Source organism: Kangiella sp., assembly GCF_048265365.1.
Classification (GTDB): domain Bacteria; phylum Pseudomonadota; class Gammaproteobacteria; order Enterobacterales; family Kangiellaceae; genus Kangiella.
Genome location: NZ_JBLXBT010000002.1, coordinates 461,372 through 576,714, shown reverse-complemented (window position 1 = coordinate 576,714; position 115,343 = coordinate 461,372). Strand labels below are relative to the sequence as shown.

The 115,343-nt window shown below is 44.5% G+C and carries 102 protein-coding genes and 1 other RNA gene (1 of these 103 cut by a window edge); 73 read left to right on the top strand and 30 right to left on the bottom strand.

Annotation, left to right across the window (positions count from 1 at the left end):
* The first annotated feature begins 87 nt into the window (after nucleotides 1-87).
* The 11 genes from hemA to tldD all read left to right on the top strand — a co-directional run bounded on the left by hemA (nucleotide 88) and on the right by tldD (nucleotide 14,546).
* Nucleotides 88-1,350, top strand: a complete 1,263-nt coding sequence (gene hemA, locus ACN0VI_RS11795) for a glutamyl-tRNA reductase (RefSeq protein ID WP_417446933.1) — start codon at nucleotides 88-90, stop codon at nucleotides 1,348-1,350.
* 53 nt (nucleotides 1,351-1,403) lie between these two features.
* Entirely contained in the window at nucleotides 1,404-2,498 is a 1,095-nt protein-coding gene (gene prfA, locus ACN0VI_RS11790; RefSeq protein WP_417446932.1) for a peptide chain release factor 1, read from the top strand.
* A 5-nt stretch (nucleotides 2,499-2,503) separates the two neighbouring features.
* Nucleotides 2,504-3,346, top strand: a complete 843-nt coding sequence (gene prmC / locus ACN0VI_RS11785) for a peptide chain release factor N(5)-glutamine methyltransferase (protein WP_417446931.1) — start codon at nucleotides 2,504-2,506, stop codon at nucleotides 3,344-3,346.
* A 341-nt stretch (nucleotides 3,347-3,687) separates the two neighbouring features.
* Complete coding sequence (locus ACN0VI_RS11780; protein ID WP_018625301.1) at nucleotides 3,688-4,731, top strand: rod shape-determining protein; 1,044 nt, start codon at nucleotides 3,688-3,690, stop codon at nucleotides 4,729-4,731.
* A gap of 51 nt (nucleotides 4,732-4,782) precedes the next feature.
* Nucleotides 4,783-5,667, top strand: a complete 885-nt coding sequence (gene mreC / locus ACN0VI_RS11775; RefSeq protein ID WP_417447052.1) for a rod shape-determining protein MreC — start codon at nucleotides 4,783-4,785, stop codon at nucleotides 5,665-5,667.
* Nucleotides 5,668-5,671: 4 nt separating this feature from the next.
* A complete protein-coding gene (gene mreD, locus ACN0VI_RS11770) occupies nucleotides 5,672-6,169 on the top strand; it encodes a rod shape-determining protein MreD (protein ID WP_417446930.1) in 498 nt (165 codons plus the stop codon).
* Between the two features lie 22 nt (nucleotides 6,170-6,191).
* Entirely contained in the window at nucleotides 6,192-6,821 is a 630-nt protein-coding gene (locus tag ACN0VI_RS11765) for a Maf family protein (RefSeq protein ID WP_417446929.1), read from the top strand.
* A gap of 4 nt (nucleotides 6,822-6,825) precedes the next feature.
* Nucleotides 6,826-8,322 (top strand): ribonuclease G, encoded by a 1,497-nt coding sequence (gene rng, locus ACN0VI_RS11760; protein WP_417446928.1) that lies wholly within the window; start codon nucleotides 6,826-6,828, stop codon nucleotides 8,320-8,322.
* Between the two features lie 12 nt (nucleotides 8,323-8,334).
* A complete protein-coding gene (locus ACN0VI_RS11755; protein ID WP_417446927.1) occupies nucleotides 8,335-12,294 on the top strand; it encodes a YhdP family protein in 3,960 nt (1,319 codons plus the stop codon).
* Nucleotides 12,284-13,105 (top strand): carbon-nitrogen hydrolase family protein, encoded by an 822-nt coding sequence (locus ACN0VI_RS11750; RefSeq protein ID WP_417446926.1) that lies wholly within the window; start codon nucleotides 12,284-12,286, stop codon nucleotides 13,103-13,105. Before ACN0VI_RS11755 ends, ACN0VI_RS11750 begins: the two co-directional genes overlap by 11 nt.
* Nucleotides 13,106-13,109: 4 nt before the next feature.
* Complete coding sequence (gene tldD, locus ACN0VI_RS11745) at nucleotides 13,110-14,546, top strand: metalloprotease TldD (RefSeq protein WP_417446925.1); 1,437 nt, start codon at nucleotides 13,110-13,112, stop codon at nucleotides 14,544-14,546.
* Between the two features lie 3 nt (nucleotides 14,547-14,549).
* Here tldD and yjgA read toward each other — a convergent pair whose 3' ends face one another.
* Nucleotides 14,550-15,065 carry a ribosome biogenesis factor YjgA gene (yjgA, locus tag ACN0VI_RS11740; protein ID WP_331891497.1) on the bottom strand — a complete coding sequence of 172 codons (516 nt, stop codon included), beginning with the start codon at nucleotides 15,063-15,065 and terminating at the stop codon, nucleotides 14,550-14,552.
* Between the two features lie 51 nt (nucleotides 15,066-15,116).
* Complete coding sequence (locus ACN0VI_RS11735; protein WP_417446924.1) at nucleotides 15,117-17,225, bottom strand: TonB-dependent receptor plug domain-containing protein; 2,109 nt, start codon at nucleotides 17,223-17,225, stop codon at nucleotides 15,117-15,119.
* Nucleotides 17,226-17,346: 121 nt separating this feature from the next.
* Here ACN0VI_RS11735 and pmbA point away from each other — a divergent pair, with 121 nt between their 5' ends.
* Nucleotides 17,347-18,711: a metalloprotease PmbA gene (gene pmbA, locus ACN0VI_RS11730; RefSeq protein ID WP_331891495.1), complete on the top strand. Its 1,365-nt coding sequence runs from the start codon at nucleotides 17,347-17,349 to the stop codon at nucleotides 18,709-18,711.
* Between the two features lie 29 nt (nucleotides 18,712-18,740).
* Here pmbA and mgtE read toward each other — a convergent pair whose 3' ends face one another.
* From mgtE to ACN0VI_RS11675, 11 genes are all read right to left on the bottom strand, one after another.
* A complete protein-coding gene (gene mgtE / locus ACN0VI_RS11725) occupies nucleotides 18,741-20,120 on the bottom strand; it encodes a magnesium transporter (RefSeq protein WP_331891494.1) in 1,380 nt (459 codons plus the stop codon).
* A 76-nt stretch (nucleotides 20,121-20,196) separates the two neighbouring features.
* Nucleotides 20,197-21,048 carry an RNase adapter RapZ gene (rapZ, locus tag ACN0VI_RS11720; RefSeq protein ID WP_417446923.1) on the bottom strand — a complete coding sequence of 284 codons (852 nt, stop codon included), beginning with the start codon at nucleotides 21,046-21,048 and terminating at the stop codon, nucleotides 20,197-20,199.
* The gene (locus ACN0VI_RS11715; protein ID WP_331891492.1) at nucleotides 21,045-21,548 is read right to left on the bottom strand and encodes a PTS sugar transporter subunit IIA; all 504 of its coding nucleotides are present in this window, start codon (nucleotides 21,546-21,548) and stop codon (nucleotides 21,045-21,047) included. The genes rapZ and ACN0VI_RS11715 overlap by 4 nt, the downstream gene beginning before the upstream one ends.
* A gap of 4 nt (nucleotides 21,549-21,552) precedes the next feature.
* Entirely contained in the window at nucleotides 21,553-21,840 is a 288-nt protein-coding gene (gene hpf, locus ACN0VI_RS11710; RefSeq protein WP_331891491.1) for a ribosome hibernation promoting factor, read from the bottom strand.
* Nucleotides 21,841-21,866: 26 nt separating this feature from the next.
* On the bottom strand, nucleotides 21,867-23,342 hold the full coding sequence (locus tag ACN0VI_RS11705) for an RNA polymerase factor sigma-54 (protein WP_417446922.1): 1,476 nt from the start codon (nucleotides 23,340-23,342) through the stop codon (nucleotides 21,867-21,869).
* A gap of 144 nt (nucleotides 23,343-23,486) precedes the next feature.
* Nucleotides 23,487-24,212, bottom strand: a complete 726-nt coding sequence (lptB, locus tag ACN0VI_RS11700; protein ID WP_331891488.1) for an LPS export ABC transporter ATP-binding protein — start codon at nucleotides 24,210-24,212, stop codon at nucleotides 23,487-23,489.
* The gene (locus tag ACN0VI_RS11695) at nucleotides 24,209-24,985 is read right to left on the bottom strand and encodes an LptA/OstA family protein (protein ID WP_417446921.1); all 777 of its coding nucleotides are present in this window, start codon (nucleotides 24,983-24,985) and stop codon (nucleotides 24,209-24,211) included. Before ACN0VI_RS11695 ends, lptB begins: the two co-directional genes overlap by 4 nt.
* On the bottom strand, nucleotides 24,982-25,539 hold the full coding sequence (gene lptC / locus ACN0VI_RS11690; protein WP_331891486.1) for an LPS export ABC transporter periplasmic protein LptC: 558 nt from the start codon (nucleotides 25,537-25,539) through the stop codon (nucleotides 24,982-24,984). Before lptC ends, ACN0VI_RS11695 begins: the two co-directional genes overlap by 4 nt.
* Nucleotides 25,536-26,117, bottom strand: a complete 582-nt coding sequence (gene kdsC / locus ACN0VI_RS11685; protein WP_417446920.1) for a 3-deoxy-manno-octulosonate-8-phosphatase KdsC — start codon at nucleotides 26,115-26,117, stop codon at nucleotides 25,536-25,538. Before kdsC ends, lptC begins: the two co-directional genes overlap by 4 nt.
* Nucleotides 26,117-27,097 carry a KpsF/GutQ family sugar-phosphate isomerase gene (locus tag ACN0VI_RS11680; RefSeq protein ID WP_417446919.1) on the bottom strand — a complete coding sequence of 327 codons (981 nt, stop codon included), beginning with the start codon at nucleotides 27,095-27,097 and terminating at the stop codon, nucleotides 26,117-26,119. Before ACN0VI_RS11680 ends, kdsC begins: the two co-directional genes overlap by 1 nt.
* Before the next feature lie 37 nt (nucleotides 27,098-27,134).
* On the bottom strand, nucleotides 27,135-28,118 hold the full coding sequence (locus tag ACN0VI_RS11675; protein ID WP_417446918.1) for a calcium/sodium antiporter: 984 nt from the start codon (nucleotides 28,116-28,118) through the stop codon (nucleotides 27,135-27,137).
* Nucleotides 28,119-28,447: 329 nt separating this feature from the next.
* Here ACN0VI_RS11675 and ACN0VI_RS11670 point away from each other — a divergent pair, with 329 nt between their 5' ends.
* Nucleotides 28,448-28,693, top strand: a complete 246-nt coding sequence (locus ACN0VI_RS11670) for a BolA family protein (RefSeq protein WP_331891482.1) — start codon at nucleotides 28,448-28,450, stop codon at nucleotides 28,691-28,693.
* Nucleotides 28,694-28,710: 17 nt separating this feature from the next.
* On the top strand, nucleotides 28,711-29,970 hold the full coding sequence (gene murA, locus ACN0VI_RS11665) for a UDP-N-acetylglucosamine 1-carboxyvinyltransferase (protein ID WP_331891481.1): 1,260 nt from the start codon (nucleotides 28,711-28,713) through the stop codon (nucleotides 29,968-29,970).
* 84 nt (nucleotides 29,971-30,054) lie between these two features.
* On the opposite strand, the gene ACN0VI_RS11660 is transcribed toward murA, so the two are convergent.
* Nucleotides 30,055-31,224 carry a S1C family serine protease gene (locus ACN0VI_RS11660; protein ID WP_417446917.1) on the bottom strand — a complete coding sequence of 390 codons (1,170 nt, stop codon included), beginning with the start codon at nucleotides 31,222-31,224 and terminating at the stop codon, nucleotides 30,055-30,057.
* Nucleotides 31,225-31,264: 40 nt separating this feature from the next.
* Nucleotides 31,265-31,843 carry a ZapG family protein gene (locus ACN0VI_RS11655; RefSeq protein ID WP_417446916.1) on the bottom strand — a complete coding sequence of 193 codons (579 nt, stop codon included), beginning with the start codon at nucleotides 31,841-31,843 and terminating at the stop codon, nucleotides 31,265-31,267.
* A 106-nt stretch (nucleotides 31,844-31,949) separates the two neighbouring features.
* Here ACN0VI_RS11655 and ACN0VI_RS11650 point away from each other — a divergent pair, with 106 nt between their 5' ends.
* The 4 genes from ACN0VI_RS11650 to zapE all read left to right on the top strand — a co-directional run bounded on the left by ACN0VI_RS11650 (nucleotide 31,950) and on the right by zapE (nucleotide 34,992).
* Complete coding sequence (locus ACN0VI_RS11650) at nucleotides 31,950-32,636, top strand: DUF2238 domain-containing protein (RefSeq protein ID WP_331891478.1); 687 nt, start codon at nucleotides 31,950-31,952, stop codon at nucleotides 32,634-32,636.
* A gap of 111 nt (nucleotides 32,637-32,747) precedes the next feature.
* Nucleotides 32,748-33,068: a hypothetical protein gene (locus tag ACN0VI_RS11645; RefSeq protein WP_417446915.1), complete on the top strand. Its 321-nt coding sequence runs from the start codon at nucleotides 32,748-32,750 to the stop codon at nucleotides 33,066-33,068.
* A 170-nt stretch (nucleotides 33,069-33,238) separates the two neighbouring features.
* Nucleotides 33,239-33,877, top strand: a complete 639-nt coding sequence (locus ACN0VI_RS11640; RefSeq protein WP_417446914.1) for an alpha/beta hydrolase — start codon at nucleotides 33,239-33,241, stop codon at nucleotides 33,875-33,877.
* 11 nt (nucleotides 33,878-33,888) lie between these two features.
* On the top strand, nucleotides 33,889-34,992 hold the full coding sequence (gene zapE, locus ACN0VI_RS11635) for a cell division protein ZapE (RefSeq protein WP_331890911.1): 1,104 nt from the start codon (nucleotides 33,889-33,891) through the stop codon (nucleotides 34,990-34,992).
* Between the two features lie 83 nt (nucleotides 34,993-35,075).
* On the opposite strand, the gene ACN0VI_RS11630 is transcribed toward zapE, so the two are convergent.
* Nucleotides 35,076-35,417: an HU family DNA-binding protein gene (locus tag ACN0VI_RS11630; RefSeq protein WP_012800598.1), complete on the bottom strand. Its 342-nt coding sequence runs from the start codon at nucleotides 35,415-35,417 to the stop codon at nucleotides 35,076-35,078.
* A gap of 296 nt (nucleotides 35,418-35,713) precedes the next feature.
* Between ACN0VI_RS11630 and rplM the strand changes: the two genes are divergently transcribed.
* The 7 genes from rplM to ACN0VI_RS11595 all read left to right on the top strand — a co-directional run bounded on the left by rplM (nucleotide 35,714) and on the right by ACN0VI_RS11595 (nucleotide 40,659).
* Nucleotides 35,714-36,142 (top strand): 50S ribosomal protein L13, encoded by a 429-nt coding sequence (gene rplM, locus ACN0VI_RS11625; RefSeq protein ID WP_331890912.1) that lies wholly within the window; start codon nucleotides 35,714-35,716, stop codon nucleotides 36,140-36,142.
* Between the two features lie 10 nt (nucleotides 36,143-36,152).
* Nucleotides 36,153-36,542 carry a 30S ribosomal protein S9 gene (gene rpsI, locus ACN0VI_RS11620; RefSeq protein WP_012800600.1) on the top strand — a complete coding sequence of 130 codons (390 nt, stop codon included), beginning with the start codon at nucleotides 36,153-36,155 and terminating at the stop codon, nucleotides 36,540-36,542.
* Nucleotides 36,543-36,854: 312 nt separating this feature from the next.
* The gene (gene petA / locus ACN0VI_RS11615) at nucleotides 36,855-37,442 is read left to right on the top strand and encodes a ubiquinol-cytochrome c reductase iron-sulfur subunit (protein ID WP_331890913.1); all 588 of its coding nucleotides are present in this window, start codon (nucleotides 36,855-36,857) and stop codon (nucleotides 37,440-37,442) included.
* The gene (locus ACN0VI_RS11610; RefSeq protein WP_331890914.1) at nucleotides 37,442-38,653 is read left to right on the top strand and encodes a cytochrome bc complex cytochrome b subunit; all 1,212 of its coding nucleotides are present in this window, start codon (nucleotides 37,442-37,444) and stop codon (nucleotides 38,651-38,653) included. The genes petA and ACN0VI_RS11610 overlap by 1 nt, the downstream gene beginning before the upstream one ends.
* On the top strand, nucleotides 38,650-39,495 hold the full coding sequence (locus ACN0VI_RS11605; protein ID WP_331890915.1) for a cytochrome c1: 846 nt from the start codon (nucleotides 38,650-38,652) through the stop codon (nucleotides 39,493-39,495). Before ACN0VI_RS11610 ends, ACN0VI_RS11605 begins: the two co-directional genes overlap by 4 nt.
* 64 nt (nucleotides 39,496-39,559) lie before the next feature.
* The gene (gene sspA, locus ACN0VI_RS11600) at nucleotides 39,560-40,192 is read left to right on the top strand and encodes a stringent starvation protein SspA (RefSeq protein WP_331890916.1); all 633 of its coding nucleotides are present in this window, start codon (nucleotides 39,560-39,562) and stop codon (nucleotides 40,190-40,192) included.
* Nucleotides 40,192-40,659, top strand: coding sequence for a ClpXP protease specificity-enhancing factor (locus ACN0VI_RS11595; protein ID WP_417446913.1), 468 nt, complete (start codon nucleotides 40,192-40,194; stop codon nucleotides 40,657-40,659). The genes sspA and ACN0VI_RS11595 overlap by 1 nt, the downstream gene beginning before the upstream one ends.
* Before the next feature lie 89 nt (nucleotides 40,660-40,748).
* Here ACN0VI_RS11595 and ACN0VI_RS11590 read toward each other — a convergent pair whose 3' ends face one another.
* From ACN0VI_RS11590 to ACN0VI_RS11575, 4 genes are read right to left on the bottom strand one after another with little or no spacing between them, the layout of a single operon-like run.
* A complete protein-coding gene (locus tag ACN0VI_RS11590; protein WP_417446912.1) occupies nucleotides 40,749-41,276 on the bottom strand; it encodes a BON domain-containing protein in 528 nt (175 codons plus the stop codon).
* A gap of 2 nt (nucleotides 41,277-41,278) precedes the next feature.
* Complete coding sequence (locus tag ACN0VI_RS11585; protein WP_331890919.1) at nucleotides 41,279-41,866, bottom strand: phosphoheptose isomerase; 588 nt, start codon at nucleotides 41,864-41,866, stop codon at nucleotides 41,279-41,281.
* A 31-nt stretch (nucleotides 41,867-41,897) separates the two neighbouring features.
* The gene (locus tag ACN0VI_RS11580; protein ID WP_417446911.1) at nucleotides 41,898-42,266 is read right to left on the bottom strand and encodes a YraN family protein; all 369 of its coding nucleotides are present in this window, start codon (nucleotides 42,264-42,266) and stop codon (nucleotides 41,898-41,900) included.
* 34 nt (nucleotides 42,267-42,300) lie between these two features.
* Nucleotides 42,301-44,139, bottom strand: coding sequence for a penicillin-binding protein activator (locus ACN0VI_RS11575; RefSeq protein ID WP_417446910.1), 1,839 nt, complete (start codon nucleotides 44,137-44,139; stop codon nucleotides 42,301-42,303).
* A gap of 65 nt (nucleotides 44,140-44,204) precedes the next feature.
* On the opposite strand from ACN0VI_RS11575, the gene rsmI reads away from it, so the two are divergent.
* The 4 genes from rsmI (at nucleotide 44,205) to ACN0VI_RS11555 (ending at nucleotide 46,718) form a co-directional block, all read left to right on the top strand.
* Nucleotides 44,205-45,071 (top strand): 16S rRNA (cytidine(1402)-2'-O)-methyltransferase, encoded by an 867-nt coding sequence (gene rsmI / locus ACN0VI_RS11570; RefSeq protein ID WP_331890922.1) that lies wholly within the window; start codon nucleotides 44,205-44,207, stop codon nucleotides 45,069-45,071.
* A gap of 89 nt (nucleotides 45,072-45,160) precedes the next feature.
* Entirely contained in the window at nucleotides 45,161-45,655 is a 495-nt protein-coding gene (locus tag ACN0VI_RS11565; RefSeq protein ID WP_417446909.1) for a DUF3016 domain-containing protein, read from the top strand.
* A gap of 105 nt (nucleotides 45,656-45,760) precedes the next feature.
* Nucleotides 45,761-46,118: RNase P RNA component class A (gene rnpB / locus ACN0VI_RS11560), an RNA gene on the top strand.
* 198 nt (nucleotides 46,119-46,316) lie between these two features.
* Complete coding sequence (locus ACN0VI_RS11555; RefSeq protein ID WP_417446908.1) at nucleotides 46,317-46,718, top strand: DUF2784 domain-containing protein; 402 nt, start codon at nucleotides 46,317-46,319, stop codon at nucleotides 46,716-46,718.
* 21 nt (nucleotides 46,719-46,739) lie between these two features.
* Here ACN0VI_RS11555 and ACN0VI_RS11550 read toward each other — a convergent pair whose 3' ends face one another.
* Nucleotides 46,740-47,690: a glutaminase gene (locus ACN0VI_RS11550; RefSeq protein WP_417446907.1), complete on the bottom strand. Its 951-nt coding sequence runs from the start codon at nucleotides 47,688-47,690 to the stop codon at nucleotides 46,740-46,742.
* Nucleotides 47,691-48,199: 509 nt separating this feature from the next.
* Between ACN0VI_RS11550 and mraZ the strand changes: the two genes are divergently transcribed.
* From mraZ to lpxC, 16 genes are all read left to right on the top strand, one after another.
* A complete protein-coding gene (gene mraZ, locus ACN0VI_RS11545) occupies nucleotides 48,200-48,655 on the top strand; it encodes a division/cell wall cluster transcriptional repressor MraZ (protein WP_331890926.1) in 456 nt (151 codons plus the stop codon).
* A 2-nt stretch (nucleotides 48,656-48,657) separates the two neighbouring features.
* Nucleotides 48,658-49,593 (top strand): 16S rRNA (cytosine(1402)-N(4))-methyltransferase RsmH, encoded by a 936-nt coding sequence (gene rsmH, locus ACN0VI_RS11540; protein WP_331890927.1) that lies wholly within the window; start codon nucleotides 48,658-48,660, stop codon nucleotides 49,591-49,593.
* Nucleotides 49,590-49,949, top strand: a complete 360-nt coding sequence (ftsL, locus tag ACN0VI_RS11535; RefSeq protein WP_331890928.1) for a cell division protein FtsL — start codon at nucleotides 49,590-49,592, stop codon at nucleotides 49,947-49,949. The genes rsmH and ftsL overlap by 4 nt, the downstream gene beginning before the upstream one ends.
* Complete coding sequence (locus tag ACN0VI_RS11530) at nucleotides 49,946-51,706, top strand: peptidoglycan D,D-transpeptidase FtsI family protein (protein ID WP_417446906.1); 1,761 nt, start codon at nucleotides 49,946-49,948, stop codon at nucleotides 51,704-51,706. Before ftsL ends, ACN0VI_RS11530 begins: the two co-directional genes overlap by 4 nt.
* The gene (locus tag ACN0VI_RS11525; protein WP_417446905.1) at nucleotides 51,699-53,300 is read left to right on the top strand and encodes a UDP-N-acetylmuramoyl-L-alanyl-D-glutamate--2,6-diaminopimelate ligase; all 1,602 of its coding nucleotides are present in this window, start codon (nucleotides 51,699-51,701) and stop codon (nucleotides 53,298-53,300) included. Before ACN0VI_RS11530 ends, ACN0VI_RS11525 begins: the two co-directional genes overlap by 8 nt.
* Nucleotides 53,297-54,694 carry a UDP-N-acetylmuramoyl-tripeptide--D-alanyl-D-alanine ligase gene (locus ACN0VI_RS11520; protein ID WP_417446904.1) on the top strand — a complete coding sequence of 466 codons (1,398 nt, stop codon included), beginning with the start codon at nucleotides 53,297-53,299 and terminating at the stop codon, nucleotides 54,692-54,694. Before ACN0VI_RS11525 ends, ACN0VI_RS11520 begins: the two co-directional genes overlap by 4 nt.
* Nucleotides 54,694-55,773: a phospho-N-acetylmuramoyl-pentapeptide-transferase gene (gene mraY, locus ACN0VI_RS11515; RefSeq protein ID WP_331890932.1), complete on the top strand. Its 1,080-nt coding sequence runs from the start codon at nucleotides 54,694-54,696 to the stop codon at nucleotides 55,771-55,773. The genes ACN0VI_RS11520 and mraY overlap by 1 nt, the downstream gene beginning before the upstream one ends.
* Before the next feature lie 24 nt (nucleotides 55,774-55,797).
* Nucleotides 55,798-57,147: a UDP-N-acetylmuramoyl-L-alanine--D-glutamate ligase gene (murD, locus tag ACN0VI_RS11510; RefSeq protein ID WP_417446903.1), complete on the top strand. Its 1,350-nt coding sequence runs from the start codon at nucleotides 55,798-55,800 to the stop codon at nucleotides 57,145-57,147.
* Entirely contained in the window at nucleotides 57,144-58,370 is a 1,227-nt protein-coding gene (gene ftsW, locus ACN0VI_RS11505; RefSeq protein ID WP_331890935.1) for a putative lipid II flippase FtsW, read from the top strand. Before murD ends, ftsW begins: the two co-directional genes overlap by 4 nt.
* On the top strand, nucleotides 58,363-59,481 hold the full coding sequence (gene murG, locus ACN0VI_RS11500; protein ID WP_417446902.1) for an undecaprenyldiphospho-muramoylpentapeptide beta-N-acetylglucosaminyltransferase: 1,119 nt from the start codon (nucleotides 58,363-58,365) through the stop codon (nucleotides 59,479-59,481). Before ftsW ends, murG begins: the two co-directional genes overlap by 8 nt.
* The gene (gene murC / locus ACN0VI_RS11495) at nucleotides 59,478-60,947 is read left to right on the top strand and encodes a UDP-N-acetylmuramate--L-alanine ligase (RefSeq protein WP_417446901.1); all 1,470 of its coding nucleotides are present in this window, start codon (nucleotides 59,478-59,480) and stop codon (nucleotides 60,945-60,947) included. Before murG ends, murC begins: the two co-directional genes overlap by 4 nt.
* The gene (locus tag ACN0VI_RS11490) at nucleotides 60,944-61,882 is read left to right on the top strand and encodes a D-alanine--D-alanine ligase (RefSeq protein ID WP_331890938.1); all 939 of its coding nucleotides are present in this window, start codon (nucleotides 60,944-60,946) and stop codon (nucleotides 61,880-61,882) included. Before murC ends, ACN0VI_RS11490 begins: the two co-directional genes overlap by 4 nt.
* 21 nt (nucleotides 61,883-61,903) lie before the next feature.
* A complete protein-coding gene (locus tag ACN0VI_RS11485; RefSeq protein WP_417446900.1) occupies nucleotides 61,904-62,692 on the top strand; it encodes a cell division protein FtsQ/DivIB in 789 nt (262 codons plus the stop codon).
* A gap of 4 nt (nucleotides 62,693-62,696) precedes the next feature.
* On the top strand, nucleotides 62,697-63,923 hold the full coding sequence (ftsA, locus tag ACN0VI_RS11480) for a cell division protein FtsA (protein WP_331890821.1): 1,227 nt from the start codon (nucleotides 62,697-62,699) through the stop codon (nucleotides 63,921-63,923).
* 84 nt (nucleotides 63,924-64,007) lie between these two features.
* On the top strand, nucleotides 64,008-65,183 hold the full coding sequence (gene ftsZ, locus ACN0VI_RS11475) for a cell division protein FtsZ (protein ID WP_417446899.1): 1,176 nt from the start codon (nucleotides 64,008-64,010) through the stop codon (nucleotides 65,181-65,183).
* Nucleotides 65,184-65,586: 403 nt separating this feature from the next.
* A complete protein-coding gene (gene lpxC, locus ACN0VI_RS11470; RefSeq protein WP_012800629.1) occupies nucleotides 65,587-66,501 on the top strand; it encodes a UDP-3-O-acyl-N-acetylglucosamine deacetylase in 915 nt (304 codons plus the stop codon).
* Between the two features lie 160 nt (nucleotides 66,502-66,661).
* On the opposite strand, the gene ACN0VI_RS11465 is transcribed toward lpxC, so the two are convergent.
* Nucleotides 66,662-66,982 (bottom strand): DUF721 domain-containing protein, encoded by a 321-nt coding sequence (locus ACN0VI_RS11465; RefSeq protein ID WP_331890800.1) that lies wholly within the window; start codon nucleotides 66,980-66,982, stop codon nucleotides 66,662-66,664.
* A 112-nt stretch (nucleotides 66,983-67,094) separates the two neighbouring features.
* On the opposite strand from ACN0VI_RS11465, the gene ACN0VI_RS11460 reads away from it, so the two are divergent.
* From ACN0VI_RS11460 to mutT, 3 genes are all read left to right on the top strand, one after another.
* Nucleotides 67,095-68,015 carry a M23 family metallopeptidase gene (locus tag ACN0VI_RS11460; RefSeq protein WP_331890801.1) on the top strand — a complete coding sequence of 307 codons (921 nt, stop codon included), beginning with the start codon at nucleotides 67,095-67,097 and terminating at the stop codon, nucleotides 68,013-68,015.
* Nucleotides 68,016-68,279: 264 nt separating this feature from the next.
* Nucleotides 68,280-70,988: a preprotein translocase subunit SecA gene (secA, locus tag ACN0VI_RS11455; protein ID WP_417446898.1), complete on the top strand. Its 2,709-nt coding sequence runs from the start codon at nucleotides 68,280-68,282 to the stop codon at nucleotides 70,986-70,988.
* Nucleotides 70,989-71,024: 36 nt separating this feature from the next.
* Complete coding sequence (gene mutT / locus ACN0VI_RS11450) at nucleotides 71,025-71,435, top strand: 8-oxo-dGTP diphosphatase MutT (RefSeq protein ID WP_417446897.1); 411 nt, start codon at nucleotides 71,025-71,027, stop codon at nucleotides 71,433-71,435.
* A 7-nt stretch (nucleotides 71,436-71,442) separates the two neighbouring features.
* Here mutT and yacG read toward each other — a convergent pair whose 3' ends face one another.
* Nucleotides 71,443-71,640 carry a DNA gyrase inhibitor YacG gene (gene yacG / locus ACN0VI_RS11445; protein WP_417446896.1) on the bottom strand — a complete coding sequence of 66 codons (198 nt, stop codon included), beginning with the start codon at nucleotides 71,638-71,640 and terminating at the stop codon, nucleotides 71,443-71,445.
* Between the two features lie 254 nt (nucleotides 71,641-71,894).
* Here yacG and ampD point away from each other — a divergent pair, with 254 nt between their 5' ends.
* The 13 genes from ampD (at nucleotide 71,895) to lpdA (ending at nucleotide 87,532) form a co-directional block, all read left to right on the top strand.
* Entirely contained in the window at nucleotides 71,895-72,461 is a 567-nt protein-coding gene (gene ampD, locus ACN0VI_RS11440; protein ID WP_417446895.1) for a 1,6-anhydro-N-acetylmuramyl-L-alanine amidase AmpD, read from the top strand.
* A gap of 120 nt (nucleotides 72,462-72,581) precedes the next feature.
* Entirely contained in the window at nucleotides 72,582-73,460 is an 879-nt protein-coding gene (gene nadC, locus ACN0VI_RS11435) for a carboxylating nicotinate-nucleotide diphosphorylase (protein WP_417446894.1), read from the top strand.
* Nucleotides 73,461-73,545: 85 nt separating this feature from the next.
* Nucleotides 73,546-73,848 (top strand): GIY-YIG nuclease family protein, encoded by a 303-nt coding sequence (locus ACN0VI_RS11430; RefSeq protein WP_331890807.1) that lies wholly within the window; start codon nucleotides 73,546-73,548, stop codon nucleotides 73,846-73,848.
* A 451-nt stretch (nucleotides 73,849-74,299) separates the two neighbouring features.
* Nucleotides 74,300-74,716: a pilin gene (locus ACN0VI_RS11425; RefSeq protein WP_417446893.1), complete on the top strand. Its 417-nt coding sequence runs from the start codon at nucleotides 74,300-74,302 to the stop codon at nucleotides 74,714-74,716.
* Between the two features lie 145 nt (nucleotides 74,717-74,861).
* Entirely contained in the window at nucleotides 74,862-76,574 is a 1,713-nt protein-coding gene (gene pilB / locus ACN0VI_RS11420; protein ID WP_417446892.1) for a type IV-A pilus assembly ATPase PilB, read from the top strand.
* A gap of 95 nt (nucleotides 76,575-76,669) precedes the next feature.
* Entirely contained in the window at nucleotides 76,670-77,914 is a 1,245-nt protein-coding gene (locus tag ACN0VI_RS11415; RefSeq protein ID WP_417446891.1) for a type II secretion system F family protein, read from the top strand.
* Between the two features lie 32 nt (nucleotides 77,915-77,946).
* On the top strand, nucleotides 77,947-78,855 hold the full coding sequence (locus ACN0VI_RS11410; protein WP_417446890.1) for a prepilin peptidase: 909 nt from the start codon (nucleotides 77,947-77,949) through the stop codon (nucleotides 78,853-78,855).
* A gap of 78 nt (nucleotides 78,856-78,933) precedes the next feature.
* Nucleotides 78,934-79,533: a dephospho-CoA kinase gene (coaE, locus tag ACN0VI_RS11405; RefSeq protein WP_417446889.1), complete on the top strand. Its 600-nt coding sequence runs from the start codon at nucleotides 78,934-78,936 to the stop codon at nucleotides 79,531-79,533.
* 7 nt (nucleotides 79,534-79,540) lie between these two features.
* Nucleotides 79,541-80,308, top strand: a complete 768-nt coding sequence (gene zapD / locus ACN0VI_RS11400) for a cell division protein ZapD (protein ID WP_417447051.1) — start codon at nucleotides 79,541-79,543, stop codon at nucleotides 80,306-80,308.
* A gap of 168 nt (nucleotides 80,309-80,476) precedes the next feature.
* Nucleotides 80,477-81,346 (top strand): regulatory signaling modulator protein AmpE, encoded by an 870-nt coding sequence (gene ampE, locus ACN0VI_RS11395; RefSeq protein WP_417446888.1) that lies wholly within the window; start codon nucleotides 80,477-80,479, stop codon nucleotides 81,344-81,346.
* A gap of 233 nt (nucleotides 81,347-81,579) precedes the next feature.
* Nucleotides 81,580-84,261: a pyruvate dehydrogenase (acetyl-transferring), homodimeric type gene (aceE, locus tag ACN0VI_RS11390; RefSeq protein ID WP_417446887.1), complete on the top strand. Its 2,682-nt coding sequence runs from the start codon at nucleotides 81,580-81,582 to the stop codon at nucleotides 84,259-84,261.
* 15 nt (nucleotides 84,262-84,276) lie between these two features.
* A complete protein-coding gene (gene aceF / locus ACN0VI_RS11385) occupies nucleotides 84,277-85,977 on the top strand; it encodes a dihydrolipoyllysine-residue acetyltransferase (protein ID WP_417446886.1) in 1,701 nt (566 codons plus the stop codon).
* A gap of 136 nt (nucleotides 85,978-86,113) precedes the next feature.
* Complete coding sequence (gene lpdA, locus ACN0VI_RS11380; protein ID WP_417446885.1) at nucleotides 86,114-87,532, top strand: dihydrolipoyl dehydrogenase; 1,419 nt, start codon at nucleotides 86,114-86,116, stop codon at nucleotides 87,530-87,532.
* A 267-nt stretch (nucleotides 87,533-87,799) separates the two neighbouring features.
* Here lpdA and ACN0VI_RS11375 read toward each other — a convergent pair whose 3' ends face one another.
* Nucleotides 87,800-88,741: a DMT family transporter gene (locus ACN0VI_RS11375; RefSeq protein ID WP_417446884.1), complete on the bottom strand. Its 942-nt coding sequence runs from the start codon at nucleotides 88,739-88,741 to the stop codon at nucleotides 87,800-87,802.
* Nucleotides 88,742-88,885: 144 nt separating this feature from the next.
* On the bottom strand, nucleotides 88,886-91,186 hold the full coding sequence (locus ACN0VI_RS11370; protein ID WP_417446883.1) for a tetratricopeptide repeat protein: 2,301 nt from the start codon (nucleotides 91,184-91,186) through the stop codon (nucleotides 88,886-88,888).
* Between the two features lie 72 nt (nucleotides 91,187-91,258).
* Between ACN0VI_RS11370 and ACN0VI_RS11365 the strand changes: the two genes are divergently transcribed.
* Nucleotides 91,259-92,359, top strand: a complete 1,101-nt coding sequence (locus tag ACN0VI_RS11365) for a PQQ-dependent sugar dehydrogenase (protein ID WP_417446882.1) — start codon at nucleotides 91,259-91,261, stop codon at nucleotides 92,357-92,359.
* Nucleotides 92,360-92,486: 127 nt separating this feature from the next.
* The gene (metE, locus tag ACN0VI_RS11360) at nucleotides 92,487-94,781 is read left to right on the top strand and encodes a 5-methyltetrahydropteroyltriglutamate--homocysteine S-methyltransferase (protein ID WP_417446881.1); all 2,295 of its coding nucleotides are present in this window, start codon (nucleotides 92,487-92,489) and stop codon (nucleotides 94,779-94,781) included.
* Nucleotides 94,782-94,857: 76 nt separating this feature from the next.
* On the opposite strand, the gene ACN0VI_RS11355 is transcribed toward metE, so the two are convergent.
* From ACN0VI_RS11355 to ttcA, 3 genes are all read right to left on the bottom strand, one after another.
* Nucleotides 94,858-96,951: a M13 family metallopeptidase gene (locus tag ACN0VI_RS11355; RefSeq protein WP_417446880.1), complete on the bottom strand. Its 2,094-nt coding sequence runs from the start codon at nucleotides 96,949-96,951 to the stop codon at nucleotides 94,858-94,860.
* 246 nt (nucleotides 96,952-97,197) lie between these two features.
* The gene (locus ACN0VI_RS11350) at nucleotides 97,198-97,653 is read right to left on the bottom strand and encodes an acyl-CoA thioesterase (RefSeq protein ID WP_417446879.1); all 456 of its coding nucleotides are present in this window, start codon (nucleotides 97,651-97,653) and stop codon (nucleotides 97,198-97,200) included.
* Entirely contained in the window at nucleotides 97,653-98,576 is a 924-nt protein-coding gene (gene ttcA, locus ACN0VI_RS11345; protein ID WP_417446878.1) for a tRNA 2-thiocytidine(32) synthetase TtcA, read from the bottom strand. Before ttcA ends, ACN0VI_RS11350 begins: the two co-directional genes overlap by 1 nt.
* Nucleotides 98,577-98,755: 179 nt before the next feature.
* Here ttcA and ACN0VI_RS11340 point away from each other — a divergent pair, with 179 nt between their 5' ends.
* Nucleotides 98,756-99,985 carry a nucleoside recognition domain-containing protein gene (locus ACN0VI_RS11340; RefSeq protein ID WP_417446877.1) on the top strand — a complete coding sequence of 410 codons (1,230 nt, stop codon included), beginning with the start codon at nucleotides 98,756-98,758 and terminating at the stop codon, nucleotides 99,983-99,985.
* Nucleotides 99,986-100,442: 457 nt separating this feature from the next.
* On the opposite strand, the gene ACN0VI_RS11335 is transcribed toward ACN0VI_RS11340, so the two are convergent.
* On the bottom strand, nucleotides 100,443-101,039 hold the full coding sequence (locus ACN0VI_RS11335; protein WP_417446876.1) for a class I SAM-dependent methyltransferase: 597 nt from the start codon (nucleotides 101,037-101,039) through the stop codon (nucleotides 100,443-100,445).
* A 235-nt stretch (nucleotides 101,040-101,274) separates the two neighbouring features.
* Here ACN0VI_RS11335 and rlmM point away from each other — a divergent pair, with 235 nt between their 5' ends.
* The 6 genes from rlmM (at nucleotide 101,275) to cysG (ending at nucleotide 109,370) form a co-directional block, all read left to right on the top strand.
* Entirely contained in the window at nucleotides 101,275-102,351 is a 1,077-nt protein-coding gene (rlmM, locus tag ACN0VI_RS11330) for a 23S rRNA (cytidine(2498)-2'-O)-methyltransferase RlmM (RefSeq protein ID WP_417446875.1), read from the top strand.
* Nucleotides 102,352-102,355: 4 nt separating this feature from the next.
* Nucleotides 102,356-103,192 (top strand): NADPH-dependent 7-cyano-7-deazaguanine reductase QueF, encoded by an 837-nt coding sequence (gene queF, locus ACN0VI_RS11325; RefSeq protein ID WP_417446874.1) that lies wholly within the window; start codon nucleotides 102,356-102,358, stop codon nucleotides 103,190-103,192.
* A gap of 159 nt (nucleotides 103,193-103,351) precedes the next feature.
* Nucleotides 103,352-105,232: an assimilatory sulfite reductase (NADPH) flavoprotein subunit gene (locus ACN0VI_RS11320; RefSeq protein WP_417446873.1), complete on the top strand. Its 1,881-nt coding sequence runs from the start codon at nucleotides 103,352-103,354 to the stop codon at nucleotides 105,230-105,232.
* The gene (gene cysI / locus ACN0VI_RS11315; RefSeq protein WP_417446872.1) at nucleotides 105,232-106,974 is read left to right on the top strand and encodes an assimilatory sulfite reductase (NADPH) hemoprotein subunit; all 1,743 of its coding nucleotides are present in this window, start codon (nucleotides 105,232-105,234) and stop codon (nucleotides 106,972-106,974) included. Before ACN0VI_RS11320 ends, cysI begins: the two co-directional genes overlap by 1 nt.
* A gap of 27 nt (nucleotides 106,975-107,001) precedes the next feature.
* Nucleotides 107,002-107,715, top strand: a complete 714-nt coding sequence (locus ACN0VI_RS11310; RefSeq protein WP_417446871.1) for a phosphoadenylyl-sulfate reductase — start codon at nucleotides 107,002-107,004, stop codon at nucleotides 107,713-107,715.
* Between the two features lie 200 nt (nucleotides 107,716-107,915).
* Nucleotides 107,916-109,370 (top strand): siroheme synthase CysG, encoded by a 1,455-nt coding sequence (gene cysG / locus ACN0VI_RS11305; RefSeq protein ID WP_417446870.1) that lies wholly within the window; start codon nucleotides 107,916-107,918, stop codon nucleotides 109,368-109,370.
* Nucleotides 109,371-109,438: 68 nt separating this feature from the next.
* Here the strand turns inward: cysG and ACN0VI_RS11300 are convergent, their stop codons facing one another.
* Complete coding sequence (locus ACN0VI_RS11300) at nucleotides 109,439-111,166, bottom strand: peptide MFS transporter (RefSeq protein ID WP_417446869.1); 1,728 nt, start codon at nucleotides 111,164-111,166, stop codon at nucleotides 109,439-109,441.
* 189 nt (nucleotides 111,167-111,355) lie between these two features.
* Between ACN0VI_RS11300 and ACN0VI_RS11295 the strand changes: the two genes are divergently transcribed.
* The 3 genes in view from ACN0VI_RS11295 to ACN0VI_RS11285 are tightly spaced (at most 23 nt apart) and all read left to right on the top strand, a layout consistent with a single transcriptional unit that may run on beyond the window.
* Nucleotides 111,356-111,982, top strand: a complete 627-nt coding sequence (locus ACN0VI_RS11295) for an alpha-ketoglutarate-dependent dioxygenase AlkB family protein (protein WP_417446868.1) — start codon at nucleotides 111,356-111,358, stop codon at nucleotides 111,980-111,982.
* Nucleotides 111,983-111,991: 9 nt separating this feature from the next.
* On the top strand, nucleotides 111,992-112,987 hold the full coding sequence (locus ACN0VI_RS11290) for a YhdH/YhfP family quinone oxidoreductase (protein WP_417446867.1): 996 nt from the start codon (nucleotides 111,992-111,994) through the stop codon (nucleotides 112,985-112,987).
* 23 nt (nucleotides 112,988-113,010) lie between these two features.
* Nucleotides 113,011-115,343: the 5' portion of a PD-(D/E)XK nuclease family protein gene (locus tag ACN0VI_RS11285; RefSeq protein ID WP_417446866.1), read on the top strand. 406 nt of this gene lie beyond the right edge of the window; 2,333 of the gene's 2,739 nt are visible here — the first part of the coding sequence; its start codon is at nucleotides 113,011-113,013; its stop codon lies off the right edge, out of view.

Sequence of the window (115,343 nt, the reverse complement as noted above, 5' to 3'; positions counted from 1 at the left end):
CTCAGTGTTATAATTCGCGCCAATTATAAGCCTTTGATTTCTCGTTATTTTTAGGCTGGGCTGCAACAAATCAACCGTTTCTTATCTATGTCATTGATTGCATTAGGAATTAACCATAAAACTGCCTCCTTAGCTGTGCGCGAAAAAGTCGCGTTCGCCGATCATGAATTGGGCGAAATCATGGCTGAGTTGGCGGAAGCCCTGCATCAATGCGAAGTAGCGGTGTTATCGACCTGTAATCGAGTCGAATTTTATGTGTCCAGCGATGATCAAACTCCAGAACAGCTAAGAGAACAGTTGCTGCATTGGCTACAGGTCAAAAAACAGTTGAATGAAGATTTGCACTCGGCGATTTATTGTCACGATGAAGATAAGGCAGTGTTGCACCTGATGCGCGTTGCCAGCGGTCTGGATTCGATGGTCCTTGGCGAGCCGCAAATTTTAGGCCAGCTCAAAGCCAGTTATCAAAAAGCGCGTCGTGCCGGTACTATTAATCAGGTCATGGAACGTTTGTTCCAGAAGACTTTTTCGGCGGCTAAGCGTGTTCGTCATGAAACCGATATCGGAACCAATCCAGTGTCGGTTGCCTATGCGGCGGTTAGTTTAGCGAAACACGTTTTCGCAGATTTTTCTAAGCTGACGGTGATGTACGTTGGCGCTGGCGAAACCATTGAGTTGGCCGCACGCCATTTGCAGCAGCAGGGCGTTGGTAAGATGATCATGGCTAACCGCACGCTGGCCAATGCTCAGAAACTGGCAAAAGAATTCGAAGGTAAGGCGATTGGCCTGGAAGCGATTCCACATTATTTATCGCAGGCGGATATCGTGATTTCATCAACTGGCAGTATGTTGCCGATTATTGGTAAAGGCATGGTTGAGCAGGCGGTTAAAGAGCGTCGCCGTCGAAGCATGTTCATGGTCGACTTGGCAGTGCCACGTGATATTGAAAGCTCAGTGGGCAAGCTGGATGATGTTTACCTTTACACGGTTGATGACTTAGAGGGTGTGATTCAGGAAAATATGCAGGCGCGACAACAGGCTGCCGAGCAAGCCGAGCATATTTTGCAAAATTTTAGCGATGAATTTCGTCAGTGGCAACTGGGTCGACAAAAACACGATACGGTTCGTGAGTTGCAGCAAAAATATTCAGACGTTGCACAGAATGAATTGCAGCGTGCTAAAGCGCAACTTGCCAATGATGGCGATCCTGAGCAGGTGATGGAGCAGCTGACGCATCGCTTAACGAAAAAGTTTTTGCACCAGCCATTAGTCTGGTTGCGCAATGAGGACGACGAAGTGGATACCCATGAGGTGATCCGAAAGTTGTTCGATTTGGATGATGATCATTAACTATCGATTGAGCCTGAACATTTCAGGCGACAGCATACAATAACAAGGTTTATATGTTACAAGATTCAATCATTGAAAAATTACAAGGTCTGGTCGATCGCCACGAAGAAATTAGTGCTTTGTTAGGCGATCCGGATGTGATTGGCGATCAAAATAAATTCCGCGATCTGTCAAAAGAATACTCGCAACTGGAAGAAGTGGTGAATACCTTTCAACGCTATGAAGAAGCGGAAGAGAGCCTCAGTGCAGCGGAAGATATGTTGAAGGATGATGATCCTGATATGCGTGAGATGGCGCAGGAAGAGATGAAAGAGGCCAAAGCGCAGATCGAAAAGCTGGAAGTGGAAATGCAAAAACTGTTGCTACCACGCGATCCGAATGACGACAAAAATACCTTCCTTGAAATTCGTGCTGGAACCGGTGGCGATGAAGCGGCAATTTTTGCTGGTGATTTGTTCCGTATGTACAGTAAATATGCCGAGAAAAAGCGCTGGCAGGTTGAGGTGATCAGCCAGAGCGATGGCGAACATGGTGGCTATAAAGAAATCATTGTGCGCATTAGTGGCGATAGCGTTTATTCGCATTTGAAATTTGAATCCGGCGCGCATCGTGTGCAACGGGTTCCGGAAACAGAATCACAAGGTCGTATTCATACTTCAGCCTGTACCGTCGCAGTGATGCCGGAAGCGGATGAATTGGATGCGATTGAAATTAATTCGGCTGATTTGAAAATTGATACCTTCCGCGCCTCCGGTGCGGGTGGTCAGCACGTCAACAAAACTGACTCGGCGATTCGTATTACTCACTTGCCTACCGGAGTTGTGGTCGAGTGTCAGGACGAGCGTTCGCAGCACAAAAACAAAGCCAAAGCGATGTCGGTACTGCAAGCTCGATTGAACGCTGCCGAACAGGCCAAAGCTCAGTCGGAACAGACTGAAATGCGACGTAATCTGGTGGGTACTGGTGATCGTTCGGATCGCATTCGTACTTATAACTTCCCGCAAGGTCGCATGACCGATCATCGTATTAATCTGACCTTGTATAAACTTGACGAAATCATGGAAGGCGATATCGATCAGATCGTTGGCCCGCTTATTCAAGAGCATCAGGCTGATCAGTTGGCGGCGCTGTCAGGGCAAAGTTCATAACTGCAATGAAAGCGCTAAGCGTTGCCCAGGCCCTGCTCTGGGCCAGGCAGCAACTCGAAGCAATGGATGAGGCTGCGCTAGATGCTGAGATTTTATTGGCTCACGCCATCGACAAAAATCGTACCTGGCTGAAAACCTGGCCAGAGTATATCCTTTCCGAAGATCAGGCTTCCCGTTTCGAAGATTTTATCAGTCGCCGCCGCCAAGGTGAGCCGACTGCTTATATCATTGGTGAACAAGAATTCTGGTCACTGACTTTTAAAGTGACTCGCGATACCTTGATTCCGCGCCCTGAAACTGAACTGTTAGTCGAGCTAGCGCTACAAAGAATTCCGTCAGATCAGATGTACACCATTGCAGATTTAGGAACGGGCAGTGGAGCCATCGCTCTGGCGATAGCCAGCGAACGACCACAGGCGACAGTGTGGGCTTTGGATATGAGTGAGCCTGCTTTAAAAGTTGCCCAGGCTAATGCTGAAAGTAACCAGATTGATAATGTTGCCTTTGAGCAGGCTAGTTGGCTCAGCGAGTGGCAACATGGTTTGCTTGATATGATCGTTAGTAATCCTCCCTATGTAGCTCCCAATGACCCACATTTGGCCGATTTGGTCTATGAACCAGTAACTGCCTTAGTTGCCGAAGATAAAGGTCTGTCCGACATTCGAGAAATCACTCAACAGACAACCGGGCATTTAAAGCCAGGCGGGCATTTATTGTTTGAGCATGGTTTTGATCAAGGTGCAGCCGTTCGCGAGATTTTGCAGCAGGCAGGTTATGAACAAATCGAAACCGTCAAAGATTATGCGGGACTGGATCGAGTGACCTTGGGCTTATGTTCAAAGGGCTAAAATTACGACTAATAATGATAAAGAATATGGATGCTGTGCTGTTGAACCAAACCCCTTAGGAAGTGTCTGTTTATATGGGGATTTTATGCGCATTACTATCATTCCAGCTAAAAGCCATTACCGCTTCACAAAAATATGTGAAGCAATAGGTTTTTAGCTTGCTCACACAGGTCAGTATTGTTAGAGTAGCCCGATTGGGTAAAAAAGCATATAAGCCTTGCTATTACTGGCGTTTGAGCCAATTCAAATAGCACAGCTTGGCTCTATCTTGTTGCGGCAATAACCAGAGCCTGAATCCTATAATCATCCTTATATTTGAAATTAACGAGAAATTTCCTTAGATGTTTAATAAATTACGTGGTTTATTTTCAACCGACTTGTCGATTGATTTGGGGACTGCCAACACTTTGATTTACGTCCGTGACCAGGGCATCGTTTTGAACGAGCCTTCTGTGGTTGCGATTCGTCAGGAACGTGCTGGCGGGGCAAAATCAATTGCGGCAGTTGGTGAAGCTGCTAAGCGCATGTTGGGTCGTACACCGGGCAATATCGTTGCCATCCGTCCTTTGAAAGATGGTGTGATTGCGGATTTTGAAGTGACTGAAAAGATGCTTCAGCACTTTATTCGCAAAGTTCATGACAACACCTTCTTCCGTCCAAGCCCTCGAGTTCTTATTTGTGTTCCTTGTGGTTCAACTCAAGTTGAGCGTCGTGCGATTAAAGAATCAGCCTTAGGTGCTGGTGCGCGTGATGTATTCTTGATTGAAGAGCCGGTAGCAGCTGCTGTTGGTGCAGGTTTGCCAGTGGGTGAAGCTCGTGGTTCTATGGTGGTCGATATCGGTGGTGGTACTACTGAGATTGCGATTCTGTCATTGAACGGAGTGGTTTATTCGGATTCAGTACGTATTGGTGGTGACCGCTTTGATGAAGCTATCATCGAATACATTCGCCGTAACTATGGCACTATTATTGGTGAAGCAACGGCTGAGCGCATTAAACATGAAATTGGTACTGCTTATCCGGGTACTGAAGTTCGTGAATTAGACGTTCGCGGTCGTAATCTTGCTGAAGGTATTCCAAGAAGCTTTACCATTAACAGCAACGAAGTATTAGAAGCATTACAAAACCCATTGCACGGCATTGTGCGTGCGGTGAAAACAGTATTGGAGCAATCGCCTCCAGAGCTAGCTGCAGATATTTCTGAGCGTGGTATGGTATTAACGGGCGGTGGTGCCTTGATTCGCGATATTGATCGCTTGTTGATGGAAGAAACCGGTTTGCCGGTGATTGTCGCCGAAGATCCATTGACCTGTGTTGCTCGTGGTGGTGGTAAAGTTCTTGAAACAATCGATGAGCATGGCGGTGATTTGTTCTCATACGATTGATTTTTAAAGAAATATTGACGAAAATCGGGCACTTACAGGCCCGATTTTTGTATCTGCTTCAGGAGTCCAGTTATTAAGAACCTATTTACGCGGGGACCATCGTTAGTCTTGCAGCTGATTATTACGCTGTTGCTTGCGTGCGTCTTGATGGTTTTGGACTATCGCTATGGCTATTTAACCAGCGCGCGTAAAGCGACTGCTACCTTTCTCTCGCCTTTGTATTATCTCGCTAATTTACCCAATGAGATTGCTGCCTGGGCAGATAACAATATTGTCAGTCGTAATGACCTGATTGACCAGAACCGTCAGCTTAAAGATGAGGTTTTGATCTTGAAGGCGCAAAACCAGCGCTTGATTGGCCTTGAGTCTGAAAATGCTCGTTTGCGTTCCTTATTAGGTTCGTCGCGTTCTTTTCGCGGTAAACGCTTAATTGCGGAAGTTTTGAATATTGATAGCCAGCGTTTCTCTAACGAGCTGTTGTTAAACAAGGGGTCTGCAGACGAAGTGTTTGTTGGTCAGCCGGTGGTGGATTCTGAAGGAGTCATGGGGCAGATCGTTGAAGTGTCCTTGACCACCAGTCGAATGATTTTGTTAAACGATCAGAAGCATGCCATACCAATCCGAAATGATCGCAATGGGGTTCGCGCCATCGCACAAGGCGATGGGCAATTACTGTTCCTTCGACATCTGCCGAATACCACTGACATCCGCGAAGGGGATCTGTTATTAAGCTCAGGTTTGGGCGAGAAGTTCCCCGATGGTTATCCCGTTGCCAAAGTAATTTCAGTGACTAAACAATCTGCTCTGCCTTATGCGGAGATTATGGCTGAACCAACCGCTAATATTAATACCGCCAATCATGTTCTGTTGTTATGGCCTTACGAGCCAACCATTGATGCCGTTGACGACAACCCATTAGAGTCATCGGAGAAATAGTGGCATGAAGACGATGAAGAATGAAGTTAAACACGGAACCTGGATCATTATCCTGAGCCTGATCATTGGCATGCTTCTGGATATCTTTCCGTTGCCAGAAACCTGGCAGTCATTTAGACCCAGCTTTACCTTTTTGATATTTAGTTATTGGGTAATTGCGCTGCCGCATCGAATTGGTTTGTTGTGGGCATTTATTACCGGTTTAGCGCTTGATGCCTTGTTGGGTACGACGCTGGGCTTACACAGTTTTGCGCTGGCTTTCCTGACCTTTATTCTGCAACTTAATCATCAGAGACTGCGTTTGTTCCCGCTCTGGAAGCAGGCTCTTACTATGGTTCTTTTGAGCGTTATATATTTTGCTATTGTTTTATGGCTGGCGAGACTGACTGGCAAGCCTGAAAGTGATAGTTGGTACTGGATTGCAACTTTGACTAATGGGTTGCTGTGGCCTTGGCTGTTTGTTCTATTGCGTGATATTCGTCGTTATTTTCGTGTGGTCTAAGCACATTGTTTAAGGGGGCTTGATGTTTGAGCAAATTTACCTGGCTTCTGCTTCGCCGCGCCGTAAAGAATTATTAACTCAGTTGGGTGTGTCATTTATTCAAGTGGCTAACGATTTTGATGAAACGCCACTGGGCGATGAGTCAGCTGAAGATTATGTGACACGACTAGCGATTGGCAAAGCGCGCTCTGCGCAACCTTTTTGTGATCCGAATAAATCCCTACCTGTTCTCGGTGCTGATACGATTGTGGTATTAAACGGTCAGTTTCTCGGCAAGCCTACGGACCTGAATGAAGCAAAATCGATGCTCAAGCAATTATCGGGGCACACCCATCAGGTTTTTAGTGGTGTCAGTCTTTGCTATCAGGATAAAACGATCTGGCAAGTGTCAAAAAGCGATGTGACTTTCAGCCAGTTAACTGAACAAACTATAGATGCCTACTGCGCTACCAAAGAGCCATTAGGCAAAGCTGGTTCATACGCGATTCAGGGCATTGCTGGTAGCTTTGTTAATGGCATCAATGGTAGTTACAGCGGGATTGTTGGGTTACCATTGTATGAAACCAGAATTCTGTTAGATCAGATGCAGATCAGGCATTTGCTCTCACCCCAGCTTTCACCTCAGCTCTTACCTGAAGCAGGAGGTCGTTAAAATCATGCGTGATGAAATTTTAATTAATGTCACCCCCCAGGAAACGCGTGTTGCGTTAGTGGAAAATGGTGTCTTGCAGGAAGTGCATCTTGAACGAACCACCAATCGTGGCATTGTCGGCAATATCTATAAAGGTATTGTACGTCGTGTGATGCCTGGCATGCAGGCTGCCTTTGTTGATATAGGCCATGACCGTGCCGCTTTTTTGCATGTGGCTGATATTATTGCCATTAAGAATGATGAAGAAAAGCAGGCGGTTGAAGGCTCGGAACTTCTCGACAAACAGGACGCAAACGAAGCCGATATTGCAGCCTTGCTGCACGAAGGACAGAAGATCATTGTTCAGGTCATTAAAGATCCCATCGGCAGTAAAGGCGCTCGTTTAACCACGCATATTACTATCCCTTCCCGATTCCTGGTGTTGATGCCAGACAATCCTCATGTAGGCGTTTCACAACGAATCGAAGATTTAGATGAGCGGACACGACTAAAAGATTTATTAGCTGATACGGACTTCGGCGGTGAAACGGGTTATATCATTCGCACGGCGGCTGAGGGTGCAAGTGACATTGAGCTCGATCGTGATGTGAAGTTTTTATCGAAGCTGTGGAGCGGGATCAGTGAGAAGGCAAAGACCACTAAAGCGCCACAACTGATTCACGAAGATTTGGCGTTAGAACTTAGGATCATGCGTGACATTATTGAAGATGATATTGAGCGCGTGCGTGTGGATAACCAACAAAGCTTTAAGCGCATACAAAATTTTGTCATGGAGTTCTTGCCCGAAATTAAAAATCGAATAGAGCATTATGAAGGCGAACGTCCAATTTTTGATCTTTACAATATTGAAGAAGAAATCAAAAAAGCATTGGAGCGAAAAGTACCCTTAAAGTCGGGTGGTTATTTAATTATTGATCAAACAGAAGCCATGACTACAGTTGATGTCAACACCGGTGCTTTTATTGGTCATAAGAATCTGGAAGAAACGATCTTCCGAACCAATCTTGAAGCAGCGACGGCTTTAGCGCGTCAGCTACGCCTGCGTAACCTTGGTGGTATTATTATTGTCGACTTTATTGATATGCAAGATGAAGAGCATAAACGACAAGTGCTAAGAACGCTGGAAAAAGCTGTTGAGCGCGACCATGTCAAAACCTCTATTTCCGAAGTGTCAACTTTGGGTCTGGTTGAAATGACGCGTAAGCGTTCACGCGAAAGCCTTGAACGTTTGATGTGTGAACCCTGCCAGCAATGTAATGGCCGAGGCTTTGTTAAAACACCGGTCACGATTTGTTACGAAATATTCCGAGAAATCAGTCGAGCATCGCGTGCCTATGATGTACAAAAGTTTCTCGTGCTGGCTAATCAAGAAGTGGTGGATTGTTTATTGGATGAGGAAGCCAGTAGCTTGGCCGAGCTAGAAGTGGATATTGATAAACCCATTCGCTTGCAAGTTGAAAGTTTATATTCACCCGATCAATTTGATGTTGTATTGATGTAACCCGGAAATCAGATGGCAAAAGGCTTAATCACATTCGTTCGAAGATGGCTGACCAAATTACTGTGGTTAGTATCGATCATTGTGATCTTGTTTGTGCTATTGGTTTCAGTGGTAAAGCTGATTCTTCCCTATTGGCTCGATGATAAAGATACAGTTATTGAACTGGTTGAAACACAAATTGGTGGTGAGTTCGATTACCAACAATTAGTGGTGGATTGGACCCGCTTTCGACCGACTATCTATTTAGAAGAACTTAGCTGGGAAAATGATGACCATACCTTGCGCGTTGATAGTTCACGTAACACCATTGAGCTTAATCTATGGCAGAGTTTGATTGATGGTTATTTAAAAACTGAAAGTGTTGAGATAAATGGCATTAATGTTATGTACACATTGCCTGATTCAAGCCCAGCATCTTCTACAGATTTTTCTCTCGACTCTCTTCGCCGCACCTTAGAAATGAATCCTGAGATCTTGCAACAACGTAAGATTTCAATTCGAGATCTGGCATTAACCCTTCGTAATCAGGGAAATAGTCGCACTTTAGTTGCGCCCATGGTTCGTTATGAACTAATGGGTCATGAGCGACAGTTGATTATTGATACAAGAGGAGAATTATTTTCCAGCGGACGCTTTGTGATAGAAGCTCAAGGGCAACCCTTTAAGAATACTAACCCTACCGATCTCTATGTATCATTAGAAGATACTGATGTTAAATCTCTAGCTCAGTTCTTAAACCTCAAGCAAGAGTTTCCAGTCGATCTGATTAACCTTGAGTTATGGCTAAGCTATGAAGGTGACAAGCCTGTTTCTGGCTACAGTAGTTTTATCGCATCCGGTGATCAATCGCGAGTTGCGGAGCTGGAAGGTGCGATTAAATTTGATTCTGATAGTGATGGCTTCAAGCTATTTAGTGATCGATTTAAATTAGTACAAAGAGACGAAGATCAAAACTTGCATAGCTTTGACAGTGATTTTTTGCTGCAAAAAAAGAAGCAGTCGCAAAAAGACGAATGGTCAGTTTCGGTTGATAATATTCCTATTAGTTACTTGCTAACGGTGGTAAAACCCTTTTTATTGTCAGAGCACTTGGAGCTAGCCAATGGTCTGGAACCGCAAGGCCATATAAATCATTTCGAATTGTTAGCAACACATAGCGAAGAATCATTTAAAGCAGAACAAGCCGATATTGAGTTAAGCAATCTGGTTGTTAAAGAGTACCTGAATATTCCTTCGCTCGAAATTGATCAATTGCAGATTGCCGATGAAAATAGTCAGTGGCGAATTAAGATTAACAGCCATGATTCACAGTTTGCTAAAAGCGACTGGCTAAAAGCACCGGTGTATCTTGAGCAGTTAGTTTTTAATGGATTAGTGGAACTGGATGAAACGATCAATATTCACGTTGATGAGTTAGTCATTAACAACCAGGACCTCGATATTAAAGCCCAAGGTATGGTTAGCCTGCATCAAGACGATAGCGGTGAGACTGATGCTGAAGTCGCTTTATACGCTGAAGCTAAAGATTTACAAATTGCCGAGCTGTATAAGTATTGGCCGCGAAAGGGCATGAACAAGAAGTCCGTTGACTACTTAGACATGAGCTTGCAGGGAGGCGTGGTTGAACATGCAAAGTTACTGTGGCGGGGAGGAGTTGAAGCCTTTCCGTATCCGGATGCCAGCGGTCAATTTTATGTTGAAGCCAAGGTTCGTGATGCGCTATTTAAGTTTAATCCTGAATGGCCGCAGGCCGAGCAGATTAATGCAGTGGCGATTTTCGATAATGATGAAATGCGCATTGTGGCAGAATCAGGTGAGTTACTAGGTAGTAAGGTTAATAGTGCTTCAGCGACCATAGACTCTTTTAGCAAAGATATTTCAATACTGACCATTAATGTTGATGCGAATGTTAGCAGCCAATCTTATGCGAAACTTCATCAGAACTCACCGATAAAGGATAAACTTGGAGAAGCTGTAACTGACTTTGTTATTGCTGAACCGATTAACCCCAATTTAGAAATAACTATTCCTCTAGGAAATGATGTGCCGGCCAGTATTAAAGGTGCTATTCCACTGAGTGACCACACTATCAGCTATAAAGATTTTCCGGTCAAATTAAGGCAGGTCAATGGACTCATTCATTTCACAGATGATGGTGCTTACTCAGAAGGGCTTCGAGCCACCATTTGGGATAATCTATTTTCGATTAACGTCAAGGTTGATGAGTACACCAATGACTCCGATCTAGTTAAAATTGATGCCAACTCTGACTTTGCTATCAGTAAGATATTTTCCTCTCAAAAAATCGAATCACCATTAACCATCAATGGTTTGAGTAAACTTATCGTTCGCTATCGAATCGACCAGCAAGAAAAACAATCTTTGATTGTGCGAACTGACTTGAAGGGTACAGAAATTATTGGTCCGGATTGGCTAAGTAAAGAAAAAGATGATACTGCAGATGTGTTAGTGACACTGTTTGAATCCGCTGGCAAGGTTAATAGCAGAGCAATTTATCGGAATACCATATCTTCTCAGTTATCGTTTACAACTGACAGTATGAATGATCTTAATGGGGTGATTGCTCTAGGCAATATGGCGACGCAAAACATACCAGCGCCAGAGGAGGGTGTTGCCATTCGCGGTCAGTTCAATGAGATAAAAAGTTATGACTGGATTAATAGTTTACAGTTTAAAGGTGAGCAGTCTTTCAAGTGGCCACGTTGGATTGACCACATTGATGTGAGAACACCCTTGTTTGATATCGCAGGGCAAAAGCTGCATGAAGTGCATTTAACGGATGAGGTGCTGGCTGGCGAATACTTACGATTCAAGGTTACAGCAGAAGAAGGTCAAGGAAGTTTAACGTTGCACGAAGATGGTCGGAAGCGGGTGCAGATTGATGAGTTGGATATTAAGTTAGAGCCTTTTAGTAAATTATCCGAAAGCGGGATTTCTTTAGACAAAGAGGCTTTATATGATTGGCAGCTAGAGTGTGCCTCTTGCCGAATTAATGGAATTGATACGGGCTTTTTGACCTTAGTAACACAAAAAGCAGAAGGCGGGGTGACCATTCAAGGCGATAGTAAAATTGAAGGTTTATTGTCGGCTTATCTTGAAGGCAGCTGGCTGGGTGATGTCAGTACCGTTAAAATTAACTTTTCCTCTCCGAATGCAGGGCGATTACTGCAGCGCTGGGGTTATGGTGACGGTATCCGCGACACCAGTACTAACGGTGATCTTGAATTAAGCTGGTCTGGTGGCTGGCATAAGTTTGAGCTTAATCAAAGCAACGGAACTTTCAATGTTAGTACGGGTGAGGGTGTTGTTCGGGAGTTGAGTGACAGGCAAGCCAGGGTATTCAGTTTGCTATCACTGCAAAGTTTACGCCGCCGCTTGTCGCTGGATTTCAGCGATCTGTTTGAGGATGGTTTTTTCTACGACGCTATCAATGGTCGCTTTACCATTAAAGAAGGCATCGTTCATAGTGACAATGTTTCGATTAATGGCGCTACGGCAGATGTTAGTATTACAGGATATACCGATCTGGTTAACAATAAGGTTGATCAGAATGTTTTAGTTATTCCTAAGTTAGGCTCAAGTTTGCCGGTTTTAGCAGGGTGGGCAATCGAACCAACTACTGGTTTAATTATGTTGCTGATTAATAAAATTTTCGAGCCGGTACTGGATGTTGTTGTGAGTATTGAATACAAAATCAAAGGTGATCTCGATAATCCTGAAGTGATTGAGTTGGATAAGAAATCAAAAGAAATTGTGATTCCGGATGAAGAGCTTTTAGAAGAGGCTGAGGACCAACCGATCCTAGATAGTGAACTGATAAATGAAGAGGAAAGCCTCGAGTCTGATACTCAGAGGAGCCAAACCGAGCAATTAGCTATTGAAAAGGAAGTGCAAGCGCAAGAAGATGGAAGACCAAAACAAATACGCGAGGACGATGGTAATGATAAGTAGCGTAAAGGTTGCTTCAATTCAAATGACCTCATCCAGTGAGGTAGATGACAATCTTGCAAAAGCAGAGAATCTGATAGAGTCTGCTGCAGAGCAGGGTGCTCAATTGGTTGTGTTACCCGAAAGTTTTGCTTTGATGGAAAAGTATCATGGGCAAAAGCTTGAGCACGTTGAACGCGATGGCCATGGAAAAATCCAGGACTGGATGTCTTCGCTGGCCAAGAAGTTAAAGCTGGTGTTGGTCGGTGGTACCATAGCCGTTGAGTCTGAGGTTGAAAACAAACCTTATGCGCGTTGCTATGTTTATCAGGAAGACGGTAGCCTTCTGACTCATTACGACAAAATTCATTTGTTTGATGTGTCGGTGAAAGAAGGTGAGAGCTACTCAGAATCATCCAATACACTGGCTGGCTCAGACCCTGTGGTGTTTAATTGGCAAGGTATTACCTTTGGTTGCTCCGTCTGTTATGACTTACGATTTCCTGAGTTATACCGTTACTATCAGACACACAATGTTGATGTTATTCTGGCGCCTTCAGCATTCACCCTCGCTACCGGCAAGGTTCACTGGAAACTGTTATTACAGGCGCGGGCGGTAGAGAACCTGGCTTTTGTGGTTGCTCCAAACCAAACCGGCACTCATGATAATCAGCGAAAAACTTTCGGTCATAGTATGGTGGTTGATCCTTGGGGTGACGTTATTGATGAGTTGCAAGAAGATGAGGGCATATCGATCGCAACCTTAAACATCAATAAGATTGGCATGATCAAAGAAAAATTCCCTGTGCATCTGCACCGCAAATTAATGAGTTAATTAAATGAATTCCCTAATCAACCAAGTTGAACAGCGTATATTTGAAGAGTCTGATTTAAGCATCGCGGTACTGGAAGATGCTATTCGAAAGTTACAGCGCTTTGATATCAATTACTCAGATATTTTTATTCAAGAAGTACAACATCAATATTGGCAGCTCGAAGATGGGATCGTTAAAGATGCCAGCTTTAATTTAAATAAAGGTCTCGGCGTGCGTGCGATTGAGGGTGAAAAAACCAGCTTTGCCTACGCTAACCAATTACAAACCATGGCACTTGATAATGCGATAAGCGCGGCCACCAGTATGAGCAGAGCTGGCCAGCAGCGCACTATATCATTTAACCGCTTGGATCCTCTTCAGCTCTATACCACTCAGCCTGTTTTATTGGCTGTAGAGCAGCAACAGAAAATTGATTTATTACGTAAGCTTGATGCCAGGGCGCGCCAGCTTGATGAAAAAGTTCAGCAAGTAATTGTAAGCCTTTCAGCGGTTGATGAACAAATGATGGTGCTGGCTAGTGATGGTGTTGTCGCTGCAGATATTCGGCCAATGATCCGGTTGAATGTTTCCGTTATTGTCGAACATCAGGGGCGACGGGAGCGTGGTAGCGCAGGCTTAGGCGGGCGTTACGATTGGCAGACCCTTTTGGATGCTAACCTTGACGAGTTAGCACAAACAGCTGTCACGCAGGCTCTAATAAATCTAGATGCGATTGAGGCGCCAGCAGGCTTAATGCCAGTTGTGTTGGGTAATGGCTGGCCGGGAGTCTTGTTGCACGAAGCGGTGGGGCATGGATTAGAAGGCGACTTTAATCGCAAGGGTTCTTCAGCTTATGCCGGAAAGATTGGGCAAAAAGTTGCCTCTGATTTATGTACTGTGGTTGATGACGGAACATTACCCAACCAGCGAGGCTCTTTAAGCGTTGACGATGAGGGTACGGCAAGTCAGTCAACGGTACTGATTGAAAATGGAGTGCTTAAAGGCTATATGCAAGACAAGCACAATGCACAACTCATGGGACAAAAAGCAACTGGTAACGGACGTCGAGAGTCTTATGCTCACTTGCCGATGCCAAGAATGACCAATACCTACATGATGTCTGGTCAATCTGATCCACAAGAGATTATCAAAAGCGTTAAAAAAGGGATCTATGCGCCAAACTTTGCTGGCGGGCAAGTTGATATTACATCAGGCAACTTTGTGTTCAGCGCCAGCGAAGCATACTTGATTGAAGATGGCAAAATCACCGCACCAATAAAAGGCGCCACCTTAACCGGTAATGGGCCAGAAGTTTTGCAACGGGTCAGCATGGTCGGTAACGACAGCATGCTTGATCCCGGTATTGGCGTCTGTGGCAAAGATGGACAAAGTGTCGCCGTCTGCGTAGGCCAGCCTACATTAAAAGTCGATCAAATGACGGTTGGTGGAACAAAGGCTTAAAGTTTAGCCTTCTTCACTAAACTGCATATTATCGCGTAGGTAGCGAAACAGTTCGCGTTGGAATTTAGGGGCTTTTTCAAGTTCCTTTTCTTTTTGCGCGTTACGAACCATTTGGCGTAGTTGTTGACGGTCGAGGCTGGGTTCTAGTTGCAGTAGTTCGAAGGTGGCGGTGTCGCCTTCTGCCATCAGGCGGTCGCGCCACTGTTCTAGCAGGTGTTGTTTGCGGACTTCCAGCTGATGATACTGATCGGTTATTGCCAGTTCTGCTCTAATACCGTCTAAATCTTCGTCGCGTAATATTTTGCCAATGTATTTTATTTGGCGTTTCTTACCTGTGTGATGATTGATTTTACGCCCTTCTTCAATCGCTTTGAGGCAATTGTCCGACAAGGGTAACTTGTTCAGTAATGTCTGGGGGATTTCCAATAGGCGTTCACCAAGCTCGGTTATTTCAAGCAATTCTTTTTTAACTTGAGTCTTGGATTTCTCAGTGGATTCTTGATCGTCTTGGTGTGTCATAAGTTTCGTTATTGGGTGATTAGTTACTGTAGGAATAATTTAGGGCTGTTATCAAAACTGCAAACTTGCTTTGATGAAGGCTATGGTTTTTGAGTCCCAGGCTGTGCTGCTATCAAAGTAGGAACGCTCATTGATATTGTGCTGCAATACCAGGGATAAAGATAGCTCTTTATCATCTATCGGGATGCTGTGGCTTATGCGGGCGTCCCAGCGCTTGAAGTCTGAGCGGTTTTCCATATCTTGCAAATAGTATGCGGTGCTTACCTGAAGTTGATCGGTAAGGTGATGTTGATACATCAAAGACAAGGTCTGCTTCGGTGCCTGATGGCGTAAGCTTCTGCCGGTATCAACTTCGAGATCCAGGTAACTGTAACTGAACCATAAACGACTATCCCGGCTGAATTGATAATCAAGCTGCAAATCAAGCCCTTTGCTGGTATAGCTATTTGCATTTCTTGGGTCGTAACCCTCTAAACCAAATAACCCGTCAATGGTATGACTTAATGTGTCATAAAAAACTTTTATGTCGAAATTGAGCTCATTGCCAGTTCTGTAGAACCAGCCAATTTCCCTGGACAGGATGGTTTCAGGCTTCAGGTTTCCCATGGCTTGTGGGGTCAGGTAGAAGGTTGCGAAACTATCGCTACCATTAACGGGCATAGACAAGTTGCGTACGATGTATTGGCGATGTCCGCTTTCTTCATAAAAATCAGGGTTGCGAGTACCCTTGGCTAATATAAATCGCCATGAGGAGTGTTGGCTGGCAAGGTAATTGAGTCCAACTCTTGGTGAGAATTCACCTCCAATTATCTTATCATTTTCATACATGCTGCCGAAGTTGAGTAAGGCCTTATCAGTGAAACGCCATTCCAGATTCGCGAATAATCGGTAAATATCATTGTCCAATTTCTGCTCGAAGAATGACTCGCCACGGATAGTGTCACGGCGTGAACTAAAGCCCGATACTAAGCGAACATCTGGGCTGAAAGTGTAAGTATCCTGCAGTTCTATTTCCCACTTATTTTCGTCAAAGTTCTGGTTTGCTGTACCGCAGGAAACGGTATTTCCCAGCTGCATAAATCGGGCAATAACTTGTTGGGTAAGTAAAGCTGCTTCAGGAGTACTTGGACTCGGAGGTGGAGCGCCATTGGATATAGCAGCAATAAGTTGCTCAGTATAAAGCGGATCATAGTTGTACAAATCACCCAGCTCATTGGTCAAGAATAGAGCTGGTGGGCAAGTTTGCCACTCTTCATCGACTGAATCCTGACTGTAATGAGCATTCACTTTAATTTTGTGTTCTTCAGATAACTGGCGATCCCAAATAAGTTGAGCAAATCCATCCTGGGTTTTTTTGGTGTGGTAGGGTTCTGTTTGATAAACATCCAGCAGATCTTGCTGCTCATCAGCCTGACTGTAGCCAAAAATAAAACGCCACTGTTCCTCGTGGGTTGGACTGAATACCATGTCACCACGGAAATAATCGGTTGCGTGGTCGTCATACCGCTCAGTCCCATTGCGCTGTAGGTCGAATCCATCGTCGCTATGGCGACCGGTCGTCATGCGGTAGCTGAAATCTTCGGATTGACTGGCTATTCGAACCGAACCATCGACGATGCCTTTATTGCCTACGGTAGCCGTGGCCTGATTGCTGGAAACATCAGCTGGGTGCCGACTAATGATGTTAATGACACCTAAGAATGAATTGGCACCATAGGCGACAGTATTGGGCCCTCGAACGACTTCTATTCGTTCAACATCGTCAATGGAAAGCGACATGCTGCCCCATAACACGCGCGAAAGGGCCGGTTTAAATACAGAGCGACCATCAACTAACACTTGCAGGCGTCGCGAGAAGTCGGTGTGTAAGCCATGAATACTGACTTCGGGTGTGTTGCCACTCAAGTAACCCACATTCATGCCAGGAACCAGGCGTAACGCTTCGACGATATTGCGTGCCCCAGAAGCTTCAATTAATTCTCGATCTAGGATGGTGACAGATGCAGGGGTCTCAGACTGGGGTTGCTCTAATCGAGTTGCCGAGAGAATTGTCGGTAACTCTTCATCGAATAAATCAGTGTCAGTAGCAGGTTCAACGGCGTAACCATTTGTGGACAAGAATAACGCAGAGATTGTCACTAGCAACTTCGATGGAGTCATGATTTAGCCATAAAAAAACCCAGTTCTCATTCTTTACAATCTAATAAGTTAAGTCAAGTTTTGTCCTTACCCAACAAACACTTATAATAGCCCTCTTTCGACACCAAACTGGGAGTGGCTTGTGGCTGCTGATAATCATTTAACATTGAAACAAATTGCTGAGCAACAGGCCAGCACAGAGCAGCAATTGCGCTTGATGGTGCAGGTTGCCTTGCAGCAGGCTGCAGATGCCGGAGCCGACCAGTCTGAAATTTGGTGCTATAACACCATTGGTAATAGTATTGAGGTACGTCAGGGAGAGCTGGAAACTCTGGAGTTTAACCAGGATAGCCACTTTGGTATCAATGTCTATTTTGGTCAGCGCAAGGGTACTGTGTCGATTAACGATCTGACCGAAACAGCTGTGCATAAGGGCGTGCAAGCGGCATGTGAGATTGCGGCCTTTACCGAGCCGGATCCCTTTGCAGGGTTGGTGGATAAGGCATTAATGGCCGCTGAGTTTAAAGATTTGCAGTTAGACCACCCCAATGATCTGACCATTCCACAAATGGTTGAGTCGGCTAAAGACTGCGAGGCTGTGGCCTTAAAAGACGCAAGAATCAAACAATCAGAGGGTGTCAGTAGCTATAACCATCGCTCGGTATCGCTCTATGCCAATAGTCATGGATTTATCGGAGCCAACCATACGACTCGATTTAGTTTGTCCACTTCTGTGATCGCTGAAACTGACAACGGTATGATTCGCGATGGTTATTACACCATTGGCCGTGATGTGGCTGATTTATTAAGTCCCGATAATGTTGGTGAGTTAGCCGCTGAGAGAGTTATCAATAAACTTAAGCAGGGAAAAATTCCTTCAGGTAATTATCCGGTTATTTTTAACGCGGAGCTGGCGCGCGGGCTTTGGTCGCATATGTTATCGGCGCTAAAAGGAGCGGCCTTATATCAAAGAGCATCCTTTTTGCTGGATAAAAAGGACCAGCTTATTCTGCCTGAATTTGTTCAAATTGAAGAAGACCCATTTTTACTCAAGGGTTTCGGCAGTGGCAATTATGATAGCGATGGCGTGGCAACCAGAAGACGGGATATCGTGGTGGATGGTGTCTTAAAAGACTATTTCCTGAGCGGCTACTCGGCGCGTCGTCTAGGCTTGAAGACCACCGGTAATGCGGGCGGTATCCATAACATTCTAATCAAGCCAATGGACATTTCCTTGCAGGACATGATGAAGCAACTGGGGTCGGGATTATTGCTGACCGAAGTGATGGGACAGGGCGTGAATACAGTGACCGGTAATTATTCTCGAGGAGCCAGCGGTTTCTGGTTTGAGAATGGTGAAATCCAGTTTTTTGCTCAAGAGTTAACCATTGCTGGCAACCTCGAGACAATGCTCAAAAATATTGTGGCGATCAGCAATGATGTGGATGACCGTTCGAGTATCTTGACCGGTTCGGTTGCGATAGAAGGAATGATGGTGGCTAGCTAGTAACACACTATCCACCATGAGCAGAACCGTTAAGCAAAAAACAGGGTGGCTAAGCCGAGCAGGGCGAAGAAGCCGGCAACGTCGGTTACGGTAGTCAGTACTACCCCACCAGCAATGGCTGGGTCTATATTAATTTTCTTTAAAAACAGTGGCAATACAGCGCCACTGACCACACCGGTTACCAGATTGAACAGCATGGCGCCGCCAATGGTAATGGCTAAGTGCAGATGGTTAATGCCTGATTCTTTATAGTAGGAGTAGCCGTAAACTAATGCGGCTATAACCAGCGCCCACAAAACACCGTTAATAACGCTGACCGCCAATTCTTTCCTTAATAGGTAACCTTGGTTGCCTTCACCAATATGACCTAACGACATACCGCGAATAACCAGGGTTAACGTTTGAGTGCCAGCGATACCGCCCATGCTAGGTACAATTGGCAGTAGAACTGCTAATAAAGTCACCTGGGCGATAGTATTCTCGAAGAGACCAATCACCAGCGCTGCCAGAATTACGGTCACTAAATTGATACCTAGCCAGATAGCACGCTTTTTTGCAGTGGCAGTAATTTTACCAAAGGTATCTTCAAGTTCATCCAAGCCCGCCATCGACATCAATGAGTGATCGGCTTCGCCACGAATAACGTCAACCACGTCATCAATGGTGATACGGCCTAATAATCGACCGTTCTCATCGAGCACTGGTGCAGAAACCAAATCGTGACGTTCGAAGATTTGTGCCACTTCGGTTTCGGGCATGTCAGCCGGGATGGTGAAGGTTTCTTTGTCAACGATTTGGGTAATTGGCGTGTCAGGATCGCAGGTTAGAATGGCGCTGATTGGTACCGAGCCAATTAACACATCGCGCGAGTCGACCACATACAAATGGTCAGTATTGGGTGGCATGTTGCCACGAATTCTTAAATATCGAAGAACGACTTCCACCGAAACCCGAGGTCGGATCATGATGGTGTCGATGTTCATCAAACCACCAGCAGAATCCTCCGGGTAGGACAAGGCGTGTTCAATCTGAGCACGGTTTTGCTCATCGAGTAAGCGAAGAACCTGATTACTGATGTTTTGTGAGAGGTCGCCAAGAATATCGACCACATCATCCGTATCCAGATCAGCAAGCGCATTGGCCAATTCTTGTGGCTGCATTTGCTCAATAAAAGATTGACGGATTTCGTCGTTTAGATGTTGTAGAACATCACCTTCGCGTTCTTTATCCAGCAGTTGCCAGATAACATTTCGAACACGAGGTGGTGTCGATTCGAGAAGGTGAGCGATATCTGCTGAGCGTAATTCTTCCAGCAGATTTCTAACCGGAATAAGATGCCCACTGTCCAGCGCATTATTGAGGAGCTGAAGCTGTTCCTGACGTGTTTGTGTTGCTTGTGTCTCCGCCATGAGTGCATCTTAATAGTTGATTTTGCTGACTATTCTAACGCAGATTTGGTGGTTCTGGCTATGACACTTGTAGAATTTACGAATTTTTATCGAGTTGTCGGTGTTCGATTGAAATATTGGGGTAAAGGAGTTTAAGGGCGTTGGCCAGCGTTTCGACCATATAAACCGAACGATGACGACCGCCGGTGCAACCAATCGCGCAGGTAAAGTAACTACGGTCCTGTTTGCTGAATTCGGGAATCCAGGTAGAAAAGAAAACTTTAAGCTGCCAGGTGTATTCCATCACTATGGAGCTTTGCTCAAGAAACTGCTGAATAGGCTGGTCTTTGCCGGTGAAATCTCTCAGTTCCGGATCCCAATAAGGGTTAGGCAGGCATCGCACATCAAATACAAAGTCGGCATCTTTCGGTGCGCCATGCTTAAATCCAAAAGAGACCAGACGGATATCCATCGACTGGCCTTTGTCACCGCTAACCCGATCACGCAAGCGTTCGCGCAGTTCATGAGGGGATAACTCTGAAGTGTTAATAACAAGATCAGCCGAGGCGCGCACCGGTTCAAGCAGCTTTCTTTCTTCCTTAATGGCATCACGAAGAGAAAGGCCACGACTGGTTAGCGGATGGCGGCGACGTGTTTCGCTGAAACGTTTCAATAAAATACTTTCATCGGCGTCAAGGAATAGTGTTTTGGCCTGCGGTGCTTCTTCTTTTATTCGGATTATTTCTTCTGAAAAATGCTCAAGATCATGGCGATTACGGGCATCAACTCCAATCGCAATATCTTCATTACGGAGAATATGATCATTAATGACGTTGAGGGTTAAGCTCAAGGGCAGGTTATCGATACAGTAATAGCCCATATCTTCCAGTGCCTTTAGAGCAACAGACTTCCCCGAACCTGAGCGACCGCTAACTATCAATAATTTCATGTGCTGACTTCTTTGTCTTTCTCTTTGTTTTTTTGTTTGGCGTTTTTGGCTATAGCGGACTCAATAATTTCATATAAAGCCTGGTTATTGTGTGCATGGCGTATTTGAGCGCATACCTTGTTATCTTTTAAAACTTCAATTAACCCATCCAGGCCTTCTAATTCCTGAAAGTTAAAATCTTTCGGAACAATTAAAGCAAAAATGATATCAATGGGCTCCTGATCGGGTGCATCAAACACGGTTGCTTGATCGAGAGTGACAAAGGCTGCTACTGGAACTTCGCATTCTTTAAGTCGACCATGCGGCAGGGCAACACCATTACCAATTGCTGTTGTGCCGAGTTGTTCTCGAGCGAACAATGCTTTTAATAACAGGAATGGTTCGTATTGTGAATTATGTTCGGCGAAAAGGTTAGCGACAAATTGTAACGCTTTTTTTCGACTTGTAGCTTGCGCCCCGAGCACACACAGCTCGGGGGCAATAACATCTTCAATATGCATAAGGTTAATGACGTGTCATCTTTTCCTTATGTTTTATCACTTGTCTATCCAGTTTATCAATCAATAAATCAATCGCGGCATACATATCCTCTGACTCACTGTTGGCAAAAATCTCTCCTCCGTTTACATGCAGGGTCGCTTCAGCAATCTGGCGAACCTTCTCGACACTGAGTGTCACGTAAACATTGTTAATATGATCAAAGTGACGTTCTAATTTTGCGAATTTTTCGTTAACGAAATCTCTTAAGGCATCAGTGATATCAAGATGACGACCAGTTAGATTGATTTGCATAAGAATTATTCCTTCTATTGAATAGTTTAAGAATTTGTGAACAACTTGCGTTGACTTGAGGGCGGAATATTCAAGGCTTCGCGGTATTTTGCAACCGTTCTCCGCGCTATGGTTATTCCTTCTTCTTGTAATCTGTTGGCAAGTTCTATATCACTCAAAGGTTTGCGGGAAGGTTCCGCTGTAATGTATTGCTTGATTATGTTTTTTATTGCTTTTGATGACCATTCACCTCCTTGGGTTGATGGAACTGCATTAGAAAAGAAGTACTTCAACTCGTAGATACCAGTCGGCGACTGCAGAAATTTTTCGCTACAGGCGCGAGAAATGGTTGATTCATGTAACTTGAGATCCTCAGCCAGATCTTTTAATCGCATCGGTCTTAATGCTGACTCGCCGCAATCAAAAAAGTTCTGTTGGTGTTGCACAATCCAGTCAGCCACCCGTTTTAGAGTATCATTGCGTGCTTCGATACTTTGCATAAACCAGCGCGCGCGTTGCAGGTTTTGCTGTAAGTATTGTTTATCATATGTGTTGTTTGATTGGCGAAGAGCCTGTGCATACTGATGATTAATATCCAGTTGTGGCGCATTGTTGCTTGCCAGTTGTGCGTGCCAGCTGCCGTGAAGGTTGTAAACCAGTATGTCAGGACGAATATATTCAGTGACCTCACCAATATACTGATGGTTGGGTTTGTTCCTGAGCTGCTGAATCACTGATAAAGCATTATCCATCTCTTGCCGAGTAAGGGAAAGACGTTTTATCAGATCGGGGTAACGATGTTTACACAAGCAATCAAAATGGTGACGAACCAATTTTTGGGCCAGTTTTAGTGTTGGTTGTTGTGGGCTACTGGCTTCCTCAATGGCTAAGTGAAGCTGTAACAGCAAAAACTGTTGCAGGTTAGAGCTGGCGCAGCCGAACGGTTCGAGTTGTTGAACCTGATGAATGACGGCCTCGACTTCATCTGGGTCAAACCGATGATCAAAATCTTGTTGTATCTGCTCGATAATTTCCTGGCTGGAAACGGTTAAAAATCCAGCGTCATCTATATTCTCAATGACGTAGTAGGCAATCTCCATATCGGCTCGACTTAATGCTGACATCTGTATTTGCCACTCAAGGTGTTCGCGTAATCCAATGCTTTCCTGGAACTGATTCTCGAGACTCATCTCACCATCATTATGGGCTGAATAAGTTGAGTGCTGTTGACCTGAATCAATATGACGGGAATTAGCAGGCGCCTCTACATTGTTTGTGTTTCGGTTATTAGGAAATGCGTTTGCTAGCAGGTTGGCATTAAGTTCTGGATTGGAATCTGAACCGGCGGTTTTTGACTCACTGTAGCTGTCATCGAGCAGGGTCAAAAGTGGGTTGCTATCGAGTTGATACTGGATCTCCTGTTGTAACGCCAACTGCGAGAGTTGTAACAGTTTAATGGACTGTTGTAACTGAGGATTCAGTTTCAGTTGTTGGCTAAGACTTAACTGGAGATTTGGATTCATTGAAATAAGTTTACCAATCTTTGCCTTTTAAAATATCCTTTAACAACAAATTACTCCTAGTGGACTTTTGTTGCAAGGGCTTATTAGTTTTCTGGGGATCGGTAAACGTTATTTCAAGAGGTTATGGCAGCTTAGCCATGAATACTACATTTTAAAGTGCTCGCCTAGATATCGTTTCTTGACCAGTTCATTGGTTAGAACTTCGGTGGGGGTTCCTGAGGCAATAATGTTGCCGCTGTCAACGATGTAGGCCTGCTCACAAACATCCAATGTTTCACGCACGTTATGATCTGTGATTAATACGCCGATGCCGCGTTCTTTAAGCTGGATAATGATGGTTTTAATATCCAGCACTGAAATCGGATCGACACCTGCAAAGGGTTCATCAAGCAAGATAAACTTAGGGTCATTGGCTAGGGCTCTGGCGATTTCAACACGACGTCGCTCACCGCCGGATAAACTCATGCCATGGCTTAAGCGAATATGTTCGATATGGAATTCTGACAGTAACTGATCGAGTTTTTCTTCGCGTTGTTTGCTGTTCAGGTCTTTGCGCAACTGCAGGATGGCCATGATGTTGTCTTCTACTGACAACTTACGGAAGATTGAAGCTTCTTGTGGCAAGTAGCCAAGGCCCTTTTTGGCGCGGGTGTGCATAGGATCAGTCGTGATATTGTCTTCACCAAGAAAAATCTGTCCACCATCAGATGGCACCAGACCAACGATCATGTAGAAGGAGGTGGTTTTACCGGCACCATTTGGGCCAAGCAACCCCACTATCTGCCCTTGATTGACTTCGAGCGATACATTTTCAACGACTTTGCGTTCTTTGTAGCTTTTGGCCAGGCGTCTGGCTTGTAGCGAAATCATTGCTGCTTCTCTTGTTGGATCTGTTCTGGTTCTGTTTTAGTCTCAGGCTCAGAGTCATCAGTGGTTTGTTGGCTACTGTTGTCCTGCGCCCAGAAGAATTCAGTTTCAACTCTCTGTTCCCCGTTATCGCTTTTGCCCGCGGAGATCACTTTGCTGGCACCGTCATAAGTCAAAAAGGCCGCTGTCATGTTGGAGTCGCCTTGCTGCAACTTAACATTGCCAACCAATTCAGTTTGCTTATCCTTACCATTGGAACGAAGCTGTTCGGCGGTAGCGAAGATTGGCGGTTGGCTAGGTTGCTCTAACCTGAACTCGGTTGGGCTGCCACTGAGTACAAAGCCAAAGCCCTCGGTGAGATCTTGATTCGCATTCAGTTGCTGTCCGAGCAAAGTCAGCGCATCAATTCCCGATGACTGCACAATCTTGATATCGCCACTGGCAGATAGCTCGCCACTTTGTTGGCGGTAGATAATTTTAGGTGCGTCAATATCAGTGGTTTCGCCGGCTTCATCCACGTAGTGAATTTTTACAGGGTTACCCAGCGCAGTAATAGTACCTGCATTTTCACCTTGCTTGGTTAATGAATCGGCATGAATTGTCATGTTGCCATGTTCATAAATCACGTTATCATGATACACAATAATATTCTTCTGTACGTCAAGGTTCGATCTATCTGAACGCAAACGTGACTTTTCCAAAGTCGCAGCTTGGACAAATGAAATGGTTAAAAGTGAGCTTAGCGACAAAGCACACATAAGAAGACGGGACTTCATAATTCTTCTGTAAAGACCTCAGATTGGAATTCAATATTATTGGTACGCAAATCAGCCTGCATGCCTACAGCGGTCATTCTAAAATGGCCATCAACTAATTCAATAGGCTGATCAGTAAAAGCAGTTTCCGATGCAAAGTCAATTTTTAGGATCGACATGGTTAACAATACATTAGATTGAGCAGGTTGTCGTTCCAGCTTAACGGTAACATCACCTTCCAGAACGAGTTGCTCGCTGAGCTCATTGCTGACCGCCTTTTCAGAGCTAACCGTCCAGCTTGGATTTTGGTCGTCATTAAAACGCATCACTGGTTTTTCCAGGTGAGTTTGCATGATGTCTTTATAGTGTAGCGTTTTTACGGTGGTGAACGAACGCTCGGGTTGACCATTGCTATCAAACTCTATGGTTTCTGTGTTAGATAGATAGTAGTCAGGATTGGTTGAGACCTCGACAAAGTCAGGTTTGGGTTCCGTTGAGCGATCCCACCAGTAAGCAATAGCAAACGTTGCCGGGACCAGAAGCCACAGCATGGAGCGACCTTTTAAAAAGGTCACTGCTTAACTCCTGATGGTTGAGCTTTGGTGAGATATTCTTGATGAATGGCTTCCAGTTTATTTTGGCTGTGAAGAATTAAATCGCAGACTTCACGAACCGCACCGAAGCCACCATTGTTTTGAGTAACCCAGTCGGCATGTTGTTGCATTAACCAGTGACCATCTGCAACGGTAACGCCTAAACCAACCTGCAATAACAAAGGCAGATCGGGTAAGTCATCGCCAATGTGGCAAACTTGTTCAGGCTTTACCGACAAATTTTGGCATAGACTATCAAATGCTTCCTGTTTATTAGACTGCCCCTGATAGTAATGTTCAATGCCCAGCTCCTGGCAGCGCTTTTCGACAATTTTGGAATTGCGCCCAGTTATAATGGCAACCGCAATACCAGCATTTTGTAAGCACTTCAGGCCGAAGCCATCTTTGATGTTGAAGGTTTTCAATTCTTCACCATCGTTGCCTATAATGACCTGGCCATTGCTGAGGACACCGTCAACATCACAAATCAACAGCTTGATGTTGTTGGCTTTATGTAACACCGGCTGCGGGTAGGTTGGCTTTTGCATTGAATGGTGCATTAAACCACTCCCGCTTTAAGAAGATCGTGCATGTGAATAACGCCCAGCGGCTTTTCATCGCTATCAACAACGATTAAGGAGGTAATACTACTTTCCTCCATTAAGTTCACTGCGTCGACCGCTAAAGTTTGAGTTTTGACCGTTTTGCACCCTTTGGTCATGACGTCCTCAATCGGCGCATCAATATCCACATCGCGTTCAAAAGCGCGACGTAAATCACCATCGGTGAAAATGCCCAATAAGTTGCCCTGCTTATCCGTCACCGTGGTCATACCCATACGCTTGTCGGTCATTTCAAACAATGCGTTGCGAATCGAAATGTCGGGTTTCACGGAGGGGAAAGTGCTTCCACTGTGCATCAAATCATCGACTTGTAAAATGAGGCGTTTACCCAGGCTACCACCAGGATGCGACAAAGCAAAGTCGTCAGGGGTGAAGCCACGGGCTTCCAGCAAGCTCACTGCGATGGCATCACCAAGCGCTAAGACTGCGGTGGTAGAGGCAGTTGGTGCGAGATTGTGCGGGCAGGCTTCCTGTTCTACTTGAACTTTAATATGCAGGTCGCTGGCTTTGGCTAAACTGGAGTTGTCATTACCAGTAATGGATATCAATTCGATGCCACGGCGTTTGATTACCGGAAGCAGGGCGGTCACTTCATGAGTTTCGCCGGAGTTAGATAGCGCGATGACCACATCGAGCTCACCAATCATGCCCAAGTCACCGTGGCTCGCTTCTGCCGGATGAACAAAAAATGCCGGTGTGCCGGTGCTGGCTAAAGTGGCAGCCATTTTGCTACCGATATGACCTGATTTACCCATACCAATAACCACTACTTTGCCTTGGCAATTAAGTAGTTTACGGCAGGCGGCAACAAAGGTTTTGTCCAGTTGTTGTTTTAGATTGGTGACAGCAAGAGTTTCTATATCAATCACGCGCTCGGCGCTTGTTAGAATTTGCTGTTCCAGATTTGAGTCACTCATTGACGACACCCTTGTTGGAACTTATATTTTCAATCAGTTAGAAGACGCGAACTATATAATACCCAATGAAGGCGGCAAGTAAAATAGAGCCTTCTATACGATTAATCTTGCCTGGGCCTCGAATACCGTATGCCATGACAGCTAACGCGATACTTAAAGCTAACATAACAGGGTAATCGATGGTCAGTATTTCTCTTTCGACCACTGGAGCGGCAATAAGTGCAGGAATGCCCAAAACACCCAGTAAGTTGAAGATATTGGAGCCAACCACATTACCAATCGCAATCTCGTGTTCATTTTTCAATACGGCAGAAATAGAGGCGGCCAGTTCAGGCAGGCTGGTGCCCAGCGCAACAATGGTTAAGCCAATCAGGGTTTCTGAAACGCCCATTTGCAAAGCAAAACCGCTGGCGCCTACGATAAGTATCTTGGAGCTGGCGACCAGCAGAACCAGACCCAGCACTAACCAGAAGATGGCTTTTGGGCTCGACATCTTCTCAGGCAGTTCGTCGACAATCTCTTCAAGCATGCGGTCTTTACTTGAACGGGATTTAATGCCCATATGCACCAGCCAGATAAAGTAGCCAACCAGGGTGCTGAGCAGAATAATACCTTCAATATGTGACAGGCGCAGATCCCAGAAAAAGTAGAGTACTGCGAGTGATACCACAAATAGAATAGGGATCTCACGCTTAATCATCCCTGAATTAATCATTAGAGGTCTCACTAAGGCGGTAATCCCCAGCACTAATGCCACATTGGTGATGTTCGAGCCGAGAGCATTACCGATCGCTACTTCAGGGCCACACTCATCAATGCCTGGCGGGCAGGTTTTTATTGAATCAAGAATCGACACAAAAATTTCAGGTGCGGAAGAACCTATTGCTACAATGGTCAGACCCACGATCAATCGTGACACTCCGAAATTCTGCGCAACTGCTGCCGCACCGTCTGTGAAGCGATCCGCGCTCCAAACTAACAGGGTAATACCAACCAGAATATAGGCAATATGTTCTATCATGGAAACCTTAGAGACTGTCTTCTATAAAATAGTGAGTGTTCAGTAAACGGGCTTTGCTTATTATAAAATAAGTATGGCTTTGACTGACAAATGGAAATTGTTTCAAAGCGTTGCCCTTCAGTGAAGTGTATTCGTGACAAATAAGCGCGCCATTGTACAGGCTCGGGCTTTTAATGTCATTCACAGGTGTTTATCAAGGGGAATTCGGGTAAAATCACGCCACTTTAGTGCCAACATTGCTAATAATTCATACTTTTGCGTCTGTATCGGCGCAGTTTTTGGCGTTATCATGCTTGGCCATAACCTCGATAAAAGTAAGCACATAACAGATGATTGAACAGATTAAGTCCCTGATTGAGAAAGAAATTGAGTGCGAAGAGTTGCGTGTCGATGGCGATGGTAGCCATTTTCAGGTGATTATCGTCAGTAAAGCCTTTGAAGGTTTACGTAGCGTAAAGAAGCAACAGATGGTCTATGCCGCTGTGAATGAACATATCGCTAGCGGTGATATCCACGCTTTGACTATTAAGGCCTATACGCCTGAAGAGTGGTCAAAAGCTAAGCACTTTCTATAATTATTGAGTCTTTGATCATGGATAAATTATTAATTAAAGATGCTGGCCCATTAGACGGTGCTATCAAAATTTCAGGCGCTAAAAATGCTGCCTTGCCTATTTTGATGGGTGCTTTGTTAGTGGATGGTGTCACTACGATTGGCAATCTGCCACATTTGAATGATGTCACTACGACCTTAGAGCTGATGGGGCGTTTAGGTGCCAAGCTGACCATTGATGACAAGTTCAATGTTGAAATTGATAGCCGTAATATCCACAGCCATGAAGCGCCTTATGAGTTAGTTAAGACCATGCGTGCTTCTATTTTGGTGTTGGGGCCCTTGCTTGCTCGCTTCGGCGAAGCGGTGGTGTCGCTGCCGGGTGGTTGTGCGATTGGCTCGCGTCCAGTTAATCTGCATATCGAAGGTATGCGTGAAATGGGCGCGGATATCGAAGTTGAAGCAGGTTACGTTAACGCTAAGTCGAATGGTCGCTTGAAAGGCGCTAAAATTGTTATGGAGATGGTCAGTGTTGGCGCAACTGAAAATTTGATCATGGCAGCGGCTCTGGCAGATGGAACTTCGGTGATTGAAAATGCTGCGCGCGAGCCTGAAGTAGTCGATCTGGCTAATTTCTTAAATAGCATGGGCGCGAAAATTAGTGGTGCTGGCACATCGGTTATCACCATTGAAGGTGTTGAGCGTATGCATGGTGGCCATCATGATGTTTTGCCTGACCGCATTGAAACTGGTACTTACTTGGTTGCAGCGGCGATGACACGTGGCCGTATTCGTTGCCGCAATACCGATCCGGATATTCTGGATGCGGTTTTGGTTAAGTTACGAGAGGCGGGTGCTGAAGTCACTACTGGAGATGACTGGATCGAGCTTGACATGAAGGGCAAGCGTCCTACTGCTGTCAACATCAAAACGGCACCCTACCCAGGATTTCCAACTGATATGCAGGCACAGTTTTGTGCTATGAATGCGGTGGCGGACGGAACGGGTACTATTACTGAAACCATTTTTGAGAACCGCTTCATGCACGTGCTTGAAATGCAGCGTATGGGTGCTGACATTGCCATTGAGGGTAATACCGCGATTTGTCGTGGCGTTGAAAAATTATCCGGTGCGCAGGTGATGGCAACTGATTTGCGTGCTTCAGCAAGTTTGGTTTTAGCAGGATTGTGCGCGGATGGTGAAACTTTAGTAGACAGGATTTACCATATTGACCGTGGTTATGAAACCATTGAAGAGAAGCTGCAGAATCTGGGTGCCTACATTAAGCGTATTGCCTAAATATTTGTAGCATTCGATTAATACTCGACCATAAAGAAAAAAGGGCTGCTAGCCCTTTTTTTTGTCTATAAGCTTTGTGATGGTTCAATCTCGATAACCTAGCACCACATCTGTTTCGGCTTTTTCGCCTTCTCGATAATACTCAATGGTGATTTCTTGTTTCGGGGACAGGTTCCAGATCGCTGCCATCATATCGGCTGTGCTGTTAATGGGCTGGCTATTAACTTGAGTAATAATATCCAGCGCTTGCAAACCCGCTTTGTCAGCAGGGCCATTTCCGTTAATGGCTGTGATAACGATACCTTGGCCATAGGGTAATTGCTCGATGTGTTTGGCCAGTGCTTTTTGCTGCTGAGGATCAAGACCCATCTCCTGAACAATTGAGCGGAAATTGATGGTCATATCACCGTTTAAACCAAGCCAGCCTCGTTCGACTTTTCCATGCTCGAGTAGCTCCTGTACCACATGCTGAACATCGGCAGCTACCACCGCGAAATTTTGATAAGTCTTTTCACCTGATTCATCACGCGAACTTAAAGAGGTAATACCGACTAACTTGCCCTCAGAGTTGACCAGGGCGCCACCGGAATTACCTGAACGAAGGGCTGCATCAGTCTGAATATAGTGCGATACGCGCGAGAAAAACTTGGCACTGATAATGCCTTGAGTCACGGTTTGCTCAAAGGCCATATATGGTGTGCCGATGGCAAACACGATATCACCCACTCGACTGCTGTCTTCGGTGCTCAAGGGCAATATATGCTCTGGAGTGTAGTTCACTTTAAGCAGCGCCAGATCGGAATCCTGATCGATGCCAACCAGTTGGGCAGTAAGTTTTTGCCCATCAAGTAATTCAACAATAGCTGATTCTGCTTTAGCCAGAACATGGGCGTTGGTCACCAGGTGACCTTCTTTATCAATAAAAACCCCCGAGCCATTATTGAGAAATGCACAGGCATTGGTGCCAGCTGGAACGCTTCGTAGGTTGTTGCGGCATTCAGGGTCATTTAAGGGGAGAAGCTTGGAGCGTGCGCGAATACTGACGACTGCGGGACGAACCTTATCCAGCATGTCGGCATAGCCACTGAATGGTTTGATGGTTGCCACAACCTGATGCTGCTGTGCCGGTGTTGCTTGTTGGTTAGCGTCCTGGAGCGAGAAGCGACCGGGCATAAATACAATAAAAAGTGCCGCGATCCCGAGTCCAATCAATAGGTATTTTACGATATAGCCAACAAAAGTAATAAATTGCATGGGAGCCTCAAGTTTCAGTCAATCGACTGGATACATAAATTTAGTGTGATGTTTTTTCTTTCTGTGATTTTTTTGCATCATCATTGTTTTTCTCTGACGCAGATTCTTGCTCTGAGTTCCCCGGTTGGGCATCTTTGTCAGTTTCAGGCGAGTCATCTTCGTTAGCTTTTACATCATGACTGGGATGATAATCATCGTCCATATCATCAGCAGCATAGTCTCTGGGTTGTTGGGGGCCGGAGTCATAGTCCGATATTTCTCTGGCTTCGCTATCAATAACACTGTCGTCAAACTCTTTACCGATACTACTGCCAAGACCAGGCAACCCCGAAGTATTGCTGCTGAGTTTTAAATCAAACTTGCGATTACTGAGTTTACTGGAACTGACCGCCAAGTGTTGATAGAGCGCTTTATATTCTTCGGTCACATTACTGAATAAGCGGGCGGTTTCGTCAAAATGGTTATTCACTTCAGCTTTTAAGGTACTAAGCTCATCATCTTTGGCTTTTAACTCATCTGATAAAGCTTTGCTGTGTTGGGACATACCTTGCCAGCGACCCAAAAAGAATGCAGCAGCACCAACAATAAGAAGTAAGAAGATAACTAATGGACTGGACATGAAACTATATTCCTCAATCTGCCAACGTCGTCTAAGCAATAAATTGCCTGAATCCTTGATTTGATCTTATGATACACAATAACAAGACAAAAGTTCGAGTGGATTAATGACCTATAACACAAAATTCTTACTGACTTTGATTGGTATCTTTCTGGTAGTGTTTGCATTATGTGCGATTAATCCAGTTGATCGCTCGGCCTGGCTTCTTGAAAATGTCCTGATGTTTTTATTAATTATCGGCCTCTTCGCCAGTTATAAAAAATTCCGGCTTTCGAAAACCTCATACTTTTGTATTTTTCTGTTCTTATGTTTTCATGAAATAGGTTCACACTACACTTACTCGAAGGTGCCTTATAACGACTGGACCGAGGCGATATTCGGCACGCCATTAAATGATTGGTTTGGCTGGGAACGTAACCACTACGACCGCTTTCTGCATTTATCCTATGGACTACTATTTGCTTACCCAATCCGAGAGGTTTTTCTTCGTATTGTCCGAGTGAAAGGCTTCTGGGGCTATTTCTTGCCTTTGGATTTAACCTTATCGACTTCGGTTATTTATGAGCTGATTGAATGGGGCGCAGCCATGTACTTTGGTGGTGATCTTGGAATGGCTTATCTGGGGACTCAGGGGGATGTGTGGGATGCACACAAGGATATGGCTCTGGCTGGTCTTGGGGCGATGATCACCATGTGTGTGGTGGCTTTCATTAACTGGCGTTGGCAACGAGACTTTGCCAGAGAGTGGAATAACAGCCTGACCCCAAGGTCGGCTAACCCGGAAACCTTTTAATAAAAGCATACCGCTTAACAATTCTACGAGAAACTTGAAGCAATTACTGTTCAAGAGGGTTGAGATGCAAAATAATAGCTTCCACTATTGTGAGGTTGAAAGGTGAGTTTTATGAAATCAAAGCTATTGGTTGCGCTGTTAGCCCTGGCGGGTCTGATGAATCAGGCAGTCGCCTATGATGACGACAAGAAGCGTGAAGAGCTGCTGAAAGAGAGAGCTGAGCTTCTGAAAGAGCGTGATAAACTACAAAAAGAGCGCGAGAAAGATTTACGTGAATTAGAGCGCGAAGACCTAAAAGCCTATGAGGAGTATCAGCGTGAGCAAGATAAAGCTGGTGCAGAATCTGAACGTGAATGGGATAAGCAGAAAAAAGAAACGCTAAAGAAAGAACAGGAAGCTGAGAAAAAGCGCGGTGGTTATAGTAACTACTAAACCACTTAATCGTGTGATTTAAAGAGAAGAAGAGGCTACGGCCTCTTTTTTTATGGGCCATGATAATCGGTATGGAATATTGCTTGGAATGCCCCAGGCTGGCATTGGTTTCCAACCAATCATAAAACGTGCGAAAATAGCGCGCAGTATCAATTAACTTCTGAGATCAAGTGAATAAAAGTCATTTCTTGATAGACGGTGATGCTGGTCCAATCGAGGCAACTCTCGACCAGCCCGACTCACCTGAGCGCAATGCTATTGCCGTGTGTTGCCATCCCCATCCTGTACATGGCGGTGCCATGACCAATAAAGTCATTTATACAGTCTCTCGAACCCTGGCTGGTCTGGGCATCCCTTCTTTGCGTTTTAACTTTCGTGGCGTCGGAGAATCTGCTGGTGATTATGATGAAGGCAAAGGCGAGCAGCAGGATTTAATTAAGGCTGTTGAGTGGATGCGGGAAAAATACCCGGACCGTCCTTTGTGGTTAGCAGGCTTCAGTTTTGGCTCGTGGATCGCTGCACTGCAAGCGAAGAAGTTAGAATCCCAGCAATTGGTTAGTATTGCGCCTCCGGTCAATCGCTTCAGTTTTGATGAGTTTGCAATACCGGATTGTCCTTGGCTGGTGGTGCAGGGTGATGCTGATGAAGTGGTTGACCCTGACGCTGTTTTTAAATGGCTTGAGAATTTATCGGTTAAACCTGATGTGATTCGTATGGAAGGCGCGGGCCATTTTTTTCACAGTCGTCTCGTCGAGTTGCGTGAACTGATAGAAGAAAACCTTAACCAACACTTGCCTGAAAAGCTTTAGAGTCGATGACTATGCGCTCAATTGATTTAACCCCCCAACAGAAGTATGAACAGGATTTAGCCAACGGCTTTTCAAAGGACCCAGCCCAGGCAGAAGCCGTTGCAGCTTTGCAGCGAGTTTATGATGACCTGTTAAATAGCAGACCCAATGGCGGCTTTATGGATTTGGTCAAGCGCTGGTTATCTTCTGATTTGGAACCAGTGCAAGGGCTTTATATGTGGGGCGGTGTCGGGCGCGGTAAGACCTGGCTGATGGATACCTTTTTTAATTGCCTGCCGATTAAAGGCAAAATCCGCCTGCATTTTCACCGATTTATGCACGAGGTTCATCATGAGCTGAAAGCTCTGGCCGGCGAGAAAAACCCGTTGGTTAAAATTGCCGAGCAGCTGTCGCAACGCGCACGAGTGATTTGCTTCGACGAATTTTTTGTCACTGATATTACGGATGCGATGATTCTTGGCGGACTATTTAAAGAACTGTTTGAGCGCAATATCGTGTTGGTGGCCACCTCGAACATTCCTCCCGAGCGCCTGTATTGGAACGGATTACAGCGTGAACGTTTTTTGCCAGCGATAGAGCTAATTCAAAAGCATTGCCAGGTAATGAATGTGGATGGCGGGACTGACTATCGATTGCGAACTCTTGAAAAGGCAGAGATATATCATTACCCGTTGGATGAGTCTGCTGATAAAAACATGAAACAGTATTTTTTCCAGCTATCCGGCGAAGAAGGGCAGGAACACTGCAAGCTGAAAGTCGAAGGACGATTAATCGACGCGGTACGTCTATCTGATAATGTGGTCTGGTTTACTTTTGATGCTATCTGCAAAACCGAACGTTCCGCCAGCGACTATATTGAGCTATCTCGCAACTACCATACGGTATTTGTCGGCAAAATCCCGCAAATGACCGATGCGATAAATGATGCAACGCGTCGCTTTATTGCACTGGTGGATGAGTTTTATGAGCGGCATGTGAAGTTAATTCTATCCGCGGAGGTGGCTTTAGAAGAGCTTTACGTCGGCAAAGCTCTGGCCTTTGAGTTTGAAAGAACGGTCAGCCGCTTGCAGGAAATGCAAAGTAAAGAGTACCTTGCGAAAGAACATTTGGCTTAATCAGTCATACATCGGGTACAAAAAAATGAGTATAAAAAAGCCGACATTGTTGTCGGCTTTTAAGATCAAGAAGAGGTTAGCAATTACTGAACCATATCCTTCAATTTCTTAAGTGGGCGTACTTTGACCGCTATGCTGGCTGGCTTGGCTTTGAACATAGTTTCTTCACCAGTGAAAGGGTTGATGCCTTTACGAGCTTTAACCGCAGGTTTTTTAACTGTGCTGATCTTCAATAAGCCAGGTAGGGTGAATTCGCCAACAGCGCGCTTTTTAACATGGCGCTCAATAACAACACCTAACTCGTCTAATACTGCTGAAACATCTTTCTTGGTTAGGCCGGTTTGTGCTGCGATTTCATTAAGAATTTGGGTTTTAGTGAACTTTTCTTTTACCGCTGTGGTTTTGCGGGCTTTATTATCTGCCATTTTTCCATTGCCTCTTATGTAAGTTGACTGTTAAAATATCGGTCGTCTTGGCGAGTATTGCAAATTGACTCCCCATCAGCGCTTTTTATAGCGCTAAAAGCCCCGTAAATAAAGTCTTTTTCGCAGGATTTTACTTAAAATTCATAAATTTGGCCGAGACGTTTAATAATTTTTGAAAATCCTGGTGTCGCCTCTTGTGTTATAGAGGTGATTTCTGTAGAATTCGCGCTCTCTTTTTTAGGGCCGTGATCGGCTACCTATTGCGGGTGCAAATGGCTTTTTGGAGCTTAAAGAATATGAAAACATACAGTGCAAAGCCTGAAACTGTTAAGCGTGACTGGTTTGTAGTCGACGCTAGCGGCAAAACGTTAGGCCGCCTGGCGACTGAAATTGCTCGCCGCTTGAAAGGCAAACACAAAGCAGAATATACACCTCATGTTGATACGGGTGATTACATCATCGTTATTAACGCTGAGAAAGTAACTGTGACTGGCAACAAGGCGCAGGACAAAATGTATTACCGTCACTCTGGTTATCCAGGTGGCATTAAAGAAACTAACTTCGAGAAATTACAGGCTTCTAAACCTGAAATGATTATCGAGAAAGCGGTAAAAGGTATGCTTCCTAAGAATCCTTTGGGTCGTGCCATGTTCCGCAAGTTGAAAGTTTACGCTGGCACTGAGCACAATCATACTGCTCAGCAACCAATCCCATTAGAAATCTAAGGTGAGAACAATGGCTGAACAATATTACGGAACTGGTCGTCGTAAAAGCTCCACAGCTCGTGTTTTCCTACGTCCTGGGAATGGTGAGATTACCGTGAACCAGCGTAGTCTTGACGAGTATTTTGGTCGTGAAACATCACGCATGGTGGTTCGTCAACCACTAGAGCTGACCGAAACATTAGAAAAGTTTGATGTGTACGTGACTGTTGCTGGCGGCGGCGGTACTGGCCAAGCCGGTGCTATTCGTCACGGTATTACACGTGCATTGATGGAGTACAACGAAGAATTACGTGCTCCATTGCGTAAAGCTGGCTTTGTTACCCGTGACGCTCGTGCAGTTGAGCGTAAGAAAGTGGGTCTACACAAAGCACGTAAGCGCCCTCAATTCTCGAAACGTTAAGTTTCGAACAGTATTGCCGGAGAGGAACTCCGGCATTCTTTACACCCGCACTTTGCGGGTGTTTTTTTATCTGTCATTTCTGATTTTTTCAAACTTTCAATAAGTTACATATCTCGCTCTGGTCTGACCACATTGTTATTGTGGGTATTTTCCTATATGATCCCTGCGCAGTATTCTGCCGTAGAAGCGCTAATAAGTGTTTTATAGCATTCTTCATAAGACTGGCTTCATCGCAGAATCGTTTAAAATCATGATTTTCGAACGCCATCCATTGGTGGGTGGTGCTATTTTCTTCGTGGGGAGACTAACCGAATGAGTAATCAGGGCGTCAACAAAGGACGCAGAAATCTGCTAATCGGTGCTACTTCAGTAGTGGGCGCGGTTGGTGTGATTGGTGCGGCTGTACCTTTTGTTCGTTCCTGGGCACCAAGCGCTAAGGCGCAGTCTGCAGGTGCTCCAGTATCGTATGACTACACCAAACTTGAGGTGGGACAGCAAATTACTGTGGAGTGGCGTGGTAAGCCAGTATGGGTTATGCGTCGTGATGACAATATGTTGCAAAGCATCACTAAAAGTGAAGAGTTTGTAGCCGATCCAGAATCAGACAAACCACAGCAACCAGACAATTGTAAAAACGAATACCGCTCTATTGAGCCAGATATTTTTGTAGCTGTTGGTATTTGTACTCACCTAGGTTGTTCGCCTAAATTATTCGCCGATGCGGGTTCTTTAGAAGGTGGTTGGCTAGGCGGTTATTATTGCCCATGCCATGGTTCTAAGTTTGATTTGGCGGGCCGTGTTTATAGCGGTGTTCCAGCAAATGCTAACTTGGAAGTTCCTCCTTATACTATCGACACAGCAGCAAAAATGATTGTGATTGGTGAAGAGGGAGGTGCCTAATGTTTAAGAACTTCATGACTTGGCTTGATGCCCGTTTCCCAGCAACTAAAGTCTGGAACGAGCATTTAGCAGAATATTACGCGCCAAAGAACTTCAACTTTTGGTATTTCTTTGGCTCTTTGGCCATGTTGGTTTTAGTGAACCAGTTACTGACCGGTATTTGGCTAACCATGTTCTACAGCCCAAGCGAACCATTCGCATCGGTTGAATACATCATGCGTGATGTTGAAATGGGCTGGTTGATTCGTTACCTACACTCAACAGGTGCCTCGGCTTTCTTTGTTGTGGTTTATCTACACATGTTCCGTGGCATTATGTACGGCTCATACAAAAAGCCGCGTGAGTTAATCTGGATCTTCGGTATGATCATTTTTGTTCTATTGATGGCAGAAGCCTTTATGGGCTACTTGCTACCATGGGGGCAGATGTCATTCTGGGGAGCTCAGGTGATTATCAACCTGTTTGGTACAGTCCCAGTTGTGGGGCCAGATTTGGTTGAATGGATTCGTGGTGACTTTACCTTGTCGTTAGCGACACTAAACCGTTTCTTTGCATTGCACGTGGTTGCAGTTCCGTTAGCATTGGTTGCTATGGTCTTCTTGCACATTGTTGCCTTGCACAAAGTGGGTTCTAACAACCCAGATGGTGTTGAAATCAAAGACAAGAAAGATGAGAACGGTATTCCTTTAGACGGTATTCCTTTCCACCCATACTACACAGTGAAAGATATTGTGGGCGTGGTTGTGTTCCTGATGATCTTCCTAGGCGTGGTCTTCTTTGCACCAGACTTTGGCGGTTATTTCTTAGAGCGTCCGAATTTTGAGCCTGCAAACTCCTTGAAGACACCAGATCACATTGCTCCAGTTTGGTATTTCACTCCGTTCTATACCATGTTGCGTGCGGTACCGCATCCATTCATGGGCTTTATGGTAATGGCTTTGGCGATTGTGATTCTGTTCTTATTGCCATGGCTTGATCGTCAAAAAGTGAAATCCATCCGTTACCGTGGTGCTTCTTACAAAATTCTATTGGCGTTGCTTGTTATCTCATTCATCATCCTGGGTGTTTTGGGGGTTGTTCCAGTGACTGACTTCACTAAGTGGTTAGGAAGAATATGTACTGTGTACTACTTCTTCTTCTTTATCGCCTTGTGGTTCTTACCCAAGTTCGAGAAAACTAAACCAGTACCAGAGAGGGTAACAGACAAATGAAAAAGTTAATTACAGCTATTTTATTCCTGCTACCTGTATCTGCATTTGCTGCAGGCGGCGGAACGTTTTATCCAAATGAGCCAGCGAATATTGATTTGAGTGACAAAACATCATTGCAAAATGGTGCCAAATTGTACGTTAACTACTGTTTGGGCTGCCACTCGATGGAATATGTTCGTTACTCACGTATTGCCCAGGATTTGGAGCTTACTGAAGAGCAAACCGTAAACAATCTTATTCTTGGTGATCAGAAGTTTGGTGATACTTTAGATAAGTCCATGAATTCAGAGCAGGCACAAAAGAAATATTTTGGTGTTGATCCACTGGATCTGAGTTTAGTTGCTCGTGTTCGTGGTGAAGACTGGGTTTACAATTATCTACGTTCATTCTATGTAGACTCATCTCGTCCTTTCGGCGTTAATAACACTGTATTTCCTCAAGTAGGTATGCCGCATATTCTGGCTGACTTGCAAGGTCTGCAGGCTAAGAGTGATGCCTTGTTGTCTGTTGAAGAGCAGATAGCAGAAGCGAAAGCTGTGCTAAATGACTCGGAAGCAAGCGATGAAGCGAAAGCAGAAGCTGAAGAAAAGCAGCATAACGCAGAAGCTGAAATGGCTAAGTTGGCTGCTCAAGGTAAAATGTTCGTTCAGATTGAAGAAGGGCAAATGACTCCAGAAGAGTATGACGAAAACATTCGTGATCTAACAGCGTTTATGGCTTACACAGCCAATCCAGTTAAACTGGAAAGTAAGCGTATGGGTGTCTGGGTTTTATTGTTCTTATTAGTGCTATTGATATTTGCGTATTTCTTGAAGAAAGAATTCTGGAAAGACGTACATTAGTTAGCATCCTAAGCCTCAGCGTATCCCCGCTGAGGCTTTCTTGTTGTTCGCAGGAGAAAACAGTATGGCAGTAGTTGCCAAACGTTCAGTTATGACACTTTTTTCTGGCAATGATGTGTATAGCCATCAGGCACGCATTGTTCTAGCAGAGAAAGGGGTTAATTATGAAGTGGTAGAGGTTACCCCTGATAATGTTCCAGAGGATTTGTTAGACTTAAATCCTTACGGCTCTGTACCAACTTTGATCGATCGCGATCTGGTTTTGTATGAGGCTAGTATTGTCATGGAATATTTAGATGAGCGTTTCCCTCATCCGCCTTTGATGCCGGTTTATCCGGTCACTCGTGGCCGTAGCCGCTTGATGATGCACCGCATTCAAAAAGAGTGGTATAGCCAATACGAAATTATCGTCAATGGCACTGAAGCAAAAGCTAAGAAAGCCCGTAAGGAATTACAGGAAAGTATTATGGCCTTAGCTCCAGTATTTGCCAGCAATCCTTACTTTATGAGTGAAGAGTTCTCATTAGTTGATTGTGTTATTGCTCCATTGTTATGGCGTGCTGACCAGTTAGGTATTGAGATTTCAGGCCGTGGAAGTAAAGCTATCCATGACTATATGGATCGTATTTTTGACCGCGAGTCATTCAAGGTCAGCCTGACTGAGGAAGAGCGCGAAATAAAAATGGGTCTTATGTAATGGCGGGTAACTCGCCATTACAACCCTATCTATTAATCGCTTATTATGAGTGGATACTCGATAATGAGTGGACGCCACAAATCCTTGTTGACACTTCTCATCCCGAAGTGGACGTTCCCTTGCAGTTTGCTAACGATGGTAAGATTGTATTAAATATCGCTCCTACTGCAGTGGCTAACTTCGAGCTTAACCACGATTACGTAAGCTTCAATGCTCGATTTTCTGGGCAGTCGCTCAGTCTTTATATTCCAACCCATTCCATAATTGCGATATATGCTAGAGAAAATGATCAAGGCATTATGTTTTCAGCTAACATGTATGGTGATGATACCTATGGTGATGCAGAAAGCGACAGTTCGACTCATTCTATTGTTCCAGCAGAAGCTAAAGATCATAATGATGAAGGTCCCGATGATGAGCCGCCAAAGCCACCCAAAGGAAAACCTAATTTAAAAGTGGTTAAGTAGTAGCTTTATCACTTAGACGATTATTCTGTGAGAAATAAACAAAAGGCGAGTTTTAAACTCGCCTTTTGTTTCCACTATATTTATTCATATTAGTCGATATATTCAAAAATCTTCACGACTCTATCCACGCCGGAAATATTGCGGGCGACTAGAGCCGCTTTATCGCCTTCTTCGCGAGTTACCATACCCATTAAGAAGACTTCTTTATTTTCAGTAATGACTTTAATCCGCTTAGAGTCTAATCCCTTTTCTGCGGCGAGACTGGATTTAACCTTAGTCGTTATCCATACGTCAGAAACGGTACTAACATCTTCAGGGTTGCCAACGCGCAATTCATTAAATGCTTTCTTCATTTCAGGAACACCTTTAATGGTATTTGAAACCTGGGCAATGACATCCTCAGAAGGTACTTGACCATAAATTAGCACATAGAGATTATGACTGACCACGTCGACAGCATGCGGTTGGTTCTTCTCAAGAATCGGATAGAGTCTGTCTTTAACGCGTCCTTCAATACTCGAGTCTTCTGCAACGGTGCCGAAAGTTGTACAAGCGGAAACCCCTAAAGCGAGAGCTGGGGTCAAAATAAGTAAACGGAGTAATTTTGTAGTTAGCATTTCTAAGCCTCTGTTCCGAATAAACTGTTGTCAATGAAGTCACATAGCGCATGAATTATGACTAAGTGTACTTCTTGAATGCGTGCGGTTGAATTCGATGGCACACGAATTTCAATATCGTTAGGGCCAATTAAGCCAGCCATTTCTCCACCGTCTTTGCCGGTTAACGATACGATTAGCATATCCTTGCTGAGTGCAGTTTCCATGGCGTTAATCACATTTCTAGAATTACCGCTGGTGGAAAATGCTAATAAAACATCGCCAGGTTGTCCCAAGGCTCGTAATTGTTTGGCGAAAACGTCATTGTAGCTGTAGTCGTTAGAGATGGACGTTAATGTGCCGGTATCTGTAGTCAATGCTATGGCAGGCAAACTCGGGCGTTCCCGCTCAAAACGATTGAGCATTTCCGAAGAGAAATGTTGCGCATCACCTGCTGAGCCACCATTGCCACAGGTTAAAATTTTATGGCCATTGAGTAGGCTATTGACTATGATTTGACCTGCTTTTTCGATCGACTCTGGAAGCGCATCTGCAGCAGCAATTTTGGTCTGAATACTTTCTGTAAAAATATCACGAATTCGTTCTATCATAATTTACCTAATTGAGTCGGTAATCGAACGCTTACCAGGGCGATGCCTGAAAAGCATTTTGATGCCATTCTATCAATGGCTCCTGTGCAGCCAATGTTACGGAAACCACATCAAAACGACAATCGCGTTGCTGCATTTTTTTATTAGCTTGTAAATACAGCTGTGCCGTTTTGATAATCTTTTGTTGCTTGCGAAAGTTCACAGTTTCAGCGCCGCTACCATAACTGGTATAGGCTCGAAAGCGAACCTCAACAAACACCAGTGTAGAGTTATCCAACATAATTAAATCAATTTCGCCAAAACGCGAATTGAAGTTTTTCTCAACTAGCGTGAGTCCTTGTTTTTTGAGATGATTTTCGGCAAAGAGTTCAACATTATCACCACGCTGTCGCGTACTCATTAATATAACAATCCTTGTTGATGGTAAATAACCGTTATTGTGTTAAGGGTACCCAATGACCATTACGATACTGAGCCCAAGCCAGTTGACGAACAATTCGTCCATAGTAATCAAGGGTCAACTCTCCAGAGAGGCCTTGAACAGAATAATCCGACAAAGCTGATAACTGAGGAATCTCAGGGATTAATAAGAAGGAATCATAGCCTAGGGCAAAGAAGCGCCCCAGTGTGCCATCGGCATTGGGAAACATACGCACAATCTTTTGCTTATTGGATGCTTGTTCTTTTGTCTGTGGAATCATCCAGGGAGCATCAGTGAACTGGATACCATTGAGATCATTTTCACGCGCTTTGCCGCCATCATACAGGCTTGAGGTCGCATAGACAGGCAGATTATAAGCGTAATAGTAGTTCAAGTAAGGCTTAATGATCCGAGCGTCTTTGGCTGATGCAATCATAAAAATAAAGTCTGCAGTTGTCGAAATTTGTGCGGAAGACTCTATTGGTAAGTTAAGTAGATTTTGCAACTCACGCTTTCTTTTTTCTGCTTGATCGGCACCGAGCATTTGCATCACAGCTACTTTAGGATCCGGAGTGCGCGAAAGATCGGCTGTTCTAACAACGTCGCCACCTAAGCGCTGAAAAGTGTCGCTGAACGTCTCAACTGCACGCGGTCCTACGCTTTTGTCGGCGTTAATAATGAAAGCACGAGTCTGTCCTTTATTGATGGCATACTCAGCAATCTGCTCAGCTTCATCCTCAACAGGTAATCCAAATTGAAACATGCCGCTTGGAGTATAAGCTTTGTCCAGGCGATTTAAGACTAAGGTCGGAATCGGTAACTTTTGATATTGCGCAATATCATCAGCCTTGTTTTTCAACAATGGGCCAATAACAAATTCAACACCATCGGCTAGAGCTTGTTGATACAGTAGATCAATCGGTTCGTTGGCAGTGTCATAAACTACAACCTCCGGTTTCTCGCTACCCATCATCTGAGTATCGTAAAACGATGTCATGAAACCATCGAGAATAACATTGCCAACACTCGCTAAGCGGCCACTGGTGGGCAGGAAAAGACCAATCTTGGTCGGTGCGCCAAAATCAACCATCACTGTTTCCCGCTCGACTTGAAGGTTAATGTAGAACAATGCCGGGTGGTTTGGGTAAAGCACGTTCCATTCTTGCATGGCGTTTGATAATGCAACCTGGTCGTTACTAAATCGTTGCTGAATAATCGCCATGTCAAGCCAACCTAAATGATCGTGCTCATTAGCGCGATTACGGGTTATTTCAAGCGCGCCAGTCGGAGAGGTCATGAGTTCAAGCCAGATTTTACGTTCCTGTTCTTCGCGAAGTTCTTCATCCTGGAATAAATGCATGGCTTCAATGCGTGTCATCGCCGCATCTGCGTGGCGTTGGTTAGCCGCTAAACTGTCCGCCAGCAAGCGATAGTATTGGGATTGCCACTCGGTATCGTAGTTTTCCGGATTGCGCACAGATTGGAGCGCGCGTATGGAGTCGAAAGGCTGTTCCTGAGTTAGTGCCACTTCACCGACCAATAAATACCAGTCACCGCGTAAACTGAGCGGTAATTGAGTTGGATAAAAGCCATTCAAGACCTCATAAGCCTCAGCGTATTGCCCGCGTTGCACGTGAGCTTTAGCAGCCTGTAGTAAGAAAGGGGCTTTATCAGCTTCTTCGGTGGCAGCAGCTTGTTGCAAGTAAAACTCAGGCGGCTGCATGTCGTAATCAGCCGTCGTCGCAGATTCTGACTTGCGTGGGCCCGTAGTAGTACAGGCTGAAACCATCAATACGCTGAAAATTGCCGTGAATACCAATATGAGGTTCTTATGCATAAGCTTTTTTGTCATAATTCCATACTCATCAAATAATTACCTGTATTTTAGGCGCTTAGGCGCAGCAAGGCAAAAAAGCTATGGCAAATTTCGCACAAACTGATACCGCATCGGCACAATTGGGCACTTTATTTGTGGTTGCCACGCCGATTGGCAATATCGAAGACATTTCTGCACGGGCCATTCGCACTCTTAAAGATGCCGACTTAATCTGCGCCGAAGATACGCGTCATAGTCAGCGCTTGATGCAGCATTATCAAATCGAAACTCCGATGATGTCTTTGCACGAACACAACGAGGTTGCGCGTATAGAGCAAATCGCTCAGCGATTGCAACAGGGGCAGAGCATTGCTTTGATTTCCGACGCGGGAACCCCTTTAATTAGCGATCCAGGATTTAAGTTAGTCAGAGAGTTGCGCCAACAGGATTGTCGTATAAGTCCGATCCCCGGCCCGAGTGCGATTATCACAGCTTTGAGCGTTGCCGGCCTGGCAACTGATAGCTTTAGTTTCTGGGGCTTTCTGCCGTCAAAATCATCTGGTCGTAAGCAGGTTTTCAACGATTTATCGAAGCATTGCGAAACCTTGGTTTTCTATGAGTCGTCACACAGGATCCTCGATTGCCTCAAAGATTTGTTCGAAGTGCTCGGCGATAGAGAGTTAGTGATTGCTCGCGAACTTACCAAGACCTTTGAAACTATTTTATCGGGTAAAGCCTCCGACTTAGTTTCTAAGGTGGAAACTGATCTGGATCAGCAGAAAGGCGAGTTTGTGTTAATGATGTCTGGTGCTGAAGACAAAGTCATTGAAATGGACTTAGCCACCGAAAAACTCATGACAGCTTTATTAGAAGAACTACCACCTAATAAAGCCGCTAAAATCGCTGCTCAGGTTTCAGGTTTGAAGAAAAAAGTGTTGTACCAATGGGCACTGGATCAAAAAGAGTAAAGATATTTATGTCACGTTTTACTGCTGAATCGAGTCTTAGTAGGTAATAAAACTTATCTTTTTGAGAATTAACCGAATTGGAGTTGGATATGAATTATTTAAAATCAGCATTCGCCGCTCTACTTATATCGCCCTTTATGGCTTTAGCTGGCGAAGTGAAAGTTAGCTGGGCTGAGTTTGATGATTTTATTGACGTTAGACCCGCCAGTGAAACCAAGTCAGCCTTTTATAAGCGCGTCAAAACCAGCCTTGAAAAAACGTTTATCGAGCTTGGTGAAAAGTTACCCGATGGCGCTGTATTTGAGTTTAGGATAACCGATCTCGACCTAGCTGGTGATGTGAGATATGGCGGAGTTCGGGAGTATCGCCTGGTGGAAAGGATCTACTTCCCAAAAATGAAGTTTGACTATCAGTTGATTGACAAAGAAGGCAAGATTCTCAAACAAGGCTCAGAGTCTTTGAAAGATATGAACTTCCTTGATCGGATTCGAACTCCTGCACAGTACCGCAATGATGGTTTTTATTACGAAAAGTACATGTTCGAACACTGGTTTGAAGAAAATATCGAAGCACAATTTAACTAGTTACACTACATAGCTCACTCCTTAGAGCACACTTCAGGCAGACTCATCCAGTCTGCCTTTTTTATTTTTGCTTGCTTTTTCACCGTTGAAGACTAAACTTGCCCACAAGCTGGCCAGACAGTCGCTGCCTGCCTTTTTGGCGGGGAGAGGAAAGTCCGGACTTCACAGAGCAGGGTGCCAGGTAACGCCTGGGCGGCGCAAGCCGACGGCAAGTGCAACAGAAAGTATACCGCCGATGGAATCGCAAGATTCACAGGTAAGGTTGAAATGGTGCGGTAAGAGCGCACCGCACTGCTGGCAACAGTATGTGGCGAGGTAAACCCCACCCGAAGCAAGACCAAATAGGGTTCCGTATGGCGTTGCTCGCGTTGGAACCGGGTAGGTTGCTTGAGCCATGGAGTGATCCATGGCCTAGACGAATGACTGTCCAAGACAGAATCCGGCTTACCGGCCAGCTTATTTTTCTCTGCATTTTTAATCTTTAAAGTAAGTGTATTAGTCATTCGACCAAAATAACTGTCCACGATCGAGGACTCATTATTGGTAGGGACTACTCATGAGCTGTCCCTAAAACCCCTTGGCTTCTTCCCTCAGTAAGAATGTCCCTATCTACTCTTTAACCAAGGTTATAGCATTCAACCAGCTGCGTTATACTGATTCCATGAACTCTTCTGATTTCTACTTATTATTGGCTGACCTGATTCTTATCACTCATGCGTTATTTGTCGTATTTGTGGTGGTTGGGTTGATATTGATACTGATCGGTGGTGCCTGCTCATGGTCATGGGTCCGCAATCCCTTGCTTCGGTTATCGCACCTATTTGCAATTGGTTTTGTCGTTATTCAATCGTGGCTTGGTGCCATCTGTCCTTTGACCATGTGGGAAAATATGCTGCGCAAAAAGGCGGGTGGGGTTGGTTATCAGGATACCTTTATATCCTACTGGTTTGAGAAGCTGCTTTATTACCAGCTTCCACAGTGGATCTTTGTCGTCGCTTATACTCTGTTCGGTGCTTTGGTATTGGTAAGCTGGTTTTGGGTAAGGCCCAGATCATTTAGATAAGAGCTTGTGTATAAGACATTTTTATTCGTACTCCAGCTCGTCAAAAATAGGCGAGGGGCCAAAGACATTCGATTGGGTAATGGTGGTGAAGAGTTCGAGTGCTTTGATTCCTTTGCTTGAATTGCCTTTGCTGTTTAATCCGGGGCTCCATACCGCAATGCTGTATTGGTCTGGGTAGATGGCAACGATACCGCCGCCGACGCCACTTTTTCCGGGTAGCCCAACTCTGAAGGCAAATTCCCCTGCTTCATCATAGAAGCCACAAAGCAACATGATGGAGTTGATACGTTTGGTTTCCTGAGCGGTTAATATTCTCTTATTGTTGAGCGGGTTCTTGCCGCCATTGGCGAGGAACATAAAGGTCTGCGCAAGATCCTTGCATGACATTTCAATCGAACAAAGATGAAAATAAAAATCCAATACCTGTTCCGCGTCGTTTTCGATATTTCCATAGGATTTCATCAGATTGATGTGGGCATGATTTTTAAAGCCACATTCTTTTTCTGATTCAGCAGTGGTTTTGCAGTAATCAATATCGGGGTTGCCTGCCAGCGAGCGCAGAAACTTAATAAAGTCTTGATAAGGGTTTTCTAATTCACTGATCAGAATATCGCAAATGACTATGGCGCCAGCATTGATCAACGGGTTGCGAGGAATGCCTTGTTCGTATTCAAGCTGAACTAAAGAATTGAAAGGGCTGCCTGAAGGTTCTACCCCAACGCGCTTCCATAAATCGGTGCCAACTAGCTTGAAGGCATAAACTAGCGAAAGAACTTTAGATATGCTCTGAATGGAAAATGTCTCGTCGGTATCGCCATGGTAATAGCTGTGCTCATCTCTGGTCACCAGGTACATACCAAATTTATTGGGATTAGCCTTAGCCAGGGCTGGAATATAGGTCGCCACCTGGCCAATTTGGTCATAGTCCTTGAGCTCGGCAGCGATTTTTTCGAATATTTCGTTGTACTTCATACTTGGTTGGGTTGGTGTTTATTCCTCCAGTCTATTGAACACTAGGCTCAATGGCTAGTCTCAATAGCTAATATATCAATAGGTTATATCAATCAAGAGGGCTGCTGTAGTCATAGTAACCAAGCTTTGGCTATTAGATTGGAAGACATCTGATAATTTTAGCCTCAAGATCCTTTCATTAAGCAGAGTATTTCTTCTAACTTAAAGTAAATTCTAACTTCCCTGTCTAATTTTCTGATAAATAAGCAGTTTATCCCCAGCTGTTTGTTAGTGCTGACTAACTTCGCTAAGTGTTTGTCAAATAAGGACATTTTTCACATTTTCCATGCAAATTTGCCTTGCAAAACTCATGCAAAGTTCATATAGTGTAGAGAAGTGGAGAAAAGTGTCGCAAAGTGGATCGTATAGGATCATTGAAGATCAACGACCAATTTGCATAAAGCAGCTGAAAACCGGGTAGCAATTTCGGTTTTGGCATAACGAGTCAAAAGTGGGGTTTACATAGAGCCATGTTCCGTGGAGCAACTGCAATCAATATGGACGCGAAAGGTCGTATCGCCATTCCGGCGAAGTACCGCTCGCGTTTTGAAGATGTTTGCTCCAATCAAATTGTGGTGACTATTGACCTGTTTGACCCGTGTTTATTACTTTTCCCGCTCCCCCACTGGGAACAACTCGAAGCAAAACTCGACACTTTTTCTAACACAGACCCTAACCAACGCCGTATTAAACGTATGTTACTCGGTCATGCATCAGAGCATGAAATCGATAGTAATGGACGTATTCTACTGCCTCCTGTCCTGCGTGAATACGCGCAATTGGAAAAACAATTACTTCTAGCCGGTCAAGGCAAAACTTTCCAGATCTGGAATGAAGAGAATTGGCACAAGAAGATTGAGCAGGATGTTGAAGCGTTGGCTGAGGGGCCACTGGATCCAGAAAGTTTACCTGAACTGGCGTTCTAGTTATGAGCACCGAACAAGAACACGACGCAGTCCTGCTAAATGAGGCAGTGGAGGCTTTAGTGATCGACCCTAACGGCATATATATCGATTGTACATTTGGTCGCGGCGGACACAGCCGGGCGATTTTGTCACGTCTGTCAGAAGAGGGGCGCTTGATTGGATTTGATAAAGATTTACAAGCCATTGCAGTGGGCGAAGAACTGCAACAGGAAGATGACAGGTTTAGTATTGTCCATGAAAGTTTTTCTCTTTTAGAACAAGAGGTTAGTAAACGCAGCTGGGTCGGCGAAGTGACCGGTGTGCTGATGGATTTAGGTGTCTCATCACCGCAGCTGGACCAGGCCGAGCGTGGTTTCAGCTTTATGCAGGATGGGCCATTGGATATGCGTATGGATACCACTCGCGGACAAACCGCTGAGCAGTGGATCGCGACGACTGATGAAGACGATATGGTGTGGGCCTTCAAGGCATTTGGCGAAGAGCGTTATGCAAAACGTATTGCGCGCGCCATCGTTGAGAAAAGAGCTAAAGCACCGATTACGCGAACTAAGCAGTTGGCAGACATAATTTCTGAAGCGCATCCGCGCTGGGAAAAACATAAGCATCCAGCGACTCGATGTTTCCAGGCAATTCGTATTGCGGTCAATCGTGAGCTGGATGACTTGAAGGATACCTTGGAACAGGTGTTGAACGTATTAAAAGTGGGTGGTCGCTTAGTGGCGATCAGCTTCCACTCTCTGGAAGACCGCATCGTGAAGCAGTTTATCCAGAAGCAAGCGCAAGGGCAGGATTTTCCAGCTGGCTTGCCGATTACTGAAGACATGATTAATCGTCGCATGAAGAAAGTCGGCAAGTTTACCAAAGCTGGTGACAGTGAGCTGGAACGTAACATTAGAGCGCGAAGCGCTGTAATGCGGGTGGCGGAGAAGTTGGCGTGAGTCCAGCTAAAATTAAAGAAAAGGTTAGAGAAACCAATAGCTTATGGCCTGTTTACAGCTTGATGGCAACTGTCTTGCGTCGCTTTGGAGTGATTTTATTAGGTGTGCTGGTGGTGATTTCAGGTGTTGTCATTGCTCATCAGACTCACCAGATGCGCCAGACAACCATTGCACTGAAACAACTTGAAGATGAGCAGACAGCATTAGAGCTTCAATGGCAAAAATTGAGTTTAGAGCAAAGCTCGTTAGCGGAACATAGCCGCGTAGAGTCGCTGGCAGAAAAGCGTTTACAGATGAAACAGCTAGACTCGAGAGATGAAGTGTTAATCACCCCCTCAGTTAGAGGTAGAGAATGAAGAAAGTACAAAACCGTAAATTAAAAACAGTACCGCTTTGTACATGGCGTTATTACGTCATGATTGCGGTATTGTTGTGCGGTTTTGGTGCGCTAGTCACTCGTGCAGCTTATTTGCAAGTGGTGAGCTCTGATGAATTGGCGCAAGCAGGTGATTCTCGCTCTGTACGCATAAAAGGTATTTCAAGTCACCGCGGTTTAATTGTCGATCGCAACGGTGTTGAGCTGGCGCGTTCAGTGCCTACCGAATCGGTATGGCTTGATCCTAAAACGCTTCTGGCGAATGAAAACGTTTTGCAAAGTAAGGAGTGGAAAGCTTTTGCAGCCGCATTAAAACGCAATGAAGATGAATTAAATCAGTGGGTTAAGAGTAAGGGCAACAAAAGATTTGTCTGGCTTGAGCGGCATGTGGATCCCAATGTGGGGCTCTATATTAAGCGGCTCGATATTCCGGGAGTTGAATTTAAAACGGAATACCGTCGCTATTATCCAAGCGCTGAAGTTGCTGCCCACCTTGTGGGCTTTACTGGTATTGATGATAAAGGTTTAGAAGGAGTTGAGCGCGCCTTTGATAGTTTCTTAACGGGACAGCCTGGTAGTAAAAAAGTGGTGGTGGATTTATACCGCCGAGTCGTCGAAGAGCGCGGCGTATTGGCTCAGGCCGAACAAGGTAATGATTTACAGCTAAGCATCGACTCGCGCATTCAATCAACTGCCTATAAAGAATTGAAGAAAGCGGTTCTACAGAACGGTGCAAAAGGCGGTTCAGTTGTGGTGGTGGATGTGGAAACAGGTGAAGTTTTAGCCATGGCAAGTCAGCCTTCCTTTAATCCAAACCGTTCTGATAGTCGTTTTCCTGAGTTCACTCGTAACCGTTCGATTACTGACTTGTTTGAACCAGGCTCAACGGTTAAACCTTTTACGGTGGTTAGTGCATTATCAAGTGGCAAGTTTTCAACTAACTCGACTATAGATACCTCTCCAGGTCGTATGAAACTTGGCTATGCCTGGGTTCGTGATCCACGCAATTATGGGGTGTTAGATTTAGATGGCATCATCAAGAAATCCAGTAACATGGGGGTCGCCAAAATTGCACTGGAACTGTCTGACGAAGAGTTTATGAGCACTTACTACAAAGTAGGATTCGGAGTGGAAACGGGCCTCGGTATACAAGGCGAGTCGGATGGTATGTTAGCCCCACGTGCAAATTGGTCTGAGCATGAAAAAGCATCGATGTCATATGGCTATGGCTTTATGGTTAGCCCCATTCAATTAGCGCAAGCCTACGCCATTTTGGGTGCGGATGGTGTGCGCAATCAACTGACTCTAATTAAGCGTGCGGAAGGGGTGGAATACCCTCAAGAGCAAGTAGTCAATGCTGAAGTAGCTCGCTCGGTTGTCCATATGATGGAAGAGGTTGTGGCAGATGGCGGCACCGGTACGCAGGCTAAAGTCGAAGGTTATCGCGTGGCGGGTAAAACCGGCACTTCGCGAAAAGCTATTCGTGGTGGCTATGGTGATGAATACGTTACCGTGTTCGCGGGCTTGGTGCCTGCAAGCAATCCAAAATTTGCCATCGTGGTAATGGTTGATGAGCCAGCGGGCGACAGCTATTACGGCGGTACAGTTTCGGCGCCGGTATTTGCCAAAGTGGCAGACAAAGCGTTGCATCTAATGAACATTGCACCGGATAACAAGGTGCAAAAAACTGCAGTAGCAACCGCAGTCAATGTTGTAGGAGGAGGTCAGCATGACTAATTCTCTACAACTAACGACGGCACTGAAGAAAATTATTAAACCAGTAGTTAATGAGCAATTCTGGAAAGAATATCCGCAGGTTGCAATGACCGAAGTTAGCGGTATTCAGCTCGATAGCCGCCAGGTAAAACCTGGTCAGTTGTTCGTTGCCTATCCTGGTCACACCACAGATGGTCGCCAATACATCAAACAAGCTGTTGATGCTGGCGCAACCGTGGTGCTATTCGAAAAAGATGACAGTGAAACGATTTTAGAAACCTTGCTCAATGACAACCAGCAAGTAGCAGCCTCCGCACAGACTCTCTCCGGGGTGGCTCCTTTGGAGCTTTATAATTATAAGGAGGCTGTTTTAATTCCTGTTAAGAACTTAAGCAGTAAAGTCAGCCACATAGCCGCGCGTTTTTATGGTAATCCTACCAAGAAAATGTCAGTGGTTGGTGTGACCGGTACTAACGGCAAAACCAGTTGTGCCTATTTAATGGCGCAGGCGCTTGAGTTTTTACAATATCCAACTCTGATGTTAAGCACGGTTGGCAATGGTAACCCATCGAAATTACAGGCAACCGAAAACACGACTCCTGACGCAATCGCTACTCAGCGTTTAGCGGCAGAATATTTGGCGAAAAAGAATTATCACATGACCATGGAGGTTTCTTCGCATGGTTTAGTGCAGTCTCGCGTGGCAGCGGTGCAATATAAAATTGCAGTGTTTACCAATCTATCGCAAGACCATCTTGATTATCACAATGATATGGAATCCTATTTCCAGGCTAAAAGACAGCTGTTCGTAAGAGAAGAGTTAGAAGCTGCTGTCATCAATGCTGATGATGAATACGGACGTCGATTGCTAGCTGATGATGCCATTGCGTGCCGTAAAATTGCTTATAGTTGTGAACAGATAAATGAATCGTTGAATATTGAAAGCTGGATTGTTGCGAAAAACCTGACATTTAACATGAGAGGCATTCAGGCAGAGCTGCACACACCGTGGGGTACCAGCAAATTACGGTCAGGTTTATTAGGGCATTTCAACCTTTCAAACTTATTGGCAGTAGCTGCTTCGCTAGGCGAAATGTTTGGTGATATCGACAAATGGATTGTGGCACTAAATGCTGCTAAAGCTGTGCCTGGTCGTATGCAAAACTTTACTGCCAGTAGTAAAGCAACCGTGGTAGTCGATTATGCGCACACACCTGATGCGCTGGATAAAACCTTAACCAGTTTGCGTGAGCATTGTGCTGGTGAATTATGGTGCATCTTCGGTTGTGGTGGTGATCGTGATAACACCAAACGCCCGTTGATGGGTGCGATTGCCGAGCAAAAAGCGAACCAAGTAATCATTACCGATGACAATCCTCGTACCGAAAATTCTGAGGAAATTGTGGCGATGATTCGTGAGGGTATGAAGGACAAATCCACTCAGTATATTCAAAAAAGAAAAGAAGCGATTGAGTTTGCCTTAAAACACAGTACACCAAACGACATTATTCTAGTCGCGGGTAAAGGTCACGAAGATTACCAACAAATTGGTAACAAAAAAATGCACTACTCCGATTTAGAAACGGTAGCCAGCTTAATGGAGGAGAAAGCATGATTCCATTAAGTTTGAAGGCAATTGCTGAAGTGACTCAGGGGCAGTTACAAGGTGCTGATAAAAACATTAGTAAAGTTGTAACAGACAGCCGAGTTGACTGTCGCGAGGCGCTGTTCATTGCGCTGAAAGGCGAAAACTTTGATGGTCATAAATTTGTCGAAAATGCTAAAGCGCAAGGTGCGAAAGCATTACTGGTTGATCACTCAGTAACAACCGATTTGCCACAAGTCATTGTCGCAGATACTGAAAAAGCATTGGGTGCAATTGCCGGCTACGTTCGTGATCAAGTGAATCCATTAGTGATTGGAATCACCGGTAGCGCAGGAAAAACTACCGTTAAGGAAATGGTCGCCAGTATATTGCGCGAGAAAGGCAATGTGTTAGCGACGCAAGGAAACTTTAATAACCATATTGGAGTGCCTTTAACACTCTTGCGTTTAAAAGAAATCGATCAATATGCAGTCATCGAAATGGGCGCTAATCATCGTGGAGAAATTGCCTACTGTGCATCGATTGCTAAGCCGGATATCAGTGTCATCAATAATGTAGAAGCTGCTCATATTGAAGGTTTTGGGTCGGAGGAAGGAGTGGCTAAAGCCAAGTCAGAGATTTATCAAGCTTTGAGTAATGATGGCACAGCGGTGATTAATCTCGATAGTGCCTTTTCTGAGCAATGGTTAGAGACGTTTGCAGCGCTTCAGAAAATAACAGTTTCGCGCCATAAAGATGCCAACTTTGTTGCAGATAATTGTCAGACACAAGACAACGGTAATGTGACTTTTACTATGCAACATACACAAGATGGCAGTAGCCAAAGTATTAGTGTGCAGCTTCCAATTCCCGGAATGCACAATGTTTCCAATGCCCTGGTCGCAGCAGCTCTAGCTTCGGCAGCGGGTGCGGACATGGAAATGATTAAAGTTGGCCTTGAAACCATGGTTTCTGTTAAGGGACGACTTAATCAGTTCAAAGCAGCCAATGGTGCTTTAATTATTGATGACACTTATAACGCCAGCGTCGCTTCAGTTAAAGCTGCCATCGATTATCTGGCCAGTTTATCGGGTACTAAAGTTCTCATACTTGGGGATATGGCGGAGCTTGGTGACGAAAGTGCTCAATATCATCGCGAAGTGGGTGAGTACGCAAAAGAAAAGAATATCAATCAATTATTAGTTAATGGCCAATGGGTAAAGTATAGCGCTGAAGCTTTCGGCGACAACGCACAATGGTTCGAGAACAAGGAGTTTCTTGTTTCTCACTTAATGAGCGTTATTCAGTCAGATTATAAAATATTAGTAAAAGGCTCACGTAGCGCCCAAATGGAACAGGTGGTCGACGCAATGGTTATTGTTGCCGCTGATGAGCACAATTTAAATTTGGGGGGGGACCAATAATGCTGACCTGGTTAGCAGATTATTTATCACAGTACTACTCAGGTTTTAACCTGTTTCAGTATTTAACATTTCGCTCGATTATCAGCGTTATCACTGCATTAGGCATTTCATTGTTAGTAGGTCCAACAATGATTCGTCGCTTGAGTAAATATCAGATTGGGCAAACGATTCGTGACGATGGCCCGCAAACACATTTGGCCAAAGCAGGCACGCCAACGATGGGTGGCGCACTGATTATCTTCGCCATCGTATTTAGCTCATTAATGTGGGGCCAATTAGAGAACCGGTATTTATGGGTGGCACTCATTGCTTTGGTCGGTTTTGGTTTGGTGGGCTTGGCGGATGATTACATCAAGCTAGTGCGGAAAGACCCAAAAGGGTTAGTCGCACGCTGGAAATATTTTTGGCAGTCGTTAATTGGTGCAGGGATTGCACTGTATCTGTTTTATAACGCTTCGCCTGTTGAAACTCAGCTGTTAGTTCCGTTCCTGAAAGATGTGATGCCGCAACTGGGAGTCATGTTCATCTTTATGGCGTATTTCGTAATTGTCGGTACCAGTAATGCTGTCAACTTAACGGATGGCTTAGATGGCTTGGCAATTCTACCGACAGTATTAGTGGCCGGTGGTTTGGGTATTTTTGCCTACGTTACCGGTAACCAGGTGTTCTCAGATTATCTGGGCATTCCGTATATTCAAGGTGTTGGTGAACTGGTGATTTTCTGCGCGGCGATTATTGGCGCAGGTTTAGGTTTCCTTTGGTTCAACACCTATCCAGCACAAGTCTTTATGGGTGATGTGGGTGCGCTTGGGCTGGGCGCAGCACTGGGCGCTGTGGCCGTGATGGTCCGCCAGGAATTAGTGCTCTTTATTATGGGTGGGGTGTTCGTTATCGAAACTTTATCGGTGATATTGCAGGTTGGTTCCTACAAGTTAACAGGAAAACGAATTTTTAGAATGGCACCACTACACCACCATTATGAATTAAAAGGCTGGCCAGAGCCTCGCGTCATCGTACGCTTCTGGATTATCTCATTGATTTTAGTATTAATTGGTTTAGCAACCTTGAAAATACGCTAAACAAGGCTAAGGAAAATGATAGCAATGCAACAAAAAGATATCGCGTACAAAAATCGCTTGATACTCGGTCTGGGACAGACTGGGCTTGCGGTTGCGCGTTATTTATCTGCATTGCACCAACCCTTCAATGTTATGGATACGCGTGATATTGCTCCAGGGCATGAAGAGTTGGAAAAGCTAGCGCCAGGTTCATTGCTGCAATGGAATGGTGACCAGTTTACAGAATACGATGAGTTAGTGGTTAGTCCTGGTATTGCCATTGCTCGTGCTGATATTCAGGCAGCGCAGAAAGCGGGTGTTAGTGTTATTGGTGATATCGAATTATTTGCTCAAGCCAATACATTACCGGTTATTGCTATAACTGGCTCTAACGGAAAAAGCACAGTCACTGACTTGGTTGGCGAGTTAATTAACGCCAGCGGAAAGAAGGCATTGGTGGGCGGTAATATTGGAGTTCCTGCATTAGACCTTCTTGAACAGGAAGGTGACTATGTAGCACTGGAATTATCCAGCTTCCAGTTAGAAAGTACACTCAGTTTAGAACCTGTTGCAGCAACCGTGTTGAATGTCAGCGAAGATCATTTAGACCGCTATAACAATTACCAGGAATATGTGGATGCCAAGCGGAGCATTTATGTCAACGCTACAACTTGTTTAGTCAATGCTGATGATGACAATACCTGGGTTGAGTCTACTCAGAGTATACAGAATATACTGCGCTTTGGTCTGGAGCATGACAATGATCGGATTGACGGGGATCATATTGACTGGGCAGTGGATATCGCAAGCAACGCGATCAAACATAACGGACAAGAAATCCTGAAGTTGAATGAGTTGACATTACAGGGCATCCATAATGCGCTAAATGTTGCTGTTGCTTTAGCCTTGGTGGAGATCGCAGGAATCGAATTGACGCAGCCTGTTTTAGATGCTGCAAAATCCTATCAAGGTTTGCCACATCGCAGTCAATTGGTAGGCATAAAAAATGGTGTCACTTTCATCAATGACTCTAAAGCAACCAATGTGGGTGCAACCGTGGCGGCCATTCAAAGTTTCGAGCCACAGTTTGGTTCAAATATTATTTTGATCGCTGGCGGTGATGCAAAAGGTGCTGATTTATCCACCTTACAAGACATCATTAAAGAAACGGTCAAAGCTGTGGTGTGCTTTGGTAAAGATGCTCCGGCTATTGCAAAGTTAGCACCAGCAAAAACACAGTTAGTCAGTAATTTAGAAGAAGCTGTGCGCACTGCAAATGAACAAGCGCATAGTGGTGACCTGGTGCTGTTGTCGCCAGCTTGTGCCAGTTTGGATATGTTTGCCAACTATATGCAGCGTGGCGAACAGTTTGCTCATTATGTGGAGGCGCTATGACTAGTATCCTCAACACATTAAGAGTGAGCGATTTTATAGAGCAATTAAAACTGTCCGATCGCCGTACGCGCCTGGACCCATGGTTGCTTGGCCCGGTTATGATCTTATTGGCAATTGGTGTGATGATGGTTGCTTCAAGCTCAATGCCATATGCAGAAGATCATATGAATGGCAATGAATTCCACTTTCTGATTCGTCACATTATTTATCTAACCATTGCATTAGTGGCTTCAATGTTAGTGCTGCAGCTTGATACACGTTTCTGGCAGGTCAATGGTATCTACATGCTGTTGTTCGGCATTATATTGTTGATGTTGGTGCTAGTGATTGGTAGAGAAGTGAATGGTAGTAAGCGTTGGATTGGGCTTGGCCCGATGACGGTGCAACCAGCTGAACTGATGAAGTTTTTTATCGTGACCTACCTTGCCGGTTACCTGGTGCGCCGTAGTGACGAATTACAAACACAAATTAAAGGCTTTACAAAACCACTGTTAGTGATTGGTTTAGTGGTCGCTTTCTTACTGCTGCAACCAGACTTTGGGTCATCAGCAGTGATTGTAGCAACAGCACTTGCAATGTTGTTTTTAGCCGGTGCAAAGCTTTGGCAGTTTATTTCGCTAACCGCTTTTGTCGGTGTGGTGATGGCTTTGGTGGCCTGGAAAGAACCTTATCGTATGAAGCGATTAACCAGTTTCCTTGACCCATGGGCAGATCAGTTTGGTAGCGGTTATCAGTTAGTGCAGTCGCTGATTGCTTTCGGCCGGGGCGATTGGTTTGGAGTCGGGCTCGGTAACAGCGTGCAAAAACTATCGTACTTACCTGAAGCACATACCGACTTTGTGTTTGCAGTATTTGCCGAAGAGTTCGGCTTCGTCGGTGTACTACTGGTTATTACCTTATACGCCATCATCTTATTACGTAGCCTGAGTATTGGTCGGCGTGCATTGAAGATGGAACAGTATTTTGCCGCCTACGTGACATACGGCTTCGGCTTCTGGCTAAGTCTACAAGCGTTGATCAACATCGGTGTTTCAAGCGGCAGCTTACCAACCAAAGGGTTAACACTACCGTTTATCAGTTACGGCGGTAACTCGCTGATTGTGACCTGTATGGCCATAGCTATTATTTTGCGAGTAGATTTTGAAGTGCGTCGTCGTGAACATGAGTTCGCCAAAGTAAAGCGTGCGTATCGATCAGCAAAGGGAGGGCAGAGTGATGAATAAAAGAATTCTGCTGATGGCTGGCGGCACAGGCGGTCATATCTTCCCTGCATTGGCAGTTGGGCATGCTTTGGAGCAAGAAGGCTGGAGCTTACATTGGTTAGGTTCAGTGGGGGGCATGGAGCAGGAGCTAGTTCCTCAACACAATATTCCAATGACTTTGCTGCCGGTAAAGGGGATTCGAAATAAAGGTTTGTTGCCATTGATTAAGGCCCCCTTTCAATTGCTTAACAGTATACTTTTGGCGCGTAAGGCCATCAAAAAATTTAAACCGGATGTGGTATTAGGCATGGGTGGATTTGCCAGCGGTCCTGGTGGCATAGCTGCCAAGCTGTGTGGAGTGCCTTTAGTGATTCATGAGCAAAATGCCATCGCTGGTATGACTAATCATCAGCTGAATCGTTTAAGCCGTTGGACATTGCAGGCTTACCCTGGCGCGTTCCCTGAAAGCAAGAAAGTTATGACGGTTGGAAATCCTGTAAGACAGGATATTGGCAGTGATAGCGACCCTGCGCTGCGAATTGAGTCTGACGAGAAAAGCGTTCACATATTAGTGATTGGTGGTAGTCGTGGTGCAGCGGTGTTTAACGAAGAATTGCCGGAAACATTTAGCCGCGTGAATAGTGGTTTAAATGTTCAGGTGCGACACCAGTGTGGTAAAGGAAATTACGATACGGTACTAGCGCGATATCAACAACAGGATAGTAGCAAAGTAACCGTTGAAGTCAGTGAGTTTATAAGTGATATGGCGCGAGCCTATGAATGGGCTGATTTAGTTGTGTGTCGAGCCGGAGCATTGACCGTGGCAGAGATTGCTATGGCAGGTTGCGTTGCGATATTTGTGCCTTATCCCCATGCGGTTGATGATCATCAAACTTATAACGCGCGTTACTTGGCTGACCAAGGTGCTGCATTAATTATTCAGCAGCATGATTTAAGCACAGAAAGGTTGGCGCAAGAAATTACTGCGCTGGCAAATGACAAAGAACATTTAATTGAGATGGCAAGAAAGACAAAAGCATTGGCAAGACCTGAAGCAACGCAAAAAGTTGCTGAATATTGTAAGAAAGCTGCTGAAGAAAAAGCAGGAAACACAGCGAGAGAACAAGTATGAGTAATGGCATCAACCCTAACAGCCCTTTAATGCAGCAAGTGCCAGAGATGCGTCGGATTCGTCGTGTCCACTTTATTGGTATAGGTGGTGCAGGGATGAGTGGAATTGCCGAAGTGTTGCTGAATCTAGGTTATGAAGTGTCAGGCTCGGATATGCGTGACAGCAAAGTCACAGAACGTCTGAAAAGTTTAGGTGCCAAAATTTTCATTGGTCATCGTAGTGAGAATATTAATGACGTCAATGTGGTTGTTGCTTCGACAGCGATTCCAAAGAACAACCCTGAATTAGAAGCTGCGCGCGAGCATCGTGTACCGGTTGTACCACGTGCTGAAATGTTGGCTGAGTTAATGCGCTTCAGGCACGGTGTAGCTGTTGCCGGTACTCATGGTAAAACCACAACCACTAGTTTAATCGCCAGTATTTTTGCAGAAGGCGGATTAGACCCAACCTTTGTTATTGGTGGTTTACTGAATAGTGCAGGTAGTAACGCACGTCTTGGAACTAGCCGGTTCTTTATCGCCGAAGCCGACGAAAGTGATGCCTCATTCCTGCACATTCAACCAATGGTTGCTGTGGTCACCAATATTGAAGCTGATCACATGGACACTTACGGCGGCGACTTTAAAAATTTAGAAAACAATTTTATCGATTTCTTGCACAACCTTCCTTTCTACGGATTGGCGGTGATGTGTATCGATGACAAAACAATACAAGAGATTATGCCGCGGGTGACACGACCAACGGTGACTTATGGCTTTAGTGATGATGCTGATGTGCGTGCGATTGACTTTACTCAGTCAGGCACAAAAAGTCACTTCAAAGTAATTCGTCGTGATCATGAAGGCGAGCTGGAGATTACCTTAAACTTACCAGGTCGCCATAATGTGCAAAATGCTTTGGCCGCAATTGCAGTTGCCACAGAAGATGGTGTATCAGACGAGGCCATTCAAAAAGCATTGGCAGAGTTTGGCGGTATTGGTCGCCGCTTCCAGATGTACGGTGACTTTGAGGTCGACGGTAAAACGATAACCTTAATGGATGATTATGGTCATCACCCCAGTGAAGTGATGGCGACTATCGAAGCGATGCGTCGCAGCTGGCCGGAGCGTCGTTTGGTGATGGTTTACCAGCCGCACCGCTATAGCAGAACACGCGACCTGTATGAAGATTTCAGTAAAGTTTTATCCGAAGTGGATGCTTTATTGTTGCTTGAAGTTTACTCGGCGGGCGAAGAACCGATACCGGGTGCTGATAGTCGCTCATTATGTCGAAGCATTCGCCAGCGCGGAAAAATTGAACCCATTCATGTTGAAAAAATTGCCCAGCTCCCAGAGCTGTTAAGCAACATTTTACAGGATGGTGATGTGGTGGTTACGCAAGGTGCGGGTAATGTAGGTTCTTTGGCTCCAGCGTGGGTTGAAGTCAACATGAACTTGGCACAATTGAAAACGGAGGCCGAATCATGAGTATTGATAAGTTCGGCAAAGTGGCAGTTTTGTTTGGCGGGGATTCAGCGGAAAGAGAAATCTCGCTTCGAAGCGGTAAGGCAGTACACAGTGCTTTACTGAATGTTGGTATTGATGCGGTTCTTATTGACCTAAAAGATGATGGTTTGGCCGCAATTCAAGATAGCAAATGTGATCGCGTCTGGAATGCTTTACATGGCCGTGGTGGCGAAGATGGTGTGATTCAGGCGCATCTACAATTACTGGATCTGCCTTACACCGGAAGTGGTGTGATGGCGTCAGCGATTGCAATGGATAAATTACGTACCAAATTAATCTGGCAAGCGATGAACTATCCAGTGGCCAAGCACCGCATGTTAAACACCGGTGTTTTGACCCTAGAACAGGCTGAAGATGTTCTGGCTGGTATGAAAGGTTGCGTGATGGTTAAGCCGATACGAGAAGGTTCCAGTGTCGGCATGGCAAAGGCGGACACTGCAAAAGCATTAGTCAAGGCTGTAGAGAACGCTAAGCAATATGATCGTGAAGTAATGTTGGAACAATGGATTGATGGTGATGAATATACCGTTAGCATTTTAAATGGTAGAGCATTGCCAAGTATTCGCGTTAAAACACCGAATACGTTTTATGACTTTCAGGCGAAATATCAAAGTCAATCCACTGAATATCAATGCCCCAGTGGTTTGAATGACGAGGATGAAGCTGAACTGGCTGAGTTATCGCAGGCGGCATTTTATGCATTGGGTTGCGAAGGTTGGGGACGCGTGGATCTAATGCGCGAACGTAGCACCGGCAACTGGCTTTTATTGGAAGTGAATACGGTGCCAGGTATGACTGAAACTTCATTAGTACCGAAAGCGGCAAAGCAATCTGGCATGAGTTTTGACGAATTAGTGGTTGCGGTATTAGAAACCAGTTTCGTCGACAGACATTAGTAATCAAAGGAATTGACTGAAATGGTAAAGATGGCAACGCGTGAAGAACGCAATCAAGCGAAAAGCTTTAAAGGCTGGTTTAAGCCTTTGAAGTGGGTGCTTGTGATCGCGTCTGCCAGTGCTGCTGTAGTCGCATTCGTCTTTGCCGGAATCTGGGTGTTCAGTATTAATACTGACAACGTATTTCCGATTAATCGGCTAGAAGTATTTGAACAACAATTTACTTCGGCGGGTGAAGTGACGATTGCCATGAAATCAATTGATGATCGTGGTTTTTTCACCATGGATATGAAGACAGCGGAAGATAAGTTTGAATCATTACCTTGGGTTAAATCGGTTCAATTACGCAAAGTTTGGCCGGATACATTACAAGTGACGGTAGAAGAGTATGAGCCTTTGGCTTACTGGGGAATGAATGGTGTGGTTTCCACTGAAGGAAAGGTTTTTTATCCGGAACAGTTACCTGAAATGAATTGGGTCAAACTGCAAGGGCCAGATGAAATGGCAAAGGATTTAACAGTGTTATTGCAAACCTACCAAGAACAGTTGTTGAGAAAAGCATTGTTTATTGAAGGTATGCAATTAAGTGAACGCGGAGCGATTAGTTTGACGTTAAGTGACGGACTAAAAGTTCAATTAGGAAAGGTCCATGTTGAAGAAAGATTGGAACGCCTTTTGAATCATATCGATGTGTTGAAAACGCATAAGTCGGACGCATTGGCTTATGTTGACTTGAGATATCAAAACGGTTTTGCAGCTAAATGGGTTAGCAATACAACGCCGCTAGAAAACGGTGGGGGCAACAGGTAAAGCTATGTCGAAATCATCAGAGAAGAGATTAATTGTTGGGTTGGATATTGGTACGTCGAAAGTCGTAGCAATTGTTGGCGAAGTGGGTGCTGATAATGTGGTCGATATTATCGGTATAGGTTCGCATCCTTCCCGTGGCATGAAAAAGGGCGTGGTAGTCAATATTGAGTCTACCGTTGCTTCGATTCAACGTGCGATTGAGGAGGCAGAATTAATGGCAGGTTGCCAGATCCATTCTGTCTATACCGGTATCGCTGGTAGCCACATCAAAAGCTTAAATTCGCATGGCATTGTGGCGATTAAAGATCATGAGGTTACACAAAGTGATGTGGATCGCGTGATTGATGCGGCTAAAGCTGTGGCCATTCCTGCTGACCAAAAAATTCTCCATGTGTTGCCGCAGGAGTTTGTGATTGATAACCAGGAAGGTATCCGCGAACCAGTAGGCATGTCAGGAGTTCGCCTCGAAGCGAAAGTACACATGGTGACGGGCGCTGTCAGTGCCGCACAAAATATTACTAAGTGCGTAGCACGTTGTGGACTTGAGCCTGAAGACGTGATCCTAGAGCAATTAGCATCGAGTTATGCGGTGTTGACAGAGGACGAGCGTGAGCTTGGCATTTGCTTGATTGATATCGGTGGTGGAACAACGGATATCGCCATCTTTACAGGCGGCGCAATTCGTCACACCGCGGTTATTCCAATTGCCGGTGATCAGGTGACCAATGATATCGCTGTGGCGTTACGCACACCGACTCAGTTCGCCGAAGAAATCAAAATTAAATATGCCTGCGCTTTACGTCAGTTAACTAACTTGGATGAAACCATTGAGGTGCCAAGTGTTGGTGATAGACAGCCGCGTCGTTTGTCTCGTCAGATATTAGCCGATGTGGTGGAGCCACGTTACAGCGAATTGTTTGAGCTGGTGCAAGCAGAAATTCGTCGCAGCGGTTTTGAGAATTTAATTGCTGCCGGAATAGTGATTACCGGTGGTGGTTCGAAGATGGAAGGTTTGATGGAACTTGCTGAAGAAGTGTTCCACATGCCGGTTCGTCAAGGTATGCCACAACACATCAAAGGCTTAGTGGATGTGGTGAGAAATCCAATTTATGCAACGGGAGTTGGCTTGTTGATCTATGGAAAACAAGACCTGGGTCATCACCGTGAAAGAGATGTAACCGGTTTTTCAGGTCTCTTTGACCGTATGAAAAAGTGGTTTAGTGGTTTTTAGTAAAGCGAGGATCGCTTTATTGAAAAAAGTGGAAGTAACAATTGTTAACGCAATTTTTTAAAGTAAATCGAAGGGGAAATTATCATGGCTAACATGTTTGAATTAGTAGATAGCTGTCAGAACAGCGCGATCATTAAGGTGATCGGTGTAGGTGGTGGCGGTGGCAACGCCGTCGAACATATGGTGAAAGCCAATATTGATGGTGTTGAGTTTATTTGTGCCAATACAGATGCTCAGGCGTTGGAATCTTCAACGGCCAAAACCACTATCCAGATTGGACAAAATATTACACGTGGTCTTGGTGCTGGCGCCGACCCAGAAGTAGGTCGTCAGGCAGCGCTTGAAGATCGTGAGCGCATTATGGAGGTTCTGCAAGGATCTGACATGGTGTTTATCACAGCTGGTATGGGCGGTGGTACAGGTACAGGTGCTGCACCAGTTATTGCTGAGATTGCCAAAGAAATGGGCATCTTGACGGTAGCAGTGGTCACTAAGCCATTTAGATTTGAGCGTAAGAAACGCATGACACTGGCCGAAAATGGAATCAATGAGTTGCGTGCGTCAGTTGATTCATTAATCATCATTCCAAATGATAAGTTAGTGGCCCAATTTGCTGGTTTACGCTTAACAGAAGCCTTTGCCTCAGCGAATTCTGTGTTGCATGGTGCGGTGCAAGGAATTGCTGAGCTGATAACCTGCCCAGGCTTAATCAACGTTGACTTTGCGGATGTTCGCACCGTTATGGCTGAACAGGGCCAGGCGATGATGGGTACCGGTATTGCTGCCGGTGAAGGTCGAGCACAAATTGCAGCTGATATGGCCGTTGCCAGTCCATTGCTTGAAGATGTGGACTTGTCAGGTGCTCGAGGTATCTTGGTCAACATCACGGCGAATGAAGATTTCACCATTGATGAATTCTCAGAAGTGTGTGAAGTGATTGAAGATATTGCTCATGAAGATGCCACTGTGGTTGTTGGTACCGCCATTGATGCATCAATGGGTGATGAGATTCGCGTCACTGTAGTGGCAACCGGTTTAGGCCAGGAAGCCAACATGCGTTTAGTCAGCAATAGCAACGACAAGAAAGAAGTTCGTAAAGCTAACGGTGACCTTGATTATGGGCAGTTAGATTTACCTCCATCAATCCGCAAGCAAGCGGGCGCAAGCTCAGTTCCAGAGCAAAGCTCGAAAATGGCGGTTGGTAGTGATGTTGATAACTTCCTGGATATTCCAGCTTTCCTGAGAAAGCAGGCGGACTAATAAGTCGTCGATTCTGCCACTGGCTTTGTCGTTAAAACGATATCTTCGGTGACAAGGTGAAACTTATTGAAAAAGTTGCTTTCATACTTAAACAGTACGAAGAGGCACTCCCTTCGAGCGTCTTCGTACTGTTTTGTCTTTTAATTGTTCAGCCGCTATTCAACGCTGAGCGATTAGGCTAATAGGGAAACTAGCCTTGGCGGAAAGTGTGAGCTAGTGCATGTTTTGGCAATGTTTGTATCTGTTTGTAGCTAAATAAATCAATGGTTAAACAAATATTTCAAACAACTGTCTAAAAAATGGTCAAATATTGTTCAAATAACTGACATATTGTGATAATATGCGCTAGAATTTGAGTAGATTACACCTAAGACCTTGATTTTCAAGGCGTTGGAGAAACTGAATGATAAGACAACGTACGTTGAAGACAACCATTCGCGCTACTGGCGTGGGGCTACACACAGGAGAGAAAGTGTATTTAACCCTACGACCAGCACCAGTGGATACAGGGATTGTGTTCCGTCGCGTTGATCTGGACCCGATTGTTGAGATTGAAGCAAAGCCAGAAAATGTGGGTGATACTACGCTTTCTACTTGCTTAGTTAAAGATGATGTTCGTATTTCTACGGTTGAGCATTTGCTATCTGCAATGGCTGGCTTGGGCCTTGATAATGCTTACATTGACGTATCGGCACCAGAAGTACCTATTATGGATGGCAGTGCCAGTCCATTCGTATTCCTTTTGCAGTCTGCTGGTATCACTGAGCAGAATGCACCAAAGAAATTCATCAAGATTAAAAAGCGTGTTGAAGTTGAAGATGAAGGTAAAACTGCTGTATTTGAGCCTTTTGATGGTTTCAAAGTGGCTTTTACTATCGATTTCGATCATCCAGTATTCAAGAAAAGTCGTCAGACAGCAGTTATCGACTTCTCTAGCACTTCGTTTGTAAAAGAAGTGAGCCGTGCTCGTACTTTTGGTTTCATGAAAGACATAGAGTACTTACGAGCTCATAACTTAGCACTCGGAGGTAGCCAGGATAACGCTATCGTAATGGATGATTTCCGTGTTCTGAATGAAGACGGACTTCGTTATGACGATGAGTTTGTAAAGCATAAAATATTAGATGCAATTGGTGATTTATTCCTATTGGGCCATAGCCTTATTGGTGCCTTCTCGGGTTATAAATCAGGTCATGCACTCAATAACCAATTGATTCGTACCTTAATGGCGGATGAAACTGCGTGGGAACTAGCAACGTATGAAGATGCTAATGCAGCGCCAATTTCCTACATCATGAATCCAGCGTTATCTTTGTAATTCTGACTTTTCTATGGTTTAGTGAAAATTAAGAATTGAAATAGGAATTATATTTGTAGTATTTTTATCGGGTTTTTAGACAAGAAAGTCACTTAAACGTAAACGCCAGGAATTTATCTGGCGTTTGCTGGTTTTGAAAGACTGATAAAAAGTGGGGTTTTTAAGGCGTCGATTTATTGGGATCAATTTTGATTTGAATGTTGGCAAGGCCCAAAAAACCGGCTTGTCTGAGTTGTGAGAGTAACTCAGAGGATTGATACCGAAGGCGAGTTGCCCATACAGGGCTATCAGCAGTAATAACCAGACTGGTTTTATTGTATTCGGAGACTGTGCAATGTTTTTGCAAGTCTTCCGGTAAATGCTGATGAATACTATCGGTAATGGATTTGAGGGAATTTGCTTTATCGAGCAACCCTTTCAACACACTTTCAGGTGAGTTGAGAACATCAGCCACGGATTTGGCTCGGAAAGGACGCTTCATAAGCTCAATATTTCTGGGCTAGGTTAGGAGTTAGTATCTATTGTATGCTGACCGAGTAGGATTGTCATCTTGCAAGCTAGTTTGCGATTGACATTAACGAATGTGGGTGATTATGCGTATAACCATTATCAAGAGTGATCAAAAAGGGATTAAAGCATTGGAATTTGGACGTTCTAAATTAGTGGTATTTAGCCTGCTAGGCGCTGTTGCGTTAACGGCGGTAGTGGCATTAACGCACCTCGCAACTCGTTGGTCTTTACAGCAAGATCTAGTGAGTGAAGCTGCCATCAAAAAATGGCAACAAGAGCTTATCACTCAGAAAGAGCAGTTAGAAGAAGCGAAACGTATCTCAGAAAGTCAAATTCAAGCTTTATCGACTCGATTAGCAACCATGCAAGCCTATTTGTTGCGTTTGGATGCAGCAGGAGCACGATTAGTCGCTTCCGCTGGTATCGAAGATGAATTTGGTTTTGGCGAAGATCCTGCAATTGGTGGGCCCAATGAAGAAGTTTCAGCAACCACCTCAAGCTACAATGATGTAGTAGTGTTTCTTGATCAGTTAGAAAGTGATATCAATTCAAAGGAGCAAGAGTTATCGGCCCTTGAATCACTTATTCTGGATAAAGAAATTAGCGCCGAGCAACAAATTTCTGGCCGTCCCATCACTTCTGGCTGGTTATCCTCACCCTACGGCTACCGCGCCGATCCTTTCTCAGGAAAGCGCGCTTGGCATTCAGGTATCGACTTTTCTTCATTAGCTGGTTCTGATGTTATCGTTACCGCTGCTGGCGTGGTCACGACGGTAGATCGCAAACCTGGTTATGGTATTTTCGTTGAAGTCAGTCATGGTGGTGGTTATACAACACGCTATGGCCACAACAAAAGTGTCGAGGTTAAAAAGGGTGACATTGTGAAGAAAGGCCAAGTTATTGCCAAGGTCGGTAGTACCGGCCGCTCAACCGGGCCACACGTACACTATGAAATTACCAAGAATGGCAAAAAGCTCAATCCCTATAAATATCTGAAGAATTAAATCAACAAGCCCCAGCGATGGGGCTTTTGTTTAACTGGCCGTTAAAACATATCCTGAACATTGAAAAGCTTCTATTGTGCCCCCATAAGTTGAAAATACTGCTCGAAATGCCCGCTCAGGCGTTTACAGCGACCAGAATATGGGTACAATCGAGTGCTTTAAAGATTAATTATCTGCTATGGCTAGGCGTTAAAAGGGCTACCAACCCTTTAGTTCATACCTGCAATCCATAGTTAATACAACACAGACACAAGAAAGAACAATATGAGTTTCTTAAATAAAATTTTCGGAAGTCGCAACGAGCGGACGCTTAAAAAACTAAGTAAAACAGTCGATTTAATTAACCAGTTAGAGCCAGAAATGGAGGCGCTTTCAGACGAACAGCTGAAAGCGAAAACGACTGAATATAAAGAGCGTGTAGAGAAAGGCGAAACTCTGGATCAAATACTTCCGGAAGCATTTGCAGCAGTGCGTGAAGCCAGTAGGCGAACTTTGGGTTTGCGTCACTTTGATGTGCAGTTAATTGGTGGCATGGTTTTGCATAATGGTCGAGTCGCTGAGATGCGCACCGGTGAAGGTAAAACTTTAGTTGCCACCCTGCCTGTCTATTTGAATGCTTTATCGGGAAAAGGTGTCCACGTTATTACCGTCAATGACTACCTGGCGCAACGTGATGCAGACTGGATGAAACCAGTCTATAACTTCCTGGGTATGGAGGTTGGCGTTATATTGTCCGGTCAGTCTCACGAAGAAAAACAAAAAGCTTATGGGGCAGATATAACTTACGGGACCAATAACGAATACGGTTTCGATTATCTGCGCGATAACATGGCATTCCAAAAAGAACACCGAGTTCAGCGTGAATTAAATTTTGCGGTTATCGATGAGGTTGATTCTATTCTGATCGATGAAGCGCGTACCCCATTGATTATTTCCGGGCCAACTGATGATAGTTCAGAAATGTATCGTGCTATCGATAAGTTGATTCCGAAACTTGTTGCTCAGGAACATGAATCAAAAGAAGACGAAGAAGATACCGGCGATTACACGGTTGATGAAAAGTCGAAACAGGCGCATTTAACTGAAAAAGGTCAGGAGTACATCGAAGAGTTACTTCGCCAAAATGACCTGTTACCTGATGATCAAAGTCTCTACAGTCCATCAAGCATTGGGCTCCTGCACCACGTTAATGCTGCATTGCGTGCTCATAAACTATTTAAGAAAGATGTGGATTATGTGGTTAATGATAATCAGGTGGTCATCGTCGATGAGCATACCGGTCGTACCATGCCGGGCCGTCGCTGGTCAGATGGTTTGCACCAGGCGATAGAAGCAAAAGAGGGCGTTCAAATACAGAACGAGAATCAAACTCTAGCATCCATCACATTCCAGAATTACTTCCGTCTGTATAACAAGTTGTCCGGTATGACCGGTACCGCGGACACCGAAGCAACAGAGCTACACATGATTTACGGCTTGGATGTTGTGGTTATTCCGACCAACAAGCCAATGCTGCGTGATGATAAGGGTGATCTGATATTCCTGACCAAACAGGAGAAGTACGATGCCATTATCAAGCAAATTAAAGAGTTGCAAGCTAAAGGCCAGCCTGTTCTGGTCGGTACCGTATCGATTGAGTCATCTGAACTGATTTCTAAAGAGCTTAAGAATGCCAAAATTAAACACCAGGTTCTTAACGCTAAGTTCCACGCCAAAGAGGCAGACATTATTGCACAAGCCGGTCGTCCGAGCGCAGTCACCATTGCTACCAACATGGCCGGCCGTGGTACTGATATCGTGTTGGGCGGTAACTTGCAGGCTGATATAGATGCATTGGGTGAAAACCCAACGGCTGAACAAATTGCCAAGGCTAAAGAAGAGTGGGATAAACGCCATCAGGCAGTTCTTGGTGCGGGCGGTCTAGCGATTATCGGTACTGAGCGTCACGAATCTCGACGTATTGATAACCAGCTTCGTGGCCGTTCAGGTCGTCAGGGTGACCCAGGTTTGAGCCGTTTCTATTTATCGTTAGAAGATGACCTGATGCGAATCTTTGCCTCAGAACGTTTGGGCATGATGATGCAACGTCTTGGCTGGGATGAAGGCGAAGCACTTGAGCATAAGATGGTCTCACGTGCCATTGAAAATGCTCAACGTAAAGTTGAACAGCGTAACTTTGATACTCGTAAGAACCTGCTTGAATACGATGATGTTGCCAACGATCAGCGTCGAGTCATTTATGAGCAGCGCAATGAGTTGATGGATGTGGATGATATCTCTGAGACAATCGAAGACTTGCGTGAGGATGTGGTTTATAGCATTACCAGCGAATATATTCCGCCGCAATCCATTGAAGAAATGTGGGATGTTAAAGGCCTTGAGCAGCGCTTAGAGCAGGATTTTGCTATTGAGTTGCCGCTCCAGAAGTGGCTGGATGAGGATGATAAGCTTGCCGAAGACGGTTTGCGTCAGCGTATCCTTGATGAGGTTATTAAATCCTATCAAGAGAAAGAGGCTTTATTGCCCGATCCTAAAATGATGCGCCAGCTTGAGAAGCAAGTCATGCTGCAAGAGCTTGATCGTCATTGGAAAGAACATCTGGCCAATATGGACCATTTGCGCCAAGGTATCTGGATGCGTAGCCATGCGCAGAAAAATCCTAAGCAGGAATATAAGCGTGAAGCTTTTGATCTGTTCTCAGGTATGTTGGACAACCTTAAAGAAGACGTGATCACTTTATTGGCTAAAGTTCGTTTCCAAATGCCGGAAGAAGTTGAAGCCATGAAGCGTAAAGAAGTGAATCAAGCCGGTATGACAGCACAACATGATTCGACTTCCGCACTGCCACAAAGTGAGACAGCGCGTCAGGCCGACACCTTTGTTCGTGAGCAGCCAAAAGTTGGGCGTAATGAACCGTGTCCATGTGGCTCAGGTAAGAAGTTTAAGCACTGTCACGGTAAGGTTGAAGCTTAATCTTTCCTTAAACCTGAACACCAGCGCTAGTTTGTTATGAAAAATATGATTCGGGTCGCGGTTGCTGTCATTCAGCGTCGCGACCGAATTCTTATCGCTAAGCGACCACAACATTTGCACAAGGGTGGCTATTGGGAATTTCCCGGTGGTAAGCAAGAAGAGGGCGAGCAAGCAGAACAGGCCCTGATTCGAGAGTGCCTCGAAGAACTGGCAATAATCCCTGCAAAATATTCCCCTCTAATTCAGATCGAACATCATTATCCTGAGAAGTCGGTAGTCTTAGACGTTTGGACCGTTACCGATTATTTAGGGGTACCGAAAGGTGCAGAAGGGCAGCCACTGCTCTGGTGCCCGATTAAGGATTTAGGGGATTATAAATTTCCTGAGGCTAATTTAGCCATTCTTTCTGCAATACAAGCTGAAGCAAAGAAAGCCCAAATGCTATAAGTTAAAACTAATCCTGGTTGCGGCTGAGCTGGTCAACGGTTTCAGGATCTAAAGGTTTGCCAGCAATTCGATGTCCCTCGCTGGCCCATTCACCCAAGTCAATCAACTTGCAGCGCTGACTACAGAAAGGCTTACATTCGTTATCATCTTTCCAGGCCACGGCCTTCTCGCAAGTTGGACACTTAACAATTAATGCTTTACTCATAAAGACTCATACATATTAAATAGCGTAAATTGGGGTTATTATAACTGAAAATTGATCTTGTTGTAGGGTGGATATCCCCGATGGGGGAGGCCCAGTCGCGACGTGAAACCATCCGGCAGAGAATAATCGTGGGCTGGATAAGCCCGAAGAGCGTCATTCAAGAAATACTAGGCCGACTCATGGTAAATTGTATGGGAGAGCTACGCTCGTCCCAAACAAGATAATCAATCAAATTCATAAACAAAGAGAATACTGTGCGACAACCTTTTTACATTAATCTTGCCACAGGCCTGATTCAGCCCGTCCGCTTTGTTCCAACCGAACACTGTGATGAACGCGAGGATTCAGGCGATATTAGCCTGCTGGTTATTCACAATATCAGTCTTCCGCCAAATCAGTTTGGTGGGCCATATATAGATCAACTTTTTACTGGCACATTAAACCCAAGCGATCATCCTTATTTTGAGGGCATTGCTGCTTTACGTGTGTCCAGCCATTTATTAATAAGACGAAATGGCGATGTGGTGCAGTATGTGCCACTTCATAAGCGCGCATGGCATGCCGGACTCTCCAGTTTTGAGGGGCGGGACAAGTGTAATGATTACTCAATTGGTATCGAGTTAGAAGGGGCGGATGATATTCCCTATGAAGAAATCCAGTATCAGACTTTAGTCAAAATCACTCAGGTCATTCTCAAAGCATATCCTCAGATTTCTCCTGAGCGTATTATGGGCCATTCTGATATCGCACCAGGTCGTAAAACCGACCCTGGCCCAGCTTTTGACTGGGATCATTTCAGGATGTTGATTAAGGCCTGGTAAAGATGAAAAAGGCTTTGAGTCAAACTGCTTAATCCGTAAAATACTCCATTGATAAGTCACTACTCGGTGTGTATAGACGTTCTATTTTTGAAATCGATACTAGCCGCACAGGATCCTCACATGATCGAAACCCCATACCAGCAACAGCTCGAAACCGAAATTCCGCATCAGGTTGACCTTGCCCTGCAAGAAGATCTGGGTGGAACTAATGCATCTGAAGGAATGGATGTGACTGCGGAGCTCATCAGTGAGGATAAAATCGCAACTGGTAAGTTACTAACTCGCGAAGATGCAGTGATCTGCGGCATTGACTGGTTTAATGCGGTATTCCATAAGCTAGACCCAAGCATTGAAGTTGAGTGGTTTTGCCAGGATGGTGATAAGGTTAGAGCGCAAGAAAAGTTATGCGAGCTTCGTGGTAATGCACGAAAAATCCTGACCGGTGAGCGTACCGCCATGAATTTCTTGCAAACCTTATCTGGAACGGCCACTACAACTGCACGTTATACTGCTGAACTTAAAGGTACTTCATGTAAGTTACTCGATACCCGAAAAACAATTCCCATGTTGCGCTTAGCGCAAAAATACGCCGTTTATTGTGGCGGTGGGCATAACCATAGAATTGGACTGTTTGATGCCTTTCTGATTAAAGAAAACCACATTATTTCCGCAGGCTCTATTGAGCAAGCTGTCAAAAAAGCTCGCCAACTTGATCGTAACATCATGGTGGAAGTCGAAGTAGAAACTTTCGCTCAATTAGATCAGGCGCTTGATGCAGCTGCCGATGTCATCATGCTCGACAACTTCTCCATTGACGATATGCGCACCGGTGTTGCCATCAATCAGATTCATTCCCACACTGCCAAAATAGAAGCTTCTGGCAATGTCAGCCTCGAAACTTTGCGTGATATCGCCGACACAGGCGTTGACTTCATCTCGGTAGGGGCTCTAACCAAACACATTCAAGCCGTCGATCTATCCCTGCGACTGGAATTATAACTCACAGTTATTACAGAAGAAAAAGCTAGTATGGTAGGCTTACGCTCTCAAATTGAAAAATCAAATAACCATATAGCAACAGTTCATGAAAAAAGGCTACGTTTACATACTGACCAATCCAAGGAAAACGGTCCTCTATACAGGGGTAACCTGCAACTTAGGTAAACAGGTATTCGAGCATAAAAATAAAATTGCTGAAGGTTTTACTCGAACCTACAACTGCAATGACCTTGTCTACTATGAAATCACTGACTCGCTGGAAAAAGCCAAGACAAGACAAAAAGAAATCAAAACAGAATGCCGAATAGGCAAAGAAGCCCTTGTAGAACGCTTCAATCCAGAGTGGAGAGATCTTTCAGATGATTTACTAGCAATTAAAAAACGGTAAAGTCTTTAGGTTGAGTTCTAAGTAGAGTTCGCGAAGCGTAATTAAGTACTAAATCGTTAAAATTGCCCCCCATCAGGAGGCGAGTTGGGCCAAACCTGTCCTGTGACCACCTACGTTGCGCTCTACAAATCGTTACAAAGTTGACAAAAAACGTCACATTTTCCTTTGGTTGGTCAAAAAAACACCGGTTTGTACACCTTTTGAAAAGCAAATTCGCATACAACTGTGACGTAAGTCATTGTTTTTGCTCAGTGTCAGAATATTTGACTATAAGCTGTTGCTATTGCTTACCTGCAAAGTATATATTTGATTACAGATTTGTTCACACAGGGAAGCGCTACTTACATTCCGTAATGGCCCGTGTAGTTTTGATCAGATTATACGGAATTCTCTGTGAACAGATTTGAACTCAAACAATTTGCAAATTCTTTAAAGAATAGGAGAGAGTCTTATGCAAACTAAAAAACAATCGGGTTTCACCCTTATCGAATTAATGATCGTAATCGCGATTATCGGTATCTTGGCTGCAATCGCTATTCCTCAGTATCAAGATTACATTGCCCGTTCACAAGTTAACCGTGCGTATGGAGAAATGTCTTCTTACAAAACCGCAATTGAAGAAAGGTTAATGCGTGGTACTGCTACTACAGCTGCAGATGCAGAAATTGGTTTTGTTGATTCAAACTTAACAACAACTGTATTTGCAATTGCCGCTGATGGCACAGGAACTGTTACAGCAACGTTAGATGGCGATGTCTCTCCATCTGTATTGAATGGCACAATCCAGCTAACAAGAACAGCAGAGGGTCTTTGGACTTGTGCTACTACTGGTTTAGAAGCTAAATATATTCCAGCCGGATGCCCGTAATATTTAGGCATAAACAAAAAAAAGTGGGCCCTTGGCTCACTTTTTTTTTGTTTGGTAGAAATGGGTAGAAATTCATAAAGAATTGACTTTTGAAGCTTTTTATTCAAGGATATAAGTACGTCTTTTAAACTGTTTAGTGAGTATTATGACTTTAGCAGATACGGGTCTTTCTGGCTTGGCTCATTTGCTGGTTGCTGAGGGGCTTTTAACAAAAGAAAAAGTCCAGCAGGCAGTAAAAAACGCCAGAGAGGAAAAGGCAGGGCTGATTGATTGGTTGGTCTCCGCTGGGTGGCTGGAAGGCAAGCAAGCGGCGAAAGCGCAGGCTCTAAATTTTGGATATCCCTACTTTGATTTGTCTAGTATCTCTTTTGAGAATATTCCCAAAGACGTTATTGACCAGAAGCTGATGCAAACTCATAGAGTGGTTCCTCTGTATAAACGAGGGACTCGGCTTTTTGTAGCAGTTTCCGATGCTACTAACCTCAAAAGTTTAGAAGAGATTCGTTTCCAAACCGGCTGCTCGGTGGAAGCTGTGTTAGTTGAGCCTAACAAGCTCGCCAACACAGTGAATAAACTCATTGAAGAAAAAGAAAATGAATCCCTGTCCGATTTTGATGATGCTGATCTGGACAATATTGATTTAGATGCAGTAGATCCCGAAGCTGAACAGGATATGGATGAGGGAGCAAGTGGAGAAGATGCCCCGGTAGTTAAGTTCGTTAAACAAATGCTGGTCTCAGCGATACGTAAAGGCGCTTCCGATTTGCACTTCGAGCCCTACGAAAAGAAATACCGTGTCCGCTTCCGTATTGATGGTATGTTGCATGAAGTCGCTTCACCTCCTATTCAACTTGCCAGTCGTATTTCAGCTCGCTTAAAAGTTTTATCCGGCTTGGATATTTCTGAGCGCAGGGTTCCGCAAGATGGTCGTGTAAAACTCAAAATCTCAAAAACCAAAGCTATTGATTTTCGTGTCAATACATTACCAACCTTGTTTGGTGAAAAAATCGTTATGCGTATTCTCGATCCAGCTCAAGCTATGCTGGGTATTGATGCCTTGGGGTTTGATCCAATTCAAAGAAAGAATTTCATGACGGCCATTGAGAAACCGCAAGGCATGGTGCTGGTAACTGGCCCAACCGGTTCCGGTAAAACAGTAACTCTTTATACAGGGGTGAATATTTTAAATGATGAATATAAGAATATTTCTACCGCTGAAGACCCGGTTGAGATTAACTTACAAGGGATTAATCAGGTAAACGTAAATGTTAAAGCTGGCTTAACTTTTGCTTCGGCACTTAGAGCCTTTTTACGTCAGGATCCAGATATTGTGCTAGTGGGTGAGATTCGAGATCTGGAGACTGCAGAAATTGCAATTAAAGCAGCTCAAACCGGTCACTTAGTATTGTCCACACTGCACACAAACTCTGCTCCTGAAACCTTGACTCGTCTGGTGAACATGGGTGTAGCACCCTTTAATATTGCAACGACGGTCAATCTTGTTGTTGCTCAACGTCTGGCTAGACGTTTGTGTGAACATTGCAAGAAACCTTCTGACTTACCAAAGGAAGCCTTGATTGAGGAGGGTTTTAGAGAAGAAGAGCTGAACGAACTCACAATTTACGAGCCAATAGGTTGCGATAAATGCACAATGGGCTATAAAGGTCGTGTGGGCTTATTTCAGGTTATGCCTGTGTCTGAAGAAAATGGTCGTATTATTATGGAAGGTGGTAATGCGATTGATATTGCTGATCAAGCGAGAAAAGAGGGAATTCCTGATTTGCGTAGAGCTGGCTTGAATAAAGTCAAGCAAGGGCTGACCAGTTTAGCCGAAGTAAATCGTGTCACGCAAAATTAAATTAAAGTGTTGGCGTGAAAAAGATTAAAGGGGGAGTGTTTAAGCAATTAGGTTGGACACTTTAGCCATATGAGAACATTAGTAAGGTAATTAACATGGCAACAGCAGCTAAGCGGAAAGCAACAAGAGCGAAACAGAAAAAGCTGAAGAATTTTCAGTGGACGGGGGTTAACAAGCAAGGAAACAAACTTAAAGGAAAAATATCTGCTGAAAGTCAAGACGTAGTGAAGCAGCAACTCCTTAAGCAAGGTATAACTCCAAAAGCTATTAATGCTGAACTGTTTGCTTTCAGTGGTGCAAAAAAATCAATTAAGCCTGTGGATATTGCGGTATTTTTGCGGCAGTTAGCCATTATGATGAAAGCAGGTGTTCCCTTAGTTCAGTCATTTGACATCATTGGTAAAGGGCATGAGAACCCCAGTGTGCAAGACTTGGTCTTGGATATTAAAGCTGATGTTGAGTCCGGGAACCCATTTGCTGAGTCCTTAAGAAAACGTCCCAAGTATTTTGATAACTTAGTGTGCGACTTAATTCATGCTGGTGAACAGTCTGGTACTTTGGAGCTAATGCTCGATCGTATCGCTACCTATAAAGAAAAGTCAGAGGCTTTAAAGTCAAAAATTAAATCAGCATTGATGTATCCTGCCGCTGTGGTTGTTGTATCTATTGCAGTAACGGCTATTCTACTCGTTTACGTTGTACCGATGTTCGCAAGCTTATTCCAAGGGGCTGGGTCTGATTTGCCTGCTTTTACTCAGGTGGTTGTGGATATGTCAAACAATGTCCAAGCTTACTGGTTTGTATACTTGTTGATAATAATCGGAATAGTGGTCGGGTACTCACAGCTAAATAAAAGATCTAAGGCTTTTAGGGATGGTAAAGATAAGCTGCTTCTAAAGTTTCCTGTATTTGGCCCTCTGATTCAAAAAGCGGCAGTTGCTCGTTATGCAAGAACTTTGGCGACAACATTTGCAGCCGGTGTTCCGCTAGTTGATGCTCTTGACTCTGCTGCTGGTGCCTCAGGTAATGCGGTATATCGTGACGCAATATTGAAAATTAAAGAAGATGTTACCACTGGTCTGCAAATTAATATGGCGATGGCATCAACCCAAGTATTTCCTAATATGGTTACTCAGATGGTGGCTATTGGTGAAGAGTCCGGCGCCGTAGATACCATGCTAGCCAAAGTGGCTGATATTTATGAACAAGAAGTGGATGATGCAGTTGATGGTATTAGTTCTTTGATTGAGCCATTCATTATTGTTTTCCTCGGAACGGTTGTTGGTGGTTTGGTTGTAGCCATGTACTTGCCAATCTTCCAGATGGGTAACGCATTCTAAAAGTCCTAAAAACAACTTAAAAGACAAATAATATGATTGATATTCTTTCAAAAAACCTGCCCATGTTGGCAGGTTTAGTTTTTATACTGGGGTTATTATTCGGCAGTTTCTTGAATGTAGTGATTCATAGGTTGCCATTAATTTTAAATCGAGAGTGGCGTGCTACCGCGACGGAAATTTTAACCGAAGCCAGTTGCTCCGTCTCTTGCCCTAAAGATGGACTTCCTGAAAAGTATAACTTAATTACTCCTCGATCAGCTTGCCCAAAGTGCAAGCATCAAATCACATCTATGGAAAACCTTCCTGTTATTAGCTGGTTGGTTTTGCGAGGCAAATGTTCAAACTGCAAAGCTAAGATTAGCGTACGTTATCCGTTCGTTGAACTACTGACTGCCGTGACCTTTATGGTATGTGCGATTACTTTTGGTTGGTCCTGGTCACTGGTATTTGCCTTGATCTTCACTTGTTTTCTTATTGCCGGTAGCTTCATTGATTACGACCATAAGATCCTGCCGGATCAATTAACCCTTCCATTAGTCTGGATTGGCCTGGTGGCTGCATTGTGGCTCTCGCCGGAGCTCGTTCAACCAAGCTTTGCTAAAGACTTACCATCGGCTGTTATCGGCGCTTTAGCGGGCTATTTGTCTCTGTGGTCGATCTATTGGTTATTTAAGCTGTTGACCGGCAAAGAGGGTATGGGGCACGGTGATTTTAAATTACTTGCGGCCTTAGGAGCTTTCCTCGGTTGGCAAATGTTGCCTCTGGTAATTTTATTATCTACGGTAACAGGCGCCATTCTAGGTATTACGGCGATGGTCATTAGTAAAAAAGGACGTGATTATAAGATCCCGTTCGGACCATTTTTAGCAATTGCTGGCTGGATAGCTCTAATTTGGGGCGAGACCATTACCAATACTTATATTCAAATGTTACAGCCTTAGTGATATACAAAGGTTGGTAGGGGCAAGTCATGACTTGTTCCTACAACAAAGAAGTACAATCCAATTTAGAATATAACCATGACCTATAAAGTTGCTTTAACAGGCGGTATTGCTAGCGGTAAAACCGCTGTCAGTGATATGTTTGCGGAACTTGGTGTTACTGTCATTGATGCGGACATTATTGCGCGTGAAGTTGTTGCCAGGGGGTCCGAGGCATTGCAGGCTATTACCGAACATTTTGGCAAAGAGGTTTTAACTGAAACCGACGAGTTAGACCGCGAAAAGCTTCGTAGCAAGGTCTTTTCCGATGAGCTACAAAGGCAATGGTTGAACGATCTGCTACATCCCTTGATTCGTAGTGAAATGAAACAACGACAAGCGATAGCACAATCAGCTTATTCCATTAGTGTTATCCCACTGCTTTATGAAAGCGGGCAATACCGAGAGTATGATCGAGTGTTAACTGTGGACTGTCCCACCGCAATCCAGCTTGAGCGTTTGATGGAGCGCGATCAATCAACCCTTGAGCAGGCCCAAGCCATTTTGGACAAGCAGGCAACGCGAGAACAACGCTTGTCGATCGCTGATGATGTAATTGTGAATGACTCAGATTTGCATTCCCTTAAGCAAAGCGTTATAACGCTTGATAACCAATACAGGCAATTAGCAAGGAATTAGGCAATTGATGCCCGAAGCTGCCAGTTATATCTTATATGAGCATCCGCTCAATGAGCAGATACGCACTTATCTGCGCTTAGAAAATCTTTTTAATATTCAGCAAGAGCTCCAATCCATAGATTCAGTGGCTTCGCATATCGCTGCGTTGCACAATTTATGGGAAATTTTGGATTGTCTTGATAGGGGAGACCTAAAGGCGGAGTTATTGAAAGAGCTCGAACAGCAGAAGAATCATTTTAAACAGCTGGAAGCCAGCCCCTATATTGATGATCTGAAGCTAAAGCGCTTTCTTGAACAACTGCAACAGCTTTACCTCTGGGTAGCTAATTACCAGGGGAAGTTCGGCGCTACTTTACGGCAAGATCGTTTTATCGATTTGATAAAGCATCGAATTCGTATTCCAGGTGCTTCCTGTAGCTTTGACTTACCTGAATTACACCAGTTTTTGCAACAGCCGGTTAATTATCGGCAGCAGAAGTTTGCCGAGTGGTTTGAACATTTTGACGGGTTGAATAAGTGTCTTAAAGTTTTGTTGAGGCTGTATCGTGAAAACGGTCAGTTTGTTGATGCCGAAACCAATAATGGTGCATATCAACATAATTTTGATAAGAAACAGAATCCTCATCTGATCAGAGTCAAAATGCCCATTGCCACCAGCGTCTATCCCGAAATCAGTGGTTCGAAATACTGCTTTACTATTCGCTTTATTCAGCCAGGAGAGCAGGAGCAGAAGGTATTGTCAGATGATACTAAGTTCCAAGTGGCGATTTGTTGATTATGGTTGGATAGTGCTACGCTGGGCCTCCCTTGGGGGTAATACAGACTACAAGGCGAATCGGGCGACCGCTGCCCCCCTACAATGACGGTCTGTATTTAATTAATAGACGCATTCTGTATTTTCATTTGGTACTATAAATCTGAACGGATTTATTAAGGTTTCAACATGGCTCTTTTAACACTCATCATCGCTTTATTATTTGAACGTTATTTCCATACAGGTAATAGCGAGGAACGCCAGAAGTACAGCAATGCTAACTGGTTTGTTGCTTACCAAAAACGACTGGGCGAGTCGTTTGGCGAACAGTCGTGGTTTAAGGGTTGGCTAGCCGAGGCTGTGTTAATTCTGGCTCCTGTCATTTTGATTTTCTTATTGTTCGAAACCTTTGGTAACGGCTTCCTCTCCTCTTTAATTATGCTTGCCTTAGCGGTAGTCATTCTCGTTCATTGCTTGGGGCCTGAGTCACCACGTAAGTCTCTTCGTGGGTACTTCTCTGATATTGCAAGCGATGATGAACAGGGGGCTTATGAACATGCTGTGACCTTTACTGGCAAAGAGGCTGAAGACTGGCCGCAAACGCAGCGTATGGTCAGTGAGGCTATCTTCACAGAAACTCAGCGCCGCTACGCAGCTGTGGTCATATGGTTTGTATTGCTAGGCCCAGCCGGCGCATTGCTGTACCGTCTTCTGGACTGGTACTTAGCCAATAATCCAGAAGGCAGCTTATCTGCACCACTAAAGACGATTATGGATTGGATTGCAGGTCGTATCTCAGTATTGGCATACTTGCTTGCAGGTGATATGGCTTCTGGCGTCTCTAAGATTAAAAAGAAGTTCTTCGACTTTAATGTTGGTGGTATGGAGCTGATTGAAGAGACGGGCGTCGCAGCGATAGGCCCAGTGCTTGATTGCGAAACTGAGGAAAAACAAAAGGTTGCCGAGAACCTATGTTCTTTAAAACTCACCGAACGCACTGGCGTTATTCTATTTGCTTTCGTTGCCGTTATGTCATTATTGGGTTGGACTTGGGTGTAAGTAATTAACACTTGTTAATTATTAGCTCTGGTTTGACCTAACCCATACATCAGGTAAAAACCACCTCTGAAAGTATCTTTTTTCCTTCATTTTGTCTATGATGGACACTTTACGAATTTTAGTTAAGTTGCTTAACAAGTGTTAATTATTTGTTGGTAGCTCTCTTGTAAAGACCATTGGTGCTGAAATTAGTATTGAATAAGCAGTACCTAGGCCAAATGAAAGGCAAGAATATGACACAAGATCAAAAAAACGATGCGTCAATCGAAGACGTTGATCCGATTGAAACTCAGGAGTGGATCGATGCACTGGATGCAGTAATGGCGGAAGAGGGTGTTGAGCGTGCTCATTACCTGCTCGAAAAATTAGTGGCTAAGGCGCGTCGCGCTGGTGCTAATTTGCCATTCGATTTAACCACTGCGTATCTAAATACCATTCCCCCCTCTCAAGAAGCACATATGCCTGGCGATCAGGAAATGGAGCGTCGTTTACGCGCCATTATCCGCTGGAATGCGATTGCCATTGTTTTACAGGCTTCCAAAAAAGATTTGGAGCTGGGCGGACATTTATCAAGCTTTGCCTCGAGCGCCACTCTTTATGATGTTGGCTTTAACCACTTCTTCCATGCAGCGGATGATGAGCATGGTGGTGATTTAATTTATTATCAAGGTCACTGCTCGCCAGGTATTTATGCACGAGCCTTTCTTGAAGGCCGTTTAGGTGAAGAGCAATTGGCGAACTTCCGTCAGGAAGTTGATGGCAAAGGCCTTTCCTCTTATCCGCACCCTTGGTTAATGCCAGAATTCTGGCAGTTCCCAACCGTTTCTATGGGGTTGGGTCCAATTCAGGCTATCTATCAGGCGCGCTTCTTAAAGTATCTTGAAGATCGTGGCCTGGCTAAAACCAAAGGTCGTAAAGTTTGGGCTTTCTTAGGCGACGGTGAAATGGACGAGCCAGAATCAATGGGCGCGATCAGTCTTGCCGGTCGAGAGAAGCTGGACAACCTGATCTTTGTGGTTAATTGTAATCTGCAACGTCTTGATGGTCCGGTGCGTGGTAATGGCAAAATTATCCAGGAGCTTGAAGGCGAATTCCGTGGTGCAGGTTGGAGCGTATTGAAAGTTATCTGGGGTCGTTATTGGGATCCGCTGATTGCACGTGATACCGAAGGTCGCTTGTTGAAAGTGATGAACGAAACTGTGGATGGTGAATATCAAAACTGCAAAGCCAAAGGTGGCGCCTATACGCGCGAAAAGTTCTTTGGCAAAGATCCTAAATTATTAGAGATGGTTGCCAACATGTCGGATGAGGATATTTGGCGTTTGAACCGCGGTGGCCATGACCCGCACAAAGTGTACGCAGCCTATCATCGTGCAGTTAACACCGAAGGTCAGCCTACCGTGATTCTGGCTAAAACTGTTAAAGGTTATGGCATGGGGTCATCGGGTGAGGGAAAAAATATCTCCCACCAGGTCAAGAAAATGAATCTGGAAGCCTTAAAGCATTTCAGAGATCGCTTTAATGTACCGATTCCTGATGACAAGTTGGAAGAAGTTCCTTTCTATCATCCAGGCGAAGACAGTGACGAAATTAAATACTTGCGTGAGCGCCGTGAAAAGCTTGGTGGTTACCTGCCAGCGCGTCGCCCGCAATCTGATTCTTTGGATATTCCGCCGCTGTCAGATTTTGAACCATTGCTAAAAGCAACCGGTGATCGTGAGATTTCTACTACCATGGCATTTGTGCGTGCCTTGAATATCTTATTGAAAAATAAGTCTTTAAAAGACCGTATTGTGCCGATTATTCCAGATGAAGCCCGTACTTTCGGCATGGAAGGTTTGTTCCGTCAAATCGGCATTTATTCGTCATCAGGTCAGCTTTATGAGCCGGTCGATTCTGATCAAATCATGTATTATCGCGAAGACAAGAAAGGTCAGATTTTGGAAGAAGGCATTAACGAAGCCGGTGCTATGTCATCATGGATGGCGGCTGCGACCAGTTATTCGAGCAATAATTTGCCGATGATTCCTTTCTATGTCTATTACTCAATGTTCGGTTTCCAACGCATTGGAGATTTGGCATGGGCGGCTGGCGATATGCAGGCGAGAGGTTTCCTGATTGGCGCAACCTCGGGCCGCACAACCCTGAATGGTGAAGGCTTGCAGCATCAGGATGGTCATAGTCATATGATTTCAGCGACCATTCCAAACTGCATCAGCTATGATCCGACTTACGCACATGAACTGGCAGTGATTGTTCGCGAGGGTATGCGTCGCATGTATCGTGACCAAGAAAACGTGTTCTACTACATCACGACTCTCAACGAAAACTATCCACACCCAGAGATGCCAGAAGGTTCAGAAGAAGGCATTATCAAAGGGATGTACTTGCTACACGAAAACAAATCTCGCAAGAAAGCCCCGCGCGTTCAGTTGATGGGCTCGGGTTCGATTTTGCGTGAAGTTGAATATGCGGCTGAGTTGCTGGAAGAAGATTTTGGTGTCTTGTCAGATGTATGGTCAGTGACCAGCTTCACCGAGTTGCGTCGTGAAGGCATGGCGGTTGAGCGTGAAAACATGCTGAACCCAACCAAGAAGCCGAAACAGTCCTATGTAGAGCAATGTTTGGCTAAGCAAAAAGGGCCTGTTATTGCGTCAACGGATCACATGAAAGCTTACGCTGATCAGATTCGAAACTTCGTACCACAGAAATTTACCGTGTTAGGCACTGACGGTTTTGGCCGCTCGGATAGCCGTGAGAATTTGCGTCGCTTCTTTGAGGTGGATCGTTATTACATAGTATTAGCAGCGCTTAAAACCTTGGCTGACGAAGGTGAGATTGATGTTAAAGAAGTCACCAAGGCCATCAAGCGTTACAACATTGATACGGATAAAGCCGATCCGGCAACCCTATAAACTGGAGGAAACATCGTGGCAGATATTACACAAGTAAAAGTCCCCGATATTGGTGATGCCAGTGGGGTTGATGTTATTGAAGTATTGGTCAAGGTCGGTGATACCATCGAGCTTGAAGACGGCTTGATTGTTCTTGAAACTGACAAGGCGACTATGGAAGTACCTTCCAGCCATGCTGGAGTGGTTAAATCCATTGATATTAAAGTGGGCGATAAGGTTTCCGAAGGCGATGTCATTTTGTCTATAGAAGCCACTGAAAGCAATTCTGACAGTGAGGACTCGAAAGATAGCCAGTCAGAAGCGAGTGAAGATGATACTGCTGAAGAATCTAAAGACGACTCAAATCAACAAGCTTCTCAGCAAGAAACTTCTCAACAAGAGGCTGAAGAGGATGATTCCTCGGATGATGAAGAGCAGGCAGGCGAGGAAAAAGAAGAGCCCTTAATTGTTCCTGATATTGGCGACGCCAGTGATGTGGATGTGATTGAGGTGAGTGTACAAGCCGGCGATAGCATCGAAAAAGACGATAGTTTGATTGTGCTGGAAACGGAAAAAGCGACCATGGAAGTTCCGTCACCTTCGGCGGGCACCATTGTTTCTATGAGCGTCAAAGCCGGTGATAAGGTGAGTCAGGGCGATAAGATTGGCGTCATCAAGACGGTTTCAAGCAAACCGGCTAAGGCAAAATCTGAGGAATCAAAACCTGAGGAAAAAGCAGAATCTAAGCCAGCTCAAGAGTCTGCTAAAGCTTCTGATAAGCCAAGACCGGCTCCTGTTTCTGACTATCCTGTGCAATCGCCGCAAGAAGGTAAGTTAGTACATGCTAGCCCTGCAGTACGTCGTTTGGCTCGTGAGTTTGGTGTTGATTTGAGCAAGGTAAAAGGCACTGGCCCTAAATCGCGGGTTATGAAAGAAGACGTACAATCCTTTATTAAGTTTGAATTGTCGCGTCCAAAAGCAACCGCCAGTTCGGGGGCTGTGGGCACGCCAGATCTCCCTGAAATCGATTTCTCGAAATTTGGTGAAGTGGAGCAAAAACCTCTCAGCCGTATCCAGAAAATCAGTAGCGTGAATCTGCATCGCAACTGGACCATGATTCCTCATGTGACCCAGCACGAAGATGCCGATATTACTGAACTGGATGCTTTCCGTAAGAGTATGAAAGATGAGGCCGCCAAAGAAGGTGTTCGTCTGACTCCGCTGGCTTTTATCATGAAAGCGTTGGTTGCCAGTCTGAAAGCATTCCCGAGCTTTAATGCATCACTCGCTAATGACGGTGAAAACCTGATATTGAAGAAGTACTACAATATCGGCGTGGCAGTGGATACACCGGATGGCCTGGTGGTGCCGGTGATTCGTGATGTAGACAAAAAATCAGTCTATGAGTTGGCCAATGAACTAGGCGAAATGTCCGAAAAAGCGCGTGATAAGAAACTCGGCGCAGCAGATATGCAAGGCAGTTGCTTCACCATTTCATCGTTGGGCGGAATCGGTGGTACATCCTTTACGCCAATTGTGAATTGGCCTGATGTCGCCATTCTTGGCTTGTCTCGTAATCAAATGAAGCCAGTATGGAATGGTAAAGAGTTTGAGCCACGCATGATGCTGCCAATGTCGCTGTCTTATGACCATCGTGTAATTGATGGTGCAGTGGCAGCACGCTTTATCGTGCATTTAGGCAAAATGCTGGGTGATATTAGACGAGTCATTCTGTAGTAGCCTGAAAACCGCTAATTGATTGATGATTTTTCGGTCAGTTCAGGTAAAATACGCCACTCTTTTGGAGTGGCCATAAATTTTAAGCAATTTTGCGAGCTGTTAGCTCCGAATTCAGATACAAAAAGAGGATCCTATGAGTAATTTACACGCTCAAGTCGTTGTTTTAGGTAGTGGCCCAGGCGGCTACAACGCTGCATTCCGTGCCGCAGATTTAGGCATGGACGTTATTTTGATTGAAAAATACTCTGTGTTGGGTGGTGTTTGCTTAAACGTAGGTTGTATTCCTTCTAAAGCATTACTTCATACCGCTAAAGTAATCGATGAAGCTGAAGAAGTATCAGCTCACGGTGTAAACTTTGGTAAGCCTAAGTTTGATATCGACAAGATTCGCGAATACAAAGATGGCGTAGTGAAGCAATTGACTGGCGGTCTTGCAGGTATGGCCAAAGGCCGTAAAGTTAAAGTCGTAGAAGGTTACGGAAAATTTACGGGTGCTAACGAAATTGAAGTTGAGAACGATGGCAAAAAGCAAAAAGTTACTTTTGACAATGCCATTATTGCAGCGGGTTCGCGCGTTGTTCAATTACCATTCCTACCAGAAGATGACCGGATCGTAGACTCCACTGGTGCATTAGAACTTCGCCAAGTGCCAAAACACATGCTGGTCATCGGTGGCGGTATTATTGGTCTTGAAATGGCGACCGTCTATCGTGCACTGGGTGCGAAAATTACTGTAGTAGAAATGGCTGACCAATTAGTTCCAGCAGCTGATAAAGACGTGGTTAAAGTCTTGGAAAAATACGTTTCTGCTAAATATGAAAATATCATGCTTGAAACAAGTGTGACTAAAGTTGAAGCCAAGAAAGATGGCTTATATGTCACCTTTGAAGGTAAAAACGCTCCAGAAAAACCACAGAAATTCGACATGATTTTATCGGCAGTGGGTCGTCGTCCAAATGGTGACTTAATTGATGCAGATAAAGCCGGTGTTAAAGTTACAGATCGTGGTTTCATCGAAGTCGACAAGCAAATGCGTACTAATGTGCCAAACATCTATGCTATCGGTGATATTGTTGGTCAACCTATGTTGGCTCATAAAGCTTCAGCAGAATCGCACGTTGTGGCTGAAGTGATTGCAGGCAAGAAACATTACTTCGATCCATTAACTATTCCATCAGTAGCTTACACCGATCCTGAATTGGCGTGGGTAGGTCTAACTGAGAAAGAAGCCAAAGAACAAGGCATCGACTATGGTGTAGGCAAATTCCCATGGGCAGCTTCAGGTCGTGCCATCGGCGTAAACCGTAAAGAAGGCTTCACCAAGTTGTTATTCGACAAGAAAAATAACCGTATCATTGGTGGTGCCATTGTCGGTGTTAACGCAGGTGAACTTATCGCAGAAGTTGGATTGGCTATTGAAATGGGCTGTGATGCAGAGGATATCGGTTTAACGATTCATGCACACCCAACCCTTTCTGAGTCAGTGAGCTTTGCGGCTGAGGTTTATGAGGGTGTGTGTACGGATCTTCCTGCGCAACGTAAGAAAAAGTAAGAAAGCGTCTTTTTTGCCCTGAGCATTGTTATAAACCTTTTCATCATCGGTCATTCACTCTATGTGAACCCCCTCTTCGAAAAGATTTATGCCGCGCTCAGGAAAATAATCCAGCTTTCTTAGATTGATTTAAAAAGCTTCCTTCGGGAAGCTTTTTTTATGGGGAAAGGACGAGCGGAACTTGCCAATCAAAGGTGTGATGCGAATGTATGTAGGGGCGACCTGCGGTCGCCTAAAGCGAGTTTTGGGCGGACTGCACTGTACGGGTTACTCAGCTATAGGCGCCACCACTTTTCTGCCAGATAAGGCTGTGATCATTGAGCCTGTGACGACCAGTAGGGCACCGGCAATGCTGAGCATATTGATTGGTTCAGACAACAAGGTTTCTGGATAGAAGTATTCGAGTACTTTCATGCTGGCTATGGTAACCAGTGGCGTAATTGCCAGAATGGCGCTAACACGAGAAGCTTCCCAATGAGCCAGCGCTTCAGCGAAGGCACCGTAGGCTATCAAGGTATTTAAACAACAGAAAATAAGCAGCCACCAGCCAATAGTATCAAGTTCCAGTGCTTGACCGGGAGATGACCAGGGGCTCAATAAAGGAACGCAGGCCAGATAAATCATGAACATAACCTGGTCGGAACGGTAATTGTTTAATAGCTGTTTTTGCGCCAGGGCGTAGGCGGCCCAAACAATTGCCGCTAAAAACATCCAGCCTAATCCTACTGCATAGTCGCCGGTAATCTGTTCGAAAATCTCTTCAAAGCGCAGGTTAAAAAACAATACTAATCCAATGACAAAACAGGCGAAGCCGAACCATTGTTGCTTGTTAAAGGATTCCTTAAATATCATTAAGCCGCCCAATAGCATGAACATGGGCGCGGTTTGAATCATTACTTGCGCACTACTGGGGGTAATCAGGTTGACCCCAAAAAGGTAGAACACATAATTCAGACACAGGCCAATAATGGAAATCACTATCAGCCATAGAATATTACCTTTGAGTAGCTTGATGTTAGGTGATTTTCTCTTATAAATCAGGAAGATGAATAAAATGGCGGCAGCGCTGAAAAAGCGATACCAGGTCACAGTGACCGCGTCCATCTGGTCGAGTAAAGTTTTTAATGCAATGGGCAACAAACCCCAGAGCAGGGCTGTAGTAAGAGATAGCAATAAGCCAAGTTGCCAGCGACCGGATACTGTATGCATGGAAGACCTTGCTTGGTTTTAAAGCTGGATTATGCATCAATATTCCAGCACTGACTAGGAAACGATGACCTGTCAGCTCCAATCTGCTATGAGTAGCAAATATTACCGTCGTCTGCAGCTAACTCTTATAAATATTTGAATGAGTTATAGTGAGTTATAGAGCTGGCGGGCTTCAATTAATTCAGCAAACTCAATATCGGAATCGTGCCATCCCTGGAGTGCTTTTTGCAGATGATTTTTTGCTTCAACCGGTTCTTCAAGAGCGAGATAGACTTTGCCCATATAAAAGTTGTAGAAGGGATAGGCAGGAGCAATTGACAAAATATGCTGCAAGGTTTTTTGGGCTTGTTGTAACTTCTCTGTAGCCAGCTGGGTGCGTGCAATCCAAAGCATAATATCCAGCTGATCGGGGTAGTTTGAATTCATGGCTTCAAAACCCACCATTGCTTCTTGGTATTGGCCCAGCTCAAAAAGGGTCTGTGATTTAATGTAATTAATTTGAAGATCGTTAGTGCTCTGTAAATAAGAGCGCGCAACTGAGAAAATATTGCCATATAAGGGTAGGGCTTGTTCAGCTCGCCCTTGTACGTTATACAGTAATGCCTGTCCAACTTGGATATTAATCATAAAGATCTCCTCCTTGCTGGATTTCGCTAATGCAAACGCTTCTTTCAAAATGGATTCAGCTTTTTCAGTCTGACCTGCTACATGATAGCGCCATGCATTCACTGAGAGGGCTAATAGGCCCTGCATTTTTGACTCAGTACTTGAGTAGTCCTGGTAAGCCTTTGTTAAAAGCTCGGTAGACTTGACCAAGTGGCCAAACTCCCAGTAATAAGTCACAAGGTTCATTCTTGAATTCAATAGTTCGTTTGCAGTCCCGCTGTGTTCAATTGCCTTATAATACATACTCTCAGCTGCTTCTAAGTTACCCACTTGCGCTAAAGTACGGGCATATTGACGCAGAGTGATTACGTGATTGGGACTGATGGTAAGGGCTTGTTGATAGTGGCTTATTGCCGAGTCAAGTTCGCCGGTCTTGCTGTATAGATCACCTATGTTTTTGTATGAAAGGGGATTGTTCTGGTTATTCTTTGCGTAGTTTTCATAAGCAATAATCGCTTTTTCGTATTCTCCAAGCGTGCTGTAGAGATCGCCAATAGTATCCCATAAGTTGTGCTGTGAAGGGTCGAGCTCAATCACCTCTAATAAGCTGATAATCCTTTTATCGTTTTCCTGCGTCAGGTTATAAAACCCAGAGCGCAGTAGGTGTGGCTGGAAATCATCAGGATAAAGAATGGACCATTGATCTAATGTGCGGAAAGTTTCTTCAAGCTTTTTTGTGAAAAAATAATGGTAGGCATTAACTTCAAACCGCTCTCGTTCAGTTAGTCGGTAGTCTTGATGCTGTTGTGCCATGGCTGTGTATTTTTGCGCATTGGCAATGCCATTTTGGGTGATTAAATACTTGGAATACTTTAATGCTGCCTGTGAAAAGGTTGGATCACTCTTTAGTGCCTTTTGATAAAAGGGATCAGCTTCAGATTGTATGTCTGCTAATAGATCGATAGCGGATGCTTTGGCATAGCTTATAAAAGCCTGCCAGTTATTAGTATACAGATCTTCGATTGGTAAATCGGTGAAGTTAATGTTGTCGGAAAAAAAATGCTGGTGGATACGATGATTAATTGCATCGATTGCTTTGAAATAATTCCGGTCTTGCTCTGTAAATTGGGTAATCAATCCACCGCTATTGACCTGATAAAGATTAGCCTTTACTTCGTACTCATTGCCATTTTGATTAATGGAACCATTAATAAAGTATTCTCGAGCCTTACGCTTAGCTAAATTGATTTGGAAGGATAACGGCAAACTTAAGGCGGATAGTGTACTACGACGCAGATCTTGCTCTAAGGTGTTGATATCGATTCGAGAGTAGAACATGTTCTGACTTAAGTCGCGACTAATGACTTCCGAAGTTATTAATGCAATGGAATCTAATTCATGATTATTTGACAGGTTTTTGAACGGGAATATGGCAATGGGCTTTTTATAGGCTTTTTTGGCTACCGTTCTTTTATGAACTTGACCATTTTCATCAGTCACCGTCACTGTGGTGACTATCTTTCCAAAATCCTGTCCTGCAAAAAGCTGAAACAGAATTAAGGGAATTATCATCACATTAAAAGGAATAAAGAGCTTCTCGAACAGGCTCCATCTCTGTTTTCCAGGAGCTCCATGATGCCAGGCGCTAACAAGAATGAGAGGTAGGCAGAGTAATAAAAAGACTAATATGGCCTCTTCCCATAAAGGTGATAGTGCATAACGACCAACCGCCCATTGCGTAAACTCCAAGGCTGTCCAACTACCGGCCAGGAAGAAACCGAAAATGTGGGGAATGCGGCGCTTGATTAGCGTATTGAAAAATCCCTCTGATTCACTCATAGTTGTTTTAGGTAGGTGCTTTTATTATTGATGAATTCATAATAAGCTGAATTATGGTCAGGGTAAAGGAAAGTGGTTATGAAAGCTCAAGTCCTTACGGCAGTCTGTCTTTTGACAGTATTGCTTAGTCAACCTTCAAGTGCTGCCAAGGTTCCTGAAGGTTTTAAAATCCAACTGTTTGCTGAGAATGTTGATGGTGCTCGGCAAATGGCACTGTCTGATTCGGGTATTGTCTATACTGGTTCGCGTAAGCCAGGCAAAGTCCATGCCATGATTGATAAGGACAATGACTTCAAAGTCGATGAAGTGGTTGTGATTGCTGATGGTTTATATCTACCCAGCGGGGTAGCATACAAAGATGGTGACTTGTATGTTGCTGAAGTCGATAAGATTTTGCGATTCAAAGATATCGACAAAAACTATGACAAAAAGCCACAGCCGGAAGTGGTTTTCGATAAATTGCCGAGCGAAAGTCATCACGGTTGGAAATACATTAAATTCGGTCCCGATGGACATCTATATATTCCGATTGGTGTGCCCTGTAACATCTGTAATGAAGAAGATGAACGCTTTGGTACTATTGGCCGCTTAAATATCGAAACCGGTGAGTTTGAATTGATCGCAACAGGTGTCCGTAACAGCGTGGGTTTTGACTGGCATCCTGAGACAAAAGAATTGTGGTTTACCGATAATGGTCGTGACTGGATGGGCGATGATTTACCGCCTTGTGAGCTCAATATCGTGACCGAAGATGGTCAGTTTTTTGGTTTCCCTTATGTGCATGGCAATGATGTCATTGACCCTGAATATGGAGATGAATTAGGAGATCGCGAATATCAAAAGCCAGTTTGGGAGTATCAAGCGCATGTGGCGCCACTAGGAATGATGTTCTACACCGGCGATATGTTTCCTGAAAAGTATAAAAACACACCATTGGTAACACTGCATGGCTCCTGGAACCGAAGTACTAAAGTGGGTTATAAAGTAGTGCATATGACACTAGAAGGTAATGCAGTAACCGCCGAAAATGATTTTGTCACTGGTTGGCTAAAGGGCGATGAAGTGTTGGGCCGTCCTAATGACATTATTATGTTGCCTGATGGTTCAATACTGGTTTCTGATGATGGTTTCAGCAAGGTCTATCGAGTGTCCTATTCTACTGAGGCTCAATAACTTTTAGTTATACATATCAATTAGTTATAGATTGATTTGCTACTATGGCGTAATTGCTTGCGGATTATTCTTGAATGGTTAATATGGACGTCTAAACGTCTATATTAATTATTTAAGGAGTAACACAATGGCTCGATCACACCTATTAGGATTACCGAGGATTGGCAAAAAGCGTGAATTAAAATTTGCTTTAGAAAAGTATTGGAAGGGTGAGCAGCAGCAAAGCTCATTGCTCGAGGTCGCATCAAAGATCAGACTTGATAACTGGGAAAGCTCTCATCAATCAGGACTTGATTATATTACTGTGGGTGACTTTGCTTTTTACGATCAAGTTTTAAATACATCAATTCTCTTAGGGGTTGTACCCCGCAGATTTAAAGAAAGAACCAGTAGCAATACGCTGGATGATTATTTCAGAATGGCTCGAGGTTCTGCTCCAACGGGTAGCCAAGTGAGTCCATGTGAAATGACCAAATGGTTTAATACCAATTATCATTATATCGTACCTGAACTTGTTAAAGAGCAGCAGTTTGAACTTAATTTCGAATTATTAAAAGAGGAAATCCAATTAGCTAAGAAAGTGGAAGCACCGTTGAAGTTACAACTGATCGGTCCGGTGACTTATTTATGGCTAAGCAAAGAAAAAGAGTCCGGGTTTAATAGGTTAAGTTTGTTACCAGAGCTGATTGATGCCTATAAAAAGCTTCTACTTCAACTGCATGCTGAGGGTGTTGAATGGGTACAAATAGAAGAACCTGTTTTAGTTGTAGATTTAGCTAAGGATTGGACCGAGGCTATTGCAACAACCTATGCCAAGTTGGATGGTGAGCAGCGCCCCAAGTTATTGTTGACCAGTTATTTCGGTCATATTGATGATAAACATGCATTGCTAAATGCTTTACCTGTTGATGGCATTCACCTCGATTTAGTTGCAGGTGGTTGGCAACAGCTAGAGCAGCTATTAACCTATTGGCCAGAAGATCGAGTAATATCTCTGGGGGTAGTGAATGGTAGAAATATCTGGCGCAATGATTTACGCAAAACGATAAGTCGTCTTCAACCATTGGCAGATAGCTTGCAGGATAAATTGTGGGTATCAACAAGTTGTTCTCTGCTGCACTGCCCTGTTGATGTCAATAGTGAGCAAAGAATCGAGAGCACCATAAAAAAAGGACTTGCATTTGCAGAACAAAAAATAAAGGAAGTGGCATTAATTACTCAAGGATTAAACTCTGGCCTGGAGGCTATCGCTGAAGCGATTGAGGAAAGTGATCAAGTCGTTGAGCTTCGCCAAAATTCAGATTTGGTTCATAATAAGAGTGTACAGGAAAGAGTAGCTAACATTAGTTCAAAGGATAGACAAAGAGCCGCAAAGTTTTCTCATCGAAAGAAAGAGCAAAAGAAGCATTTTAATTTTCCACTATTACCAACTACAACCATCGGATCATTTCCACAAACAAGCTCTATCCGTAAGGCAAGAAAGTCCTTTAAAGCAGGAGAGATACCCGAAGAAACATACATCCAGTTAATAAAGGATGAGATTCAGTTTGTGGTGAAAGAACAAGAAAGGCTGGATTTTGATGTTCTTGTGCATGGCGAGGCTGAGCGTAATGATATGGTCGAATATTTTGGTGAACAGCTGAATGGGTTTGCTTTTACTGACTTCGGCTGGGTGCAAAGCTATGGTAGCCGTTGTGTTAAACCTCCAATTATTTACGGCGATATATCTCGAAAGCAGCCAATTACGGTAGACTGGTCAGTATACGCACAGTCCTTAACGAACAAAAAGGTGAAGGGCATGTTAACAGGCCCAACGACTATTTTGGCTTGGTCCTTTGAAAGAGAAGATATATCGAATGAAAGCATTGCAACTCAAATTGGATTGGCGTTACGGGACGAGGTCCTGGATTTGGAAAGCCAAGGTGTTGATATTATCCAAATTGATGAGCCGGCTTTTAGAGAATTATTACCGCTACGAAAGAGTGGGCAGCAGGATTATCTGAACTGGTCAGTGAATGCTTTCCGTTTGTGCAGTGCTGCGGTAAAAAACACCACGCAAATTCATACACATATGTGTTACTCGGAGTTTAATGAAATCATGGAGTCAATTGCTCTACTTGACGCTGATGTAATTACTATTGAATCCTCTCGATCAGATATGGAGTTATTGCAATCTTTTGAAGATTTCAAATACCCAAATGATATAGGGCCAGGAGTTTATGATATTCACTCACCGAGAGTTCCTGACAAGCAAGAGATTGTTTCCTTATTGGAGGCTGCGGCGAATAAAATACCGGTTGAGCAGTTGTGGGTAAACCCTGATTGTGGCTTAAAAACCAGAACATGGGATGAAGTAAAACCTGCCTTGGAAAATTTATTGGGTGCAACCAAGGAGTTTAGAGACAGACGAGCGCTGAACTAGAATAGAACTTAGCCAGTAAAAAAGCCGACTGTAAAGTCGGCTTTTTTGTTCTCGGTAAAAGAAGTAATAAATACAATTACCAAATTTTAACGCGTTCTTCTGGCTCTAAATACATATCATCACCAGGTTTTACGTCGAATGCCTCGTGGAATTCAGGCATGTTCATAACGGTACCGTTAGCACGGAATTCACTCGGTGAATGTGGGTCGGTATCGATACGCTTGCGCAGCTCTTCGTCACGGTATTTACGGCGCCATACCTGTGCCCAGCCGTAGAATACACGTTGGTCACCAGTCATACCGTCGATTACTGGAGCTGGTTTACCGTCTTTAGAAAGCTGGTAAGCTTTATAAGCGATAGTTAGGCCGCCCAGGTCACCGATGTTTTCACCTTGGGTGAATTCGCCGTTAACATGAACACCGTCAAGTACTGTGAAGTTGTTGTATTGAGCAACTAACTGGTCAGTACGTTTCGTGAATTCAGTAAGGTCTTTTTCTGTCCACCAGTTGCGAAGTTTGCCGTCGCCATCGTATTGTGAACCTGAGTCGTCGAAGCCGTGGCCCATTTCATGACCGATTACCGCGCCAATACCACCATAGTTTACTGCGTCGTCTGCTTCCAGATTAAAGAATGGAGGTTGCAGAATAGCTGCTGGGAATACGATTTCGTTCATGACGGGGTTGTAATAAGCGTTAACGGTTTGCGGAGTCATAAACCATTCTGAGCGATCGATTGGCTGGCCTAATTTTTCACGGTTACGCTTTATTTCAACCATGGTGGCACGCTTCATGTTACCGTACAAGTCGTCTGCTTTAATCTCAAGTGCTGAATAATCTTTCCACTTGTCTGGATAGCCAACTTTAGGGGTAAACTTAGCCAGTTTATCTAGCGCTTGCTCTTTAGTTTCTTCACCCATCCACTCTAGCTCTTTAATGCCTTGGGCATAAGCTTTGCGAAGGTTTTCAACCAACTCTTTCATGCGTTCTTTAGCTTCTGGCTTGAAGTGTTTTTCAACATAAATTTTACCAACCACTTCGCCAAGGGTAGCGTTAATCACATTGACCGCACGTTTCCAGCGTGGCTCCTGCTCTTCAACACCACTTAATACACCCTGGAAGAAACGGAAGTTTTCTTCGGCCAGTGCTTTATTCAGAAATGATGCTGAGTCACTGATAAGGTGCCATTGATAATAGGTTTTCCAATCTTCAATTGAGATCTCTTTGAGCATGTCGTTTACCGCAGCGAAATAATCAGGCTGACCAACGATAACGTTATCAATGCCTTCAAGCATTGCTGTTTTGCTCCAACGATCCCAGTCAAGATTTGGAGTGGTTTTTTGCAGTTCTTCGAAGCTCATTTTGTTATAACGAGCCACCGGGTTACGGAGCTTTTCTTTTGGCCAATGTTTTTCAGCGATTTGCATTTCAATCGCCATAACTGTCTCGGCTTTTTCTGCGCCATTTTCCATACCAGCAAGTTCAAACATTTTTGCAATATGCTCAACATATTTCTGGCGAGTTTCTTCACTCTTCTCATCGTCTTTCACATAGAAATCACGACTTGGTAAGCCTAAACCATTTTGACTCATTTGCGTGATATAAGTATCTGGTTGACGTGCGTCAACATAGACGTAAGTACTGAAAGGGGCTTCGCTGACCATTTGTGCATAGGCGATATATTCAGAAAGATCGGAAAGATCTTTAATTGCAGCGATCTTATCCAGTTCAGGCTGAAGTGGCTTTGTGCCTAGCTCTTCCAACAACTCTTCGTCCATGTAACTCTGGTAGAGGTCGCCAACTTTTTGTGCGTCAGAGCCTTGCTCAGGGTTGCTGTTAGCAGCTTCTTCAATGATTGTCTGAACATCTTCGCGAGCTTGCTCAGCCAAGATTGAGAATGCGCCATAGTTTGATTTATCTGCTGGGATTTCAAACTCTTTTAACCATTTGCCGTTTACATGACGGAATAAATCGTCTTGAGGGCGAACTGAAGGGTCAAAGTGTTCTTTATCGATACCAGATACAAGCTCTTGTTCTGCTTGAGTAGTGGTTGTTGAAGTTTGCTCGGCAACTTCCTGTTTAGCTGTTTCTTGGTTTGCTTTTTGCTCTTCCGTACCGGAATTACAAGCCGCTAACACAGCTAAACAAACGGAGCTAATGAGTAGTTTTTTCATTGGGACACCTTTGTTTAAGACTAAATAGTGTAAGACTGATAATAATCTGTTATTGAGCGCTCTGTGCGCTATTTAAAAAATTCCGCTCAACATACTACCCAGATCAGCAGATAAAGAAAAGTTTTAGCAGGGGCTAAAAGTAACAGAGTGTGACAAATAGAGGGGAGTCAGGGGGCGGTCATTAAAAGGGCGGACATACCGGTCCGCCATACAACGTTGTGATTAAGGGCTAGCCACCGATTGCTGCTAGAGCTTAAGCTCGGGTTCTAATTTTAGAATTTCATCGAGCACACAGTCTTTGAGCGCAACTTTCTGGTTTGTGCTGTAATCAATCATCACAATTCGGCTTTTTCCCAGTGTGGTGACGGTTTGCTGTTGTATGCTAAATGCTTGATATTCCATGGTAAAACCGAACTCTTCCAGCTCGCTGATGCGAGTACCCACGATCAGGGTATCAGGGTAGACCACTGGACGACGGTAACGAGTGTAGATATCAGCCAGTATAGGGCCAACTGTGTTGTTGGTAATTTTAGCTTCCTGACCTAACGCTTCCAAGTATGCGATACGCGCACTTTCAAAGTAGCGAATATAGCTGACATTGTTAACGTGCTGGAAGGCATCCATTTCACCCCATGCCACAGTTATGGGTAATATTACTGGAAATTGCTGTTTAAATTCAGTTAACGCTTGAGTATCAGACATTAGCCTACCTTAATAATGTTAATGCTTCGGGTATCTTCGTATTCGTCACGCTCTATATCAGGAGTTTGGATATCGGGCGCATCGAACAGGGTATCTTGTTCAGTTGACTCCTGGCTTAAGCCCACAAAATCAAACAGATTGGTGTCGGTTAGATGGGATGGTGCCACATTGCTGATCGACTTAAATATGGTTTCAATGCGACCTGGGTATTTGCGATCCCAATCTTGTAGCATCATCTTAATGTTTTTGCGCTGCAGGTTTTCCTGCGAACCACACAGATTACACGGAATAATCGGGAATGCTTTGAGCTTGGCAAACTGTGCGATATCTTTTTCTTTGCAGTAAGCTAGCGGACGAATCACTATATGCTTGCCGTTGTCACTTTTCAGCTTAGGCGGCATGGACTTCATTTTTCCGCTAAAGAACATATTCAGGAATAAAGTTTCAATGATGTCATCGCGGTGATGACCCAGAGCGATTTTGGTAATGCCGTTTTGCTCTGCCCAACTGTAAATAATGCCACGACGCAGGCGTGAGCATAAACTGCAAGTGGTTTTGCCTTCAGGAATAATGCTTTTGACCACGCTGTAGGTGTCTTCTTCTATGATTTCATAGGGCACACCAACTGACTTTAAGTAGTTTGGTAACACTTCTTCTGGAAAGCCCGGTTGTTTCTGGTCAAGGTTTACCGCAATTAACTCGAAATTCACTGGTGCACTCTTTTGTAAGCCCATCAGAATGTCGAGCAGAGTATAAGAATCCTTGCCGCCGGACAGGCAGACCATAATTTTGTCGCCTTCTTCAATCATGTTGAAATCAGCAATCGCTTCGCCCACATGACGACGCAGACGTTTTTGCAGTTTGTTAAAGCGGGTCTTGGCTTGTTTTGCCAGCAGGTCTTTATCGAGTGTGTCTGTGCTCATCTTGAAAACCGAATTAATGGGTATGTTCGCTTGGGCTCCAGTCTGAAACAATTTGAACGGATCTGGAATAGTCCAGCGAAGAAAAGGCGCTCATTATACACTTTAAACGTCAATTTTGTGTATTATCAGTGGCAAGATCGGGTTAACAGAACCTATAACCACCCGAAGAAGGAGACGGTGTGTTAAACATTCTCTGGCTATTCTTTTTTGTGATTGCTTTTGTGTTAGCGCTTTTTCAATGGTTGGTGCAAGGCAACGCCGCGGCTTTTCCAGAGCTGGTGCAGTCGATTTTTGATATGGCAAAGCTGAGCGTCACCATCGCGATTGGTCTGATTGGTATTCTCGCTTTCTGGCTGGGGCTTTTGAAAATAGCCGAAAAAAGCGGGCTGGTTAATCTTTTAGCCAAGGCACTGGCACCACTGTTTCGTAAATTAATGCCAGAAGTTCCCAGCGGTCATCCGGCGCTGGGCAGTATCAGTATGAATATGGCTGCTAATATGCTGGGCTTGGATAATGCGGCAACTCCGATGGGCATACGCGCCATGGAGCAGTTGCAGGAAATCAATCCGCACAAAGAAGAAGCCAGCAATGCCCAGATTTTATTTCTGGTTCTCAACACTTCTGCAGTTACTGTTATTCCGATCACTATTCTGCTCTATCGTGCGCAGATGGGGGCTACCGATCCCGCCGCAGTGTTCCTGCCGATACTATTAGCGACCTGTGCATCGACCTTCTTTGGCTTGTTAGCAGTATCTATTGTGCAAAAAATTGATATTTTTAATCGAGTCATTGCTACTTACTTTCTGGTGTTTGCAGGACTGATTGGTGCCCTGGTATGGAGTCTGATCAGCTTACCCGCCGAAGAGATGGCCGAAGCCAGTTCAGCACTGGGCAATTTCCTATTGATGGCAGCCATCGTTACTATCCTGTTATACGGCTGGCGAAAGAAGATTGCAGTCTATGAGGACTTTGTTGAAGGGGCTAAGGAAGGTTTTAAGGTTGCAGTTACCATCATTCCCTACCTAGTTGCTATGTTGACTGCTATTGGCGCGCTACGAGCATCTGGGGCACTGGATGCTTTCGCCCGAGGTCTTGGCCGGCTATTTGGTAGTTTAGGACTGGATACTCGCTTTGTGGATGCATTGCCAACCGCACTGATGAAACCGTTTAGCGGTAGTGGTGCACGAGCCATGATGTTGGAAACCATGGACAGTCAGGGTGTCGATTCTTTTGTTGGCTATATGGTGGCGACAATTCAGGGCAGCACCGAAACCACCTTCTATGTTTTGACCGTTTATTTTGGTGCGGTGGGGATTAAGCGGATCAGACATGCTTTGGCTTGTGGTCTGATTGCTGATTTGGCAGGTATCGTCGCGGCTATTTTACTGACTTATTGGTTCTTTGCATAAGGGGGCTTGGGGTTAGACATTAAGTGGTTACTAACTGCCGAAAATCTATACAACTTTGACGAGTTATCTTGAATATTTTTCAGAATATTTCTTTAAAAAAGTCCCAAAAATGTGACAGTCATACTATGAGAAATCCACAAGCTGGGCTAAAGCTAGAAATGACAAGGGTTTGAGCCTGTATAGAAAGTATTCAGAGTGGAGATAGCCTATTGCAAACAACCTAACTCCTTGATATTAATAATAAAACGCCTAAGCTGATTAAAAAATGAACAATTCGTGTGGGTGTCCAGTGTTTTCGGGCTTAGAAAAAGTTTCTTGCAACTTTTCCCCAAAGTTATCCACAGAAATTGTGAAAAAATGTTTACAGAATTTTGACGCTGACATGACAATGTGACACTTCATTTATCTCAAAGCATCACATCCCATATAGACAGGGGATTTCAGGGCTATTCTGAGGCTAAGATATCTTAGTTCCACTGGCCACTGTGTAGGCAGGACCCTGCTTGTGTTTTTTGTAGTTACCGAAGATTTCCTTAAAAGCCTTTTTCATGAATTCTCTTAAGCCAGTGATAGTGACTACATAGAAAGTGCCGCCCGGTTCCAGACGATCCCAGGCATCTTGCAAGAAGATATAGAGTAGTTCATTGCCGACCTTAGCCGGAATGTTAGAGCAGATAACGTTGAAGTGTTTCTCTGTCACAGTGCTAAAACCGTTACTCAGGCGAGCGGTTGCATTGGCCACCCCGTTTAACTCACAGTTCTTGTTGGCATAATCCACCGCCACAAAATCTTTATCTACCATCAATGTTTTGCCTTGAGGAGCCTGTTTCGCCATAGCGATACCTAACGCGCCATAACCACAGCCCAGATCCAGACAATGATCGGTTGGCTCAATATCCATATACTTCAGCAACATGATAGTGCCGTCATCAATATTGCGTGGCGAGAATAAGCCCCAGGTAGTTTTAAACTGCAACGGGAAACCACACAAAGAGTCCTCGAATTGAAGATCCTGTTTCAGTCCAGGGATATCAGATTTGGTGTAATGAGCCATGATGTCGATTTTAATGGTTAAGTTGGCGCGATTTTATCACTATGTGATAGGAATCCCTAATCTAGAAGCCAGCTAAGCTGGCTTTAACATCGTAGGAGGTAGCCTTCTCACTTGCAGGATCTCGCTCCTCAACATTGGGTTATTTCTGCTAAATTGATAGTCTGAATATGTATTTAGTAGCTATATCACTGTGATAGAATGCCCTCCATATTTTCACCATGAATAGTAAGGTTTCATGAATCAAACGCCTTTTGTCTTTTTCTGTCGCCCGGGCTTTGAGTCGGATTGTGCCGCTGAGGTACAGTCTTTTGCCAGCGCCTGTGATTTGGCAGGATATGCTAATACCACGCCAAACTCAGGTTATGTTCGGTTTTTCCTGTTTGATGAGGTGAGTGAGCAGGCGTTTTTTGAAGAGCTGGATATCCATGAGCTGATCTTTGTGCGTCAGTGGTTCTGGGCCAAAGCCGAGTTAATTGATCTGCCTGTTGAGGATCGGATTACACCGATTCTTGAAGTGTGCAGTGAAGTGGCTATGGCGAAAAGGGTGCTGGTTGAGCACTTGGACAGCGACGAAGGTCGCGAGATGTCGAAGTTTTGTAAAAAGTTTTCTACGCCGGTGACGATTGCTCTCGAGAAGCAGGGTCTAATTCATGATGACAGTGAATTTCAATTGCATCTGTTGTTTTTGGCAACCGATCATTGTCTGGTTGGGTTTTCTCCTGAGGAGCGAGCTTCTGAATTGAAAGGCGGTATTTTACGTCTGAAGTTGCCGAAGGATGCACCGAGTCGTTCTACCTTAAAGTTGGAAGAAGCGATTAATACCCTAATGTCCGGCAAGCAGCGCAGAGCGGTTTTGCGGTTAGGCAACACTGCAGTCGATCTGGGCGCAGCGCCAGGTGGTTGGAGTTATCAGCTGGTACAACAAGGTTTGCAGGTGACAGCGATCGATAACGGCACTATGGATAAAAAGTTGATGCAGACCGAGCATGTGATTCATCTGCAAGAAAACGCGTTAGCCTGGATGCCGGAAAAGCCGGTTAACATTCTGGTTTGTGATATGGTGGAAAAACCTTCTCTGGTCGCCAAGTTAATGGCCAAGTGGTTGGTAGCGGGTAAAACCGAACATGCTATTTTCAACTTAAAACTACCGATGAAGAAACGCTTTCAAGAAGTTAACGAGTGTATTGGTTTGATTTGTGACGAACTGGAAGAAGCGGCCATTGATTATTTCTGGCAGGCTAAACATTTGTATCATGACCGCGAAGAAATCACGGTTTATTTCCGACGTAAGATTAAAAAACCGCCGCAGTAACCTTATGCAAAACGATTTATCACCACAGGATATCCCATTAGGCAAGCAGGTTGAGTATCCCTCTCAATATCAGCCTGAGTTGTTGTTTCCGGTTGCGCGTCAGCTGAAGCGCGATGAGATTAATATTCAGGGTGAACTCCCTTTTCACGGCTCGGATATCTGGAACGCTTATGAGCTATCGTGGCTCAATGCCAAAGGTAAACCGCAAGTGGCCATTGCGGTATTTGAGTTTGACTGCATCAGCACCAACATCATCGAGTCGAAGTCTTTTAAGCTCTATCTCAATTCATTAAACCAAACCCGGTTCGCTGACTGGCAAGCGGTGGAAAAAACGGTAACCGATGATTTATCCAAAGCCGCAGCAACCCGTGTTTCGGTAAAGCTGTTTAACGTCGAGGAGTATAACCACGCCGTGCCAGTTAAAGAATGGCAAGGTGTTTTGCTGGATGAGCTGGATATTGAAATAGACGGTTATCAGTATCAACCAGAGTTATTGGCGCTTGAATCTAATGAAGTAGTGGCTGAATCTTTGTATAGCCATTTATTGAAAAGCAACTGCCTTATCACCTCGCAGCCAGATTGGGCTAGTATTTCAATTGAGTATAAAGGCCCGAAAATCGATCAAGAATCGCTGCTCAAATATTTAATTTCCTTCCGAAACCATAATGAATTTCATGAGCAGTGTGTGGAGCGCGTCTTCATCGACATCATGCGCCACTGCAAACCGTCTGAATTAACCGTATACGCACGATATACCCGTCGTGGTGGTTTGGATATCAATCCATGGCGTTCAAACGTCAGTGGTAAAATCTGCCACAATCAGCGCCATGCTCGTCAATAGAAAGGCGTCAATAGAAAGGCGTCAATAGAAAGGCGTCAGTAGAAAACGGTTAATCCTCTTTATATAACTTTAGGTCATACAGTTATGGTCGTTAATTCGTAGAGGATAGACGTCTATACGTCAATAATGTGTCTCCCAATGACCCATTGATGTATTGACGTGACCGTAAAAGAACACCAGTTAAGCAACTTCGGAGGAAAACCTCTTAATGATGAGTTGCTTCATCAAATCCGCAATTTAAGCGCCCAGGAAATCAGTTGGCTCAGCGGCTACTGTGCCGGGCTGCTTGATTATCAGTCTGAAAACATTTCTGTACCTGATGTGGCCAACCTGCCTGAAGCGAATCCTGTTGCAGGGTCAGATTCAAAATCAGGTTCGAAATCAGCCCAGCCCGTTCTGGTGCTCTATGCTTCACAGACTGGTAATGCGCAATCCATAGCTGAACAGCTTTTTGACCATTTGCACGCTAAGTCTATTGCTACGGAATTGAAATCGTCGTTGGAAATTACGGTAAAAGAGCTGGCGAACTATTCAGCCATATTGTTGGTAGCTTCGACGCATGGCGAGGGTGAGCCACCGGATGATGCGATTGATTTGTACGAGGCGCTAACCAGCAAGAAGCTTTTGTCGAAAGGATCTTTGCTAAAGGACCTAAGCTTTGCAGTGCTCGGTCTGGGCGATTCAAGTTATGAATTCTTCTGCCAGACAGCTAAAGATTTTGCGCAGAGCTTTAGTAAGCTGGGGGCGCAGGAGTTAATTGAACCTGTACTCTGTGATGTTGAGTATCAGCAGCCTGCAGCGCAATGGATTGATCAGGTCTCAGTTGCAGTGACAGCGCTAGTTGCTCAGACCAGTGCTACACAGTCAAGTGCCTCTCTAGTTACATCTAATGCAGTGATTGGTTCATCAAGTACTCCCATAGCAGAAGTAAACACTAGCTATAACAAAGACAATCCTTTCAAAGCAACCGTTGCTACCATTCAGAAAATCACCGGTAGGGGCTCGCCCAAAGAAACCTATCACGTTGAAATCGACATAGAAGATTCCAACATAAGCTATCAGCCTGGTGATGCTTTGGGAATTGTTGCCCACAACCAGCAACCTTTAGTGGAGGACATTATTTCTTTATTAGCTCTTGATGGAGAAGTATCAGTTGATTATCACAATCAGACCTTAACACTAAAACACTATCTAACAGAATATGCCGAGCTGACTCTGGTCAGCAAAGCTACCATTAAAGCTTTGTTAGAATTGGAAGCAAGCGTTCAGTTACAGGAAATTTATGACAGTGGCTACAGTGAGTTTATAACCAACCATCAGTTCATTGATCTGTTGCACATTGCACGACCGACTATCACAGCTCAACAGTTGGTGGATATTTTAAAACCCATTAAGCCGCGTTTGTATTCAATTGCGTCGAGTCAGCAAGAATTCGAAGATGAAGTCCATCTGACTTTAAATCATATATCCGTCAATAACCCTTATGGCGAACGCTATGGGCTGGCCAGTCATCATTTAACCCAAACCTTAAGCGAGGGTGAGGCGGTCAGCATTTTTGTTGAACATAATCCAAAGTTCAAATTACCCGCTGTCGATGCACCGATCATTATGGTTGGTCCGGGTACTGGCGTTGCACCTTTTCGAGCGTTTTTGCAAGAGCGTGCGGCAAGCAACTGCACAGAAAAAAACTGGTTAATATTTGGCAATCCTCACTTTGACACCGATTTCTTGTATCAGGTTGAAATCCAAAAATATGTTAGCTCTGGTCTATTAAACAAACTGGATCTGGCTTTCTCTCGTGACAGCGAACAAAAAGTTTATGTGCAACATAAGCTGCTTGAGAATGCCGTCGAAGTATGGCAGTGGCTAGAGCAGGGGGCTTATTTTTATGTCTGTGGTGATATGCACAAAATGGCAAAAGATGTTGAGCAAGCTTTGCTGACCATAATTCAAGAGCAGGGCCAACGTGACGAAGAAGCAGCTAAACAATATTTGAAAGCATTAAAAATCAATCAAAGATACCAGCGGGATGTGTACTAATGAGTAAAGTAAAGCCAACCATTTATGACCCACAAAAGCATACTGCGGTTGAAGGCATAAAAGTAAACAGCAATTACTTGCGCGGAACTTTGCAACAAAGTTTGCAGAGTGAGATTACCGGTGCAATTGCTGATGACGATCAGATGATCATCAAGTTCCACGGTTCCTATCAACAGGATGATCGAGATTTGCGTGCAGAGCGACGCAAGCAAAAACTGGAACCGCTATACTCATTTATGATTCGTGCGCGCTTACCTGGTGGGGTTGCATCGGCAGAGCAGTACAAGGTGCTGGCCAAAGTCGCTCAAGACTACGGACACAGTAGTTTGCGTTTAACCACGCGCCAAACCTATCAATGGCATGGCATCGTTAAGCGTGATCTCAAGAAAACAATTGCAGGGATCAACAGGGCCCTGGTGGACTCGATTGCAGCCTGTGGCGATGTTAACCGTAATGTAATGGCAAATCCTTTATTTGAGCAATCTAAACTGCACACAGAAGTTTATCAGTGGTCAAAAAAGATTAGCGAACATTTGCTGCCAAACACCAATGCTTATCATGAAATCTGGTTAGATGGTGAGAAAGTAGAAAGTACCGAAGAGCCAATTTATGGAAAAACCTATTTACCGCGAAAATTTAAAATTGCCATTGCTGTACCGCCTAATAATGATGTGGATATTTATGCCAATGACATTGGCTTAATTGCCATATCAGACGGTGAAAAATTAAAGGGCTTTAATATTCTGGTCGGCGGTGGCATGGGCTCTAGTCATAATGATCCGGAAACCTATCCTCGAGCGGCAAGTGTAATTGGTTTTTGTAAGCCTGAACAAGCGCTAGAGGTGGTTGAGTCGATACTGAAAGTGCAACGCGATTACGGCAATCGTGAAGTTAGGAAGTTGGCACGCTTAAAGTACACCATTGATGGCTTGACGGTAGAAGGTTTTAAAGAGGTTTTGGCTGATTATCTTGGGTGGTCATTACAGCCAGCTCAACCGTTTAGTTTTGAGCATAATGGTGATCGTTACGGCTGGATAAAATCTGATGACGGAAAGTGGCATCTGACTCTCTATATCCACAGTGGCAGAATCAAGGATACTGAACAGTCTCAAGTATTTAGCGGGCTGTTAAAAATTGCTGATCTTCTTGTAGGACAAAGCGATGGCATTCAAAGCGGAGGTCGGGACGGAGAATTCCGTTGTTCGCCCAATCAAAACCTGATTATTAGCAATGTCAGTGACGAAAATAAAACCGCGATAGAAAAAATATTACAGCAGCACAACATCAGTATTGGACAAACCGAAACACCAACCCGACTCAATGCGTTGGCTTGTGTGGCATTTCCAACCTGTGCCTTGGCAATGGCTGAAGCAGAACGTTATTTGCCGACGCTGCTGGACAAAATTGAAGAGCAACTTGAACAATATGGTATTGCTGATGTGCCGATTAATATTCGCATGACTGGTTGTCCCAACGGTTGTGCGCGACCTTATCTTGGAGAAATTGGTTTCGTCGGCAAAGCACCGGGCAAGTACAACCTTTATTTGGGCGCTAGTCACACGGGAGACAGAGTAAACAAACTGTACCGAGAAAATATTAATGAGGCCGAGATCTTGAAAGAGCTTGAGCCACTATTTGCCAGCTTTGCTGAGTTACGCAAACCAACAGAATCATTTGGTGATTTTGTGATTCGTCAGGGTTATGTCTTGGCGGTACATAATGGCCGTGATTTCCATGCATAGTTATAGAGAACGCAGGATGGCATTGATATGGGATTAGCAAGTACAGACTGGTTAGAGCAGGTTAATCGCCGGCTAGAAACCTCAAGTGCTGTTGAGCGGATTGAGTTTATGCTGGAGCAGTTGCTGGGTAATGCCGCATTGGCCTCAAGTTTTGGTGCTCAGTCTGCAGTCAGCCTGCACATGGTCACGCAAGTTGTACCTGATATTCCAGTTATTCTGATTGATACCGGTTATTTATTTCCTGAAACTTACCAGTTCATTGATCAGTTACAGTCAAAGCTGAATCTCAATTTAAAAGTGTATCGCAGTGAGCTCAGCCCGGCCTGGCAGGAAGCGCGCTACGGTGAGCAGTGGCGACAGGGTAAATCAGGCATTGAAGTGTATAATCTTCGCAATAAAGTCGAGCCAATGGATAGGGCCTTGAATGAATTGAAAACCGACATCTGGTTTTCCGGCTTACGTCGTCAGCAGGCAAAAAGTCGCGAGCAGCTTCCCGTGGTGCAAGGGTTTAAAGGACGGTTAAAAGTTCATCCAATCATTGATTGGAACAATAAAACGATTCATGAATATCTGAACAAACACAAGCTGCCTTATCACCCTCTATGGCATAAGGGGTACGTCTCGATTGGCGATACTCATAGCACGCGTCCGCTAAGTGGTGATATGACTGAAGAAGAAACACGTTTCGGTGGGGTGGTGCGAGAATGTGGCTTGCACGTTGATACCCTTTCGGGGTTATGAGACAGGTGTATGAGACAGGAGTATGAGACAGAGTTATAACGGCTAACTTATCTGTCTTAAAGCCGTTCAACTTTCAACTCAACCTCTTGATTCGACGCTATATTCTATTTAGGAATATATGACTGCTTAAAGATTATTTTTGCTTGGTGTTAGAGGGTGATTAGATATAGCCATCTAAACGGTTAATCTAGTGTCATCTTATGGAATACTTTCCAATTACAGTACGTCTTCAGGATCAGCAGTGCATCATTGTTGGTGGTGGCGAAATTGCTCATCGCAAGCTAAAAAGTCTACTTAAGGCCAAAGCGAAAGTCAGCTTAATTGCCTTGCACTTTTCGCCGGATGTTCGGGCTTTGGTAGAACAGTATCAATTACCGCTTTATCAACAGGCATTCAATGAAACACTCACTGAGCAATTGCTTGATGAGGCCTATTTAGTCATTGCAGCAACTGACAATCGTGAGCTTAATCAGCAGGTCAGTGTCGCTGCACGCAAGCGCAAGGTATGGGTCAATGTGGTGGATGATTTGGATTTAAGTACCTTTATCATGCCCGCCATCATTGACCGTTCACCTTTGCTGGTTGCCATCTCAACGGGCGGTGTTTCACCGGTGCTGGCGCGTAAAATCCGTGAAAAAATTGAATGGTTGTTGCCGACAAATTTAGGCCAGCTGCTGACTAGATTAAAAGCCTATCGGCCGCGGATAAAAAAAAAGTTCCCGAATCTAAAAAGTAAGCGTGATTTTTCTGAATGGTATATTGAACAGGCTATAGCTGATCCTACTGTCTTTAAGAGCGGCTTTGATGAAAACCTCAAAACCTATAAGGCGATAAATGCAGGTAATCAAAAGGGTAAAGTCTATCTGGTGGGTGCCGGCCCCGGAGATGCTGAGCTGTTAACCGTCAAGGCACTTAAGGTGTTGCAGACGGCTGATGTCGTGCTACACGATGCTTTGGTTTCGGAACAGATTCTAGAGCAGGTACGACGGGATGCCACTTTGGTCCATGTAGGTAAGAGAGCGCAATATCATAGCGTAACTCAGGATGAAACTAATCGACTTCTAGTTCAGTATGCCAAGCAGGGGCTCTTAGTAGTCAGGTTAAAAGGAGGCGATCCTTTTATATTCGGCCGTGGTGGTGAGGAGTTGGAAGTATTGGTCAATGCTGGCATTGATTACGAAGTAGTGCCGGGTATAACAGCTGCTTCAGGTTGTGCCAGCTATGCCGGGATTCCCCTAACTCATCGCGATTATGCGCAAACCGTCATGTTCATCACCGCACACTGTGCCAACTCTATTGATAAACTCAACTGGCAGAGCCTGGCCAGAGAGAAACAAACGGTTGCTATCTATATGGGGTTGTTACGAAACGAAACTCTGGTCAGCAATTTAATGGAACATGGTCGAGATGGAGCAACTCCCATTGCCATAATTGAGAATGGTACGTTACCAGAACAGAGGGTGGTGCGGGGAACTTTGCAACAACTACCCATTCTTGTTGAACAGCACCAGATCGTTTCGCCGGCTTTAATTGTAATTGGGGAAGTCACTGTATTAGCGGACAGGTTAGGTTGGTATCAGCATAGCACTCTGCTCGGTTCCCAAACTGAGGTTAATCAAAATGGTGAAGCTTTAGTCTTGCGAAAAGTCAGTTAGATAGAAACCTATAGGCACAAAAAAACCCGACGTTTAAGTCGGGTTTTTTTTGCGGTCGGTGAGATTGATTAATCCGCACCAGCCATTAGCTTTTTAATCAATGGTGATATCAGTAGCATGAATACTGCAATACCGATAGCAACATAACCCACATTGGAATAGACCTCGATGTAAGTCGCTTTGGCAGCGGCTGCGTCAGTTAACTGACCACCAATAGTTTCAGCGCCCGTGGTACGAGCGATGATACCGGCCAAGAAGTTTGAAAGACCGCTATACAGGAACCAGGCACCCATACTCATACCGACGGCCTGCACTGGCGCTAACTTCGTTACAGCAGATAAACCCACTGGCGAAACCATTAACTCACCCATGGTGTGGATGAAGTAGATAAGGAAGATAAAGATAACCGCAGTCATACCTGCGCTTCCGGTAGCTTTCATACCCAGTACTAGTACCAGATAACCCGCACCCGCCAAGAAAACACCCATGGCAAATTTAACCGGTGTTGATGGGTTTAATTTCTTTTTCGCAAGCCAAATCCAAAGCCATGCCAGAAGTGGTGCAAAGGTGAAAATAAAGAAGGCATTCAGAGCCTGGAACACTGGTGCTGGAACTGACCAGCCTAATAGTTCACGATCAACTAAGCGGTCGGTGAAAAGATTTAACGATGAGCCAGCTTGCTCGAACAATGCCCAGAACGGAATCTGTGCCAAGATGAAGTAGATGGCCGCAAACATACGTTTCTGCTCATCACCACTAAGTTTAATCAAGGCATATGCAATCAGGTAGACAAACATTAACAAGCCGATTGGGCCCAGGATGCCACCCATAATGTCCGGGTTCATCACAAAGAACATGGATAAAGCAATGATACCGACGCCGACCAGGTAACACATCCACTCGAAATTAATGAATGCGAAAGCTTTTTCTTTTAGCTTGGCAGGGTTTGGTGGATCAGCTTTGCCTTGTAGCCAATCCTGCTTCCAAAGGAAGGTCGCTAACCCCAATAGCATACCGATGCCTGCAAGACCAAAACCGTATGCCCAACCATAGACGATACCTATAATACCGCAGGTAATTGAAGACAAGAATGAACCCAGGTTAATACCCATATAGAACAGCGTGAAGCCTGAGTCACGGCGGGTGTCACCGAAACCATATAAAGAGCCAACAATGGTTGAAATGTTGGCTTTTAGGAAACCTACACCTGCAATAATTAACGCTAGCGATAAGTAAAGAATGTTCAGGTATAAAGGTTGATGAACAATTCGGGTTTCATAATCGCTACCACTGATATTTGCCGGCAAACCAACTGCATCAGGATTCTCAATAGTAAAGGATCGATTGTCACCATAGGTGATTGGTGACTGGCCATTATCAGTTACAATGATCGGCGTCGCGTCTCCACCTCTGCCATCTAAGGTTAGTTGGTATTCAGCATTATTGTAGGTCATGATTTCTTTTGAACCACTACCTTCAAATGCCATGCCCGTATGGCCAAGCACAAGCAAAATAGCACCAAAGGTCACTGCTTTTCTTGCCCCTAAATATTTATCTGCCAGTGAACCACCAATGATGGTCATCACGTAAACAAGGGCAGTATAGGCACCATAGAGAACAGAAGAACGTTCGTCTGAAAATAAGAAGTGCTGCGTTAAGTAAATGATCAGAAGGGCGCGCATGCCATAATAAGAAAAGCGCTCCCACATCTCTGTAAAAAAGAGCACGACTAAGCCACGAGGGTGGCCTAATATGGTTTTTTCGCTTTCTGGTATTGGGTTTGTTTCGGCCGTCATTGTCGGCGGACTCCTATAAAAAATGGATTTGAACTTAATGTTGTCGAAATTTATAGTTTTATATGTTCTTCGCTAGTATCAGCGATAAAACGATCACGTTAGTTTAGCTAGGAGTCACCTGAAAGCAAGGGGAAATGGCCGTTTTAGCTTAAATTTGATTAAAAATTATACAGTTGGCGGGTGGTATAGATGCAACAATCCAATTTGTGCTTTGGTCAGTCTTCTGAAATTATTCAGCTTGAAAATGCTGAATTGGAGCTATTTGCCCAGTTTTTGACCTCTGAAGTGGCGGATAACCTGCTACAGAAACTAGTGGAGTTGGTGGACTGGCAAAAGGAAACCATTCGAATTGCCGGTGTTGAGCGGTTAGTACCAAGACTGACTGCCTGGTACGGCGATAAAGGTGCCAGCTATACCTATTCTGGGGTGGTACATCATCCTGTCCCATGGAATGAGAGGCTCCTGGCATTAAAAAGCCAAGTAGAGCAAGCGTGTGGAGCTGAATTTAACAGCGCCTTGTTTAATCTATATCGTGATGGAAAAGACAGTGTTGCCTGGCACAGTGATGATGAGCCAGAGCTGGGAAGGCGCCCGATTATTGCTTCGCTGAGTTTAGGAGCCCCCAGAAGCTTTCAACTCAAGCATAAAAAACACAAAGATTTACGTCACAAACTGACGTTAACATCTGGTAGTCTATTGGTCATGCGTGGAGATACTCAGCAGTGTTGGCTGCATCAGGTACCGAAAGAGCCTGCTATCACTGAGCCGCGAATTAATATCACTTTTAGGAACATTATTACCAATCATAATCAATAAGGAGTCACTGTGTCATTTCTTGCCTGTCGCGTCTTTGAGAATGAAGGAAAAGAATCCAAGGTTAATCACCAACTGGTACAGATGGAAGCCGATGAACTGACGGAAGGCGATGTGCTGATCCGGGTCGACTATTCCAGTATCAATTATAAGGATGCGTTGGCTGCATCAGGCCGCGGCAAAATTATGAAGCAGTTTCCACTTAATGCCGGCATTGATTTGGCTGGTGTGATTGTCGAGTCGGATAACGATGCCTTTCAGACAGGCGATAAAGTACTGGTCAATGGTTGTGGAATTGGTGAACAGTTTGATGGCGGCCTGGCGCAATATGCACGAGTGAAGTCTGAGTGGATAATTAAAATTCCTGAAACTTATAATGCTCGACAGGCGATGATTATCGGCACCGCCGGATTTACCGCAGCATTAGCCATTTATCGAATGCAGGTTAATGATCAACATCCAGACATGGGGCCGATTGTTGTTACGGGTGCAAGCGGTGGTGTTGGTAGTATCGCGGTTAACTTGCTGAGCAAATTAGGTTATGAAGTGATTGCGCTGACCAGCAGAAAAAGCATGCATGACTATCTATACGAATTAGGTGCAAACCGTGTGGTCAGCGAAGATGAACTTGGCATGAGCGATAAACCATTGGGCAAAGCCTTGTTCGGTGGGGCTATTGACAATATTGGTGGCAAAACCTTAAGCAAAATTATTGCCCACACCCAGTTATGGGGTAATGTCGCGTCTATCGGCTTGGCACAAAGTCCTGATCTTGAAGCAAAAGTCTTTCCCTTTATTTTGCGCGGAGTGAGTTTGCTCGGCATCAGTTCAACCAATTGTCCGATGCCGTTGCGCACTAAAATCTGGCATCAGTTTGGTAAAGAGTTACCATTGCCGGATTTTGAAACAATCGTCAGTAAAGAAATCGTACTTGAGGATGTCTCTCCTTATTTTGATGAGCTGATCGATAAAAAACACCATGGTCGCCTCATTGTGAACTGCCAATAACAAAACATTAGAACAAGAATATTATGCAAACAGGATATCGCTTCGATTCAATCGATCCGGAACAGAGTATTGTCATTACGGCAAGCCAGCGTTTGGCGCGGCATTTGCGCGAAGAATACAATCGTTGGCAAGCTGCCCAAGGCAAAACCGTATGGGCAACTCTGCAGGTCATGCCGTGGGGCGCATTCACGGCAACCTTGTGGGAGTTACTCAGAGAGCAATTGAAAGGAGGTTCTCCAGAGAAACTGCCACACTTGCTATCTGATCAGCAAAGTCAGTTTATCTGGCAAGATATTATTGAGCGATCTCAATGGAATGATTTTTTATTAAATATTAACGCAACCAGCAGTAAAGCATGGCAGGCCTGGCAGCAACACCAACAATGGCAACTGGATATCACACAAAGTCTAGCCTGGGATAAAGACACTCAGGCATTTAAAGATTGGGCTAATGAGTTCAGGCAACGACTAGATGACAATCATTGGATTGACAGCGCATCCAGTATTAACCTTTTATTGGAATTGATGAAACAGCATCAGTTGCCATTGGCACATAATATTTATACGGCGGGCTTTGAACAAATCACTCCCCAGCAACAGAAGTTGTTTGAGCAACTTGGCGGTACATCTAAACTTGAAGTGTTAGCTTCGTCTAATCCAGCAGCGACTCCCACCGTGTTGAGTTTCAACTCTGCGCGCGAAGAATTTAAAGCAGTCATCAATCAGGCAAAGGACTCCGTCGTAAAGGCGCTTAAGAGTAATCCAGACAAACCCTTTCGTTGTGCGATTGTTGTGCCCGAACTGGAAAAGCATAAAGCTCTTATCGATCGGCTTTTGTGGCAAGAGCTTACTCCCAATTTAAATCCTGAACAAAAATCGACTTTGGGTATTTATGATATTTCTTTGGGGGAGCCATTAAGCAAACAGCCGCTAGTGGTTACCGCGTTGAATCTTTTTAAGTTTCTCAATGGCAGTATCGAAACTCAAGTGCTGCAACAGCTATTGCTAAGCCCCTATTTTGGCAAACAACAAGCAAGCGATACGGGTTACGAGCCGCTTACCAGTGATAGAGCCAGGCTAGAAAAATATTTACGCAAAAGTCATAAGCAAAGATATGCGGTCAGTGAGCTGAATGAACTGGCCCAACAAGCAAAGATCGTAACAGCCTCTTTTTCAGGTTTGATTGAAAGTCTGAAATCGGCTCAGCAGCTTGTTAAAGAGCAGTTAACGCTGGTTGACTGGATGAAGCGATTGATTGCAATTTTAGACACTACGGAGTGGCCGGGTAGCCGAACATTGCACAGTCGTGAATATCAAATCCAACAAACATTCTATGATAGTTTTAATCAGTTGCGACAGTTTCAGGTTTTTTATCCGCAAAAGATGAGCTTCTCAAGGTTACTCGAACTTTTATCGCAAATTGTGACTGAAAAACAATTCCATCAAGAGTTACCTAAAGCGCCAATTCAAATCATGGGGCTGCTCGAAACTCTCGGTCTTGAGTTTGATCACGTCTGGTTGACTGGAGCCACTTATCAGGTGTTGCCGGCGCAGCCCAATCCAAATCCTTTTATTGATAAACAAACGCTGAAACAACATCAGATGCCAGGCAGTTCTGCGCAACGTGAGTTTGAGTATGCCCAGCAATTAATTGCTAGCTTATTAGCCAGCAGCCACAATGTGACGATTTCATATCCGCGTTTTGAGGGTAGCAGTGAATTACTGCCAAGCCCGTTTATTGCCGAGTATTCTGAGAAGGTTGTGCCAGCGAATGCCACTTTAGCGCCGACATTCATACAAACGATAGATAGAGATATTGATTCCAATAATGTTGTTGAGAGATATCAGGATGATCATGGTATGCCACTGGCTGAAGGTGTGGTGAAAGGTGGCACGGGTTTCTTTAGGGATCAGATTAACTGTCCATTTAAAGCCTATATGAGCTACCGCTTAAGGGTGAAAGAGTTTGAAGAAGTGGAGCAGGGTTTAAACGCGATGGAGCGTGGAAGCCTTGTACACAGTGTTCTCGAAGCATTCTGGAAAGAGCATGACAGCAATGAGATATTGCTTGATAAAAGCGATTCACAACTATCATCGCTAATCGAGCCTTATCTAACCAGGGTACTTGATGAATACAAAGATCGGTTTTATTACCTGCAACTTGATGACTTTGCTGATAATGAGTTTCAACGATTATTAAAACAATTAACGCAGGCACTACAAATTGACGCCAGGCGTTTACCGTTTACATCATTACCTCCAGAGCAGGACCAATCAATTACCATAGAAGGATTAACCTTTAATTTAAAAGTTGATCGAATCGATGAGGTTGATGATGGCCTTTTGATTATTGATTA

What these genes read in the sequence shown, in the direction of transcription:
- hemA (WP_417446933.1), top strand. Translation starts at nt 88, where the DNA reads ATGTCATTGATTGCATTAGGAATTAACCATAAAACTGCCTCCTTAGCT.
- prfA (WP_417446932.1), top strand. Translation starts at nt 1,404, where the DNA reads ATGTTACAAGATTCAATCATTGAAAAATTACAAGGTCTGGTCGATCGC.
- prmC (WP_417446931.1), top strand. Translation starts at nt 2,504, where the DNA reads ATGAAAGCGCTAAGCGTTGCCCAGGCCCTGCTCTGGGCCAGGCAGCAA.
- ACN0VI_RS11780 (WP_018625301.1), top strand. Translation starts at nt 3,688, where the DNA reads ATGTTTAATAAATTACGTGGTTTATTTTCAACCGACTTGTCGATTGAT.
- mreD (WP_417446930.1), top strand. Translation starts at nt 5,672, where the DNA reads ATGAAGACGATGAAGAATGAAGTTAAACACGGAACCTGGATCATTATC.
- ACN0VI_RS11765 (WP_417446929.1), top strand. Translation starts at nt 6,192, where the DNA reads ATGTTTGAGCAAATTTACCTGGCTTCTGCTTCGCCGCGCCGTAAAGAA.
- rng (WP_417446928.1), top strand. Translation starts at nt 6,826, where the DNA reads ATGCGTGATGAAATTTTAATTAATGTCACCCCCCAGGAAACGCGTGTT.
- ACN0VI_RS11755 (WP_417446927.1), top strand. Translation starts at nt 8,335, where the DNA reads ATGGCAAAAGGCTTAATCACATTCGTTCGAAGATGGCTGACCAAATTA.
- ACN0VI_RS11750 (WP_417446926.1), top strand. Translation starts at nt 12,284, where the DNA reads ATGATAAGTAGCGTAAAGGTTGCTTCAATTCAAATGACCTCATCCAGT.
- tldD (WP_417446925.1), top strand. Translation starts at nt 13,110, where the DNA reads ATGAATTCCCTAATCAACCAAGTTGAACAGCGTATATTTGAAGAGTCT.
- yjgA (WP_331891497.1), bottom strand. Translation starts at nt 15,065, where the DNA reads ATGACACACCAAGACGATCAAGAATCCACTGAGAAATCCAAGACTCAA.
- ACN0VI_RS11735 (WP_417446924.1), bottom strand. Translation starts at nt 17,225, where the DNA reads ATGACTCCATCGAAGTTGCTAGTGACAATCTCTGCGTTATTCTTGTCC.
- mgtE (WP_331891494.1), bottom strand. Translation starts at nt 20,120, where the DNA reads ATGGCGGAGACACAAGCAACACAAACACGTCAGGAACAGCTTCAGCTC.
- rapZ (WP_417446923.1), bottom strand. Translation starts at nt 21,048, where the DNA reads ATGAAATTATTGATAGTTAGCGGTCGCTCAGGTTCGGGGAAGTCTGTT.
- ACN0VI_RS11715 (WP_331891492.1), bottom strand. Translation starts at nt 21,548, where the DNA reads ATGCATATTGAAGATGTTATTGCCCCCGAGCTGTGTGTGCTCGGGGCG.
- hpf (WP_331891491.1), bottom strand. Translation starts at nt 21,840, where the DNA reads ATGCAAATCAATCTAACTGGTCGTCATCTTGATATCACTGATGCCTTA.
- ACN0VI_RS11705 (WP_417446922.1), bottom strand. Translation starts at nt 23,342, where the DNA reads ATGAATCCAAATCTCCAGTTAAGTCTTAGCCAACAACTGAAACTGAAT.
- lptB (WP_331891488.1), bottom strand. Translation starts at nt 24,212, where the DNA reads ATGATTTCGCTACAAGCCAGACGCCTGGCCAAAAGCTACAAAGAACGC.
- ACN0VI_RS11695 (WP_417446921.1), bottom strand. Translation starts at nt 24,985, where the DNA reads ATGAAGTCCCGTCTTCTTATGTGTGCTTTGTCGCTAAGCTCACTTTTA.
- kdsC (WP_417446920.1), bottom strand. Translation starts at nt 26,117, where the DNA reads ATGCACCATTCAATGCAAAAGCCAACCTACCCGCAGCCGGTGTTACAT.
- ACN0VI_RS11680 (WP_417446919.1), bottom strand. Translation starts at nt 27,097, where the DNA reads ATGAGTGACTCAAATCTGGAACAGCAAATTCTAACAAGCGCCGAGCGC.
- ACN0VI_RS11675 (WP_417446918.1), bottom strand. Translation starts at nt 28,118, where the DNA reads ATGATAGAACATATTGCCTATATTCTGGTTGGTATTACCCTGTTAGTT.
- ACN0VI_RS11670 (WP_331891482.1), top strand. Translation starts at nt 28,448, where the DNA reads ATGATTGAACAGATTAAGTCCCTGATTGAGAAAGAAATTGAGTGCGAA.
- murA (WP_331891481.1), top strand. Translation starts at nt 28,711, where the DNA reads ATGGATAAATTATTAATTAAAGATGCTGGCCCATTAGACGGTGCTATC.
- ACN0VI_RS11660 (WP_417446917.1), bottom strand. Translation starts at nt 31,224, where the DNA reads ATGCAATTTATTACTTTTGTTGGCTATATCGTAAAATACCTATTGATT.
- ACN0VI_RS11655 (WP_417446916.1), bottom strand. Translation starts at nt 31,843, where the DNA reads ATGTCCAGTCCATTAGTTATCTTCTTACTTCTTATTGTTGGTGCTGCT.
- ACN0VI_RS11650 (WP_331891478.1), top strand. Translation starts at nt 31,950, where the DNA reads ATGACCTATAACACAAAATTCTTACTGACTTTGATTGGTATCTTTCTG.
- ACN0VI_RS11645 (WP_417446915.1), top strand. Translation starts at nt 32,748, where the DNA reads ATGAAATCAAAGCTATTGGTTGCGCTGTTAGCCCTGGCGGGTCTGATG.
- zapE (WP_331890911.1), top strand. Translation starts at nt 33,889, where the DNA reads ATGCGCTCAATTGATTTAACCCCCCAACAGAAGTATGAACAGGATTTA.
- ACN0VI_RS11630 (WP_012800598.1), bottom strand. Translation starts at nt 35,417, where the DNA reads ATGGCAGATAATAAAGCCCGCAAAACCACAGCGGTAAAAGAAAAGTTC.
- rplM (WP_331890912.1), top strand. Translation starts at nt 35,714, where the DNA reads ATGAAAACATACAGTGCAAAGCCTGAAACTGTTAAGCGTGACTGGTTT.
- rpsI (WP_012800600.1), top strand. Translation starts at nt 36,153, where the DNA reads ATGGCTGAACAATATTACGGAACTGGTCGTCGTAAAAGCTCCACAGCT.
- petA (WP_331890913.1), top strand. Translation starts at nt 36,855, where the DNA reads ATGAGTAATCAGGGCGTCAACAAAGGACGCAGAAATCTGCTAATCGGT.
- ACN0VI_RS11610 (WP_331890914.1), top strand. Translation starts at nt 37,442, where the DNA reads ATGTTTAAGAACTTCATGACTTGGCTTGATGCCCGTTTCCCAGCAACT.
- ACN0VI_RS11605 (WP_331890915.1), top strand. Translation starts at nt 38,650, where the DNA reads ATGAAAAAGTTAATTACAGCTATTTTATTCCTGCTACCTGTATCTGCA.
- sspA (WP_331890916.1), top strand. Translation starts at nt 39,560, where the DNA reads ATGGCAGTAGTTGCCAAACGTTCAGTTATGACACTTTTTTCTGGCAAT.
- ACN0VI_RS11595 (WP_417446913.1), top strand. Translation starts at nt 40,192, where the DNA reads ATGGCGGGTAACTCGCCATTACAACCCTATCTATTAATCGCTTATTAT.
- ACN0VI_RS11590 (WP_417446912.1), bottom strand. Translation starts at nt 41,276, where the DNA reads ATGCTAACTACAAAATTACTCCGTTTACTTATTTTGACCCCAGCTCTC.
- ACN0VI_RS11585 (WP_331890919.1), bottom strand. Translation starts at nt 41,866, where the DNA reads ATGATAGAACGAATTCGTGATATTTTTACAGAAAGTATTCAGACCAAA.
- ACN0VI_RS11580 (WP_417446911.1), bottom strand. Translation starts at nt 42,266, where the DNA reads ATGAGTACGCGACAGCGTGGTGATAATGTTGAACTCTTTGCCGAAAAT.
- ACN0VI_RS11575 (WP_417446910.1), bottom strand. Translation starts at nt 44,139, where the DNA reads ATGACAAAAAAGCTTATGCATAAGAACCTCATATTGGTATTCACGGCA.
- rsmI (WP_331890922.1), top strand. Translation starts at nt 44,205, where the DNA reads ATGGCAAATTTCGCACAAACTGATACCGCATCGGCACAATTGGGCACT.
- ACN0VI_RS11565 (WP_417446909.1), top strand. Translation starts at nt 45,161, where the DNA reads ATGAATTATTTAAAATCAGCATTCGCCGCTCTACTTATATCGCCCTTT.
- ACN0VI_RS11555 (WP_417446908.1), top strand. Translation starts at nt 46,317, where the DNA reads ATGAACTCTTCTGATTTCTACTTATTATTGGCTGACCTGATTCTTATC.
- ACN0VI_RS11550 (WP_417446907.1), bottom strand. Translation starts at nt 47,690, where the DNA reads ATGAAGTACAACGAAATATTCGAAAAAATCGCTGCCGAGCTCAAGGAC.
- mraZ (WP_331890926.1), top strand. Translation starts at nt 48,200, where the DNA reads ATGTTCCGTGGAGCAACTGCAATCAATATGGACGCGAAAGGTCGTATC.
- rsmH (WP_331890927.1), top strand. Translation starts at nt 48,658, where the DNA reads ATGAGCACCGAACAAGAACACGACGCAGTCCTGCTAAATGAGGCAGTG.
- ACN0VI_RS11530 (WP_417446906.1), top strand. Translation starts at nt 49,946, where the DNA reads ATGAAGAAAGTACAAAACCGTAAATTAAAAACAGTACCGCTTTGTACA.
- ACN0VI_RS11525 (WP_417446905.1), top strand. Translation starts at nt 51,699, where the DNA reads ATGACTAATTCTCTACAACTAACGACGGCACTGAAGAAAATTATTAAA.
- ACN0VI_RS11520 (WP_417446904.1), top strand. Translation starts at nt 53,297, where the DNA reads ATGATTCCATTAAGTTTGAAGGCAATTGCTGAAGTGACTCAGGGGCAG.
- mraY (WP_331890932.1), top strand. Translation starts at nt 54,694, where the DNA reads ATGCTGACCTGGTTAGCAGATTATTTATCACAGTACTACTCAGGTTTT.
- murD (WP_417446903.1), top strand. Translation starts at nt 55,798, where the DNA reads ATGCAACAAAAAGATATCGCGTACAAAAATCGCTTGATACTCGGTCTG.
- ftsW (WP_331890935.1), top strand. Translation starts at nt 57,144, where the DNA reads ATGACTAGTATCCTCAACACATTAAGAGTGAGCGATTTTATAGAGCAA.
- murG (WP_417446902.1), top strand. Translation starts at nt 58,363, where the DNA reads ATGAATAAAAGAATTCTGCTGATGGCTGGCGGCACAGGCGGTCATATC.
- murC (WP_417446901.1), top strand. Translation starts at nt 59,478, where the DNA reads ATGAGTAATGGCATCAACCCTAACAGCCCTTTAATGCAGCAAGTGCCA.
- ACN0VI_RS11490 (WP_331890938.1), top strand. Translation starts at nt 60,944, where the DNA reads ATGAGTATTGATAAGTTCGGCAAAGTGGCAGTTTTGTTTGGCGGGGAT.
- ACN0VI_RS11485 (WP_417446900.1), top strand. Translation starts at nt 61,904, where the DNA reads ATGGTAAAGATGGCAACGCGTGAAGAACGCAATCAAGCGAAAAGCTTT.
- ftsA (WP_331890821.1), top strand. Translation starts at nt 62,697, where the DNA reads ATGTCGAAATCATCAGAGAAGAGATTAATTGTTGGGTTGGATATTGGT.
- ftsZ (WP_417446899.1), top strand. Translation starts at nt 64,008, where the DNA reads ATGGCTAACATGTTTGAATTAGTAGATAGCTGTCAGAACAGCGCGATC.
- lpxC (WP_012800629.1), top strand. Translation starts at nt 65,587, where the DNA reads ATGATAAGACAACGTACGTTGAAGACAACCATTCGCGCTACTGGCGTG.
- ACN0VI_RS11465 (WP_331890800.1), bottom strand. Translation starts at nt 66,982, where the DNA reads ATGAAGCGTCCTTTCCGAGCCAAATCCGTGGCTGATGTTCTCAACTCA.
- ACN0VI_RS11460 (WP_331890801.1), top strand. Translation starts at nt 67,095, where the DNA reads ATGCGTATAACCATTATCAAGAGTGATCAAAAAGGGATTAAAGCATTG.
- secA (WP_417446898.1), top strand. Translation starts at nt 68,280, where the DNA reads ATGAGTTTCTTAAATAAAATTTTCGGAAGTCGCAACGAGCGGACGCTT.
- mutT (WP_417446897.1), top strand. Translation starts at nt 71,025, where the DNA reads ATGAAAAATATGATTCGGGTCGCGGTTGCTGTCATTCAGCGTCGCGAC.
- yacG (WP_417446896.1), bottom strand. Translation starts at nt 71,640, where the DNA reads ATGAGTAAAGCATTAATTGTTAAGTGTCCAACTTGCGAGAAGGCCGTG.
- nadC (WP_417446894.1), top strand. Translation starts at nt 72,582, where the DNA reads ATGATCGAAACCCCATACCAGCAACAGCTCGAAACCGAAATTCCGCAT.
- ACN0VI_RS11430 (WP_331890807.1), top strand. Translation starts at nt 73,546, where the DNA reads ATGAAAAAAGGCTACGTTTACATACTGACCAATCCAAGGAAAACGGTC.
- ACN0VI_RS11425 (WP_417446893.1), top strand. Translation starts at nt 74,300, where the DNA reads ATGCAAACTAAAAAACAATCGGGTTTCACCCTTATCGAATTAATGATC.
- pilB (WP_417446892.1), top strand. Translation starts at nt 74,862, where the DNA reads ATGACTTTAGCAGATACGGGTCTTTCTGGCTTGGCTCATTTGCTGGTT.
- ACN0VI_RS11415 (WP_417446891.1), top strand. Translation starts at nt 76,670, where the DNA reads ATGGCAACAGCAGCTAAGCGGAAAGCAACAAGAGCGAAACAGAAAAAG.
- ACN0VI_RS11410 (WP_417446890.1), top strand. Translation starts at nt 77,947, where the DNA reads ATGATTGATATTCTTTCAAAAAACCTGCCCATGTTGGCAGGTTTAGTT.
- coaE (WP_417446889.1), top strand. Translation starts at nt 78,934, where the DNA reads ATGACCTATAAAGTTGCTTTAACAGGCGGTATTGCTAGCGGTAAAACC.
- zapD (WP_417447051.1), top strand. Translation starts at nt 79,541, where the DNA reads ATGCCCGAAGCTGCCAGTTATATCTTATATGAGCATCCGCTCAATGAG.
- ampE (WP_417446888.1), top strand. Translation starts at nt 80,477, where the DNA reads ATGGCTCTTTTAACACTCATCATCGCTTTATTATTTGAACGTTATTTC.
- aceE (WP_417446887.1), top strand. Translation starts at nt 81,580, where the DNA reads ATGACACAAGATCAAAAAAACGATGCGTCAATCGAAGACGTTGATCCG.
- lpdA (WP_417446885.1), top strand. Translation starts at nt 86,114, where the DNA reads ATGAGTAATTTACACGCTCAAGTCGTTGTTTTAGGTAGTGGCCCAGGC.
- ACN0VI_RS11375 (WP_417446884.1), bottom strand. Translation starts at nt 88,741, where the DNA reads ATGCATACAGTATCCGGTCGCTGGCAACTTGGCTTATTGCTATCTCTT.
- ACN0VI_RS11370 (WP_417446883.1), bottom strand. Translation starts at nt 91,186, where the DNA reads ATGAGTGAATCAGAGGGATTTTTCAATACGCTAATCAAGCGCCGCATT.
- metE (WP_417446881.1), top strand. Translation starts at nt 92,487, where the DNA reads ATGGCTCGATCACACCTATTAGGATTACCGAGGATTGGCAAAAAGCGT.
- ACN0VI_RS11355 (WP_417446880.1), bottom strand. Translation starts at nt 96,951, where the DNA reads ATGAAAAAACTACTCATTAGCTCCGTTTGTTTAGCTGTGTTAGCGGCT.
- ACN0VI_RS11350 (WP_417446879.1), bottom strand. Translation starts at nt 97,653, where the DNA reads ATGTCTGATACTCAAGCGTTAACTGAATTTAAACAGCAATTTCCAGTA.
- ttcA (WP_417446878.1), bottom strand. Translation starts at nt 98,576, where the DNA reads ATGAGCACAGACACACTCGATAAAGACCTGCTGGCAAAACAAGCCAAG.
- ACN0VI_RS11335 (WP_417446876.1), bottom strand. Translation starts at nt 101,039, where the DNA reads ATGGCTCATTACACCAAATCTGATATCCCTGGACTGAAACAGGATCTT.
- rlmM (WP_417446875.1), top strand. Translation starts at nt 101,275, where the DNA reads ATGAATCAAACGCCTTTTGTCTTTTTCTGTCGCCCGGGCTTTGAGTCG.
- queF (WP_417446874.1), top strand. Translation starts at nt 102,356, where the DNA reads ATGCAAAACGATTTATCACCACAGGATATCCCATTAGGCAAGCAGGTT.
- cysI (WP_417446872.1), top strand. Translation starts at nt 105,232, where the DNA reads ATGAGTAAAGTAAAGCCAACCATTTATGACCCACAAAAGCATACTGCG.
- ACN0VI_RS11310 (WP_417446871.1), top strand. Translation starts at nt 107,002, where the DNA reads ATGGGATTAGCAAGTACAGACTGGTTAGAGCAGGTTAATCGCCGGCTA.
- cysG (WP_417446870.1), top strand. Translation starts at nt 107,916, where the DNA reads ATGGAATACTTTCCAATTACAGTACGTCTTCAGGATCAGCAGTGCATC.
- ACN0VI_RS11300 (WP_417446869.1), bottom strand. Translation starts at nt 111,166, where the DNA reads ATGACGGCCGAAACAAACCCAATACCAGAAAGCGAAAAAACCATATTA.
- ACN0VI_RS11295 (WP_417446868.1), top strand. Translation starts at nt 111,356, where the DNA reads ATGCAACAATCCAATTTGTGCTTTGGTCAGTCTTCTGAAATTATTCAG.